The organism is Thioalkalivibrio sp. ALE19 (assembly GCF_000428605.1).
In the GTDB taxonomy this organism is placed as follows: Bacteria; Pseudomonadota; Gammaproteobacteria; order Ectothiorhodospirales; family Ectothiorhodospiraceae; genus Thioalkalivibrio.
Genome location: NZ_AUAG01000020.1, coordinates 1 through 81,368 on the forward strand (window position 1 = coordinate 1; position 81,368 = coordinate 81,368).

Consider the following 81,368-nt stretch of genomic DNA (forward strand, 5'->3'; position numbering starts at 1 on the left):
GGCATCCGGCCGGCTCACCGAATACCCTACCGCCGGGACGGTGTGCATCGCGGGAAGGGCCGTGACGGAGCGTCCGTCGATGTCCATCTGCTCGCCGGCACCCAGCGGACGAAAGCGCAGCGCCGGCTGCTCGGGCGACGGCAGGGCAGTGAAATCGGGCCAGATCACCCAGTTGAAGATGTGGCGCTGCAGGGCTTCCAGGGTCTCCGGCAGGGCGTGCACCGTGACCGGGGGGGGCATCCACCCGGAATACCGTGTCGATCAGCAGTGGCAGGAATGCCACGTGGTCGAGGTGCGAGTGCGTCAGGAAGACGTGGCGAATGGCCTGCAGTTCCTCGAGCTCGAGATCGCCCACGCCGCTGCCGGCGTCGATCAGGATGTCCCGGTCGATCAGGATGGAAGTGGTGCGGCGGCCCGGCCCGATGCCGCCGCTGGCGCCCAGGATACGCACGGAGAGGCTCATTCCGGGCTCCGGCGAAGGGGTATGGGGCCAGTCATCAAGGGAAGATGCGCGTTCATGAGCTGTGGCAAATGACTCGATCAGGGATCTCATTCTAGGCGGCTGCCTGTCCTGCCGCACGCGAAACGGCGCACGGATTGCGGCACCCGTTGCCGAAATGCGATCCGGTCCCGGGAGCACCCGGATGGTCGCCGGGGTTCCCGTGGGCTCGGGTCCCTGCTAGAATGCGCAGCATCTCGAGGGGCGGTAGCTCAGCTGGGAGAGCGTCGCGTTCGCAACGCGAAGGTCGGGAGTTCGATCCTCCTCCGCTCCACCAAACACCTCGCAAAAAGGCCCCGTCGGTCGTAACCGGCGGGGCCTTTTTGTGTGTGTACCCATCCATGACCCCAACAAAAAACAAGAGGGCATGGGGTACGGGTGTCCCGAGGGGCTATATCACCCCGTCGAGTCGGAGGTAGCCGATCAGGAACAGGATCGCCAGCACCCCGGCCAGGGCGTACAGCCAGTTGGACAGGGTCGGATTGTTGGGGCGGCTGAAGAACGCCGCCCACAGCGCCAGCAGGATGAGGACAAAGAAGAAGAACAGAAAGCGCATGCGTCAGGCCCCTTCGGGAACGTCGTAGGGGAGGTCGCACAGCGTCACCGGCGCGCCGTCCGGGGCGCCGCAGCGCAGTTCGGCCTCGGCCGCGTCCACCTTGAGCACCGCCAGTGCGGAGTACTGGCCGTCGGGGTGCAGTTCGGCGGCCACCAGTTCGCCATCGGCCTGATCCGGGTTGCCATCGGCGCGGAATACCGGCATGCCCGGTGTCGGGGGTTCGCCATCCTGGATCGCCAGGCGGAACATGCGCCGCTTGAGCTTGCCGAGGTAGTGCATGCGCGCGACCACCTCCTGCCCCGGATAGCAGCCCTTGTCGAAGCTGATCGCGCCCAGGGCATGCAGGTTCAGCATCTGCGGCACGAACATCTCGGTGGTGGCCTCGAACACGCTCGGGATCCCGGCGAGGATGTCCAGCAGCTGCCATTCGTGCGGGCCCACCGGGGCGCCGCGCACGTTGAGGGCGTCCCACAGCCGACGCATCGCGTCGAAGCCGCCGAACAGTTCGAAACGCGGGTGCACGCCGTGCACGCGCACCGCCGTCACCCCGTCCTTTTCCACGACCTCGTGGATCTCCGCGGGACAGGCGCCCAGGGCGTCCTGCAGCTCCTTCTCGGCATCCGGACCGGACAGGCCGAAGCGGATGCGGCTGTCGCCGGCCTGCTCGATGATCACGTCGGAGCGCAGGACGAACATCTGCAGTCGTTTGGCGACCGGCTCCACGCGATCCGCCGGCATCTCCAGCAGATAGCCGTCCTGAGTGCGCAGGACACGGAACACCGCATAGGTGCGGCCCTTGGGGCTGGCGTAACTGGACAGCTGGGCGTGCCGCTCGTCCACCTGCCGGATATCGTTGCCGAACTGGCCCTGGAGGAATTCGGTGGCATCGGCACCGCGGATCTCCAGCAGCCCGCGATGGGAAAGGTCGCAGATGACATCGCCGTTGACGGCCATCTGCCGTTCACGCTCCGGGTTGCCGTAGTGGACGAGCTCGTCGCCCTCGAATTCGGCACCGGAATCGACAAGGTGTTTCTTCCAGTCTTCGCGCATCACGCATCTCCTGTGGCCGCGGGGGCGGCATTTCCCTGGCGGCCCGATAGTAGACGAACGCCGTGTCGGGTGTCAGGATCCCTTATGTCGCCCATCCGCGCGAGAGGTTCCATGGCCCGGCCGCCGGCTCGACCCGTCTTTCTGGATCTGCGCAGGATCCGCTTCCCGCTCAACGCGGTGGTTTCCATCCTGCACCGCGTGACCGGCGTGCTGCTGATTCTCGCGATCCCCGTGCTGTTGTGGCTGCTGCAGCTCTCGCTGTCCGGGCCCGAGGGTTTCGCCCGCGTGGCCGGCTGGGTCGGTCACCCGCTGGGCCTGCTGGTGCTGCTGGGTGTCCTGTGGTGGCTGCTGCATCATCTTTTCGCGGGCATCCGCTATCTGGCGATGGAGTTCGGGATTGGCGAGGACCGCGAGGGGTCGTTGCGCACCGCGCGCCAGGCCCTGATCGCGGGGATCGTCGCCACCCTGATCGTCTGGGGAGGGCTGTGGCTGTGAGACTCCTGAGCGGACAGCGCGCCTGGCTGCTGCAGCGGATCACCGCGGTGTATCTGGGCGTGTTCAGCGTTCTGATGCTGGGCTATTTCATCTTCTTTGCGCCGGCCGATCATGCCCGCTGGCTCGCTTTTGTCGGGCATCCGCTGGTGGGCCTGCTGACGGCGCTGGGCGTGCTGTCCCTGCTGCTGCACGCCTGGATCGGCCTGCGCGACGTGATCATGGATTACGTCCATCCCTTCGGCACCCGTCTGACGGTGCTGACCCTGTCGGCCACCGGCCTGCTGGTCCTTGGCCTGTGGGCCTTCGCAATCCTGTTCAAGGCATGGCTCTCATGAACGTGACCCGGCGCAAGTTCGACGCCCTCATCATCGGGGCCGGCGGGGCCGGCCTGCGCGCGGCTCTGCAGCTGTCCAACGCCGAGGCCAAGGTGGCCGTGGTGTCCAAGGTGTTCCCCACGCGCTCGCACACCGTGGCGGCCCAGGGCGGGGTGAACGCCGCGCTGGCCAACGTGCTGCCCGACTCCTGGCACTGGCACATGTTCGACACGGTGAAGGGTTCCGACTACCTCGGCGACCAGGACGCGATCGAATACATGTGTCGCGCCGCCTCCAGGGTGGTCTACGAGCTGGACCACTTCGGCGTGCCGTTCTCGCGCCTGGACAACGGCAATATCTACCAGCGTGCGTTCGGCGGGCAGAGCCAGAACTTCGGCCAGGACCAGGCCGCGCGCACCTGTGCCGCCGCCGACCGCACCGGCCATGCGATCCTGCACTCGCTGTACCAGCAGAACCTGCGCGCGCGCACCCATTTCTTCGACGAATATTTCGCGGTGGACCTGCTGCGCGATGCCGAGGGCCACGTGCTGGGGGTGCTGGCGTTCGAGATCCTCAGCGGCGAGCCGATCGTGATCGAGGCCAAGACCACGCTGATCGCCACCGGCGGGGCGGGGCAGCTGTTCCGCACCACCACCAATGCGCTGATCAACACCGGCGACGGCATGGCGATGGCCCTGCGCGCGGGGATCCCGCTGGAGGATATGGAGTTCGTACAGTTCCACCCCACCGGGATCGCCGGGCGCGGGATGCTGATCACCGAGGGTGCGCGCGGCGAGGGCGGCTACCTGGTCAATTCGGACGGCGAGCGCTTCATGGAGCGCTATGCGCCGAACGCGAAGGACCTGGCCTCGCGCGACGTGGTCTCGCGCGCGATCGCCACCGAGGTGCGCGAAGGCCGCGGCTGCGGGCGCAACGCCGATCACGTGTTCCTCGACCTGCGCCATCTGGGCGCGGACACCATCATGCAGCGCCTGCCGGGGATCCGCGAGGCCAGCCAGACCTTTCTCAACGTGGATCCGATCGACGCGCCGATCCCGGTGTTCCCGACCTGTCACTACAGCATGGGCGGGATCCCCACCAACCGCGACGGGCAGGTGGTCGCGCCGGTCAAGGACTCGCCCGAGGACCCGGTGCCGGGGCTCTACGCCGCGGGCGAGGCCGCCTGCGTGTCGGTCCACGGGGCGAACCGGCTGGGTGGGAACTCGCTGCTGGACATCCTGGTGTTCGGCCGCGCCGCGGCCAATCACATCCTCGAATACCTCGAGGAGAACCGTTATCACCGTCCGCTGGACGAATCCGCGGTGGAGGCGGCCATGGCGCGGCTCGCCCGCTGGGATCGGCGGGATTCGGGCACCGGCGAGATCGAGTCGGTGGACGGGCTCAAGCGCGAACTGCGCAAGGTGATGGAGGACCACTGTTCGGTGTTCCGCACCGACGAGGTGATGCGCGAGGGCGTGGAGAAGGTGCGCGAGCTGCGCCGACGCCTGGACCACGCGGTGATCCATGACCACACCCCCACGTTCAACACCGCGCGGGTGGAAGCGATGGAGCTGGAGAACCTGATGGACTGCGCGATCGCCACCATCCGCTCCGCGCTGGGGCGCGAGGAGAGCCGGGGCGCGCATTCGCGCATCGATTTCCCCGAGCGCGACGACCGGCAGTGGCTGCGGCACAGCCTGTATTCGCTGGAGGACGACAGCCTCGACTACAAGCCGGTGCGGACCCGGCCGAATACCGTGGCCTCGTTCCCGCCGAAGGAGCGCACCTACTGATGGAATTCTCGATCTACCGCTTCAACCCGGAGACCGACACGCTACCGAAGATGCAGCGTTTCACCCTGCCCGACGAGCAGGTGGAGCCGGGGATGATGCTGCTGGATGCCCTGCTGCTGCTGAAGGAGCAGGACGACTCGCTGGGTTTCCGGCGTTCCTGTCAGCACGGGGTCTGCGGTTCCGACGGCATGAACATCAATGGCACCAACGGACTGGCCTGCGTGACGCCGCTGGAGGAGCTGGATACCCCGGTGACCCTGCGTCCGTTCCCGGGGATGCCGGTGATCCGCGATCTGATCGTGGACATGACCAATTTCTGGGACCAGTATCGCGCGGCCGAGCCCTGGCTGGTGAACGACAGCCCGGAGCCCGAGGTGGAGCGCAAGCAGGACCCGGCCGACCGCGACGAGCTGGACGGGCTGTACGAGTGCATCCTGTGCGGCTGCTGTTCGGCGGCCTGCCCGTCGTACTGGTGGAACCCGGACAAGTTCCTCGGCCCCGCCGCGCTGCTGCAGGCCGCGCGCTTCATCAAGGACACCCGCGACGAGGCGACCGAGCACCGGCTGGAGCGGCTGGACGATGCCTGGAAGCTGTACCGCTGTCACACCATCATGAACTGCACCCAGGTCTGTCCCAAGGGCCTCAATCCGGCGAAGGCGATCAGCGACATCCGCCGCACCATGCTGAAGAGGTCACTGTGACGGAACCCGACAGCCGCACTCGATGGCGCTGCCGTCGCGGCATGCTGGAGAATGACTGGCTGCTCGGGGAGTTTCTCGCGCAGGGATATGCGCAACTGGACCAGGAGGGTCGCGATGCCTTCGAACGGCTGCTGGATTATCCCGACAACGTGCTCTACGAGGTGGTCATGGGCCGCCAGACCACCGCGGATGCCGGGATAGCCCGGCTTGCCCCGCTCATCCGCGCCGCCGCTGCGGCTGCGCCTGCACCCTGATCCGGGGCTCGCGCGCCGGATCCTCGCCGGTCAGGTGCTGCTGAGCACCGCGGTCGTGCTGTACGCGCTGGTCTACGGCGTGTGGTGGACATGGCCGGCGGCGGGCGTCCTGGTGGCGGCCGCGTTCGGCTGGTCCCGGCGTGGCCGCCAGCCGCACTTCGACTGGCTGGGCTGCACCGCGCACGGGCGCTGGTGGCTGGCCACCGCCGAGGGCCTGCGCCAGGAACGCATTCACGATATCGAGATCCTGCCGGACACCCGGGTGTTCGCGACCCGTGTGGTGCTGCGCTATCGCCCCGCTGGTGGGGGGCGCCCGGGGACCCTGTGGCTGTACCCGGGGCGGGTGGATGCGGACGACCTGCGCCGGTCGCGCATGCGCCTGCGCTGGCCCGCGCCGGGGCCTGCGGAATCCGGGGAGCCGGTGAGGCCTCGCGACGTGATCGCGCGCGGCGTTGCTATACTGACCGCACTGCGAGCTAGCGGAGGCCGGATCATGGCGGGAGATCAAACGCGTCCCGACAACGCACAGGTCATGGTGGACGTGTCGCACCTGCTGAAGGACGACCCCGATCACGTCTACAGCGAGGAAGAGCTGGACGCGATCGAGGAGCTCGATCCGGAGCTGGCGCTGCGCCTGGACCGGGCCCAGACCCATGCGGCCCGGGAACAGGCCGACGTGCCGGCCGACGGCCCCATCGACGAGGACGCGGTGCGCGAGGCCATCGAGGAGGCGCGGCGCATCATGATGCAGGATGGCGGCGACATCGAGTTCGTCGAGCTGGACGGGCGCACCGTGCGCGTGCGCCTGAAGGGGGCCTGCGTCGGCTGCCCGCGTTCCACCCTGGATCTCAAGAATGTGGTCGAACGCCTGGTGCGCTCGCGGGCGCCGGGCGTGGCCTCGGTGGCCAATACCTTCTGATCCCGCTGACCCCCCGCTGCTGACCCGGAGCCCCGCTCAGGGCCGGGTGTCGGCAGGCGTTTCCGCGTCCGTGTCCGTGGCCGGCCGCCGCCGCGGGATGCGGGCGAGGGTGGCCTTCAGGGCCTGGCGCTGTTCATGCCGTCCCTGTCTGTCCAGCGGCGCGAAGCGCAGGGCGTTGTAGTGCCGGGCGAAGGCCTCCAGGGCTTCGCGGTCCTGCGGGCGCGCGGCCGCCACGCGCCGCACCCAGGCATCCACGCTCTCGTGCGGCTGGTGCGCCAGGCCCGCACCGCGCAGGCGCCGGGACAGCCGGTACAGGGCGCGCTGCGCCGGATCCCGGCGCTCGCGTCCGCGCAGCAGCAGCCACAGCGCGACCCCGGCGGCCAGGGTGCCGAAGCTGACCCCCAGCGCGATCAGCACGCTGCGCCAGTCGCGCGGGTCCAGGCCAAAGCGCTCGAACAGCCGCTGCTGACGCTCGGGGGTGAAGGCCAGTACCCAGGTCTCCCAGCGAAAGCCGATGAACTCCCGCCAGTCCTGCAGCTCGAAACGCGCCTGCTGCAGCCAGGAGAGGCCCTCGCGGCGCAGGAAGTCCGGCGTCTGCTCGCCCTCGGAGGGTGACAGGCCCTGCAGTCCCTGCTCGATGCGCTCGGGCGCGATCGCCGCGGTGGGGTCGACCCGCCGCCAGCCCTCGCCGTCGATCCAGACCTCGTTCCAGGCATGGGCGTCGGCATTGCGCAGGCGCAGATAGCCACCGCGTTCGCGCCACTCGCCTCCGTGATAGCCGGTGACTACCCGCGCGGGGATGCCCGCCGCCCGCATCAGCACCGCGAACGCCGAGGCGTAGTGTTCGCAGTAGCCGGCGTGGGTATCGAAAAGGAACGCATCAGTGTGATCGCCCGTCGTCTGCGGTGGCTGCAGGGTGTAGCGGTAGGGTTCGCCGGAGAAACGCGCCAGGGCGGTTTCAATGATGGCGCGCGGGTCGTCGTGCGTGGCCGTCCAGAGCCCGGCCTGGGCGCGGGCCTGCGGCGCGGCGCCCGGGGGCAGCGCCAGGGCCCGCTCGCGGGTCTCGGGGTCCAGGGCGGGGACGTTGGCGTCGCTGCCCGGGGGGCGCGTCAGATCGGCGCTGGCAGTGTACTGGATGCGTCCGGTGATGCGCTGGTCGCGGATGACCTGATGGTTCGCGCGCAGCTCGGCATCGTCGGGCAGGCGGGCGGGATATTCCAGAACCGGCAGGTAGCGGGAACGCGTGGGCTCCAGCGTGACGGTGTAGTCGACGGTATCGCCCTCCACCGCGGGCGGCTCGATCGAAGAATCTCCGCGATCGGCCCGCCACTGGCGGCCGTCGAAGTCGGTCATCACCATGCTCCGCCAGTATTGTGCGCGGGTCGGCGGGATCTCGCCGTCGAATTCGACCCGGGCGGCGACGGTTTCGTCCTGCAGCAGTTCGGCCATGTCGCCGGGGTTCATCTCGTCGGACAGGCCGGTCTGCGCGGTGTTGTCCCGGTCCTCGCGATCGCCCCAGAGCGGCCCTTCGATGCGCGGGAAGACGATGAACAGGATGAGCATGAACGGCAGGGCGTGCACCAGCATGGTCCCGGCGCGGCGGGCCAGATAACCCGGCGTCAGCGGGCGGGCGGCGTGCAGCTGCACCAGGGCCGCGGTCAGCAGCAGCGCCCCCAGCAGCGACCACAGCCCGATCCAGAAGGCCTGGTCGAAGAAATACGTGGTGACGATGACGAAATAACCCAGAAACAGCGCAATGACCACGTCGCGTCGGCTGCGCGCCTCCAGCAGCTTCAGGGCGATCATCACCAGCAGCAGCGCGCTGCCGGCCTCCTGGCCGAACAGGGTGCCGTAATGTGCCAGGGTCATGGCGCCGGCCCCCAGGGCGAGGAGGCTCATCACCCACAGCGAGGGCGCGCGGGTCCCGCGCCAGTGCACCCAGCCGCGCAGCAGCACGGCCAGGGCCATCAGCAGGGTCACCCAGGCCGGCTGGTACCAGGCGTGCGGCAGCGCGGCCACGGGCAGGGCGATCAGCGCGATGCCCAGCCCGCGCAGTTCGTCGCGCGGCGGGCCCGGGCGGGTGAGCCAGCCCTCCCTCATGCTCCGTCCTCCAGCGGCAGGGGTGCCGGGGCGGTGCGAAAACGCGCGAGTGCCTGCAGGCAGTGGTCACGATGTTCCGGGCCCTGGCCGGGGTCGATGCGCTGGCCCGGCAGACGCAGGCCCCAGACGCGCTCCTGCGCATGGGCCTCCAGCACCTGATGGCAGAGCATCGACAGGCGGGTCTCGGTGTCGCCGTGGGGCAGTGCGTCGTAGTCGAACCAGAGGTCGTCCTGTACCCCGCCGGGGCTTTCGCGCACGTGCAGCTTGCCGCTGCGGGCATAGGCCTTCCAGATGATGCGGCCGGGCGGATCGCCGGGGCGGTAGGGCCGGATGTGGTCGGGCGGTTCCTCGGACTGTCCGCGGGCGCCGGTGTCCTCGTCGCCGTCGCCGTGTCCGGCCAGGGCCCGGCCCGGGTCCACGGGCGACGGATAGACCAGGATCTCGGCGTCCAGATTGAGCCAGCTCCAGGCCTCCAGGACCCCCAGCGGGAAGCGCGTGTCCACGCGCTGGCGCGGCAGGCGGTAGACCCCGCGCGGCACGGCCGGCAGCACGATGCGGGCATCGCTCCGGCCACCCGCGGGGATCGCGACCGGTTCGCAAGCGTGTGCACCGACCCGCACGGTAATGGCTTCGCGCCCCCGGCCGTCGGTTTCATGAAGTCGCAGTTGCGCTTCGGGCGCGCTCCCGGCGAACACCGGGGCGATCGGCAGCGGGCGAATCTCCAGTCCCAGCAGGTTGCGATGGGTGTACCAGATGGCGTTGTGCCCGATCCCGGCCAGCAGGAAGGTCAGCAGGAACGCCATGTTGTTGGCGTAATTGATCGAGCCCAGCAGCATGATCAGGATGATCCCGAGCAGGGTGTAACCGGCGCGGGTGGGCAGGATGTAGATGCGGTCGCGCCCCAGCCGCGCCTGCTCGCCATCGTGCGCGTGGCGGCGGTTGATCCAGCGGATCGCGTCGTCGCGCAGGCGCTGCCAGGCGCCGCGCAGGCGTCGCCGGTGATTCAGCGGCTGGGCACGCATTCCAGCAGGGCCTCCACGGTGCGGCCGGGATCCTGCGGCTCGCGGGCGCGCACGCGGTGGCCGGCCACCGCCGGCAGGACCCGGGCGATGTCGTCGGGGGTGATGTAGTCGCGCGCGTCGAGAAACGCGTGGGCACGTGCCGCGCGCAGCAGGCCCACGCCGGCACGCGGCGACAGGCCGTGGGCAAAGCGGGCGGTATCGCGGCTGGCAGCCACCAGCTCCTGGAGATAGTCGAGCACCTTGGAATCGGCGTGCACGGCATCCACGGACGCCTGCCACTGGGCCAGCTGTTCCGGCGTGGCCATGGTGTCCGGGGCCGGGTGGCCGGTGTCCCCGCGGCGTTCCAGCAGGGCGCGCTCGGCCCTTGGGTCGGGGTAGCCGAGTTCGATGCGCATCAGAAAGCGGTCCAGCTGCGACTCCGGCAGCGGATGCGTGCCGACCTGCTCCTCGGGGTTCTGGGTGGCGATCACGAAGAACGGCTCGGGCAGGTCGCGGGTCGCGCCTTCCACGCTGGCCTGGCGTTCTTCCATGGCTTCCAGCAGGGCGCTCTGGGTCTTCGGCGGTGCGCGGTTGACCTCGTCGGCCAGCAGCACCTGGGTGAAGATCGGTCCGGGATGGAAGCGGAATTCGCCGCTGCCCTGTTCGAACACCGACACGCCCAGCACGTCACCCGGGAGCAGGTCGCTGGTGAACTGGACCCGGCGATAGTCCAGATTCATCGCGCACGCCAGTGCGTGCGCCAGCGTGGTCTTGCCCACGCCGGGCAGGTCCTCGATCAGCAGATGGCCGTTGGCCAGCAGGCAGGTGAGCGCCAGACGGATGGCGCGGGGCTTGCCGAGCAGGATCTGGTTCAGGGCCTGTTCCACCCGCTGCAGGGCGTCCGTTCCCGAAGACATGGCGTTCTCGCGTTATGGGGGAGTTGCAGAAGAGTTTGTAGCGGCCGGATGGTTCCCCTGTATCTGCAGAGTGTCCCCTGCGCTCCGGCGCGGCTACCATGGTCGCGCACGAGTCGGGAAAACGGCATGGACACAGCGTCAGGGGCCCAGCGGCCAGCCTTCCAACATGATGCCACAGACGGGCCGTCCCCCGGTCTGCGCCTGTCGGGCAGCCTGGACACCGCCGCGGTGGAACGGTCCTGGGGCCCGCTGCGCGATCGCGTGCGCCTGCTGGCGCGCGAGGCGGGGGCCGGGACCCTGCCCGTGGATGTCACCGGCCTGAGCTATTGTGACGGCGCCGGGGCCGCCCTGCTGCACGCGCTGGAACGCGATGCCGCGGCCGGGGGGGTGACGCTGGAGCTGGTCGGCGCCACACGCATGGTCGAGGAGCAGCTGGCTCCGTATCGTGAGCTGGATGCGGTGACGCCCGCGCGCGGTGAGGGCCGCAGCGACTGGCGCAGCCGCTGGACGAACGCGGTCGGACAGGTGGGACGCGCGGGCTGGGAGCAGATGGCGTTCATCGGCGAACTGGGCCGTGCCCTGTGGGCGGCGCTGCGCCATCCGCGGCAGGTACGCTGGGGCGATACCTTTCGCGTGGCCGAGGTTGCCGGGTTCCAGGCGCTGCCGATCGTCTCTTTGATCGCCTTCCTGATGGGCGTGATCCTGGCGTTCCAGTCGGCGATCGCGATGCGTCAGTTCGGCGCGGAGATCTTCGTGGCCAACCTGGTCGCGGTGTCGCTGTTCCGCGAGCTGGGCCCGCTGATGATGGCGATCCTGCTGGCGGGGCGCTCGGGGGCGGCGTTCGCCGCCGAGATCGGGACCATGAAGGTGAACGAGGAGGTGAATGCCCTGCAGACCATGGCTCTGGATCCGGTGCGCTTCCTGGTGGTGCCCAAGGTGCTGGCGGGCATCCTGGTCGCGCCGCTGCTGGCGCTGTACGCCAATCTGATCGGCCTGCTGGGTGCGGCGCTGGTGCTGCAGGGCTTCGGCATCCCGTGGGTTGCGTTTCTCAACCAGGTGACCGGCGCGGTGTCGCTTTCGGATCTGTTCTCCGGATTGTTCAAGGCCGGGGTGTTCGGCCTGCTGGTGGCCAGCGTTGGCTGCCTGCGCGGCCTGCAGACCGGCAACGGCGCGGCGGCGGTGGGCGGCTCCACCACCAGTGCGGTGGTTACGGCGATCATCCTGATTGTGGTGTTCGACGGCCTGTTCGCGGTCCTGTTCTATCACCTGGGGGTGTGAGGCATGGCGCAGTCCGATACGGATCCGGTGATCCGGGTGGAAGGCCTGACCATGGGCTTCGACGATTTCGTGCTGATGCGGGATCTGAACTTCGAGGTCCGCCGTGGCGAGATCTTCGTGATCCTCGGGGGCTCCGGGAGTGGCAAGAGCACGCTGCTCAAGCACATGATCGGGCTGTATACCCCGCAGGCCGGAAGGATCTGGATCGGCGACGCGGATATTGCCCACGCCGACGGCGAGCGTTTCGAGGCCATCCTGCGGGGCATGGGGGTGATGTATCAGATGGGGGCGCTGTTCGGGTCCATGACCCTGCTGGAAAACGTGCGCCTGCCGCTGGAGGTTCACACCGCTCTGCCGCGTCCGGCGATGGACGCTGTGGCTCGCGCGAAGCTGCAGCTGGTGGGGCTGGGCGCGTTCGCGGATTTCATGCCCTCGGAGATCTCCGGCGGCATGCAGAAACGGGCCGCGATCGCGCGGGCCATGGCGCTCGACCCCTCGGTACTGTTCCTGGATGAACCCTCGGCCGGGCTGGATCCGATTACCTCGCGCGAGCTGGATCGGCTGATCCGGCGGCTCGCGCGCAGCCTGGGCATGACCATCGTGATCGTGAGCCACGAGCTCGCGAGCATTTTTGCCATCGCCGACCGCGTGATTATGCTCGACAAGGAAACCCGGGGCATCGTCGCCGACGGGGATCCGCGACGCCTGCGCGAGGAGTCGACACACCCCTGGGTGCGGCGCTTTCTGGGCGGCGACCAGGACGAAGCAGCCAACGGCGAGGAGACCTCCGCATGAGTGCCCGACAGCATTTCCGGCTGGGCCTGTTCATCCTCGGCGGGCTCGCCGCGCTGGTGATCATCCTGCTGATTGCGACGGCGGGGAATTTCTTCCGACCGTCGATGATGATCGAGACGTACATGGATTCGTCGGTGCAGGGACTGGAGGTCGGCGCCCCGGTGAAATTCCGCGGGGTCCAGATCGGCGAGGTCACCCGGCTGGGCTTCACCTCGGTGGAGTACGAACAGGATGTTCCCCCGGCGGAACGCAAGCGCTACGTGCTGGTGCGCGCACGCCTGTGGCCGGACCGTTTTGCGACCACGCCGCAGGAAGCCCTGTTCGAGGACGATGTCCTGGAGCAGCTGGTCGAGGCCGGGCTGCGGGTGCGCATGGCGGCCCAGGGCATCACCGGCATGAACTACCTGGAGGCGGACTTCGCCGATCCCGCGGAACACCCGCCGCTGGACCACCCCTGGGATCCGGAGTATGCCTATCTGCCGTCGGCGCCCAGCATCACGATGCAGTTCATTGAGTATGCCGAGAAGCTGCTGGAACGCATCGACGATATCGATATCGAGGGCGTGGTGGGGAATCTCAACAGCCTGCTGGTCAATCTCGACGACACCGTGTCGAGCATCGACGTGGAGGGCATCGCCGGACGGGCGGACGACCTGATCGGCGAACTGGAGACTACGGCCACCAGCGCCGAGCGCATCATGGAATCCGTCGAGAATCTCCTCGACCATCCCGATACGCAGGCCCTCCCGGGCGAGACCCGCGAGACCATGCGTCAGCTGAGGCGCACCGCGGAACAGGCCGAGATCGGCGAGCTGGTGGCCCGGATCGAGGGTATGGTGGAACGCCTGGATCGCGGCGTGGAAGTGAACGAGGCGAAACTGGCGGAGACCCTGGAAGAGCTGCAGAGCACCACGCGCAGCCTGCGCAGCCTTTCGGAAGACGTGCGGCGCAATCCGGCGGGCACCCTGTTCGGGGCGCCGCCGCCGCGCAGTATCATGGACCGGGACAACCGGGGAGAGGAACGCTGATGACACGGGCGCTACTGCTGGCGGTGCTGGCCGCATTCCTGCTGGGGGGCTGCGGCCTGCTGGCCGAACGCGAACCGGTGGAGCGGGCGTGGTTCCTGCTGGAACTGCCGGAAGACACCGGGCCGCCCGCAGCCGATGCCGGGGCGCCCGTGGCGGTGGAGCTGGGCTCGGTGCGAGTGGCCCCCGCCTATGCCGAGAAGGGGCTGGTGTACCGCCTGGGGCCGCACGAGTACGAATCGGACTACTACAACGAATGGTTCCTGCGTCCGGCGGAACAGGTGGAACAGCTGCTGCGCGAACGCTGGACCCGTGGCGACGGCGCCGTGGTTCTGGTGGACGACGCCCGCGCCGCGCGGGCGGCCGGGCAACCGGTGGTGGAACTGCACGTGCTGGTCACGGCCCTGTACGGTGACCTGGATACGCACAGCGGCCGCGATGCCGCACGCGTGGGGCTGCGGACCCGGCTGGGTGGTGCTGATCGGACCGAGCTGGCGCATTTCGAGGCCACCGAAGCCCTGCAACAACGCTCGCCCCGGGCCCTGGTGGCCGCCCTGTCCCGCGGCATGGCGGCCAGCCTCACGGACCTCGAGGCGGAACTCCAATCCTTCGCGCGACAGGAGGCGGACGGATAATGGCCGACCCGCAAGCCACGGTGTATGACTTCGAAGTGACCCGCGCCGACGGCGGGCGGCAGCGGCTCGGCGAGTACCGCGGCGAGGTGCTGCTGATCGTCAACGTCGCCTCGCAATGCGGCTTCACCCCGCAGTACGAAGGGCTGCAGGCGCTGCAGGATCGCTATGGCGAACGCGGCTTCCGGGTGCTGGGGTTCCCCTGCAACCAGTTCGGTCGCCAGGAGCCGGGCGATGCCGACTCCATCCGGGTCTGCGGTCTGCGCTTTGGCGTGAGCTTCCCGGTGTTCGCCCGCATCGAGGTGAACGGGGAGGACGCCGACCCGCTGTTCCGCCACCTCAAGACGGCCGGCCCCGGTGCCCTGGGCACGCAGCGGATCAAATGGAACTTTACCAAGTTTCTGGTGGGGCGGGACGGCCGCGTGATCCGGCGCTTCGCCCCCACGCGGCGCCCGCAGGATCTGGCCAGCGCCATCGAACGGGCGCTGGACGAGCCCGCGCCCGCCAGCGCCGCATGAGCGAGCAGGATGACGTGCGCTGGATGGAACAGGCGCTCGCACAGGCCGAGGCCGCAGCCGCAGCCGGCGAGGTGCCCGTAGGCGCGGTGCTGGTGGATGCCGAAGGCAACGCCCTCGCGGCGGCCCACAACGCACCCATCGCCAGCCGTGACGCCACCGCGCACGCCGAGATCCGCGCCCTGCGCGCGGCCGGGGAGCGTGTGGGCAACTACCGCCTCCCCGGCACCACCCTCTACGTGACCCTGGAGCCCTGTTCCATGTGCGCCGGCGCCATCATCCACGCCCGGGTGGCGCGGCTGGTGTACGCGGCGGCCGATCCACGCACCGGGGCCACCGGCAGTGCCATCGACCTGATCCACCATCCGGCCCACAACCACCGCGTGGCGGTCACCGGCGGCGTGCTGGCCGAACGCGCCGCGACCCAGCTGCGCGACTTCTTCCGCGCCCGTCGGCGCAACACGCCCGCCGTCGGGAACGAAGATGGCGCGCCGCCCGAACCCGATCCGCAAAGGAGAACTTCATGATCCGAATCCGCCACATCCTGCTGGCCCTGCCGCTGGCTGCGGGCCTGCTGGTCACGGCCGTTGCCGCGAACGAGATCCACAGCGTGGAAGCCCTGAATCAGGCACCGGAAGAGCTTGAGGGCGAGACGGTGCGCCTGGAAGGCATCATCGCGCAGGTCAACAAGGACATCATGGGCCGTAATTTCCTGCGACTGGTGGACGGCACCGGCGAGCCCGGCGACTTCATTACCCTCACCAGCCAACAGACCGCCGATCCGGGTGACCGAGTGCGGGTGGAAGGGGTCTACGTGCTCGAAAGGGACTTCGGAGCCGGTTACGTCTACCCGGTCCTGATCGAACAGGCCCGCCTGGAGGATGCGGAAGATTGACGGTTGAATTCAGGGGCCTTGACGTAAGCGCAGGCACAGCCCATAGTGAAATCGTTCCCGCTCTGCTCCGGCATCGGGCATTCGAGACTACGCAAAGGTCCGCCCAGCGTAGCCGACTTGGGCAACGGCGATGACAAGTCAGCCTGAGTCGCGTTCAAGCCCCCTTCCTGGGGGCTTTGTCATTTCTTGGGCTCAGATGTGCGGGGCAACGTGTCCTAGATTAAGTCCATGCATGACGCAGCCGTATATTTCTCGCATTCGTTCTTTGCTAAGGCATCGGGTGAAGTACATTCGTTTCCCCGTGCGAGAGTCGCGTTTCCCGAGCTTTATGAGATCCAAACGGTGGAAACCCACCGAATAGACCATATCGCCCTTAACCCACGATGATTGCTCCTGGAATCGCCCCAGCTGAGGCAGCGCTGCGCGTGGTAATTCCAGGTGAAAAGGCATTATCGGGTCCGGCCGTTTCGTGCTTAGAGCCACTACGGTCACGAGATTAGGACGACCCTGCATAAGTGGGGACAGAACGACGACCGGGCGCCCGGACTTGACCATTTCCGGGTTCTTGAACCCGGCAGAGAAATCGCAGAGCAAGATCTGCCCGACTTTTGGGTGAATTGTTATCGCCATGCGACGACGATACCGAAAGTCGCCCAAAGCAGCCATCAATGTAGGGTTTTTGCTTGGCGGCGTTTGGGAACAAACCTGAAATTGGCCGGTGCATTGGCTGTCCGCCGTCGCACTGCTTCATCGCGACGTCCTTATGCAGTCACTCGGTCCTGGCCTGAAGCGATTATCTGAAGCTGCGCCACTCCTGAAGCTTGAGCGGCTCGGATGCATCCTGCCAGCCGCCGACATGAACCCCGAATTGCCGAATTCGTGGCACCACTCCGGTGCGGCCTGAGCTTCTTCTTTGGTATCGAACGGGCAGGCCAAGGGCACACCCAGCGGACGGCTACCGTCGGGGAGGTCCCGATCCAGCGCGACCCAGTGGGTACCGGTGTTCCGGCAGCGGGTGCCTCGCGCGGTGGCCGCCTGGCAGCGGTGGGATGATGCGTGTGAACGGATTCCGAACTGTCACACAACTGGCACACGGGTAAGTTATCGGGTGACCGACAAGCACATAAGTGATTGAAAAATTGGAGCCGGTGACAGGAGCCGAAGCGGTAGCGTAAGGCATTGAGTCCAGAGGCTTTTGGTTCGCCCTTCCGATGGATGTACCCCCAAAAGTACCCCCACAACCCCGGTGCTGCCTTCGTCACTTCAACCGGAGACAGCAACCATGCAAACCACCGAACCCCGCCGGGTCATCACCTGGCAAGCGCCCAACGGCAGCACGATCAACCTGACACCCCAGCAGGCGGACACCCTGCGCGCGGCGGGCGTCTGGCCCCGTAACCGCTCCGGCGAGTATTGCCAGGTCTCGCACGGCCTCCACCACGGACACCCGACGTGGAGCGGCGAGTTCATCCGCTGGTGCGCGCACTACGGGTACAACCCCGACGATCCCGCAGCCTGGTCAGACTTCGGGCGGTATCGCGAGGAACGCGCTGTGCTGGAACGGCTGGCCCGCCAGCAGGGCGGCGACGATGACGCGGCGGGCGTGGCCTGGTGGAACGGCCTCACCCCTCAGCAGCGCCGCCATTGGCTGGACCGAGCCGGCAGCGCCCGGCCTGCGGATGCGTGGCAAGCCTTCCAGCGGGAGGGTCAGGCATGACGGCCCGCGTCCACTACTCGGCATGGGGCCTGTCTGGTGGACCGGTTCCCGGCCTATGCGGTGCGTCAGCGCGTGCCGGTCGTGCGGCGGACTCCGGCGGCGGCCTAGTCGGGAAAATCCCGGGTCAGGGCATTTCCTCCCCGGGGATCTCCAGCGCCTCCGTCAAGGCTTCAAGCTGTTCATCCGTCAGCTTGCTGGCGTCAATGCGGGGCGGCGGGGACATAGAGCCGTCGGGGCTCACGTGGGCCTGGGTCACCTTGTCCCCATAGCCGTGGTTGGCTAGCAGCAGCTTGACGATAGGGGCATTGAGTTCGCCCCGCAGGCCCCCGTTCAGGCTCAGCCGCTCCTGCGCCGCCTTCAGCCGGTCCAACGTGGCCGAAAATTCGGGGTATGCCTTTCCCCATTGCGCCAAGGTAGACCGGCTCACCCCGAGTTCGAGCGCCAGGCCGGCCCGGCTCGGCACTACATCACCGCAGCCCCCGAAGCCGCCATCTACATAGGCGTCCGCGCGGGCTTGCATGTCCTCGGTGTACTTGGTCGGTCGTCCAGCCATCCACTACATCTAGCATATCAGGGGGCTTCTATCCACTACAGGCAGCGGCGGACCGCAGCCACGCATTCGCCGCCCGTCGCGCCGCGTTGTCCCGCCGGATCTCTGACCCCTCGGCATCCGCTGCCGCCAGCCACTGCCGCCGATACTCGGTCAGCAGGTCATGCCGATCCGAACGCCCGACCACGCACCGCTCGATAAACAGCCGGTCCTCGCGCAGCAGGGGCAAGTCCGCCAGCGGGTCGTGACGCACCCGCTCAGCAGCCGCCAGCTCCGTTTCATCGTCCAGCACCCGGCCCTCCCGCCAGCGGGCGGCCACGCTGCGCGCGTGAGCCGTGACAGCCTCCGGGGGAAGGGTGCCGCCGGCAAGGTCCGCCAGGTCCTCCGTGCTCAGGGTCTGGTGCACGGTCCCCGGCATCAGGCCAGCGGACTGCGCGGCATCGGCAATGATGCCGGCAACGTCTGGCGGTTCTGCGTTGTGGTTCGCCCCTCTGTTATTTCCGGGGGAACCGAGGGAACCGGGGGAACGTTGTTGATTTGTAAGGGGTTTATGGGTTCCCTGGGCGTTCCCCGGCGGGGGAACCGGGGGAACTTCGCGGGCCCTTAGGGCAGCTTCAAGGGTCATGCTTCACCCCCATCGTCGGGAATGCGGACGGCGTAAAGGTTTTGCTTGGTGCCCGCCGCGTGAGTCTTGCGGGATCGCTTGCCCTGGTCGCGCTCTGCGATCCAACCGGCGCCGTCCAGGGCATCCAGCACCCGGCGCAGGTCGAACCCGCCCCCGGCTTCCCGCAGCCCCTCGGCATTGAACAACCAGAGTCGCGCGCCCGCCGTGTCGCGCCAATATCCGGCCCGGTCCCGAACTCTGGGGTCAGCCCCCTCGGTCACGTCGGAAAACCGGGCGTCGCCATGACGCTCCACGAAGCCGCGCACCGCCTCCAGAATCTGCCGATCCTCGGTCGGGCCGGTTCCCCGGTGCTCCCGCCACCGCTGGTACAGTTCAGCCGCTGCATCCACGGCCTCGCCTTCGGGCCAGCCTGTCAGGCCGTATTCCGTGGCCAGTTCCCCAGCCATACCGGCCAGCGCGAACACTCCGGCGGCGCGGCCCTCCAGGCCATCCCCGGACGCGAACGCGGGCAGTTCGCACGTCTTGTGATACAGGGCGGGCAGGTCGCGAGAATCGTCCACCAGGGCCGACACGAACGCCGGTCCCGCATGGCCGTGGTGCGCCCCGCTGGCTTGCTTCAGCGCGTCTGCGAGGCTGCGGCCATCCGGGTGGTGGTGCAGGTCATCGAACGCGCCGAACCGTCGCGTGGTCGCGGGCACGTCCAGCAGGCGCGCTTCCTGGCCAGCCTTCGGGCGCCGGCCGCCTTCGCCCATGTGCGCGGCCAGTGTCCGTTCGCCGCTGCTCAGCAGCATCACGCGCCACCGGGCAGACTCGCGGGCGCCACCAGTGCGGCGGGCGCGTTGCTTGCCCTGGCCGTTGGCGAGCGCGTAGACCACGGCGCCGATCTCGCGCGGGTCGCATTCGCTGATTTCGTCAAGGATCAAGGCCGTGTCATTGATCCCGGCGGCGCTGGCCTCAAGGCCGTTGGCGGTTGCCCGCCAGGTGCGCAGGAACCCGGGCCCGCCCCATACGCTCGCGGCAGCTTGCAGCGCGGTGGTCTTGCCCTTTGACGAATCGCCCACCAGGTGAACCCCGGCACCCCCGGCGTCTTGCAGCCGGGCGGTCTGGATCAGCGGGCCGGCGAACGCCACGGACAGAGCCAGCACCATGACCGGGTTCCCGGCGCAGGCTTTGGCGACCGAATCGCGCCAGCCGTCCAGCGTGCCCCGGGACTCGAACGCATCGTGCGCGGGATGCTCGGACTGGAACCGCACATCATCCGAGCCGATTGTCTGGTTCGGCATCACGAACGCGCGGCGGTCGGGACCGACCCGGTGCCAGCCGGTGCGGGTGGCCGCCAGTATGCGGGTGCGTGGGTATTGCTCCATCAGCCACGCGGACAGCATTCGCGGCTGCTTCGGGTTGAACCGAACCCCCAGGTCCAGCAGCTCGCCGCGCAGCTCCTCGCCATTGCCCTTCAGCAGGCGCAAAGGGGCCGCCCACTCGCGCCACTGTCCCCGAGGGTTCACGAACCGCAGCAGCAGCCCGTAGCTGCCCCCGTGTTCGTCCGCCGTGATCGCCTCCGCGTGGATCGGCGTCGCGATCCAGGTGTCTACCGGCTCGGGCTCGGCATCGCCCTTGGGGTTGCTCCAGCCATGCCAGTACAGGCCGGGCCGGTGCGTTTCGCCATGCAGCCGGAACCAATCGTCGTGCGTGGCGTACCCCGGGCGCGGCACCTCCGGCTCGGGCGGATCGTCTGGCGGGGTCTCCAGCGGGTCGCTTGGTTGAATCAGGGCGGCCAGGTTCCCCGGGTTCCCTCGGGTATCTTCGCCGGGGGAACCGGAAAAAACACCGCAAATCAACGAGGTTCCCCGGGTTCCCTCGGTTCCCCGGGAATGAATAGGTGCGTCAGTCATTGCGCACCCCCTACGGCCACCAGGGCGGCCAGGTCGTTGAAGTCGGAACCCTCGGCACCCGGCGGGAACTCGGGAATGGCCAGCCGCGCACCGGCGGCAATAGCGGCGGCGCGGGCCTTGGTGGTGCCCACCTCGTCAGCGTCTCCGCAGATCACCAGATCCGCATCCGGCCACCGCTTGCGCACGGCCAGCGCGACCGGCTCCAGGTTGCCGGCGTCGATGGCCGCCAGCACCCGCGCGGTCGGGTCGGCTTCCGCCAGGGTACAGGCGGTGGCGAAGCCTTCGGCGATCAAGGTCGGGCCGCCGTCACACAGCGCAACCGGGATGCAGCAGCCCCGCTTGCGGCCACCAGGCAGCAACCACTTGCCGCCGTCCGGGCCGATGGTTTGCAGGCTGGTAATGCTGGCGTCTGCCGGGTCGATCACCGGCAGAACCAGGCGGTCGCCACGCTGGCGGGCATGGTGCGGCCCGACCCCCTTGTTCACCAGGTATGGGTGTTCGGGATCGGCGGGTTCGGCTTCTCGCCATTGCTGCCGTGCCCGGTCGGATGCGCGCTCATGGCGCTGGCGGGTTTCTGCGTCCCGCAACCGCCGGGCTTCGTCCATCTGGTGGCGCAGCGCCTCGCGCTCGGCAGGGCTCAGGTCATCCCGGGATCGGGCGCACCAGGTTTCCGACACCCCATGCTTCCACGAACCGAACGCGGCAGCGGGCAGGCCATCATGGAGATGGGCCACGATCCAACCGTTTCTGGTTCCAGGCCTGTCCCCGTCGACGCGGTAGCGATTCAGTTGCCCATCGGTGCGAAGAGTGTCGGGGTCGTGCGGGGCAACGCCATGCGCGGCCATCGCGCCCAACAGTTCGCGCAGAGGGTCGCGGGTCGCATCATCGGCGGACGCACCACCGCCCGCCCCGCCGGGGCGAGTCCGGCGGGCTTCTGTTTTCGTCAGCATGGTTCACCCCTCGCTTTCGACCTGGCGGCGAATCCAGGCATCCACGACGGACTCCGGCCAGCGGGCCGCCGCGCCCACTTTCACAGGCGCGGGGGCCTTGTTTTGTGCGATCAGCGCGTACCAGGCGCTGCGGCTCATCGCCGTGCGGTCCAGCACGTCGCGAATGCGCAGCAGGCGCTCGCGTTCGGGGGCAGGGGTATCGGTGTCGTTATGCATCGCGTCCTCCTTCGGACTTGAGGACCGATGGCAGCCGGGGGTTTACATGGTGCTCATTGAGCTCTATAATAAGAACTGAGAGTAGGCGGCTGGCATCGGTCAGTTTGCTTGAAGGGAGGCCCGGGTCAGGGGTCTCCCTTTTCTGTGCCTGTCCCTACAGACACACCGCCATCGTACATAGTCCGCCCGCGCCATGCGAAGACCCAACATGTTGGGGCTCGCGGAGCTGCCCACTGCGGGGAAGCGGCCAAAATGTGCAAATCCATACCCCCAGACGTGTATTTCTGACGCTTAGCGTTCGGCGCCTTGTGGTTGCCCGGCCTTGTGGCTGGTATCAAGCGGGTGTGATCTGAGTCACATTTTCGGCGTTTGTTGCCCGTAGGGCCGTCCGGAAGCGTCTTCCCGCATGCCTAGCGCGGCGTCATGCGCTCCGGATCGGGACCACGTTGCTGGTGTCCCCGCTCCGCAGGGTGTCGAGATAGTCCGCCCAAGCTTGCATCATCTCCTGGCGCTGCGGCAGCCGGGAGCTGCGGTTGTACGCGGCAGCTACTTGCGAGCGCTGCGCGTGCGCAAGCTGGAGTTCGATCACCTCCGGCGGCCATCCCTGTTCGTGTAGCAGCGTTGAAGCCATCGCCCGGAACCCGTGCGGTGTCATCTTGCTGGAGTCATATCCCAGGTTCCGCAGCGCCGCCAGCAGGGTGTTTTCGGAGATCGGTTTGCCTGGCCGCAGGCCCTCGAACACCAGGCCGTCGGGGCCGGTCAGGGCGTGAAGCCACCGCAGGCATTCGCTGGCTTGTTCGCTCAGCGGGACGATATGCGGTTGCCGCATCTTCATCCGGGCGGCGGGTATCCGCCACGTGCCTTCATCAAGGTCGATTTCGTCCCAGGTGGCGCCCCGCAGTTCTCCGCTTCGGACAAAGGTCAACGCCAGCATTCGCAGGGCCGCCCATGTGGAGGGTTGCCCATCGTAGTGGTCGATTGCGCGCAGGAGGTCCGCCACTTCGTTGGGGGTGGTTATTGCCGCGCGGTGCTTCGTGGGGGTACTCGCGAGTGCGCCCTTCAGGTCTGCCGTGGGGTCGCGATCCGCGCGCCCGGTCGCGATGGCATACCGGAAGATCTGCCCGATCCGCTGGCGCAGGCGGTGCGCCGTTTCATGCTTCCCTTTGGACTCCGGCACCCGCAGCAACCGCAACACGTCCGGCGGCTCAATCTCCCGCACAGGGCGCTCCCCGATCTCCGGGAATACCCACGTCTCTAGCCGGCTGCGGGTCAGGCGCAGGGTTCCCTCTGCCAGCTCGCTGCGCTTCAGCTCCATCCACTCTCCCGCCAGCACCCGGAAGGTGTCGGCCCGGGTCTCCCGGCTGGCGCGCTTCGCCTCCTGCGGGTCCTCGCCACGGGCAAGCCGGGCTTTCGCTTCGTCACGGGCCTGGCGGGCCTCGGCAAGGGACACCCGGGGGTACACGCCAAACGACAGCAGCTTTTCCCGGCCATCGGCCCGGTACTTCATCCGCCAGTATTTCCCGGATGCCGTGACGTGGAGGTAGAGGCCGCCACCGTCTGCGATCTTGTGGGGCCGGCCTTCGTACTTGGCGGCCCGCAGTGCGGCGGCGGTCAGCTTGTTCGTTGGCTTGGGCATGGGGGTATCTCGGCAGGGGGTACAGGGCAAATCGGGGCATCTACCCCCAAAAGTACCCCCGTCGATGCTAGGCTGTCCATAGACAGCACCGGACAAGCTAGGACCATGAAAGGCTCTAACTTGCTGATTTTCCGGGTACTGAGGGACGGGGCGGGATGCCCCTGGAGGGTCATATGGAGCCGGTGACAGGAGTCGAACCTGCGACCCTCTGATTACAAATCAGACGCTCTACCAGCTGAGCTACACCGGCCTGGTGCCGGGAGTGGGACTCGAACCCACAAGGCCGAAGCCAGCGCATTTTGAGTGCGCCGTGTATACCAATTCCACCATCCCGGCGTGCAGCGCTCGTAGTGTAGCGCACGCAGGGGGTGTGGCAATACGGCCGTGCGGTATCCCGCGAGCCGGGGCATGGTAGGATCGCGCGCCATGCGAGTTGCCGATTTTGATTACGAACTCCCGTCCGAGCTGATCGCGCAGGATCCGTTGCCGGAGCGCACCGGGTCCCGGCTGCTGGTCCTGGAGGGCGAGGAGCCGGAGGATGCCGTGTTCGCGGACATCGGGCGCTGGCTGCGTCCGGGCGATCTGCTGGTCCTCAATGACACGCGGGTGATCCCGGCGCGGGTGTTCGGGCAGAAGGCGAGCGGCGGCCGGGTGGAAGTGCTGTTCGAGCGGGTGCTGGAAGGCGGGCGCGAGGCGCTGGCGCTGGTGCGTGCGAGCCGGGCTCCGGGCGTCGGAGTGCGGTTGTGGCTGGCGGACGGGGCCTTCGAGGTGGAGGTGACCGGGCGCGAGGGGCCGTTCTTCCGCCTGTCGCTGTGTGGCGAAGGAAAGGCGGGCGAGCAGGATCTGCCGGCCCTGTTGCATGCCCATGGTCAGGTGCCGCTGCCGCCGTACATCGAACGTGCGCCGGAGCAGGAGGACACCACGCGCTATCAGACGGTGTTCGCGCGGCGAGAAGGGGCGGTGGCGGCGCCGACGGCGGGGCTGCATTTCGACGACACCCTGCTGCGCGGACTGCGCGACAGTGGCGTGGAGACGGCAACGGTGACGCTTCACGTGGGCGCGGGGACGTTTCAACCGGTCAAGGTGGAGGACACCGCGGATCACGAGATGCACGCGGAATGGCTGGAGGTCTCGCCCGAGCTGTGTGCGGCGGTCGCACGCTGCCGCGAGCGCGGCGGCCGGGTGGTGGCCGTGGGCACGACCTGCGTGCGGGCGCTGGAGTCGGCCGCGGCAGGTGGCGAGCTGGAGCCGTTCACGGGCGATACCCGGCTGTTCATCCAGCCGGGATATCCGTTCCGCGTGGTGGATCGCATGATCACCAATTTTCATCTGCCGCAGAGCACGCTGCTGATGCTGGTCTCGGCGTTTGCCGGGTATCGGCGGCTGTTTGCGGCCTACGCACATGCCGTGTCGCAGCGCTACCGGTTCTTCAGTTACGGGGATGCGATGTGGCTGGCACCCGGCGATCCGGACGATCAGCCGCCGAGCGCGGAGACTTCCGATGCAGTTTGAACATCTGGGCAGCGACGGTGCGGCCCGCCGCGGCCGGCTGACCTTCCCGCGGGGGGAGGTGGAGACGCCGGCGTTCATGCCGGTGGGAACCTACGGCACGGTCAAGGCGATGACCCCCGAGGAACTCACGGGGCTGGGGGCGCAGATCATCCTGGGCAATACCTTCCATCTGATGCTGCGCCCCGGGACGGAGATCATCCGGGCGCACGGCGATCTGCATGACTTCATGCACTGGGAGGGGCCGATCCTGACCGATTCCGGCGGGTTCCAGGTCTTCTCGCTGGCCGAGATGCGCAAGATCAGCGAGGAAGGTGTGCGCTTCCAGTCGCCGGTGGACGGCTCGAAGGTGCTGATGACGCCCGAGTCCTCGATGCAGGTCCAGCGCGAGCTGGGCTCGGACATCGTGATGATCTTCGACGAGTGCACGCCGTACCCGGCCACGCATGACGAAGCGCGCCGCTCCATGGAGCTCTCGCTGCGCTGGGCGGACCGCTCGCGTCAGGCCCACGGGGACAACCCGGCGGCGCTGTTCGGCATCGTGCAGGGGGGCATGATCCCCGAGCTGCGCCGGGAGTCGGCGGCCGGCCTGCGCTCGATTGGCTTCGACGGCTACGCGATCGGCGGGCTGTCGGTGGGCGAGCCGGAGGACGAGCGGCTTGCCACACTGGACGTGACCCTGCCGGAGCTGCCGGTGGAACAGCCGCGCTATCTGATGGGAGTGGGGCGGCCCGAGGACATCGTGGAGGCGGTGCGCCGCGGCGTGGACATGTTCGACTGCGTGATGCCGACCCGTAACGCCCGCAACGGTTTTCTGTATACCCGCGAGGGGGTCCTGCGGATCCGCAATGCACGGTTCCGCGACGATACCCGCCCGATCGACCCCGAGTGCGGCTGTTACGCGTGTCGCAACTACTCGCGGGCCTATCTCAAGCACCTCGACAAGTGCAACGAGATCCTCGGCTCGCGCCTGGCGACCACGCACAACCTGCATTACTACCAGGACCTGATGCGCGGGATGCGCGGGGCGATTGCCGAAGGGGCAATGGACACCTTCGTGGCGGATTTCTACGGCCGGCGCGGCATGGACGTGCCTGCTGTGCCATAATTCGCGCCGCCTGTTTGACCGAACCGATTTGCTGAACGGAGAAGCTGCATGGATTTCCTGATTTCCGCCGCCCACGCGCAGGAAGGCCAGGCCGCCGGTGGTGGCCTGATCGAATTCCTGATCATGATCGTGATCTTCTTTGCGATCATGTACTTCCTGATCATTCGTCCGCAGAGCAAGCGGGCCAAGGAACATCGCTCCATGGTCGAGTCCCTGTCGAAGGGTGACGAGATCGTGACCAATGGCGGCATGGCCGGGAAGATCACGGAAGTCGGCGAAAACTTCATTCACGTCGATGTGGCCGATGGCGTGAACGTCGTCGTGCAGAAGCAGTCCGTGCAGTCCGTCATGCCCAAGGGTTCCCTGAAAGACCTCTGAAGGCCCGTAGCCGATGCGCAACTCCTATCCGGTGTGGGTGTATGCCCTGATCGTCGTGGTCGTGACGATCGGGCTTCTTTATGCCGCCCCCAACCTGTTCCCCGAAGATCCGTCCGTGCAGATCGACAACCCCATGGCGGGGGAAGTCGAGGAGAACATGGAGGGCGTGATCGGTACCGTGCTCGGTGCCCAGGGCCTGACCCCGATGCGGGCCGAGCGCCGCGACGGCCAGCTGCTGCTGCGGTTCGAAACCGCGGACCAGCAGTCCCGGGCCGCGGAAATCCTGCGGAATTCGCTGGATGACAACCATACGGTCGCGCTCAACATGGCGCCGGCCACGCCCGACTGGCTGCGTGCCATCAATGGCCAGCCGATGTCGCTCGGGCTCGATCTGCGGGGCGGGGTGCACTTCCTGATGGAAGTCGACCTCAATGCGGTGATCGGTACGGCCATCGAACGCTACACCAACGAGCTGCGCCCCCGTCTGCGCGAGGAACGCCTGAGTTTCTCCGCGCTCGAGGATGGCGGTGACGAGTTGCGCATTCGCTTTGCCAGTGACGGCGAGCGCGACGAGGCCGAGAGCTGGCTGAGCAGTGAATACCGCGGCGAGCTCGAGTGGGCCCCGCGCCGGGAGGACGACGACTGGTTGCTGGTCGGCACTCTCGAGGAGGAGCACCTGACTGAACTGCGCCGCCAGGCGCTGCAACAGAACATCTCCACGCTGCGCACCCGCGTGGATGAGCTGGGCGTGGCCGAGCCGCTGATCGCCCAGCAGGGCGAGCATCGCATCGTGGTGCAGCTGCCGGGCGTGCAGGACACCGCGCGCGCCAAGGAAGTGCTGGGTGCGACCGCGACGCTGGAATTCCGCCTGGTGTCCGAAAGCGGGGACCCCATGGAGGCCCGCGAAACCGGCGAGGTGCCTTCCGGGACCCGGCTGTACGAAGAGCGTGACGGCACCCCGGTGCTGCTGCAGCGGCAGGTCATGCTCACCGGGGAGTTCATTACGGACGCCTCGTCCGGCATCGCCGACGATACGGGCGGGCCGGCGGTCTTCATCAATCTCGACGGCCAGGGCGCCCGCATCTTCTCGCGCGTGACCTCGGACAACGTCGGCCGGCTGATGGCCACGGTGTTCATCGAGACCACGATCGAGACCGAGGAAGAAGACGGCGAAATCGTGATGCGCAGCTCGCAGAGCGAGGAAGTGATCAACGTCGCGCGCATCAACGAGCCGCTGGGCGGGCGTTTCCAGATCACCGGGCTGGATTCCACCACTGAAGCGCGCAATCTGGCGCTGCTGCTGCGGGCCGGCGCGCTGGCTGCACCCATGTCGATCGTGGAGGAACGCACGGTCGGCCCGAGCCTGGGTCAGGAGAACATCGACCGCGGGATCCAGTCGGTCATCATCGGCTTCGTGCTGGTCATGCTGTTCATGATCCTGTACTACCGGGTGTTCGGCGTGATCGCCAACGTCGCGCTGGCGCTCAATCTGGTGTTCATCGTGTCGGTGCTGTCGATGCTGCAGGCCACGCTGACGTTGCCGGGGATCGCCGGGATCGTGCTTACGGTCGGCATGGCGGTGGACGCCAACGTGCTGATCTTCGAACGCATCCGCGAGGAGCTGCGCAATGGCATGTCGCCGCAGGCGGCGATCGCGTCGGGCTACGACCGCGCCGTGACCACCATCGCGGATGCCAACGTGACGACCCTGATCGCCGCCGTGGTGCTGTTCATCTTCGGGACCGGCCCGATCAAGGGCTTCGCCATCACGCTGTCGATCGGGATCGTCGCCTCGATGTTCACCGCCATCGTGGTGACTCGGGCCATCGTCAATCTGACCTACGGACGCCAGCCGCGGCTGGCCCGTCTGTCCATTTAAGTCCGGGAGCCGGGGAATGCTGCCGCATCTCAACTTCGCCGAGTCCAACTTCGACTTCCTGGGCAAGCGCCGGGTCACCCTGGTGATCTCGGTGGTGCTGATCCTGCTGTCGGTGCTGATGCTCGCCACCCGCGGGATCAATTTCGGCATCGACTTCACGGGCGGAACCCTTGTGGAGGTCGGTTACCCGGAAGCGGTGGAGCTCGATCCGATCCGGGAAACCATCAACGAGGGCGGATTCCAGGGAGCGCAGGTCCAGACCTTCGGGACCGCGCGGGATGTGCTGATCCGCCTGCCTCCGCGCGAGGACGAGCCGGACGAGGCGGCGCTGTCCAATCAGGTCATGCAGCTGCTGGAGGCCGGTGGCCCGGAAGGTGCCGAACTGCGGCGGGTGGAATTCGTCGGGCCGTCGGTGGGCGAGGAGCTGCGCGAGCAGGGCGGTCTGGCGATGATCTACGCCCTGGTCGGGATCCTGATCTATGTCGCCGTGCGGTTCGAGTGGCGCTTCGCCGCGGGGTCCGTGCTGGCGCTGGTACATGACGTTGTGATCACGCTGGGGATCTTCTCGGCACTGCAGCTCGAGTTCGACCTCGGGGTGCTGGCGGCGGTCCTGGCGGTGATCGGTTACTCGCTCAACGACACCATCGTGGTGTACGACCGCATACGCGAGAACTTCCGGATACTGCGCAAGCAGGGCACCGAGTTCGTGATGAACAATGCGGTCAACAAGACCCTCGCACGAACCATCGTGACCAGTATGACGACCCTGCTGGTGCTGTTCGCGCTGTTCTTCCTTGGCGGGGCGGCTCTGCAGAACTTCTCGGTGGCGCTGATCATCGGTGTCATCGTCGGGACGTACTCCTCGATCTTCATCGCGGCCACGGCGGCGCTGATGCTGGGGGTCGACCGCCAGGTGCTGCTGCCGGTGAAGAAGGAAGGGGCGGACGAGGAGGATGCGACGCCCTGAGAACGCCCTGATTCGGGGGAGGGCAGGGACGGACAAGGAAGCCCGCCCCCACAGGGATATGAGGGCGTGGCTGCGGGAGCAGAGCGGGGCCGATGACCGCCCCGGGCGATTCAGCCTTCGCCGTGCGGGCTTCCGGTCTTGCGTCCCTCCACCTCCGCAGCGTGCAGACGCTGCAGCATCGTTTTCAGGACCTTGGGGTTCCCGGCCACGACATCGCCCTTGCGAAAGATCTCGTTGCCACCCTGCCAGTCACTGGTCAGGCCTCCGGCTTCCTGCACCAGCAGCAGTCCCGCTGCCATGTCCCAGGGCTGCAGGCCCATCTCCCAGAAGCCGTCAAAACGGCCGCAGGCGACCCACGCCAGATCCAGCGCCGCGGAACCCGGCCGCCGAATGCCGGCCGTGCCCGGGATCATGTGGCGCAGGGTGCGCAGATAACGTTCCAGGTCCTGCCCCTCGCGAAACGGGATGCCCGTGCCCAGCAGCGCACCTGACAGATCCTTGCGCTGCCCCACGCGGATACGCCGGTTGTTGAGGAAGGCGCCGCCACCGCGTGTTGCGGTAAAGAGTTCTTCCTTGATCGGGTCGTAGACCACCGCGTGTTCCAGGCGCCCCTTCTGCCGCAGGGCGATCGACACCGCGTACTGCGGGATCTCGCGCAGGTAGTTGGTGGTGCCGTCCAGCGGGTCGATGATCCACTCGTGTTCGGCGCCCGTGGCCCCGGGCTGGTTGCCTCCCTCCTCCGCGAGGATCGCGTGGTCGGGGTAGGCCTTCTTCAGCGTCTGGACGATCGCCTGCTCGGCGTTGACGTCGACATCGCTGACCCAGTCGTTGCGGGCCTTCTCGCGGGTGTTGACGCGGTCCGGTCGCCCCCAGGCGCGGGTGGTGATGCGTCCGGCCGCGCGGGCCGCCGATACCGCCGTGTTCAGCATGGGGTGCATGAGGGATCTCCGACATCGCTTGGGAAGGAATCGGGGCCGGCGCACGGACGCCCCCGAAGGTCGCGAACAATACACAACGCATCGGGCCTTTGGAAGTGGTCGGGCTTCCCGCGGCGCGGCGGTGTACAATCGCGCCCGCATGCGAGCGGGCAGGGGCGCCATGGAATCCAGGACAGACGAGCATCGACCGATCGATCCGGGCCCGGGGGCCGCCGCGCGGGTCCGGGTCGTGCTGGTGGGAACGACCCACCCGGGCAATATCGGATCCGCCGCCCGGGCGATGAAGGCGATGGGCATGCGCGACCTGGCGCTGGTGGCGCCGGAGCGCTTCCCGCATGCCGATGCCACCGCCCTGGCGTCCGGTGCCGATGACGTGCTTGCCGGGGCCACGGTGGTCGACACGTTGACCGAGGCGGTCGCCGACTGTCATCAGGTGGTGGGGACCAGTGCCCGCACGCGCACCCATTCGGTACCCGTGCTGGAACCCGACGGGGCCGCAGCCCGTGTGCTCGGCGGGGCGACGGAGGGGCCGGTGGCACTGGTCTTCGGTCGCGAGCACAGCGGCCTGACCAATGAAGAGCTGGATCATTGCCACGCGTTCGTCCGTATCCCCACCGATCCCGATTTTTCCTCCCTCAATCTCGCCGGCAGCGTGCAGATCATGACCTGGACGGTGCGTCGGGCGGCACTGGCCGGGGCCGGGGAACCGGATGCTGCGGTGCGCCAGGCCTCGGCGGCGGAGCGGGATCCCGCGGCCACCCATGCGGAGCTGGAAGGGCTGTTCGCGCACTACGAACAGGCCCTGCAGAGCATCGGGGTGCTCGATCCGGAGAATCCGCGGCACACCATGCGCCGGTTGCGGCATCTGTACCTGCGTGCGGAACCCACGGCCTCGGAGGTGCGGCTGTTGCGCGGCATATTGACGCACACCCTGCGGGGCCGGTGAGCGCGGTGTGGCGGCTGTGATACCCTAGCGAATAACTCAGGAATGAGACCGTAACCATGTTCAAGACCCTGCGCGAGGATATCCGCTGCGTCTTTGCGCGCGATCCCGCCGCCCGTAATGCCTTCGAGGTGCTGACGGCGTACCCGGGTCTGCATGCGCTGTGGTTTCATCGTGGCGCGCACTGGTTGTGGAATCACCGCATGCGCTGGCTCGGACGGATCCTCGGTAACTTCGCGCGGCTGCTGACGGGCATCGAGATCCACCCGGGCGCGCGCATCGGGCGGCGCTTCTTCATCGACCACGGGATGGGCGTGGTGATCGGCGAGACTGCAGAGATTGGCGATGACTGCACCATCTATCATCAGGTAACCCTCGGCGGGACCAGCTGGGAAGGGGGCAAGCGCCACCCGACTCTGGGCAACGAGGTCGTGATCGGGGCCGGGGCCAAGCTGCTCGGCCCGATCCATGTCGGTGATCGTGCCCGGGTGGGTTCCAATGCCGTGGTCCTCAAGGACGTGCCGGCCGACGCGACGGCGGTGGGGATTCCGGCACGCGTGCTGGGGCCGCGCCCGGAGCCGGATCCGCGTTTCCAGCAGGCGGCCAGTCGCATGGGTTTCGACGCCTACGGTGTCACCCGGGACATGCCCGACCCGGTGGCGAACGCCCTGCACCGCATCGTGGATCGCGTCCACGAGCTGGATGACCGCATGGAAAAGGCCTGTCAGGCGCTCAAGCGTGCGGGCATCGACCCGGGCGAGGCGATGGGCGAGGATACCGGCCATCCGCTGGAGCCCTGCGACCTGGAAGGGCTGGAACCGGATGACTGCGAAATCCCGCCCCGCAAACAGCAGGGTAATAGTTGACCTTTTTGATCAGGAATTGCTAGGCTCTCGAGCAACCTGAACAAGAAGGCGCATCGAGCCATGAAACTGACGACCAAAGGACGTTACGCCGTCACCGCCATGCTGGACGTGGCGACCCATACCCGCGAGGGGCCGGTCTCGCTGGCCGAAGTGGCGGGCCGGCAGAAGCTGTCCCTGTCCTATCTGGAGCAGCTGTTCTCGCGTCTGCGCAAGAAGGGGCTGGTCGTGTCCAGCCGCGGCCCCGGCGGCGGTTACGCGCTCAGCCGCGACTCCGCCGAGATCAGCGTGGCCGAGATCATCGTGGCGGTGGATGAGCCGGTGGACGTGACCCGCTGTGGTGGCAAGGCCAACTGCAACAAGCAGTCGCGCTGCCTGACCCACGATCTGTGGGCGGATCTGAGCGATCAGCTCTATGATTTCCTCAGCAATCGTTCGCTGGCCGAGGTGCTGGAGCGCCACGAGGCCAGCGTGCAGGCGCGCGAGCAGGGCGAACATCCGGTGACGGTGCACGGCTCGACCGGGAAAGAAAACGATCATGCGGGCGCCACGGTGGCGGCCGCGGACAGGAGCAATGCGTGATGAGTGACCTGAAACTGCCGATCTATCTCGACTATTCCTCGACCACGCCGGTGGACGAGCGCGTCGCCGAGGAGATGAAGAAATTCCTGACGCGGGACGGTCTGTTCGGTAATCCGGCCTCGCGGAGTCACAGCTTCGGCTGGGACGCCGAGAAGGCGGTGGAGAACGCGCGGGAGCAGGTCGCGGCGCTGGTGGGGGCGGACCCCAAGGAGATCATCTGGACCAGCGGGGCCACCGAGGCCGACAACCTGGCGGTCAAGGGTGCCGCGCACTTCTATCAGCGCAAGGGCAAGCACGTCATCACGGTCAAGACCGAACACAAGGCGGTGCTGGACCCGGCGCGCCAGCTGGAGCGCGAAGGCTTCGATGTGACCTATCTGGGGGTCGACGAGAACGGCCTGGTCGACCTGCAGGAGCTGCAGGACGCCATGCGTGACGACACCATCGTGGTTTCGGTCATGCACGTGAACAACGAGATCGGCGTCATTCAGGACATCGAGGCGATCGGCAACCTGTGTCGCGAACGCGGCATCGTGTTCCATGTGGACGCGGCGCAGTCGACCGGCAAGGTGGCCGTCGACCTGACGAAGCTCCCGGTGGACCTGATGAGCTTCTCCGCGCACAAGACTTACGGTCCGAAGGGCATCGGCGCGCTGTTCGTCCGCCGCAAGCCGCGCGTGCGGATCGAGGCGCAGATCCACGGCGGCGGGCATGAACGCGGCATGCGTTCGGGTACGCTCGCGCCGCACCAGATCGTGGGCATGGGCGAGGCCTTCCGCATCGCCGGCGAAGAGATGGGCAGCGAGCTGGAGCGTATCCGCATGCTGCGCGACCGCCTGTGGGCAGGGCTGGATGACATGGAAGAGGTCTACCTCAACGGCGACAAGGAACGCCGGGTGGCCCACAATCTGAACGTGTCGTTCAACTTCGTGGAGGGCGAGAGCCTGATCATGTCGCTGCGCGACATCGCGGTTTCCTCCGGCTCCGCCTGTACCTCGGCCAGTCTGGAGCCCTCCTACGTGTTGCGCGCCCTGGGTCGCGACGACGAGCTGGCGCACAGCTCGATCCGCTTCTCCATCGGCCGCTACACCACGGTCGAAGAGGTCGACCACACCATCGACATCGTGCACAAGGCCGTTGGCAAACTGCGCGAACTGTCTCCGCTCTGGGAGATGTACCAGGACGGTATCGACCTCAAGAGCATCGAATGGGCGGCCCACTGAGGCCGTCCCGGAACATCCACCCACGGGTACGCGAACAGGAGAGATACCATGGCTTACAGTGACAAGGTGATGGATCATTATGAAAATCCGCGCAATGTCGGCAGCTTCGACAAGAGCGACGAGGCGGTAGGTACCGGCATGGTCGGTGCGCCGGCCTGCGGTGACGTGATGAAGCTGCAGATCAAGGTCAACGACGACGGCGTGATCGAGGACGCCAAGTTCAAGACCTACGGCTGCGGTTCGGCGATCGCGTCCAGCTCGCTGCTCACCGAATGGGTGCGCGGCAAGAGCCTGGAAGAGGCGAGCCAGATCAAGAACACGCAGATCGCGGAAGAACTGGCGTTGCCGCCGGTGAAGATCCACTGCTCGGTGCTCGCCGAGGATGCGATCAAGGCGGCGATCTCCGACTATCAGGAGAAGCACGACGCCGAGGAACCGGAACAGAAGACGGCCTGAAGACGATATGGCAATCACACTGACCGACAGCGCGGCCGACCGCATCCGGCACTTCCTCGAACAGCGGGGCAAGGGTGTCGGCGTGCGGCTCGGGGTGAGGACCACCGGCTGCTCCGGCATGGCCTACGTGGTGGAGTTCGCCGACGAGGTCGAGGAAACGGACACGGTGTTCGAGGTCGACGGGGTGAAGCTTGTGGTGAGTCCCAAGTCCCTGGTGTACCTCGACGGCACCGAGCTCGACTTCGGCAAGGAAGGCCTGAACGAGGGTTTTCGTTTCAACAACCCGAACGAGAAGGCCCGCTGCGGCTGCGGTGAAAGCTTCAACGTCTGAAGGTACCGGGCCAGCGCGGGGTGCGGCGGGATCGTCCGGATACGGGCGTCCCGCTCACCCCTTTTCTTTGCCGGGCCTGCGGGCCCGGTTTTCGCTACGGACAAGGGATGACAGTCGGCCGATGAACGATCCGTTTGAACAGTTCGATCTTCCGGTCGCCTTCGAGGTGGATCGCGATGCCCTGGAGGAACGTTTCCGGCGCCTGCAGGCGGAGCTTCATCCCGACCGCTTCGTGCGTCAGGGCGATCAGGCGCGGCGCATGGCCGCGGCGATGGCGGCGGACGTGAACGAGGCCCACGATATCCTGGCGAACGACTATCGGCGCGCCCTGCACATCCTGGAGCGGGCGGGGTTCGAATTCGATCCCGAACGCGACACCAGCCGGGACATGGGGTTCATCGAGGCCCAGATCGAATGGCGGGAACGCCTGGAAGATGCGGAACGTGCCGGCGATGCCGCGGCGCTGGATACCCTGGCCGACGAGCTGAATGGGGCGCGGGCCGAGGCACGCGAGAAAGTGGCCACGGCCCTGGCCGATCCGGAGAAACCGGCGGACGATGCCCGTGATCGGGTGCTCGAGCTGCGATTCTTCGACCGTTTGCTGGAGGAGCTCCAGCGAACCCGACAGTCGCTGGCGTCGTAACCGACGCCGGCGGAAGATTCCCCCCGACCGAGAGCTTCATCAGGAGCCGAACGCGATGGCGTTATTGCAGATCACCGAACCCGGCGTTGATTCCGCCCCGCACCAGCGTCACCTGGCCGCGGGCATCGACCTGGGCACCACTCACTCGCTGGTGGCGACGGTCCGCAGCGGCGAGGCCGATACCCTGCCGGACGAACAGGGCCGGCACATCCTGCCCTCGGTGGTGCACTATTCGGCGGACGGTGCGCAGGTCGGATACGAGGCCGCGGAGCATGCCGGCGATGATCCGCACAACACCATCGCATCGGTCAAGCGCCTGATCGGCCGCGCGGCATCCGACGTGGCGACGCTCTCGGGCGAGCTGCCGTTCCGGCTGAAGACCGGAGACGGTTCGAGCGTGCCGCGCATCGAGACCGCCGCCGGGGACAAGAGCGCCGTCGAGGTCTCCGCGGATATCCTCGGCAGCCTGCGGGCGCGCGCCGAGGAGAGCCTGGGTGATGAGCTGGAAGGCGTGGTGATCACCGTGCCGGCGTATTTTGACGACGCCCAGCGCCAGGCGACTCGTGACGCCGCCCAGCTTGCGGGCCTGAATGTCCTGCGCCTGATCTCCGAGCCGACCGCCGCGGCGGTCGCCTACGGGCTGGACCAGGGTGAGGAAAGCACCATCGCGGTGTACGACCTCGGCGGCGGAACCTTCGACATTTCCATCCTGCAGCTGCGTCGCGGCGTGTTCGAGGTGCTGGCCACCGGCGGGGATTCCGCGCTGGGGGGAGACGACGTCGACCGCAGCGTGGCCGAGTGGCTGCTGGAGCAGGCCGGCATGCAGGGCGAAAGTGACCCGCAGCGCCTGCGCCGCGTGACCCTGGAGGCGCGCCGTGCCAAGGAGGCGCTGACCGAAGCCGAGACCACCGAGGTGCGGGTGACGCGCGCCGATGGCAGTGAATGGCAGGGGCAGCTGGATCGCGCCGGCCTGCTGGAACTGGCGCGGCCGCTGCTGGACCGCACCCTCGACTCCTGCCGCCAGGTGCTGGCGGATGCCGGTCTGGAGCGCGACGCCATCGACGAGGTGGTGCTGGTGGGCGGATCCACCCGCATGCCGGCGGTGCGCGAGGCGGTGCAGGAATTCTACGGCCGCGAACCGCGCGCCGGCATCGATCCGGATCGCGTGGTCGCGATCGGGGCCGCGCAACAGGCCGACATCCTCGCCGGCAACAAGCCGGACACCGAGCTGGTGCTGCTGGACGTGATCCCGCTGTCGCTGGGACTGGAAACCATGGGCGGGCTGGTCGAGTTCATTGTCCCGCGCAACACCACCATCCCGGTCAGTCGGGCGCAGGAATTCACCACCTTCAAGGACGGTCAGACCGCGATGTCGGTGCACGTGGTGCAGGGCGAGCGCGACGTGGTGGACGCCAACCGTTCGCTGGCACGCTTCACCCTGTCCGGGATCCCGCCGATGGTCGCCGGGGCCGCGCGCATCCGCGTGAGTTTTCAGGTGGACGCCGACGGCCTGCTGAGCGTCACCGCGCGCGAGCAGACCCAGGGCGTGGAGGCCCACGTGGAGGTCAAGCCCAGTTACGGCCTGACCGATGCCGAGATCGAACAGATGCTGCGTGATTCCGCCTCGGCGGCGCGCGACGACATGGAGGCGCGCCGCCTGCGCGAGGAGCAGGTGGAGGCCGATCGCGTGCTGGAGGCGCTGAACGCCGCGCTGGAAACCGATGGGGACCGCTACCTGGACGCCGAGGAACGCGCGAGTATCGAGAGCGCCCGCGACGCCCTGGCCGAAGAACGCGGCCGGGGCGAGGATCCGGACGCGATCGAGGCCGCGCGCAAGCGCGTCGAGCAGGCCTCCGAGGCCTTCGTCGCGCGCCGCATGAACGACAGCATCCGCCGCGCACTGGCGGGGCACAACGTCTCCGAATACGACGACTCAGGGAACTGACCCATGCCACAGGTGATCTTTCTGCCGCACGAAGAAATCTGTCCGGAGGGCGCCTCCATCGAGGCCGAGCCGGGCATCAGCATCTGCGATCTCGCCCTGAAGAACGGGATCGAGATCGAACACGCCTGCGAGAAGTCCTGCGCCTGCACCACCTGCCACGTGTATGTGCGCGAAGGTATGGACAGCCTCGAGGAGCCCAGCGAGGATGAAGAGGACATGCTCGACAAGGCCTGGGGGCTCGAGCCCGATTCACGCCTGTCCTGTCAGGCGGTCGTGAGCGATGCGGATCTGGTGGTCGAGCTGCCGAAGTACACCATCAATCAGGTGTCCGAGCACCACTGATCAGCGGGAGAGTGCGGTCATGAAATGGACTGATACCAGCGAAATCGCGATGCAGCTTGCGGATGAGCATCCGGACGTGGATCCGCGCAACGTCAACTTCGTTGACCTGAGGAACTGGGTGGTGGAACTGCCGGAGTTCGATGACGATCCGGAACGGTCCGGCGAGCGCATCCTGGAGGCGATCCAGCTCGCCTGGATGGACGAGGCGGACGTCGACGACTGAGCGGCGGCGCCGAATCGCCGGATCGGCCAGGGGGCTGGCCTCCTACAGGTCGAACCCTGCCCCCGGTGGGAGGCCGGCCCTCCGGCCGATTGTGGGGGATCGGCAGGTGCCGGATCGGCCAGAGGCTGGCCTCGTACGGGGCGCGCGGCCGTTGCCGCGCGCCGGCGGGGCCGCTACACTGCGCGCCGCATGTTGCCCCGTGACCGCGTTCGCATCGGGAACCCGCCATCCGGCGGGTTTCGCGTTTGCGGGAGCGGGTGGCGACCCGAGTCGAACCATTGCCCCTACAGGAGAGCCGCCCCATGGCCGAAGAACGTACCCTTTCCATCATCAAGCCCGACGCCGTCTCCAAGAACGTGATCGGCGAGATCTACAGCCGCTTCGAGAAGGCCGGCCTGAAGATCGTCGGCGCGCGCATGATGCACCTCGACCGTGCCCAGGCCGAGCGTTTCTATGAAGTGCACAAGGAACGCCGGTTCTTCAACGACCTGGTCGAGTTCATGATCTCGGGTCCGGTCATGGTGCAGGTTCTGGAAGGCGAGGACGCCATCGCCAAGAACCGCGACATCATGGGCGCGACCAACCCTTCCGAGGCGGCCCCGGGCACCATCCGTGCCGACTACGCGGTCTCCATCGACGAGAACGCGGTGCATGGTTCCGACGCTGCGGACACCGCCGAACGCGAGATCGCGTTCTTCTTCGGTGATGACGGGGTTTGCCCGCGCACCCGCTGATTGCGAGCCGTATCCGGTGTCGGGGGCTGGATGTGCCCGGCCTCCGGCCGGGACAGGGTTCGGCCCGTTCGACCCGCAGGAGGCCAGCCCCCTGGCCGACCCGGCGTTGCCCGACCGGGCACAGGAGGTTCCCCGGGCGCCCGATCGGCCACAGGGCCGGCCTCCTGCCGATGGGGGTCGCCCTGTAGGCATGCGGTGCCCGGGCGAAGTACACTGTGGCATCCGCTCCAATCGGTCGTAACAATGCCCTTGCCCAACCACGCCCCCGTCAACCTGCTGGGTTACAGCCGCGATCAGCTGACAGAGCTGTTCGGGGAATGGGGCGAGCCGCGCTTTCGCGCCACCCAGGTCGCGAAATGGATCCATCAGGGCGGGGTCACGGAGTTCGACGCAATGACCAACGTCTCGCGCAAGCTGCGCGAGCGGCTGGCGCGCGAGGCGGAGATCCGGCCGCCCGAAGTCGCGCTGGAGAAGACCTCCGACGACGGCACCGTCAAATGGGTGCTGCGTCTCCCCGATGGCAACGCCATCGAGACCGTTTACATCCCGGACAGCGGTCGCGGCACGCTGTGCGTGTCCTCCCAGGTGGGCTGTGCGCTCGACTGCACCTTCTGTTCCACCGCGCAGCAGGGGTTCAACCGCAATCTGACCAGCGCCGAGATCATCGGTCAGGTGTGGCTGGCCATGCAGCGCCTCCCGGCGCCCGAAGGGCGTCCGCGCGCCGTGACCAACGTGGTCATGATGGGCATGGGCGAACCGCTGGCCAATTTCGATGCAGTGGTCCCGGCGTTGCAGCTGATGACCGACGACAATGCCTATGGCCTCAGCCGCCGGCGGGTGACGGTGTCCACCTCGGGCCTGGTGCCGGCGCTGGACCGCCTGGCCGGGCACACCGATGTCGCCCTGGCTCTGAGCCTGCATGCCCCCAATGACGAGCTGCGGGACCGGCTGGTGCCGATCAACCGGAAATACCCGATTGCCCCGCTGATCGACGCCTGCCGACGGTATGTGGAAGCAACGGGATCGCACAGCGGGGTTACCGTGGAATACGTGCTGCTGGCCGGGGTCAATGACCGGCCGGAACATGCGCGCGAGCTCGCGGCGCTGCTGCGCGAGCTGCCGTGCAAGCTCAACCTCATCCCGTTCAATCCGTTTCCGGGTGCGCCGTTCGACCGGCCCTCCGAGGCGGACATCGAACGTTTTGAACGCCTGCTGCAGAAGGCCGGCTATGTGACCACCGTGCGGCGCACGCGCGGCGATGACATCGACGCCGCCTGCGGTCAGCTCGTCGGTCAGGTGGAGGACCGTACCAATCGCGGGATGCGCATGATCCGTCTGCATGCGGAGATCCCGGGAACCGAACGGAGGGCATCGTGATGATGCGCGGTGGCTGGCAGGGGAAGGCGGCCGCAATGCTGGTTTTGGTGGCATTGCTGCAGGGTTGTGCCGGGATGGATCGGCAAACGGGGCGCGATGGCGAAGAAGCGGCGGATATCAATGCGGAGCTCGGCATCGGCTATCTGCGGGAAGGCGAAATGGAACAGGCCGAACGCAGCCTGAAGCGGGCGCTGGAGTTCGACCATCGGCATCCGATGGCCAATCTGGGGATGGCGACGGTGTATGAACGCCGTGGGGCGGTCGACGAGGCGGTCGAACACTACGAGGTGGCGCTGGCGCAGGACCCGGACGATCCCCATATCCAGGTGAGCACCGGCGCGATGCTCTGCCGCCAGGGCGAGTTCGAGCGGGCCCAGGAGCTGTTCGACAAGGCGATCAACAACGTGGATTACGACCGGCGCGATGTTGCGCTCCTGAATTCGGGGTCCTGTTACGCCGATGCGGGTGAATACGAGCGTGCCGAGCAGCGCCTGCGGGATGCACTGGAACGCAGCCCGGAGAATCCGCGCGCGCTCCTCGAGCTGGCGTCGGTCAGTTATCAGGCGGGCAAGCCGATGCAGACGCGCGCCTTCCTGCAGCGACTGAGCGGACGCGGCATCGAGAACGCCGAGACCCTGCTGCTGTGTTACCAGTCGGAAACCGCGCTGGGACGGGATCGCAACGCCAGTGCCTGCGCCGACCGCCTGCGTGAAGAATACCCGGACAGTGACGAAGCCGAACGGCTGCGGCGCCTGGAGCGCGAGAGTGACTGAGCGGCGAAGCCGGGATCCGGATCTGGGGCGCGTCGAGGACGTCGACGATACGGCTTCCTCGCGGCCTCCGCTGAGCGGGGATCCGGGCGTGCCGGAGCCCGATGAACCGCCCGTGGCCGCGGGCCTCACGACTCGCGACCAGCCCGAGGACGATCCCACGAGCCAGGGTGGCGGCGAAGGCGACGAGCAGGATGCGCAGCCGGGACGCGGACTGCGCGTGGCCCGCGAGGGGGCCGGGCTCGAGATTGCCGAACTCTCCCGGCGCACCCATCTGGGGAAGGCACTGCTGCAGGACCTCGAGGCCAATCGCTTCGAGCACATGACCCCGGCCTACGTGCGCGGCTATCTGCGCTCCTGTGCCCGGGAGCTCGGGGTGGATCCCGAGCCCTGGGTACAGGCGTATGATCGCCGTGCCCCGGCGGAGCCGGCACCGCGCCCGGTCGCGACCCGCAGGCATCGCCCCCTGCGGCGCTCCGTCTGGCCGTACTGGCTGGCGGCGGCGCTGGTGGTGGGTCTGCTGGCCGTCGCTACGGTGTTCTGGGCGGAAGACGTCTCGGTGGACGCGCTGCGGGAGTTCGGGATCGGGGACGGGCTGGAAGGCCTGCCGGCTCTGGAAACGGAGACCACACGGGACGAGCCGGCGGGGCAAGATCCGGCCGAAGACCGGCCACGAGACGAGCCGGGGGCCGGTGCCACCGAGGGCGACACCTCCCCCGACACGGACACCGACACCGAAACAGGGACCGTTGAGGCGGAAACGCCGGCGATCGGACCGCCGGAACCCCTGGCCCGGCCGGAACGTGATCCGGCTGCGGAGGAAGGTTCGGAGGAGACCGCGGCGGACACGCGCATGGATACCGTGCCCGAGGATGCGGGGATCGACGAACCGGTTGCGCCGGCCCCGCTGGATGAGGCCGGCACGGCCGGCGAGGAAACCGAAGTCGTCGAAGTCCCCGAGGAAATGACCGGGGAAATCACCGAGGGAACGACCGGGGCGGCCGAAACGGCGCCGGCCGCGGACGGGCAGGCCGAACTGATCCTGGAGGTTCATGAGACGTCCTGGGTCGAGATCCGTGACACGGACGGAGCGGTGGTTCTGACCGGCGTGCTCTCGCCGGGCACGCGCGAGGAACTGCAGCTGGAACTCCCCGGACGTGCGGTCCTGGGCAATGCCGCCGGCGTCGAACTCACGCTGAACGGCGAGCCGGTGGCGTTTGACGAGCATGTCCGTGACGACCGTACGGCCCGCTTCGATCTGGAAGAATAATCAGGCGCGCATCATCCGGCGCGCCCCAACCCGATACCAATCCGAATACACCCGATGAAAGCCATCCGATCCATTCGCGGGATGCACGACATCCTGCCCGACAGCGTTCACCTGTGGCAGCACCTCGAGGACCAGTTGCGTGACCTGCTGACGCGCTACGGTTACCGCGAGATCCGCATGCCGCTGGTGGAGGCCACGGAGCTGTTCGCGCGATCCATCGGCGATGTCACCGACATCGTGGAGAAGGAGATGTACACCTTCGAGGACCGCAACGGTGACAGCCTGAGCCTGCGCCCGGAGGCCACGGCGAGTTGCGTGCGCGCCGGCATCCAGCACGGGCTGCTGCACAACCAGGTTCAGCGGCTGTGGTACATGGGGCCGATGTTCCGCCACGAGCGTCCGCAGAAAGGGCGTTATCGCCAGTTCCATCAGGTCGGAGTCGAGGTGTTCGGACTGCCGGGGCCGGACATCGATGCCGAGGTCCTGGCGATGACCGCGCGTCTGTGGCGCATGCTCGGTCTGAGCAACGTGCGCCTCGAGCTCAACACGCTGGGAACCCCGGAATGCCGCGCGCAGTATCGGGAGCACCTCATCGCGCACTTCGAGGCCCATCGGGAGCAGCTGGACGAAGAGGCCCGCAACCGGCTGTACGACAACCCGATGCGCATCCTCGACAGCAAGGATCCGGGGACCCGCGAGGTGGTGGCCACGGCCCCGTCGCTGATGGACCATCTGGACGCGGAATCGCGGGCGCATTTCGATGCGCTCTGCGGTCACCTGGATGCGCTGGGCATTGCCTGGGAGCACAACCCGCGTCTCGTGCGCGGGCTGGACTACTACACCCATACGGTGTTCGAGTGGATCACCGACGAGCTGGGGGCGCAGGGTACGGTGTGCGCCGGTGGCCGTTACGATGGCCTGGTGGAGCAGCTGGGTGGACGCGGGACGCCGGCAATCGGCATGGCCATGGGACTGGAACGCCTGGTGGCCCTGCTGGAGGCCCGCGAAGACGCGCCGGCGGCCGGGGTGCCGGACGCCTATCTGGTGGTGCCGGATACGGAACAGACGGGCGAAGCGCTGCGACTGGCCGAGGAACTTCGCGAGGCGCGTCCCGATCTGCAACTGGTACAGCACTGCGGCGGTGGCAGCATGAAATCGCAGATGAAACGCGCGGACCGGCTGGGGGCGCGCGTGGCGCTGGTACTGGGGCCCGACGAGGCCGCGGCGGGCACCGTGACCGTCAAGCCGTTGCGCGGCGAGGGCGGCGAACAGCAGACCGTGGCGCGTGCCGATCTGTCCGCGCATATGGACACCGCCCTGCAATCCTGAAGGAATACCTGACATGAGTTATCTCACCGACGAAGAAAAGGCGGAACGGATCAAGCAGTGGTGGTCCGACAACGGCATGGCGGTCATCGCCGGGCTGGTACTCGGGATCGCCGGGCTGTTCGGCTACAACTGGTGGAGCGGTCAGCAGGCCGAACGTGCCGAGCAGGCCTCGGAGATGTACCAGGCGCTGCAGTTCAGCATGCGCGCCGGCCAGTACGAGCAGGCCGACGAAATGGCCCGGCAACTGATCGAACATGGCGGGCGCACGCCCTACGTGGCGCTGGCCTGGGCCCATCGCGCCGAGGTCGCGCTGGCCGGTGGCGAGCAAGAGGCCGCGGTGGCCGCCCTGCGCGAGGCCGTGGACGCCGCCCCGGATGACGGCCATCGTGCGCTGTTCCGTCTGCGGCTGGTGCGTCAGCTCATCCGGACCGAGGCCCTGGACGAAGCCGCATCGGTCCTCGCCACCGTCGAGCACGATGCATTCCGCGGCCTGCGGCTGGAACTCGACGGGGATCTGGCACGTGCCCGGGGTGACCACGACACCGCACGCGAGCGCTACCGCGAGGCCCTGGACGCCGGCCACAGCCCGGAATACCTGCAACTGAAATTCGAGGATCTCTCCGCGTGAGGACGCCCGCCGACATGGATCATTTCGCGAAAATACGCTACGCCCTGCAGTGGTTCGCGGTGGCGGGCCTGGCACTGTCACTGAGTGCCTGTGGCCTGTTTTCCCGGGATGAGAGCGAGCCTCCGGCGGAACTGACCGATTTCGAAGTGCGCGGCGAACCCTCCGAACGCTGGTCAGCCTCGCTGGGGCGGGGCGGGGATCGCTTCCTCTGGGAAGTCTATCCGGCGATCGAGGACGACCGGGTGTTCGCGGCCGGCGCGGATGGCCGGATCGTGGCGCACGACCGGGAATCCGGCGCCCGCGCCTGGCAGACGCGACTGGACGACGTGCGCATCGCTTCGGGCGTGGGCGTCGGCGAGGGCATCGTGGTTGTGGGGACCCTGGAAGGTCTGGCGATTGCGGTGAGCGATGACGGCGAAGGCGAGCGCTGGCGGAATCAGCTCTCCAGCGAAGTCATCGGGATCTCGGAGGTCGCGTCGGGAATGGTGATCGCGCGCACCAATGACGGTCGGCTGCACGCCATGGACGCGGCAACCGGTGCGGTGCAGTGGACCGCGCTGCGGACCACGCCGGCACTGAGTCTGCGCGGGGCGCATGTGCCGCAGATCGTGGGCGGGCGCGTGCTGGCCGGCTTTGATGACGGTCGGCTGATGATGCTGGGCCTCACCCGCGGCAACACCCTGTGGGAGGCGACCCTGGGCGTGCCCACCGGCCGCTCCGAGGTCGAGCGCATGGTGGACGTGGATGGTCATATTCCGGTCTACCGCGGTGCGGCGCTGGGTGTCAGCTACCAGGGGCGCATGGCCGCGGTGGATCTCAATTCCGGCGAGCTCTACTGGGACCGGGAGTTCTCGTCCTATCAGGGCGGGGATGTCTCGATCAGCCGCAACGTGATGGTGGTCAGCGACGCCGACAGCCACGTGCGCGCGGTGGATCCGCGCAACGGCGGGGATCTGTGGGAAAACGCGGGTCTGCGCCTGCGCGGGGTGACCGCGCCGGTGATTCACGAGGGTTACGCCATCGTCGGCGATTTCGAGGGCTACCTGCACTGGCTCGACCTGGAAGACGGCGAATTCGCCGCCCGCACCCGCGTGGCGCGCGGCGCCGTGGTGGCACGGCCGGTGCTGGAGGGCGATACCCTGTACGTGATCACCGACAACGGTCGGCTGACCGCGATCGACGCGCGCATCGACGAGGACGCCTGATCCCCTCATGATCCCCGTCATCGCGCTGGTCGGCCGCCCGAATGTGGGCAAGTCGACGCTGTTCAATCAGCTCACCCGCTCGCGCGACGCGCTGGTCGCGGACATGCCCGGTCTGACCCGCGACCGCCAGTACGGAATCGGCCGGGTGGGCGAGTTTCCCTACATGGTGGTGGACACCGGTGGCCTGTCCGGCGAGGAAGAAGGGGTCGACCGGGCCATGGCCGAACAGACCCGCCGCGCGGTCGCCGAGGCCGATCACGTGCTGTTCCTGGTGGATGCGCGTGACGGCCTGACGCCGCAGGACGAGGCGATCGCCGAGCAGCTGCGTGCCAGTGGCGTGCGTGCCCGGGTCATCGTCAACAAGACCGACGGCCTGGATGCCGACGTGGTCAGCGCGGAGTTCCACGCCCTGGCCCTGGGCGATGTCACCCCGATCGCCGCGGCCCACGGTCGCGGCGTGCGCGGCCTGATGCAGGCCGTGCGGGAAGACGTGGCCCGGGATCGGGAAGCGGCGGGTGGTGAAGGCGAGGGCGCCGGCGACGGCCTCGACGTGGACGCCCAGCAGGCCGCGCTGGACGACTGGCCGGGTATCCGTGTTGCGGTGGTGGGGCGGCCCAATGCCGGCAAGTCCACCCTGGTCAACCGCATCCTCGGGGATGAACGGGTGGTCGCCACCGACGTGGCGGGCACCACCCGCGACAGCATCTTCGTGCCGTTCACGCGCGAGGACCAGGACTACACCCTGATCGACACTGCGGGGGTGCGGCGCCGCGCCCGGGTCCACGAGACCGTCGAGAAGTTCAGCGTGGTCAAGACCCTGCAGGCGATCGAGGCCGCGCACGTGGTGATCATGGTGATTGATGCCCGTGCCGGCCTGTCGGATCAGGACGCCCACCTGCTGGGGCTGGTGATCGATGCCGGCCGTGCGCTGGTGGTGGCCGTGAACAAGTGGGACGGCATGGACCCGGACGATCGTGAGTGGGTCCGGTCCGAGATGCAGCGTCGTCTCGGCTTCGTCGATTACGCGCGCATGCGCCTGATCTCGGCCCTGCACGGCACCAACGTCGGGCACCTGCTGGACGACGTGCGCGAGGCCCACGCCAGTGCGTTCGTGGACATCTCCACCCCGGAGCTGACCCGGTTGCTGGAAGCCGCGGTGGCCGAGCATGCGCCGCCGCTGGTCAGCGGGCGGCGGATCAAGCTGCGCTATGCGCACCAGGGCGGGCAGAACCCGCCGGTGATCGTGGTCCACGGCAATCAGACCGACCGTCTGCCCGGGGCCTACAAGCGCTATCTGGAGAACTTCTTCCGCCGTCAGCTGAAGCTGGTGGGGACGCCCCTGCGGCTGGAGTTCCGTTCCGGAAAGAACCCCTATGCCGGCCGGCGCAACAAGCTTACGCCGCGCCAGCAGCAGAAACGCAAAAGGTTGATGCGTCATGTCCGCAAGCGCTGAGCCCGCCCTGTCGGATTTTGCGCAGGTGGTCGAGCCGTTCCGCGTGATGGACATCCTCGACCGTGCCCAGGCGGCCGAGCGCGCCGGCCGCGACATCATCCATCTGGAGGTCGGCGAGCCGGATTTCGTGACCCCGCGCGGCGTGGTGTCCGCCGGCGAGATCGCCCTGGCCGCCGGGGAAACCCGCTACACGCCGGCGCACGGGCGCGAGAACCTGCGGCGGGCGATCGCGCAGGACTACCGCAACCGCCACGCGGCCGAACTGGACCCGGAACGGGTCGTGGTCACGTCCGGGGCCTCGGCGGCCATCCTGCTGGCGCTGGCGGCCGGCGTGAACCCCGGGGAGGAGGTGCTGCTGCCGGACCCGGGCTACGCCTGCAACCGGCAGTTCGTCGCGGCCCGGGGCGCGCGGCCCCGGCCCCTGGTGGTGTCGGCCGAGGACGCCTGGCAGCCGACCGCCGACGCGGTAGCCGCGGCCTGGAGCGACACGACCCGCGCCGTGCTGCTGGCGTCGCCGGCCAACCCCACCGGCACCTGCCTGTCGCGCGAGACCCTCGCGGAGATCGTGGCGGTGGTGGAGGCCCGCGGGGGGCTGGTGATCATGGACGAGATCTACGGCCAGCTGGTGTTCGGAGAGCCCGAGCGCAGTGCCGCAGCGCTGCACCCGAACGTGGTCGTGATCAACAGCTTCTCCAAGTATTTCGCCATGACCGGCTGGCGCCTGGGCTGGATGGTGGTGCCGCCGTCGTGGGTCGATCCGGTCCGCCGTCTGGCGCAGAATTTGTTCGTGGCGCCTTCCAGCGTGGCCCAGGCGGCGGCGATGTTCGCGTTCGAACCGGACACCGAAGCGGAACTGCAGCAGCGGGTGCGCGAACTCGAAAGCCGTCGCGACTTCCTGCTGCAGGCCCTGCCGGAACTCGGCCTGGTGGTGCGTGCACGTCCCGAAGGGGCGTTCTACATCTACGCCGACTGCAGTGCTCACGGCGCGGATTCCGAGGCGCTGTGTGCCCGCATCCTCGACGAGGCGGGCGTGGCGCTGACGCCGGGGACCGATTTCAGTCCATCCGATGGCGCGCGCCATCTGCGCATCGCCTATACCCAGAGCGAGGCCCGGCTGCGCGAGGCGGTGGAGCGCCTGCGCGGCGTGCTGACCTGACCCGGGCGTAGAACCGGGCCCGGCTCCGGGTCAGGCCGGATCCGGTTCCTGCAGCGCCGCGAGCGCGGTGCCCCGCGCCAGACGGGCGGTACCGACCGCAGCCTCGTCGTCCGCCGCCATGCTTACTTCGACCCCTAGGATGCGCGCCCGGATCCGGCTCCAGGCGGCGCTGCGCGCGCCACCGCCGAGGGTCACCACGCGCTGCAGCGCGGGCGCGCCCAGTTCCCGCAACCGTGCATAGCCATCGCGCTCGATGCGCGCGATCCCTTCGAACAGCCCCTGCAGAAAGAGCGCATCGTCCGTCGGGCGGGGCTCCATGCGGGGCGGCAGATCCGGATCGTTGACGGGGAAGCGTTCGCCGGGGCCGGGCAGCGGGAGATAGTCCAGGCCGCTGTCGCGCTCCGGATCCAGGGCCGCACCCAGCCGCTCCAGGTCTGCATCGTCGAAGAACTGCTGCAGCACGGCCCCGCCGCTGTGCGATGCGCCGCCGGCCAGCCAGCGATCCCCCAGACGGTGGCTGTACACCCCCAGTTGCGGCGCGAACAGCGGCCGCGGAGAGAGCTGCTTGAGCGCCAGCGTCGAGCCCAGGCTGGTGACGCCCGTGGCGGTATCCGCGACCCCGGCGGCGAGGAAACCGGCGATCGAGTCGGTGGTGCCCGCGACTACCCGCGAGGCCGGATTCAGGCCGAGGTTCGCGGCCAGGTCCGGGTCCACCGGGCCCAGCGGGGTGCCCGCCGGCACCACCTCGGGCAGCAGGCCGGTCTCGTCGCCGAGCTCGCAGAGCAGCCATTCCGGCCAGCGGCGCCGGACCACGTCGTAGCCCAGCTTGAGGGCATTGTTCTCGTCCATGCGGTCGTAGCGCCCGCGCAGGCGGCCGGCCAGCCAGTCGGCCGGGTGCAGCACGCGGCGCACGCCGGAGAGCCCGTGCTCGCCGCGCAGCCACAGGAGCTTGGCGGCGGAACTGGAGGCCGAGTGGACCGCGGCCTCGGGCGGGGCCAGGCGTGCCAGGCGGGGCACTGCCGGGGCCGCCCGGCGGTCGTCGTACATCAGCGCCGGGTGGAGCGGGTGGCCCTGTTCGTCGGTACAGAGCAGGGTGCCCGAGGTGCCGTCCACGGCGATGGCGGCGGGTTCACCCTCCAGGCCGTCGGTCAGTTCTGCCAGCACCCCCTGCAGCGCATCCCACCAGTGCTCCGGCTCATGTTCGTGCAGTGGACCGTCATGCCGGATACCGGCGGGTGCCAGCGCGCGGCTGGCGGTGGCGCGGCGCCCTCCGTCGGGGTCCAGCAGCACGCCGCGCACCCCCGAGGTGCCGACGTCCAGTCCGATGGCCCGGGGCGGGTGCACGGCGATGTCAGTATTCGGTGCCCTGCGGGCTGCGCGTCGGCGGCGGCAGGGTCACGCTCTCCGGCGGCGTCCAGCCCTCCTGACGGTGTTCCGCGACCACCGTGGTGTAGATCCCGCCGCGCACGTAGAAATTGGCGGTCAGGCGCATGAACCGCGGATCGGTCGCGGCCACCAGGTCGTTGAGGATCTGGTTGGTTACGGCCTCGTGGAACGCCCCTTCGTTGCGGAACGACCACATGTAGTTCTTCAGCGACTTCAGCTCCACGCAGCGCTGGTCCGCCACGTACTGCAGGTGCAGCTCGGCGAAGTCCGGCTGCCCCGTCGCCGGGCACAGGCAGGTGAACTCCGGGATCCGGATGTAGATCGCGAAGTTGTTGTCCGGGGAGGGGTTGTCGAAGGTGTCCAGGGTCTTGCTCGGCTGGCTGGGCATGAATGCGTTCTCGTGTTTCGGCTGTTTTAGCGTGCGCGGTTGGAGAAGCGGGTCGCGCGCGAGTTCCCGTCGGGGTCACGTTCGACCTGTAAGCGTGTACCATTCTACGCCCGTACACCCCAGGCTGCGGAACACCCAGGATACCGACGTGCGCCTTGCCCGAATCAAGCTGGCCGGCTTCAAGTCCTTCGTGGACCCCACCACCCTGGTGCTGCCCGGCAACCGGGTAGGCGTGGTGGGGCCCAACGGCTGCGGCAAGTCGAACACCATCGATGCCGTGCGCTGGGTGATGGGCGAATCCTCGGCCAAGCATCTGCGCGGGGATTCCGGCGAGGACGTGATCTTCAACGGCTCCTCCAGCCGCAAGCCCGTGGGACAGGCCAGCATCGAACTGGTGTTCGACAACTCCGAAGGGCGACTGGGCGGCGAATACAGCGCTTACACCGAGATCGCGGTCAAGCGCGCGCTTACCCGCGACGGGCAATCGAAGTACTACCTGAACGGCCATCGCGCGCGCAAGCGTGACATCGTGGATCTGTTCCTGGGTACCGGCCTGGGGCCGCGCAGCTACGCCATCATCGAGCAGGGCATGATCGCGCGGCTGATCGAGGCGCGTCCGGAGGACCTGCGCACCTATCTGGAAGAGGCGGCCGGGATCTCCAAATACAAGGAACGCCGGCGCGAGACCGAGAACCGCGTGCGCCACACGCGCGAAAACCTGGAGCGCCTGGATGACCTGCGCGAGGAGGTGGGCAAGCAGGCGGAGCGGCTGAACCGACAGGCGGCGACCGCGGAGCGCTACCAGCAGCTGGCCGCGGATCGCCGGCGCAAGCGGGCCGAGGCGATCCTGCTGCGGCTGCAGGCGGAAGAGGCCGCGCTGGAAAGCCGCCGCGCCGAGCTGTCCGCCGCCGAGACCGAACTCGCCCGGCTGCAGGCCGAGGCACAGAACGCGCGCACCCGCTCCGAGACCCTGCGTCAGCAGCGCGTGGACCGCGAGGCGGCAGTGTCCGAGGCGCAGAGCGCGTACTACGACCGCGCCGCCGAGGTATCGCGCCTGGAGCAGTCGATTCGCCATGCCGAGGCTGAACTGGAGCGCGAGACGCGCGAACTGGAGGACCTGGACACGCGCATCCGCACGGCGGGCGAGCAGCAGGATGCGGTGGCCGGGCGCATCCGCGAGGCGGAGCGCGAATGCGAGCGCCTGCGCGAAGCGCTGGAGAATGCGGAACGCGAACAGCAGCGCCTGGAGGCCGCCGCCGAGGAGGCCGAACAGGCAGACCAGGCGGCGCGCGAGGCCCAGCAGGAATGGGAGCGCAACCTGGCCGAACCGCGTCAGGCCGCACAGGTGGCCCGTTCGCGGATGGACAGCGCCGAACAGACCCGCCAGCGCCTCGCGCGCCGGCGCGAGAAGCTGGAATCCGAAAAGGCCGCGCTGCCGCAGACCCATCCGGGCGAGGAGGCCGAGCGCGTGGAGGGCGAGCTCGCCGGACTGCGCGAGGCCCTGGAGGCGGAGCAGGCGCGCAGCACCGAGGCGCGCGCCGAGCTGGAACGTCTGGAGGCGGAGCAGGCGGAGGAACAGGAACAGGCCCATGCCGTGGAGCGCGAGCACCGCGAGGTGGCCGGGCGCCTGGCCGGGCTGGAATCCTTCGGTGGCGAGGCCGATCCCGAGGCGACTCGCAAGCAGCGCGAGGAATGGGCCCGGCGCCACGGTATCGACGCCGGCCGCCCGCTGGTCCAGGCGCTGGAGGTCGAGGACGGCTGGGATACCGCGGTGGAGGCGGTGCTGGGGAGCTGGCTGGAAGCCGAGGTGCCCGAAGGTGCCGGCGATCCCCTGGGGCTGGAGGCCGCGGCCCTGGCCGATCTGCCCGAGGCGCCGCTGCGCCGCCTGGATGGCACGGCGTCCGCCGAGCCGGTACCCGACGACAGCCTGGCCGCGCGGGTGCGCGGTCCGGCAGCCGTGCGGCGCTGGCTGGCCGGCATCTACTGCGCCGCCGATGCGCAGGCGGCGCGCGAGCGGGCCCGGGACTGTGGCCCGGGCGAGAGCGTGATCACGCCCGGCGGGACCTGGCTGGGCCCGGGCTGGCTGTCCCATGGCACGCTGGAAGCCGAAGTCAGCGGGGCGGTCGCTCGGGTGCGTCTGGCACGCGAGCTGGAGCAGCAGCGCGATGCCCTGCAGGAGCGCAGCCGGGCGCTGGAGGCTTCACTGGCGGGGCGCAGGGAGCGCATCGGCGCGGCGCGCGAGGCCCGCGACGCGGTGGACGCGCGGATCGCGGAACAGCGCAAGCAGGTGCAGGAGGGCGAGAACCGCGTGCAGCGGCTGCACGATCAGGCGCGGCAACTGGAACAGCAGCAGGCGCGCATCGACCGCGAGCTGGAAGAGGTCGCCGAGGAGGACGAACGCGTACGCACTCAGTTCGACGAGGCCGAGGCCGAACGCAATCGGGCACTCGAGCGTCTGGAGGGTCTGGAGGCCGATCGGGAAGCCGTGGAGGCCCGCGTGGCCGCGACCCGCGAGGCCCTTCAGCAGGCACGCGAGCAGGCCCGTGCGGCACGCGATGCCGCGGGCAAGGCACGCCTGGCCGAGCAGGAGGCGCGCCATCGGCTGGAGCGCGAACAGAGCGAGCGGGAACGCCTGGAACGCCAGCTGAGCGAGGATCGCGAGCGTCAGGAACGCCTGCGCGAGGGTCTGGAGGGCCGGCGTGCCCCGCTGGAACAGTGGAAGAAGGACCTGCAGGCGGCGGCCGAGGCGCGCCAGGCGGCCGAGAGCGCGCTGACCGCCGCGCGCGGCCAGCTGGACGAGTGCGATCATGCCCTGCGCGAGGTGGCCGGCGAGCTGACGGAACTGGAACAGCGGGTCGAGCAGCAGCGTTCCACCTGCGAGGAATACCGGCTGGACCAGCGTTCACGGGCCACGCAGCTGGAACAGCTGCGCGAACAGCTGCAGGAATCCGGATTCGACGCGCGCGAGCTGGCGGCCGAGCTGCCGGAAGACGCCGGCGTGGAGGCATGGGACCGGGCGATCGCCGAGCTGGACCGGGCGATCGAGAAGCTCGGGCCGATCAACCTGGCGGCGATCGACGAGGCCCGCGAGCTGGAAGAACGCCAGCGCTATCTGGAGGAACAGCACGCCGATCTGATCGAGGCGCTGGAGACCCTGGAGGCGGCGATGCAGCGCATCGACCGCGAGACCCGCACGCTGTTCCGCGAGACCTTCGACAAGGTCAACGCCGGGCTGGGGGAGAAATTCCAGCGCCTGTTCGGCGGCGGCGAGGCGCGCCTGGAGATGACCGGCGACGACCTGCTGGATACCGGCGTGGCGATTATGGCGCGTCCGCCGGGCAAGCGCCTGTCCACCATCCATCTGATGTCCGGGGGTGAGAAGGCGCTCACGGCTTCGGCGCTGGTATTCGCCATCTTCGAGCTGAATCCGGCACCCTTCTGCATGCTGGACGAGGTGGATGCGCCGCTGGACGAGGCCAACGTGGGGCGTTTCGGCGAGCTCCTGCGGGAGATGTCGGAGCGGATCCAGTTCATCTTTATCACCCACAACAAGTCGACCATGTCCATGGCGGAACAGCTGATCGGCGTTACCATGCACGAACCGGGCGTGTCGCGTCTGGTCAGTGTGGACGTCGACGAGGCCGTGGAAATGGCCGGGGCCTGACGGCGCCGGGCGCAACGAGCGAGGAATTTTCGTGGACTGGATGCGGTTGAGTCTGCTGCTGCTGGGAATCGTCCTGATCGCGGGGATCTGGATCACGCACCGCATGCGCACGCGTGCGCGCGAGCGTGACGAGGCCGATGACGCCGGCGACTGGGCCGATGATGCGGTGCATATCCGTGCCGGCGCGCCCGATCCGCTGGACGAGGGCCCCCGGGTGACCGGCGGACGGCGCGAGCCGCATCTCGGCGTGACCTCACCGGGCCCGGATGCGGAGCCCGATCCGGATGATCCGTTCGAGGCCGCGCCGCGCGGGTCGACCTCCGCGCAGGAACCGGTCAACGACATCTACGGCGTGCTGGAAGACGAAGAGCCCGGCGCCGGGGCCGCCGACCATGGTGCGTCCGGCCCGCGCGGGTTCGAGACCGATTACGGCGGCGACCTGCGGGCGGCGCCCGAGCCCGACCCCGACCCCGAGTCCGGGCGCGGGACGGCCCCGGCGTCCCAGCGTCGCCGGAATGCGAAGCCGTCGCCGATGGAACGCCTGATCGCCGTCACTCGCCAGGGTCTGGATGCCGTGCGCGCGCGCATGCCGGGAGCCGGACGCAAGTCGCGTGGCCCGGTCGGCGAACGCCTGGACCCGGACCACGAGGTGGATCCCGATCTGATCGAGGAGCCGGACCGGCCGGATCCGGAATCGCTGGGCGAATACGTGTCCGATCCGTGGAAGGCGGGCGAGAACCCGCGCGCCGCGTCGGCGTCGCTGCAGGAGAAGATTCTCCTGCTGCACGTGGTCGCGCCCCGGAACAAGCCGTTCACCGGCGTGGCGCTGGGCGCCGCGCTGGAGCGCGCGGGCCTCAAGCCCGGGGCGATGGACATCTACCACTACCATGAACCCGAGAGCGACAAACGACAGCCGCTGTTCTCGGTGGCCAACATGGTGGCGCCCGGGACCCTGCGTGACGAGGACCTGGCGGACATGATGACCCCCGGCGTCACCCTGTTCACCCAGGTGCACTACAGTGCCCATCCGCAGCGCGCGTTCGAGGCACTGCTGGAGAACGCGCACGCGCTGGCACGCGACCTCGGGGGCACCATCCTGGACGCGCAACAGTCGACGGCGACGAACCAGACCCTGGCGCACATGCGCGAGGACCTGAACCAGTGGCTGCTGCGCAACCGGCCCGACATCCTCCGGCGCGGGAGGACGCAATGAGCGCCGACCGCGAGCGCCTGGAGGCGCTGCGCCGACAGATCGAACACCACAACCGGCGCTATTACGTCCACGACGACCCGGAGATCTCGGACGCCGAATATGACGAACTCCTGCGCGAGCTGGAGGCGCTGGAGGCCGCGCACCCCGAATGGATCACCCCGGACTCGCCGACTCAGCGCGTGGGCGCGCAGCCGGCCGAGGGCTTCGCGACGGTGCGCCACCGGCTGCCGATGCTGTCGCTGGCCAACGGCTTCGAGCCCGGGGAGATTCACGACTTCGACCGGCGGGTGCGCGAACGCCTGGCGCGCGACACCGGTGATCCCGCACGCGCCGAACAGGCCGTCACCTACATGGCCGAGCCCAAGCTGGACGGGCTGGCGATCTCGCTGCTGTTCGAAGACGGAGTGCTGGTGCGCGCCGCCACCCGCGGCGACGGCGAAACCGGCGAGGACGTGACGGCCAACATGCGCACGGTGCGCCCGGTGCCGCTGCGCCTGGATCCGGCCGGGGCGCAGGCCGTGGGCGGGGCGATCCCGGCCGTGCTGGAGGTGCGCGGCGAGGTGTTCATGCGCCGGGCGGATTTCCTGCGCCTCAACGAGGGGCTGGAGGCCGAGGGGCAGCGCGGTTTCATGAACCCGCGCAACGCCGCCGCCGGCAGCCTGCGCCAGCTCGACCCCAAGGTGACGGCCCGGCGCCCGCTCAGTTTCTTTGCCTATTCCGTGGGCCATGTCGAGGGCGGGGCGCTGCCGGGGCGGCAGTCGGCGGTGCTGGACGCCCTGCGTGATCTCGGCCTGCCGGTGTGTCCCGAACGCCGCGTGGTGACCGGGGTGGAGGGCTGCCTGGGCTATTACGACGAGCTGGCCGCGCGGCGGCGCGATCTGGATTACGAGATCGACGGCATCGTGTACAAGGTGGACGATCTGGCCGACCAGCAGGTGCTGGGGTTCGTGTCGCGGGCCCCGCGGTGGGCGATCGCGCACAAGTTCCCGGCCGAGGAACGCACCACCACGCTGCGCGATGTCGAGTTCAACGTGGGGCGCACGGGGGCCCTGACGCCGGTGGCGCGGCTGGAGCCGGTGCTGGTGGGCGGGGTGATGGTGTCCAACGCCGGCCTGCACAACATGGACGAGGTGGAGCGCAAGGATATCCGCATCGGCGACCGCGTGATCGTGCGCCGCGCCGGGGACGTGATCCCCGAGGTGGTGGGTCGCGCCGGAGGCGAGCGGCCGGCGGAGACCCGCGCGATCGAACTCCCGGCCACCTGCCCGGAATGTGGCTCGCATGTGGAACGGCCCGAGGGCGAGGTGGTGGCGCGCTGCACCGGCGGGCTGGTCTGTCCGGCGCAGCGGCGCGAGGCGCTCAAGCACTTCGTGTCGCGTCGCGCCATGGACATCGAGGGCTTCGGCGAGAAGCTGATCGAGCAGCTGGTCGACAGCGGCCGGGTACGCACCCCGGCGGAGTTGTTCGCGCTGGATACGGAGACCCTGCAGCAGCTGGAACGGGTGGGGCCGAAACTGGCCGACAACCTGGTGCGCGCGCTGGAGACCGCGCGCGAGACCACGCTGGCGCGCTTCATCTTCGCCCTCGGCATCCGCGAGGTCGGCGAAGTCACCGCGCAGGCCCTGGCCGCGCATTTCCGTGACCTGGATGCCCTGATGGCGGCGGATGCCGAGACCCTGCAGTCGATCCCGGACGTGGGGCCGGTGGTGGCCGAACACATCGTGCATTTCTTCGCCGAGCCGCATAATCGCGAGGTGGTCGAAGCCCTGCGTGCGGCCGGCGTGCACTGGCCGGTGCCGGAGCCGTCCCCGGCCTCCCCCGGTGACGCCGGGGACGAGGCCGCGCAGGCCCCGCTGGCGGGGCGCACGTTCGTGCTGACCGGCACGCTTGAGGAGATGACCCGCGACGAGGCGCGTGCGCGTCTGGAGGCGCTGGGCGCGAAGATCACCGGCTCGGTGTCGAAGAAGACCAGCGCGGTCATCGCCGGCGCCGACCCCGGATCCAAGGTCGCGAAGGCCGAATCCCTGGGCGTCCCGGTGCTGGGCCCGGAGGAACTGCCGCGGCTGCTGGCGGGCGAGGATCTGCTGGCCGAGGAAGCCACGGAAGGAGGCAGCGCATGAGCGACGGCCTGCTGGTGACCCCGCTGCGCGACGCGGCCGCCTCGCTGGAGCGGGCGCTGGCGCAGCCGAAGGACGAGTTCATCCGCGATGCGACCATCCAGCGCTTCGAATACAGCTTCGAGCTGGCGTGGAAGCTGCTGCAGCGGCGGCTGGTCGAGGATGAGGGGCGCGAGGTGGTGATGCCGCTCAGTCGTCGGGAGCTGTTTCGTCTGGCGGCAACGCGGCGATTGATCGAGGATCCCGCGCAGTGGTTTGCCTTCCACAGGGCCCGCAACATGACCTCGCACACGTATAACGAAGCCGTGGCGGAGGAGGTGTACGAGATTGCGCGAAGCTTTCTGCCCGCCGTGCAGGCCCTGATCGAGAAGCTGGAGCATCCGGGTGGTTGACCTGACGCCCGCTCAGCGGGAGGTGGTGGAGCGTCTCGTGCACCGGCATTTGCCCGCGGGGACGCGGGTGTGGCTGTTCGGCTCGCGCGCCACCGGGTGCAGCGCGCCCGCTTCGGACCTGGACCTGCTGGTGGATGCCGGCGAGGCCCTGGATTTCGCGATCCTCGGGGAACTGGAGGCCGACCTCGCCGAGTCGGACCTGCCGTTTCCGGTGGATGTGGTGGATCTGCACCGCATATCGGAGGCGTTCGCGGCCCGCATCCGGCCCGAATGCGTGCCGCTGTCGGAGAGCGGGGCCGGGGAGGCCGGCTAGCGTCCTTCGCGCGATCGCTGTTCCAGCAGGTTCTGCATCCGGGACAGGCGTTCCTGCAGCGCGCTGGTCTCTTCGTGCAGGGCCTGGAGTTCGTTGTGCAGGGCCTTGTTTTCCTCGTGAACGCTGTCGTGGATGGCCTGCTTTTCGATTTCCACCGCGCGGTCGTGCATGCGCTGCATCGCATCCACGATGATGGCGATGAACAGGTTGAGCACGGTGAACGTGGCGATCAGGATAAACGGCACGAAGAATGCCCACGCCCAGGGGTGCTCCTCCATGACGGGGCGAGCCACGTCTTCCGACCAGCCTTCCAGCGTCATCACCTGGAACAGGCTGTACATGGTCGCGCCGAGAGTGCCGAACATCTCGGGATGCGTTTCGCGGAACAGCCCGGTGGCGATGATCGCGAACACGTAGAAGATCAGCAGCAACAGACCGATGATGGAGATGATACCCGGGATCGCGCGCAGCAGCGCCTCCACAATGAACCGCAGCTTGGGCACCAGCGAGACCAGACGCAGCAGACGCAGCACGCGCAGCACCGAGAACGGGCCGGTAGCCGGGATCAGCGCGATGCCAACGACGAAGAAATCGAACACGTTCCACGGGTTGCGCCAGAACCGCAGGCGGTAGACGAACATCTTGGTCAGGACCTCGACGGTGAAGATCGACAGGATGATCGCGTCGGCGCTGTTGATCACGGGGCCGATCGCCTGCATCACCGCATGCGAGGTTTCGAGGCCCAGGGTCAGGGCGTTCAGCAGGATCAGTCCGATGATGAAGCGCTGGGTGTAATTGGCTTCGATCAGGGCCGTCAGGCGGCCGCGCAGGGTTCCGGTCTCGGTCATGGTGGCCTGGTCGTGAAAACGAACGTATGAAGAAGCAATCGGGTGACTGCAGGGCGCGCCAAGAGTAGGCCAATCCCGCGCGCCCGGCAATGGAGCCCGGAACATGCAAGGAGTTGATGATGTGGGATGAACGCTATTCAACGGAGGAATTCGCCTACGGCACCGAGCCGAACGACTTCCTGCGCGAGGCCGTGGCCACCCTGCCGCCCGGAGATGCGCTGTGCCTGGGCGAGGGCGAGGGACGTAACGCGGTGTTTCTGGCCGAACAGGGCTTCGACGTGACCGCGGTCGACAGTTCCCTGGTGGGCCTGCGCAAGGCCGAACGGCTGGCGGCCGAGCGCGGGGTGAGTATCCGGACCGAGGTCGCCGATCTGGCTGACTACCGCATTGATCCGGAAAGCTGGGATGTGATCGTGTCGATCTTCTGTCACGTGCCACCGGAGATCCGTCGCCGCGTGCATGCCGATGTCGTGCAGGGGCTGCGCCCCGGCGGTACTTTCATCCTCGAGGCGTACACGCCGGCTCAGCTGGCGCACGGCACCGGTGGCCCGCCGGTGGAAGAATTGATGATGGACCTGAACGCGCTCAGCGAGGAACTCGATGGCCTCGAGTTCGATTACGCCCACGAGCTGGAGCGCGAGGTGATCGAAGGGGTTTACCACACCGGTCGCGGCGCGGTGGTGCAGGTCGTCGGCCGGCGTCCGTCCTGAGCGGGCTGCCCCGCGGGTATTACAGCAGCCTCTCCACCGGGAACAGGATGGTGAGATCCGAAAGGATCTGACGCATGTGGCCGGCCTTGGGATCGCGCCGCCACGTGCGGCCCTGGTCGTCGCTCCAGATCAGGTTGTCCTCGGCGTCCAGCTCGACCCGGTAGGCGAACTCGGGCTGGATAATCCGCTCGTGCAGGTCCACCACCTGGCCGACCAGCGCCGGTTCGCGCAGGAACACCCCGGATTCGGTATTGCTGTAGGCCGAACGTGGATCAAGATTGTAGGAGCCCACGAACGCTTCGTGGCCGTCCATCACGAACGCCTTGGTGTGCAGGCTGGTCTGCGAAGAGCCCAGGCCCCAGCGCCTGGCCCGTTCCTCGCCGTTGGGCAGGGCGGTGGGGCGCAGCTCGTGCAGCTCCACGCCGCCCTGCAGCAGGGTGGGGCGGCGGCGTGAATATCCGCTGTGGGTGAACACCACATCATTGGAGGCCAGCGAATTGGTCAGCACGCTGACCCGAACGCCACGCTCCGCCATCTCGATCAGTTCCCGGGTGCCTCGCCGCTGCGGCACGAAATAGGGCGTGATGATACGCAGCTCGTCGCGCACTTCGGAAAAGCGGGCCCGCAGCGCCGGGGTGACCCCGCCATCCCGCTCGGGATCGAAACCCGCGGTGTCCAGCGCCTTGGCGGGCGGGTCCACCACGAAGTCCGCCGCCGCGGTCCAGACATAGGCCTCGTCATCGTCGATATGTCCGCGGGGCAGGCGCCCGGCCGGGGCCTTCTGCAGCAGCGGGTGGTCGTTCTGTGTCGACAGCCATTCCTGCAGGGCCTCGCGATGTTTCCGCAGCCGGGGCGGATCCGGGAGGCGCGAGACCACGCGCTCGATGCCGATCGCACCCTGGCTGTTCCAGAAATCGTGGAACGAGGCCTCCACCTCGGCGGCCATCGGCCCGACGATCGCCACGTCCAGATCCGCGAAATTGTATTCCGGGCTGGCCTCGAAGTACTCGTCGCCGATGTTGCGCCCGCCGATGATCGCCAGGTGGCCGTCGACCACCCAGGCCTTGTTGTGCATGCGCCGGTTGAGCTGAACACCCCGGGTCAGGAATTCCAGTCCCTTGCCGAGCATCCCGTGACGGGTGCGGAAGGGATTGAACAGGCGGATGTCGATGTTGGGGTGCTGATCGACGGCGGCGAGGATGTCGTCGCGGCCGCGGGCATCGATGTCGTCCAGCAGTACCGAGACATTGACCCCGCGGTCGGCCGCGCGCAGCAGCTCGCCGAGAAGGGCCCGGCCGGCGGCATCGTTGCGCCAGATGTAGTACTGAATGCTCAGCCGATCTTCGGCCTTGCGCGCGCTGAAGGCCCGCCACTGAAAGGCCTCGACGCCGTCATCCAGCAGACGGAATCCGGATTCCCCCGGGGATGCGTCCACCCGGGGCGTGATCCATTCGGCGAGGGGGCCTTCTTCGGCCGGTGCGGCGGGCGGATTCGCGGGGCGGTCATCGCGTGGTTCCAGCGACGCACAGCCGGAGGCCAGCAACAGCACCGCAAGCCCCGTTACCAACGCCCTGAGCCTGGACTCCATGTCTGACCGCCCCGATCTCCGGCAGCCCGACCCGATGTACGGGTTCCGGGCGAAAAAAAAGCGAGCCGGACCAGGTCGGGCTCGCCTTTCACAAAACTGGTAGGCGCGAGTGGACTCGAACCACCGACCCCCACCATGTCAAGGTGGTGCTCTAACCAACTGAGCTACGCGCCTGTCGTGTCCGAGACGCGTATTCTACAGCGTCTTTAGGGTGTGTCAAAGGGATCTGCAAGATGTTGTCTCTGCAGGGTTTTTCGGGTAGACGCAAAGCTCTCGCGGAGTCCGTCAGTCGATGTCGGGGACGGCAGAAGTGAAGAAAGCGCGCTCAGCGCGAAGCCTCTCGAACGGCTTTGGCCCATCTGTAGCCCACATGTAGCCCATTTTGTGGCCCACGCCCTTCGACAGGTCCTGGAAACGGCTCGCCAAAGTGAGCACCACCCGGAACGGGCCCAAGAGCCGCTCTTCGGAGCACCTCACGATTCACCCTCGCCACTCGCATCGCTGTCCGGGACGTATTCGGCGAGGTCCCCAACCTGGCAGTCGAAATAGGCGCAGAGAGCGTCAAGACTGTCCGTGGTCGCGTTGTAACCCCGCTGATTCGCCATCTTGGAGAGACTTGTCCGGTTCACGCCAGTTGCTTTGGAGATCTCCTCCAGCGTGATGCGCCGGCCCTCCTGAAACGCCTTGTCCGCTATTCGTTCCTTCAGACGAAATCGGATCATTGTTCGTGCCTCTTGGCTAACAAACGTTCTTGACAGGAACGTTCGTGTTCTGTAGTATTCGTTACGTATGGTTAACATACGTCAACAAAAGGAGACTTCTGTGAATCAGAACACGTATCTTACGCCAGAGCAGGCTGCAGCGCGACTGCAGTTCAATACCCGGTATTTCCGGAACGTGATCATGAAAGAGCATCTGGTCGAAGGCGTGCACTTCGTCCGTGCCTTTGACCGCCGCAAGTACCTCATTATCTGGGAGAAGGTCGAAGAAACGCTGCTGGAGAACCAGCCCGTGACCCAGACCGAGCAGGGCCTCGGAATCCCGATGGCCCGGGGAGGTGTGTGCCATGCCTAGTGTTCGCGTACACCACAACGGCAAGCTGTTCTTCGATTTTCGGTATCGGGGCCAGCGGTGCCGGGAGTATTCCCAACTGCAGGATACGCCGAAGAACCGGCGCGCCATGGAACGGGCGCTCAAGAAGATTGAGGCGGAAATCGAGCTGGGAGTCTTCGATTACGCCAAGACCTTCCCGAACAGCCGCAATGCGCAGCGCTTCGCGCAGCCGGACGCGGTCGTTTCGCAGGAGAGCGGTCCCGAGGCATCTGCGGATCAGCCCACGATGCGGGAGTTCAGTGACACCTGGTTCGCGGAAAACGCTCCGCTGTGGAAGCCTTCGTACCAGACGAAGGTGACCGACATCCTGTCGAAGCACGTGGTCCCGCAGTTCGGGGACCGGAAGGTCGGCGACATCCAGAAATCCGAAATTCTCCAGTATCGCGCACAACTCGCCAAAGTGAACCGCGATACCGGGAAGGGGCTGTCAGCCTCTCGGATCAACCAGATTCTGAACGTAACGAAGCAGATTCTGGAGGAAGCCGCCGACCGCTTTGACTTTAACACGCCGTTTCAGGGCATCAAGCCCATGCGGATCGGGCGTTCGCAGGTGGATCCGTTCTCGCTGGAGGAGGTCCAGCGGTTTCTGGATGCCGCGCCGCCGGAGTGGCGCGGGTATTTCCTGGTCCGCTTCTTCACCGGCATGCGGACCTCGGAGATCGACGGGCTGAAGTGGGACTGCGTCGATTTCGACCGTCGGGAGATCCTGGTTCAGTCGGCCCGGGTGCAGGGCGAGGAGACCACGACCAAGACCGACGGTTCGACGCGGACGATCCAGATGTCCGACGTGGTGTACCGGGCGCTCATGGAGGAACGCGAGGCCATGCGTCAGCGCCCGGAGACCCACCGCAGCCGCTACGTGTTCTCCACCCGGTACGGGTATCCGATTGCGTACCGCAACGTGAACAACCGGGTCTGGTACCCGACGCTGAAGAAGGCGGGACTCAAGCGCCGCAACCCCTACCAGACGCGCCACACGGCCGCGACCCTGTGGCTGGCGGCCGGCGAGAGCCCGGAATGGATTGCCCGGCAGATGGGGCATTCCAACACCAAGATGCTGTTCACGGTGTATTCGCGTTATGTGCCCAACCTGACGCGCCAGGACGGGTCCGCCATCGACCAGCTCCTGCGCATGCGCCTGCAGGGCGGGACGGTCGACAGCAGCAGGGAGGTGGAACATGAAGGCTGAAACCGTGGAAGACCTCAAGATGTTCGTGGAGCTCGACGACATCGCCTGCCACGAACCGGTGGACCTTTCGGCACGAGTGGAGATCTTCGAAAAAGGGACGGCACCGAGTGGTGAGTGGTATCTGAAGCTGCGCCTGTATGACTCTTCCGGATGGGTCGGGGCGTTTGCCCGGTGCGGTGACTGGGCCGGCCACGGCCTGGTCGATGGCCAGCTCCGGGACCTCTCGCTGCACACGGCGGATACGCCCAAAGGGCAACGGGTGCTGGTCGCGCACCCGGATTATGGTCAACCGCCGTGCGAACGGGATGCGCTGGATCTACTTCCGGCGCACCGGGCGCCGCATCCGGAGGACCTGGGCCGCCTGATCGATCTGGTCGAAGGCCTGGAGACTGAAGGCTATCGCGCGTTCGTTCGGGACGTCTTTGCCGACCCCGACTTCGCCATCAGCTTCGTGACCGGCACGGCCTCGGGCCGCTGTCATCATGCGGAGCAGGGCGGTCTGCTGAATCACAGCCTGGAAGTGGCCGAAGCGGTCTCCGTGGCCACCGAGCGGATGAGCGTGGCGACCTGCATGCGGGAAGCCGGGATCCTGCTGGCGCTCTTTCACGATGTGGGGAAGTGCGCTGTCCCGGATGCGCACCGTATTCCGGAAAAGCGCCACGAGCGGCTGATCGAATATCACCTGCAGGAACCCATGGCCGCACTTCGGCAGCGGGATCGGGATGCGCATGACGCGCTCTGGCTCACGATCGCCGCCTATCGCAGCGGCGAGACCTATGGCGCCCCGATGGCGGCCCTGGTGCAGGGGCTCGACCAGTGCAGCGCTCAGGCGGATGTTGCGCAGCGGGCACTTCGGGCGGGCCGTAAGGGCTACTGGCATCGGTTCTGCGGCGGGCGCGCGGTGTGGATGCCCCCGAGGGATCCGGAACGCCCGGCCGGCTGGCTGGGGAGTACTTAAGGGGATGGAGGGAAAAGGCGGGGCAGGCCCCCGCCTTTTCTTTTGGAACACCGAAAATTCTGGAAACGCGGCTTCGCGTGAGCATCCCGGCGGAGGGCGATGCGAGGGCGATTCCTACGGCTCGCCCGGCTCTCGTGGCATGCTGGTTCCATGTGCGGACGAATGACGCGTTACAGCGCGACCAGCGAGCTGGCCATGCGCTATTTCCAGGTACCGGTCGATGCGGGGTTCGACGCACCGCGGTACAACGTCGCGCCGGGGACGGAGCTGGAAGGGTTCCGTGCGGGCGACGATGGACGGGCCGCCTTCCAGGCGATGTTCTGGGGCTTTCGTCCGCAACGGGTTGAGGAGGGCCCGCGGCCCATCAACGCGCGGGCCGAGAAGGTGGCCACCAGCCCGTCTTTCCGCTCGGCGTTCGCGCATCGCCGCTGCATCGTGCTGGCCGATGGCTGGTACGAGTGGCGGCGGACGGAGCAGGGGAAGCAGCCGTACTACATCACTCTGGTCGAAGACGCGCCGCAGGACGTGCTGATGATGGCGGGGATCTGGGAACCCACCGCCGACGGCGGCGCCTGCTGCGCCATCATCACCGAACCCGCATCCGACCGTCTGGCGCACATCCACGACCGCAAGCCCCTGGTGCTGGATGCGGCCTGCCGCTGGGACTGGCTGGACCCGGCACTCACCGCAAGGGAAGCGATCCGGGCGCGGACGCAGCGCCTGGACCCGGAAGCGCTTCGGTATCACCCGGTGTCCACTCGGGTGAATCGGCCGGCCGAAGATGACCCGACGCTGATCGAAGCGATCGCCTGACAGCCGTCGCCTTTCTTATCCGCTCCCTGTCTCCGCGAGCGGATCGTTGGCCGCATGCTGTGCAATGGGTTTTTCAGCTTGGCGTCAAAAACTGTCGCTTGATGGGTGGATCATCGAATCGCACTCGCACAGGAGACAGTCGTGGTCGCAGTCGCCCCCATTACTCCCAACCCGTTGGACGACCTTACGCAGCAGGAACGGCTCGTCCGTTTGTGGTGTTTGCGCATCCTGCACGACCTTCAGCTCCATACACGCCTGCGCTGGTCCGAGGTCACGCCTTCCCTGATGACCGCCTGCGGGCTTGAGGGTGAAGGGTTGGAGTACGGTCCGGATGCACAGGGAGAGGGAATCGCCGAGACGGAACGCAGAATTCAGGACCTCCTGAATCAGGGTGTTCAGTCTGCCTTCCCCGAGCCGCTGGGTAGCAACCTCGATCAGTTGGGCGAGCGTCTGGAACTCGGCCGGGTTGAGACCCGGGTGCTCGGTTTCCTCGCCTTGATGCACCTCCACGCGGATCTCTACGAGTCGCTCGATGCGTATCTGGATCGGCGCTCGGGCCGCGGCTTCTACATCGTGGGGCAGTTGCTCGGCGCGACCACTCAGCATGTTCGCTGCGCACTGGACGAAACTGGCCGGCTCTTTGAAACCGGCCTGCTGTCACGCTTCGGCCCGGGTCTGGGCCGATCGAATGAACTGGCCTTTGAACTCCGCGGGCGGATGGCCCAGGACCTGGCTACGGAGGAGAAGGCGCCGGAGGAGCTCCTCCGCTGGTTCTATACCCGTTCGCCCGCTCCGGTGATCTCGTTGGAAGACATCCCGCATCTGGAAGACGAGTTCGGCCGTCTGGTCCGAATCATTCGGGAAAGCCGGGACAGTGACCGGGAAGCGGTGAATATCCTGCTCCATGGGGGTCCCGGTACGGGCAAAACCGAGTTCGTGCGGCTGCTTGCGCACGAGTTGGGGGCCACGCTCGTCGAGGTGGCCCACTGCGAGCCGAATGGTGAGCCGATCGCCCCTTTGCAGCGCCTCCGGCGGTGGTCAATGGCGCAGAATTTCTATGGGCAGAACGGCAACACCTTGCTGCTCTTCGACGACATGGATGATGTCTTCACGAGTGCCGCGGACCAGGGACTGCCGGCGTGGTCTCGCAGCGGGGTCAAGGCGGGAAAGGCGTGGATCAATGCCCGCCTGGAAGGGGGCGAATTACCCAGCATCTGGATCGCCAACCGGACTCTACAGATGGATCCCGCCTACTTGCGGCGATTCACGTACGTCAGGGAATTTCGATCCCCGGGCCCAGATGCCCGGCGCCGGATAGTTCGCCGCTGCTTTGAGGCAATCCCCGTGTCACCGGCCTTCGAAGAGGCCCTGGCGGAACACCGGCCTGTCACTCCGGCCATGATGAGGCAGGTGGCCACCCTGGGCGGCCTGGTGGCGTCGGGCAGCGACGCCACGGATCAGGAACCCTTTCTTCGGGAGCAGCTCGACCAGCACCTCACTGTCCAGGGCTTCCCTCCCTTGCCGAAATCCGTCCCATCGACCCTGCCATGGCGGCGCGACGTTCTCGAGGCCACCGTCGATCTGGAAGCGTTGTTCGCGGGGCTTCAACGGAGTCAGCGCGGCCGTCTGCTACTCCATGGTCCGCCGGGCACCGGAAAGACCGAGATGGTTCGGGCGCTGGCGATGGAGCTGGGTGTGCCCCTCATCCTGAAGCGCGCCTCCGACCTGCTGGGCTCGTTTCTCGGGCAAACCGAGAGCCACATTGCCGCGATGTTCGAAGAAGCGGCCGAATCCAGCGCCGTCCTTTTCCTCGACGAGGCAGACAGCTTTCTCGGCCCCCGTGCGGGCGCCAACCATCGGTGGGAAGTGACGCAGACCAACGAGCTCCTGACCCGCATGGACGAGTTCCGGGGTGTTTTCGTGTGCGCCACGAATGCGTTCGAGCGTCTGGATTCCGCCGTCATGAGGCGTTTTGACGAGAAAATCGAGCTTCAATACCCCGATTCCGCACGTCGCTGGGAGCTGTTCCTGCAACTCCTGGACGCGCTTCACCTGGAGGCACCAGACTCTGCGCAGGCCGACTACCTCCGGAAACGGATCGAACATCTGGACAATCTGGCCCCGGGCGATTTCGCATTGCTGCTTCGGCGCGCCCACAACCTCGGCCATCGGTTCGAACCACAGACGATCATCGAGGCTCTGGAACGCGAGAGCGCTTCGAAAGAGGACGCCACGCGCAGGCGGTCTGGCTTTCTCTGACTTCTTTTCGCAGTCCGTGTGCGGAATTGGGCATTGGTATCGATTGGCGACCTAATGTTGAATATGAAGTAACTTCACGGCCCAGAGGAAAAATGACATGCGAGCGATCACTGGATTTTGGAGAGAGTTTCGTACGGCGTTCGAGAGTGCGCTCGAAGGGATGACGGACGAAGAGTTTCGTGAGGCCTGGAAGGGATGTGCTGCCAGAACGAAGCGATATGAAGAACACGTGCTTCCGGAAGTGGCGAACACGATGGGGCTTAAGTTTCAGAAAGAGGACTTTAAGGTCGACTTCACGCTGTGTGAAGTGGACTCGTCGGGTAATGCAGTGCCCATCGTATTCATTGAGTCCGAAAACAACGCTCGCTCTGCAGACCATGAGGTGCGAAAACTTGCGTGCCTCCACGCCCCTCTAAAAGTGCTGGTGGTGTGTGCTGAATGGTCGAACGATCAGGGCGACTGGTCACATAAGGGTGATCGTGATGACTTATCTTCCATGTGGGCAAAGCAAATCAATGCACACAACGCCGTGTGGCCGTCTACGTCAGTCACGGGGGTGATCGTCGCGGAATGGAATCGCACCATGCGCTATTACTCACTTGCATTCGGGCCCAGGGGGGAGATTGTTGATCCCCACGAATGCTTCTTTGATCGCGAAATCAGCGAATAGAGAGTGCCTCTTGGCCAATGAGGGTGTACGAAGATTTCGCGTGCCCGAGGTGGAAAAGCAAACGATCCAATGGAGATGACGCGCACCACGCCCTCGGTGTCACATTAAGCAAAAGGAGTCATGGATGAACGAACTAAACATTGTCGGTATCGGTGGGGCCGGCCTGTCGATCGCCCGGGAGGTCCACGCTCAGGTGGGTGGTCAGTTGATCGGCATCAATACCGACCGCAAGTCGCTTGAGGGGCTGGCTGCCGAGCAGCGCGTGGTTCTGGGTCCTGAGACATGTGGGGGAATGGACGCCACATCGCCGGCGCGCGGGCGCAAGGCAGCGGAAGAGTCGATCGAAGAGGTCAGGGCTCGCCTGCCCCAGCACGGCAGGGTGGTCCTCGTCGCAGGGCTGGGGGGCGGCGTCGGCACCGGCGTCATGCCCGTAATCGCCCGCGAGGCGATCCAGCGGGAGCTGGATGTCCTCGTAGCGGTGACGTTGCCGTTCGGGATCGAGGCGGACAGGCGCGATGTGGCACTGTCCGGTCGGAAAGAGCTGGACGCCACCGGCGCTGCCGTCATCACGCGTGACCATGCGGAACACACCACAGGCTCGATGGGACTGGAGGAGGCGCTCGCGAAGAGCGTGCAAGACCTCGCTCAACGGGTGCAACTCTGGATCAAAGGAGAGACCGATGTCCAATGACCTGTTCATGACCGATGACCTTGTCGAGGCCGTTAGCCAGGCCCGCGAGAAGGCCAACCGGCATGGCGAGCGATTCAATATATTCACCATCCTCGGGGTGCAGAGAAACGAAGAGCAGACACATTCCAGGTTCCTCCATGAGCTGTTGAGGCAGAACGGCCGGCACGGCGACGGTAACGCCTTTGTGCGTCTGTTCCTGGAGGACATCGTGGGCATCCGGGCGCCAGAGGGCGGACGCTATCGCGTGAGCCGTGAACTGGCCACGGAAGAAAAGCGGCGGATCGATATCGTGATCGAGTCACCGGAGGCGATAGTTGGCATTGAGATCAAGATTGATGCGGCTGATCAGGATAAACAGTTGCATGCCTACGATGAGGAGCTTCATCGACGTGCAGGAGGACAGAAGCAGGTGGTTTTGGTGTATTTGACTCTGGACGGGGTCGTGCCATCGACCAGCAGCCTGCATACCTTGAGCCAGGATGACGTGTCCTGCTTTTCGTTCGCGGACGACGTCTCGCTCTGGCTGGATCGCTGCATCGAGAGATCCCAGCATAAGCCGACACTGGCGCATGCAATCCAGCAGTATCAACAGCTTATTCGTAACCTGACAGGGAAGGGAAATACGATGAACGATTTGGTGGCCGACGAGCTGAACAATGATGTGGAGAAATTCAGAGCGGCCCTTGAGGTGGAGAAGACTCTCCCGAAGGCCAAGGCCTCGGTGCAGAAAATGTTCTGGAAGGATCTTGGGTCGGCGCTCGAGTCCCGTTTTGGATGGACCCCGAGTGTCTATGGAGGAAAGAATGCCGCAGCCATCTCTTCGGGCTACTATTCGAAGAACAGGAACAATAAGCATATCGGTATAAAGATGCCGATATTTAAGGTGGCGAACGAAACGGTCTGCATTTATGTCAATCTTTACCATGCGGTTCATTATGGGCTTAGGGTGGAAGACGACAAGGACTCCGTCGTTGCATCCCCTGATTTGAGGGGGCGGGTAAGGCAGGAGGTTGGTACCGGTAATGCCGTAGCGGACGGCGATGCCGATTGGCTCGTTTGCTACTACTACAACCCAGACGAAGGCGATGATGAAAAGATGATCAATTTTTACGCCTTTAATGGCTCAGCGGCTGATTTGCTAGATGAAGAAATGCGCCACAAGCGGATTGCCGATATGGTGTCCCACCTGGCAGAGCTGGCGGACACGGCTGAAGCAGTGTGTTAGTTAAAGAGGTTGTATAGTGTTGAGGCGCCAAAACGCTCGCAAAAGTAGCTTAACAAATCGTTCGATAAAGCAAACTTGGGTAGAAAACCATAGTTGTTCAGGAAGGGAGGGGTTTGATGATTCTCACGAAAGATAACTTTTATGAAACGTTGGATTCGTTCCGTGTGCTTCCCGATCGGGTCACTTCAGTTGACGAGGAGGAATTCAGGCGTGTCTATGGGAGTGATGCTGCTGGTGTCGAGAAAGGCATCGTTTACGTTCTGCGCACGGAAAAATCGATTCCTCGGTTAAAAGGAAAGAGTGACGTTGTCTACATAGGGCAAACGAAAGGAACCTTCAGGCAAAGATACTTGCGCTGGGCGAAGCTTCACGCGACTTCGAAAGCGAACCATTTGAAGTTTTCCCAGATTGTGGAACAATATGGGCCAATTAGGATTGCCGTTTCTCCTTTCGGTTCATTCGGTGACTCCCTCTTGCAGGCAGAAGGGCAGCTGCTTTGGTGGTACTTTCAAAATCACTGCGAATATCCCCCGGTTAATTACACAAAGACGAAAGTGCGTAACGATTCCGTATCTGTTGATAGTATAGGAGCATAACGATCGCATGAATGCCGACCGTTTGAGCTACGCTCGCTCAGCGCGTCGCTTCCCGTGGTTGGTTACGGGGGAGCAGGCTGCGAATAGGCGGTAGTCTCTGAGGCCGAATCGGTGTGCACGCTGCTTTCTTGTAGGTCTGGGGTAATGTGGTGCCGGCGGCTCGCCTGGTCTTATGGCGATCGACTCAGTCGTACCTTGAATTTACAATCTAACTGGAACGCCTGAAGCCCGAGGTCCCGCAAACTCACCCGATTTCACCCGGGTGAGCTGGCCGGCCGAAGACGACTCTACGTTGGTTTCGGCGATCGCCAAAGGGTTCGTCCGGGTCTTATACGTTCTGCGTATTGACCAAGGGGTCGCCGCCCAAGTATTCGCGCAGGGCTTCGTACTGGTAAAGCGTCGCAAGCATTTGCACGAACTCGCTTTCCCGGAGCAGGACCACGCGCGAGCCGTCCGCGATGCGGACGAACTCCGGGTGCAGTGTGAGTCCGTCGACCGGCTCCTGCGTATCGGACGTCGTGTTCTTCGGGGGCATATGCGGTGCCTCAATCTGCGGGGGGCCTGCGGTTTATCCGGACCGGCCGAGGTTTCGTCCGTTTCCAGACGGTTGCGGCCATGGGCCTTCGCCCTGGAAAGGGCAGCGTCGGCACGGCGCAGGGCCTCCTCGAACCCCTCACCATGGTCCAAAGAAGCCGTCCCCGCCGAAACGGTCAGGGTTGGGGCGATGGGGGTGTCGGCGACAGTAATGGACCGGGCTTGCTCCACGACTCTTCTCCCCAGACTGGCCGCGCCGGAAAGGTCAGTGTCCGGCAGCAGGATCACGAATTCTTCGCCTCCAATCCGCCCCAGACAGTCGTTGGTGCGCAGCAGCTCGGCGCAGGCCTGCGTGAAGCGCCGCAGTGCTTCATCCCCCCGCGCATGTCCGAAGCGGGTGTTGATGCTCTTGAAGTGGTCGATGTCCAGGATGAGAAGCGACAGCGGGTGTCCGTAGCGGCGGGCGCGCTCGACTTCGGAATGGGCCCGTTCGAACAGAGCTCGGCGGTTGGCGATCCCGGTCAGCGGATCGGTCTCTGCCGCCTGGCGCCAGTACTGCTCGAGCTGTTTGCGCGGCGTGATGTTGACCGCGACCCACAGGACCACGGGCTTGGGGTGATCGTAACCGGGCAGGGGTAGGACGCGGCCTTCAAAACACTGTTCGATTCCATCCTGCGTGGCTTCACGAGCCGAGGGCGTGCGAACGGCCACATCATTGACGCGGAGCTGGTACTCCAGGGTCTGCATGTCGCCGGTCCGCAGGGCTGTTCGGATCGCCTCGAGACATGCTTCGGCGACGGTCGGGGGCAGCGCTTTGGTGACGCTGTGCCCCTCCAGTCCCTTGCCGCTCACGTACATGGCTTCGTTCGCCTCGCCGATGACCCGAACGTACAGCCCGTCCTCGTCGATCACGAACGAGATGTCGGGCAAGGCCTTGAGCAGGGTGAGAAGCTGATCCCGCTCGGTCCTCAGGCGCTGGATCAAACGATCCGGGTTCGGTCGCGAGAGGTCGTCCATGTGTTCTCTCCATATCCACGGGCCGTCAGGCCCGGTCTTTTCGAGGGGGTGTGGGCTCAGGCGAAGCCCGCCGCGCGGCGTCCGGCCCCGGGCTTGATGCGCTGCTCCGCCGCCAGGGCCTCGGCCAGGGCCTCCTGGGTCAGGTCGCCGGTACCCTGCCGGCGGGTATGCGCTCGCACGACCGTCGCGAAATCGCCGGGAGTGAGCTGCTCGAGCCTTTGGACGGTTGCGCGGGCGGATTCCGTGGCGCAGCCATCGCTGGCATCGACCGGCTGCAGCCGTTCCACCAGTCGCTCGAACAGCCGTACCCGCTGCGCCATGGTCAGCGGACGGAGTTCCAGTTTGTGGTCGAACCGTCGCAGGGCGGCCGGATCCAGCGCTTCCAGGAAATTCGTGGCGCACACCAGGATCCCGCTGAATGCCTCGATCTGGACCAGCAGTTCGTTGGTGCGGGTCGTCTCCCAGGAGTGGCGGGCGCTGGAACGGTCGGTCAGGAAACTGTCGGCTTCGTCCAGCAGCAACACCGCGCCTTCCCGTCGCGCTTCGCGAAAGGCCCGTGCGAGGTTCTTCTCGGTCTGGCCCACGTAGGGGGAGATCAACTCGGAAGCGGTCCGCTTGCGCAGGGGGCGGTCCGCCCGTTGTGCCAGGTGATGGGCCAGCGCGGTCTTGCCGGTCCCCGGAGGACCGTGGGCCAGCAGGGAGCCGGAGCCCGCGAGGACCAGATCCTCCAGGACCGAATCGACGTCCCCCTCCGTGTTGAGGTTCTCGAGACCGTATTCCAGCTCGGCGTACGCCCGGGGCATCGCAAGCGGAGGCCGGCCCTGTAGTTCGGCCTGCTCGGACAGATGGTCGGAGATGACGGATTCCGCCGATTCGCCATGGGCGGCCTGATTCAGCAGGCGTGCGACCCGCGCGGAGCGCTGGATCTCGGCCGGGGTAAGGCCCTCGATGCCGGCCATGTGGTCCAGCCATTCGTCACTGACCTCCAGCCCCTCGCAGGCGCGCGCCATCAGGGCGCGGCGGACCGAGCGCGGGGGATGACCGACCTCCAGGGTGAAATCGAAGCGCCGCAGATAGGCCGGATCCAGTTGCTCCGGGTGGTTCGTGATCCAGATCGCCGGGACCGGGTTATCCTCAAGCATCTGGTTGGTCCAGGCCTTCCCGCCGGTTCGGGGTCCCCGCCGGGTGTTGCCGAACAGGGCGGCCAGCGGATCCTGCCCGAAAACGTCTTCGATCTCGTCGAAGGCGACAAGGGAGCGGGGAGCCCGCCTCAGGAGATACTGGCAGAGCTGATAGGCCCGCTGCCGGTGCGGCGCGTCCATCGGTGTGCCATCGGGGGTCTCGTGATTGACCTCGCGGCCTTCCAGCCCGAGCTCCTGTGCGAGGCGCCGCACGAGCTGCGTCTTTCCGGTGCCGGGTGGCCCGTAGAGCAGGATATTGACCCCCGGAATGTTCTGCGAAGCGGCCTGGCCGAGCAGGGCCCGCAGCCGTGCCAGCGGCTGCTCCAGGTGGGCCAGGGCCATCTGATCCCCCTCCGGCTCGGGCATCGGGCGGAAAAACGCGCTGAAGACCGGCTCGGCCGACTCCATCCGCCCGACCAGTTCCGACGCCAGATCGCCGAGCAGGTCGAAACCGAGCTGGTTCGACATCAGCATGCCGCGGCCCTCGGTCTCGACGAGGCCGGAACGCACCAGCGTGTTCCGAGGCGACAGGGCTTCCCGGACCTCACGCAGTGAACGGCCCAGGGCGACCGCCACGATTTCCTCCGCGGTCAGGTCCACCGCGTCGCGCACGCTGGACAGCAACGAGGCGAAAGGATGATGTGAGGCATTCAGTGCCAGGATCTGCAGGACCTCGCGTTCGCATTCCGAAAGGCCCAGGGGCTCCCCGAAAAGGCGGACGTTACGGGCGATTGGGTGATCCCGCTGCAATGGGCCTGCCTGCTGTTCGACCGCGTCGGCCCGCTCGATGACCGCCTCCACCCGTTCCGTGTCGTCCCAGATGTCTCCGTCGTGGTCCACGCCCAGCGCCTGAAGCATGTCGTCATCCAGCGAACGCAGGAGCGTCCCGGTCAGGTCCATGGGCAGGGCATGGCGCAGGACACGCAGAGCCCAGAGGGCCCGGATGCCTCCAAGGTTGCCGGGCAGCTCCCCCCGGCGGGCGGAACGGAAGGACTTGCGTGAGCGGCGGCGTTTGCTGACGGGCATGGCCTGGACTCCTCGACGAATGGAGCTCCAGCCTTGCACAGGCAGGCGACGGTTTTTGACGTGTAATCGTTACGCGGCTCACCGGGTGATCGGGCGCAGCGCCCGTACTTCCGCCAAGCCTTGCCCATGTTCCGGGCATAACGGACGATGGTTACTCCGCAACACGAGGAGGGCGCCAGTGCCAGGAGCGGCGGTATGACGGGGGTACGCCCGAACACGATGCGATCTGCACTGCTGATTCTGGCGGCTGCAGGCGTGCTCGGGGTGAGCGTTCAGCTCCTCCCGATCCTGCCATGCTGGCTGGCGATCCTGCCGATGGCCGTGGTGGCCGGCGTGATCGGGCACGGGCTGTTCGAGTTCCGAAAGACGCGCCGGCGGGCCTGGGCGCGACAGTATCTGCGAGAGGATGGAGCCCTCGCCCGGTGGGTTCGGCCCGGGTTGCTGATGCGCCTGGTCAGTGCCGGGGTTGGATTTTTCCTCGCGATTCTGTTGCTGGTCCAGCTTCATCGCTGGGCGAGCCCTCAATGGGTCCTTCTTGCGCTCAATATCCCGGTGTTCCTGTTTCTGGCCGTACGGGCCCGACGATGGCTGGAGCCGGAGGTTCTTCCCCAATGGCTCGAGCCACTCTCGAGGGTGCTGGCTGTGCGTCTGAACGTCGCGATCCTGACGCCTTTCCTCGTGATTCTGGATCTCATTTCCGAGCAGACGTACTACCGCAGCGAGCCCTACGAACGCGTTCTGGAAACGGTGGCGGCTTCGCCCGGTTGGAACTGTCATCTACTGGACCCCGTCCTGCTGGCCATGGTCTACGTTACGGAACTGAGCTACTGGGCCATGCAGAACCTGGTGGGGAGCGTCGAGACAGGAGGGGCATGGGTGCTGGTGGCCTGGATCCTGCTCTTCCTGGCCAGCCTGGGTGCGGCCTGGGCGTGGTCGCGGCTGTTGATGGGACTGTGTTACTTCGCAGAAGGAAGGTAGAGGATGGATGAGCGGGAATGGGAAGAAGGCGGCGAGACGGGGGAGCATGACTCCGCTGGGGCCGAAACCGAGTCGGAATCCCCCGAGGAACCGACGGCGCCGACGGAGGACGATGCTCGAAGCCGGAGAATCAGTCTTGTCCTGGGGGCCTTCTTCGCGGTGATCGCCGTTGGTTTTCTCGCCCTTGTGGTGCCAGGTATCGACGAGGCCCTGGAATCGAAGACCCTGACGGTGGTGGTCGGTGGGGCGGCCTGGGAAATCGAAGGCGAAGACGCGCTCGATCGGGTGCGCGTGGAAGCCGGCGCGAGCCTCGAATCCGAGCAGGCCCGGATTCGACGGGTCCTGAAGCATGAGTACCACACCGGCGTGGACTGGGCCTTCGAGGCCGCGATCGATCAGGTTCCGGTGTTCGTTGATGAATACCACTCGTTCGGCGGCTGGGCTACACGAATGTCACTGCCTTTCTTTGGTGATCTCGACGAGTATCTGGATGAACAGGCGCAGACCTTGTTGGAGGAAGAATCCCGGATCCAGGAACACCTGGATCGGGCGGACCGTCACCTCCGGGAACAGGTGCTGCCCGCAGAAATCGCGAAATCGGGAGCACGCCTCACGGATCACCTTGCGGACGTACTGGATCGGGAACCGTCGGCCACCCGCGTCGATGAACAGGTCGAAGCAGACGTTGAGTTGTCGGGACTGTCGGCGCAGCTTGAGCAGTGGGTCAGTGAGGACCTCGAACGGCTTTCGCACAGTGGTGCTTGGGTATCGGGGAAAACCCTCGTAGCCACGTCCGCGGCGGGTGCCATGCCCCTGAGCCAGCGCGTGCTGCGGCGTTCATCGACGGTACAGGCTTTGCGTGCCGGCGGCATCAAGGCGGCTGCACGTGGGATGAGAGCCCCGGCTGCACGCATTGCCGCGCAAACGGGCGCGGCGACCCTTGCCACTGTCAAAACCGGGCCGATGGCGGGTGTAGTGGGGGGTACGGTCTTCGTGCTCGCGACCGGCGCCGAGGGTGTCCAGGTATACCGGCAGGAGCAGGTGAGGGCCGCGGAACTCACGCAGGAACTGGAATGGGCGTTGCTCGCGGAACGGGAGGTCGTGAAATGCCGGGCGAACGAGTCATTGGATGGATATCTGGATGCCGTTCTCGATGCATGGGGCGAGCAGGTGGGGGAGCATTCGCGGGTCTCCACGGACACCGCTTCATTCCGAATCTTTGGTGGTTCGTGAAGGAGTTCGCGGGCTGCGGGCCGGCGAATCAGGGCTGAACCTGCGTTGGTTCCTAATCGAGCATCAAATCCATTGCGGGTGTATCTCGAGAACGGCGGCGCCAATCGGGATCCCCACGAGGTCGGCAGGCAACATCCCGATGACGGGGAGTTCGGAATGTCGCAGTCGGCGATCCAGGCGACCTAAATTGACGCCTGAATGGGTTAGGGAGACGCTGATTTAATCCGCCGCTGCTCCCGCCCGGCGAGCGGGTTTGGGATAATGGCAGCAGGTTTTCTGCCCGAGGTGATGGTCGATGTCGCAGCGCAGTTTTTCCGATCTCGAGTACTCCGCCAAGCGCAAGCAGACGCGGCGCGACCGGTTTCTGGGGGAGATCGATGCGATCACGCCCTGGGCGGCGCTGGTGGAGGCGATCGAGCCGCACTACCCGAAGGGGAAGCGCGGCCGCCCGCCGATCGGTCTGGAGCGGATGCTGCGGATGTACGTGGCGCAGCAGTGCTTCAACCTGTCGGATGAAGGGATCGAGGACGCGGTGTACGACAGCCAGGCGATCCGGCGCTTTGTCGGGATTGACCTGAGCCGCGAAGACGCCCCGGATGCCACCACTCTGCTGCAGTTCCGTCGGTTGCTGGAGCGCCACGACCTGACCCGGGTGATCTTCGAGCGGATCAACGCCCATCTGCAGGAACGGGGCCTGCTGCTGCGTGAGGGAACGGTCGTGGATGCCACGCTGATCGCCGCCCCGCCATCGACGAAGAACGAGAACAAGGCGCGTGACCCGGAGATGCACCAAACGAAGAAGGGCAATCAGTGGCACTTCGGGATGAAGGCGCATGTCGGCGCGGACGTGGTCACGGGCCTGGTTCACACCGTGAAGGGGACGGCGGCGAACGTCTCGGACGTGTCGCAGGTGCCGGACCTGCTCCATGGCGAGGAAGACAGCCTGCATGGCGACGCCGGCTACATCGGTGCGGGGAAGCGGCTGGACGCGCATCGTCCCGAAACCCACATCGCGCGCAAGCGCGGCAGCGTACGCGCGATGCCGGAAGGCCCGGCGCGCGAGCGGGTGCGCGCCGCCGAACGGCAGAAAGCGCAGTTGCGTTCGATCGTCGAGCATCCGTTCCATGTGGTGAAGAACCTCTTCGGTTACCGCAAGGTCCGCTACCGCGGCCTCAATAAGAACACCGCGCAGCTCCACAGTCTGTTCGCCCTGGCGAACCTGTACCGCGCGCGACGATGGGGACTCCTGCCGCAGGGGTAGTGTGTCCGCAGGACCGGAAATCACCCCTGTAACCGCCAAAAACGGCGGTTACAGGGGGTACAGCAGGCCGCCATGGCCCAGTTGTCCTTCCAAAAACGCGTTGGAGGGACATGGAGGCGGATGCGGGGACATTGATCAGTGTTTCCTTAGGCTGTGCTTGACTGCATTTATCAGGGGTGCGTGATGGTGGATATAAAGAAGAGTTTCTACGACGTTACAAAAAGCTTGTGTAACGAACCGAATCGTAATGCTCGTCGGCTTATGGGGGCTGCCTGTGAGGATTGGTTGAAACGTGAAATTTGCTCGATCTTAAATTTTGATTCAGGCGAAGGCGTTCAACCGGATCGAGGCGAGTTTGTGTATGACGAAGATGAGAAGAGGGATATATCTATATACAGAGATACCGATAAAGGTGTGAAGTTGCTGCACCATGTTGAATTGAAAGTGGTGTATCCAGGATATTCGCGAACAACCCAAGCAGAGTGGGTCAATTCCCTGCAAGAACAGTTGGAGAGAGCGCGGGGTGAAGGAGAGTCGGGAGGCGCGCGAAGGCACGGTTGGGTATTCGGCGTGTGGACTGGCTATTACAAAAACGTAGATCAAAATAGGTTTTTTTCGGAGACCTCGAAGTGCCTGCGAGAGGTTTTTAGTGAACAGGAATATACAACCCAGCATTCTTTTAGTATGGAGGGGGTCTTGGATGAATGGCTCCCTTGGCGCGGGGGGCGGGTGCAGGTCGTGATGAAGGGGACCTGTTTTAGCCAGCGAACCGGATAAGCGACTGTTGTACTCAAATATGTGCCCGGGTCGAGTGGGTATATAGGCTTGTCGAGTGGTATGAGGCTGGTGAGCCCGCACCTTGCCTCGTTGTCGGGCATGTCGCGCGGCCATTGGATAGTTCCACATAAAACGTCTGCCATCACCTCTATCCTGTTCTGCCGGTAAAGGTCGCAGTGAATAAATCAGCGTCTCCTAGGGGCAGCGCGTAGATGTTGGCGATGGGGGCGAAGTCCTTTGAGGGACGATCAGTGTCCCTCCACCAGAGGATCGCCTCCGAGGTGTTCACGCAACGCCTCGTACTGATGCAGCGCCGCAAGCATCTGCACAAACTCGCTTTCGTGCGGCAGGACCACGCGCGAGCCGTCCTGGATGCGAACGAACTCGGGGTGCAGAACCAATTCTTTGAAGGCGATTTCGCTGGACATGGAGGCACTCGCTTCTGGGGTCATTCGGACGGGTGTGCATGTTCGGCCCGTGCGTTGCAGGCCATGTTCCCGCGGCCGGGCGACAGAAACGGACGTGCGCATGGGCCATCCTGAAGCGGAAATCCATTCGCCGGGGTTGCCATGGACGTTCTCAAAGCCTTTTTTGCCTTCCTGCTCGTTGCGCTGACGGGGTGTGCCGTGCCGTCGTCATCCGATCGGGATTACCCTTCACCCGGGCAGCCGCTAATCCGGGATGCTGACGGCCGCATCACCGGCTACATCGACGAGCAGCCGCCGGGGCCCACCTACATCCGCGGTGCGGACGGCCGGATCCGCGGCACAGTGGAGGAGGGCCCGGGTTCCGCGCCGACGCGGGTTCGCGATACGGACGGAAGCATTCGGTATGAAATCGATCAGCCCCGCTAATCGCTGGTCATGCCCCCGCTGCGCAGTACTGGCGTCGCGTCTTTGCGCCGGTGATGACCGGCTGGCAGGCTCCACCGTGAGCGGGACAACCGACGGGCAGGGGATGAACGGGAAATGACCCAGAGCAATGGAATGCGTGCGACGCTGCAGCGGCGGATGCTGCTGCTGGGCATGGTGCCAAGGCAGCCACGCCGGGTCAGTGCGCCGGAACTGGTCGAACGCCTGCAGGCGCGGGGGCTAGATACGACCCTGCGAACCATCGAACGGGACCTGGAATCGCTTTCGGCATTTCTGCCGCTTGGGCGCGACGAGCGGGACCGTCCGTACGGATGGTATTGGCTGTCCGATGCCCCGCTGCAGGACATGCCCGCGCTCGACCCCGAGACGGCGCTCACCCTGCAGATCCTGGATTCTCACGCATCACGCCTGCTGCCGCCGTCCGCCCGGGAACGGCTGGTACCGCAGGTTGCGCGGGCGCGGGAGGTACTGGACGCCACGGGGCAGTCGTCCGGCCTGAGTCTGTGGCCCGAGCGGGTGCGCATCCTCCCCAGCGGTCCGCCACTGGATCCGCCGGCCATCCCGGAAGGTGTGTTCGCGACCGTGCAACAGGGCCTGCTGGAACGCCGCTGCCTCGATATCACCTACCGCTCTCGCTCGAAGGAGAGGGTGCGTGACCACCGCATCCATCCCCTGGCGCTGGTGTTCCGCGAGCCCGTCACCTACCTCCTGGCTACCATCGAACCGCACCAGGACGTGCTGCATCTCGCGGCGCACCGGATCGAGGCCGCGGCCCTGACTGAACTCCCGGCGCGCGATCCGGACGGGGGCTTCGATCTCGACCAACTCATCCAGGAGGGCGCATTCGATTACCCCGCGGGTGAAACCATTCGCATCGAACTCCGGGTGAGCGCGGCGCTGGCGTACCACCTGCACGAGGCCCGCCTGTCCGACGACCAGACCATCGAGCCCGAAGGCGACGGCGAGCGCTCCCGGGTGACCGCCACCGTCCGCGACACCGCGCACCTGAAGTGGTGGCTGCTGGGCCTGGGCGCGGGGGTGGAAGTGCTGGGACCGGTTCATCTGCGCGAGGCGATCACGAAGGAGCTGAACGATGCAGTGGGCCAATATCGCGGTACGCGCTCCTGAGCTCATCCCTTGGGTCCACCGAACCGACCCCCTGATCGTCCGGGCGACGAGTATTGTCGCCCGGACGATTCACCATGCGATGCATCACGACCTCGGAAAAGGACTTTTATGAAGCAAAAAACGAAACGGCATCTGCTCACCATCGGGCTGCTATCGCCGATGCTTGTTCTGGCCCTGGGTAGTTACGACGAGGAGGGCGCCTCACGTGAGGTTGCGGAGATGGAGGTCGAACATCGTGTTTCGGCGCAGCAGCTTTTTTCGGAGTATGACGCCAATGAGGTGAGGGCAGGTCAGACCTACGAGGATACCGTCGTGGCCGTGACAGGCACCGTCAACAATATTGGCCGGGATATCGCGGACACCCCCTACATCACGTTCGAGACGGAGAATCCGATCGTGGGCATCCAGTGCATGCTGGCGGAGTCGGATGCGGGTTTGGCGGCCAGTGTGGATTCCGGCGATCGAATTACCCTCAAGGGGCGGGTCAGTGGAAAACTTGGCAATGTGGTCATCCGCGGCTGTCAGGCGGAGTGACGAGCCGGGGTACGCGGTACTCGTCCTGCTGGGGCTGGTGCCGCTGCTTCCGGGCGCCCTGATCTATATCGGGTTCCGGCCGGAGACGCTGATCTTCGTGTCTTGGCTGGAATCGGCCGGGCTGGGCGAGCTTTACCGGTTCCTCCGGGCGTTGCTCGGTCCGGCGGCGGGTCTCATGCCGGACTGGGCCATCTACAACCTGCCGAACGGGCTGTGGGCGTTTGCCGTGTTCGCGGTGATTGCAGTCATCTGGCCGCTCCGCAGCCTGGCGGGTTGCTTCTACCTCTCGATCGGCATTCTGCTGACCTGGGGCCTCGAAGTGCTGCAGCGGCTCGGCCTGATGCCCGGAACGTTCGATCCCGGCGATCTGGCAATGATGGCGTTGCTCGGGGGCGCCGGTCTCCTCACGGGCGTCGTGCTGAGAACGCGTCGGGGTGGCGGATAAGATAGCTTCCGGCGAGGACCGGGGTGACTCGAAGTTACTGGCCAGGATTCAATAGTATTAAAAGGAGGAGTTTTGATAGAAGAAGTGGTGGTGGGGGTGTTTTATATTGGCGCAGCGATTGCGGTCGTCACAATTGTGAGAGGGTTTGATGGTACCTTGGCAAAAGTGCTCCTTCACGGGGTTGCGGTCTCTTTGGGCATTTACGTTTACAGCGCCCTCGAAGATGTTACATTTTCAATATTAGCCTACGCTGGTGTAGAAGTATTGTTTACATTTTTATGGCAATTTTCGAATATTTTTATATACCCAGATGAAAGGCCAGAAGAGGTGGAAGATGATTACTGGAGATTGTGAGTGCACCAAAGGTCATCCAACGACCGCAAAGCGGTCTCCCGGACCTGGACTACGATCGCTTCCTGTTCCGCGGTGAGCGTCGTGTGCATCGTCTTCGGACGATGGGTCCGGTCTTCCACCTCGGTGCGCCGGCGGCGCCACTTGCGCACCGTCATGCGACTGATGCCGTAGCGCCGGGCCAGTTCCGGATCGCTGACGCTGGCCGGCGCCTCCTGCAGCTCCTGCCGGATCCGGGGTGTGTGGTGTGGGCGTTGGAATGGATCGTACTCGCCATGCGGTCAGCCTCCCGTTCGCTCATCGGGCACAATACTCATC

Annotated in this window: 85 protein-coding genes, 4 tRNA genes and 2 pseudogenes; 64 read left to right on the forward strand and 27 right to left on the reverse strand. The window is 66.6% G+C overall.

Going from position 1 to position 81,368, the window contains the following annotated elements:
* Positions 1–397: pseudogene (locus tag F787_RS15635) on the reverse strand (3',5'-cyclic-nucleotide phosphodiesterase); the annotation flags it as partial.
* Between F787_RS15635 and F787_RS17165 the strand changes: the two are divergent.
* Both F787_RS17165 and F787_RS0108750 read left to right on the forward strand, forming a co-directional pair.
* The gene (locus tag F787_RS17165; protein WP_231373424.1) at positions 284–535 is read left to right on the forward strand and encodes a hypothetical protein; all 252 of its coding nucleotides are present in this window, start codon (positions 284–286) and stop codon (positions 533–535) included. The pseudogene F787_RS15635 and the gene F787_RS17165 overlap by 114 nt on opposite strands.
* Positions 536–700: 165 nt before the next feature.
* Positions 701–776, forward strand: a tRNA-Ala gene (locus F787_RS0108750).
* A gap of 114 nt (positions 777–890) precedes the next feature.
* Here F787_RS0108750 and F787_RS17030 read toward each other — a convergent pair.
* Both F787_RS17030 and F787_RS0108760 read right to left on the reverse strand, forming a co-directional pair.
* Complete coding sequence (locus F787_RS17030; RefSeq protein ID WP_018870432.1) at positions 891–1,055, reverse strand: hypothetical protein; 165 nt, start codon at positions 1,053–1,055, stop codon at positions 891–893.
* Positions 1,056–1,058: 3 nt separating this feature from the next.
* Positions 1,059–2,105, reverse strand: a complete 1,047-nt coding sequence (locus tag F787_RS0108760) for a folate-binding protein YgfZ (RefSeq protein WP_018870431.1) — start codon at positions 2,103–2,105, stop codon at positions 1,059–1,061.
* Positions 2,106–2,216: 111 nt separating this feature from the next.
* Between F787_RS0108760 and sdhC the strand changes: the two genes are divergently transcribed.
* The 6 genes from sdhC to F787_RS0108790 are packed head-to-tail and all read left to right on the forward strand — an operon-like array spanning position 2,217 to position 6,581.
* On the forward strand, positions 2,217–2,600 hold the full coding sequence (sdhC, locus tag F787_RS0108765) for a succinate dehydrogenase, cytochrome b556 subunit (protein WP_028491922.1): 384 nt from the start codon (positions 2,217–2,219) through the stop codon (positions 2,598–2,600).
* Complete coding sequence (sdhD, locus tag F787_RS0108770; RefSeq protein ID WP_028491923.1) at positions 2,597–2,935, forward strand: succinate dehydrogenase, hydrophobic membrane anchor protein; 339 nt, start codon at positions 2,597–2,599, stop codon at positions 2,933–2,935. The genes sdhC and sdhD overlap by 4 nt, the downstream gene beginning before the upstream one ends.
* Positions 2,932–4,707 (forward strand): succinate dehydrogenase flavoprotein subunit, encoded by a 1,776-nt coding sequence (sdhA, locus tag F787_RS0108775; RefSeq protein ID WP_028491924.1) that lies wholly within the window; start codon positions 2,932–2,934, stop codon positions 4,705–4,707. The genes sdhD and sdhA overlap by 4 nt, the downstream gene beginning before the upstream one ends.
* Entirely contained in the window at positions 4,707–5,408 is a 702-nt protein-coding gene (locus F787_RS0108780) for a succinate dehydrogenase iron-sulfur subunit (protein ID WP_028491925.1), read from the forward strand. Before sdhA ends, F787_RS0108780 begins: the two co-directional genes overlap by 1 nt.
* Positions 5,409–5,449: 41 nt before the next feature.
* Positions 5,450–5,662 carry a succinate dehydrogenase assembly factor 2 gene (locus F787_RS0108785; RefSeq protein WP_019569941.1) on the forward strand — a complete coding sequence of 71 codons (213 nt, stop codon included), beginning with the start codon at positions 5,450–5,452 and terminating at the stop codon, positions 5,660–5,662.
* Positions 5,616–6,581: a NifU family protein gene (locus F787_RS0108790; protein ID WP_028491926.1), complete on the forward strand. Its 966-nt coding sequence runs from the start codon at positions 5,616–5,618 to the stop codon at positions 6,579–6,581. The genes F787_RS0108785 and F787_RS0108790 overlap by 47 nt, the downstream gene beginning before the upstream one ends.
* A gap of 36 nt (positions 6,582–6,617) precedes the next feature.
* On the opposite strand, the gene F787_RS0108795 is transcribed toward F787_RS0108790, so the two are convergent.
* The 3 genes from F787_RS0108795 to F787_RS0108805 are packed head-to-tail and all read right to left on the reverse strand — an operon-like array spanning position 6,618 to position 10,599.
* Positions 6,618–8,681 (reverse strand): DUF3488 and transglutaminase-like domain-containing protein, encoded by a 2,064-nt coding sequence (locus tag F787_RS0108795; protein WP_028491927.1) that lies wholly within the window; start codon positions 8,679–8,681, stop codon positions 6,618–6,620.
* A complete protein-coding gene (locus tag F787_RS0108800) occupies positions 8,678–9,703 on the reverse strand; it encodes a DUF58 domain-containing protein (RefSeq protein ID WP_028491928.1) in 1,026 nt (341 codons plus the stop codon). Before F787_RS0108800 ends, F787_RS0108795 begins: the two co-directional genes overlap by 4 nt.
* Positions 9,685–10,599, reverse strand: coding sequence for a MoxR family ATPase (locus F787_RS0108805; RefSeq protein WP_028491929.1), 915 nt, complete (start codon positions 10,597–10,599; stop codon positions 9,685–9,687). Before F787_RS0108805 ends, F787_RS0108800 begins: the two co-directional genes overlap by 19 nt.
* A gap of 126 nt (positions 10,600–10,725) precedes the next feature.
* Here F787_RS0108805 and F787_RS0108810 point away from each other — a divergent pair, with 126 nt between their 5' ends.
* Genes F787_RS0108810 through F787_RS0108840 form a run of 7 tightly spaced genes read left to right on the forward strand, consistent with a single transcriptional unit; the run spans position 10,726 to position 15,739 of the window.
* Positions 10,726–11,877: an ABC transporter permease gene (locus F787_RS0108810; protein WP_028491930.1), complete on the forward strand. Its 1,152-nt coding sequence runs from the start codon at positions 10,726–10,728 to the stop codon at positions 11,875–11,877.
* A 3-nt stretch (positions 11,878–11,880) separates the two neighbouring features.
* Complete coding sequence (locus F787_RS0108815; protein WP_028491931.1) at positions 11,881–12,672, forward strand: ABC transporter ATP-binding protein; 792 nt, start codon at positions 11,881–11,883, stop codon at positions 12,670–12,672.
* Entirely contained in the window at positions 12,669–13,700 is a 1,032-nt protein-coding gene (locus tag F787_RS0108820; protein ID WP_019589448.1) for an MlaD family protein, read from the forward strand. Before F787_RS0108815 ends, F787_RS0108820 begins: the two co-directional genes overlap by 4 nt.
* Positions 13,700–14,332 (forward strand): membrane integrity-associated transporter subunit PqiC, encoded by a 633-nt coding sequence (locus tag F787_RS0108825; protein ID WP_019569952.1) that lies wholly within the window; start codon positions 13,700–13,702, stop codon positions 14,330–14,332. Before F787_RS0108820 ends, F787_RS0108825 begins: the two co-directional genes overlap by 1 nt.
* Positions 14,332–14,847, forward strand: a complete 516-nt coding sequence (locus F787_RS0108830) for a glutathione peroxidase (protein WP_028491932.1) — start codon at positions 14,332–14,334, stop codon at positions 14,845–14,847. Before F787_RS0108825 ends, F787_RS0108830 begins: the two co-directional genes overlap by 1 nt.
* Entirely contained in the window at positions 14,844–15,371 is a 528-nt protein-coding gene (gene tadA / locus F787_RS0108835; RefSeq protein WP_028491933.1) for a tRNA adenosine(34) deaminase TadA, read from the forward strand. The genes F787_RS0108830 and tadA overlap by 4 nt, the downstream gene beginning before the upstream one ends.
* A complete protein-coding gene (locus tag F787_RS0108840; RefSeq protein WP_042805828.1) occupies positions 15,368–15,739 on the forward strand; it encodes a hypothetical protein in 372 nt (123 codons plus the stop codon). The genes tadA and F787_RS0108840 overlap by 4 nt, the downstream gene beginning before the upstream one ends.
* Before the next feature lie 192 nt (positions 15,740–15,931).
* Here F787_RS0108840 and F787_RS17340 read toward each other — a convergent pair whose 3' ends face one another.
* A complete protein-coding gene (locus F787_RS17340; protein ID WP_196801926.1) occupies positions 15,932–16,405 on the reverse strand; it encodes a type II toxin-antitoxin system PemK/MazF family toxin in 474 nt (157 codons plus the stop codon).
* 616 nt (positions 16,406–17,021) lie between these two features.
* On the opposite strand from F787_RS17340, the gene F787_RS0108845 reads away from it, so the two are divergent.
* The gene (locus tag F787_RS0108845) at positions 17,022–17,456 is read left to right on the forward strand and encodes a hypothetical protein (RefSeq protein ID WP_028491935.1); all 435 of its coding nucleotides are present in this window, start codon (positions 17,022–17,024) and stop codon (positions 17,454–17,456) included.
* Positions 17,457–17,580: 124 nt separating this feature from the next.
* Here the strand turns inward: F787_RS0108845 and F787_RS15640 are convergent, their stop codons facing one another.
* From F787_RS15640 to F787_RS0108885, 8 genes are all read right to left on the reverse strand, one after another.
* Complete coding sequence (locus F787_RS15640; RefSeq protein WP_081694113.1) at positions 17,581–18,009, reverse strand: DNA-packaging protein; 429 nt, start codon at positions 18,007–18,009, stop codon at positions 17,581–17,583.
* Positions 18,010–18,037: 28 nt separating this feature from the next.
* Positions 18,038–18,424 carry a hypothetical protein gene (locus tag F787_RS0108855; RefSeq protein ID WP_042805831.1) on the reverse strand — a complete coding sequence of 129 codons (387 nt, stop codon included), beginning with the start codon at positions 18,422–18,424 and terminating at the stop codon, positions 18,038–18,040.
* Positions 18,425–18,627: 203 nt separating this feature from the next.
* A complete protein-coding gene (locus F787_RS0108860) occupies positions 18,628–20,526 on the reverse strand; it encodes a DUF927 domain-containing protein (RefSeq protein ID WP_028491937.1) in 1,899 nt (632 codons plus the stop codon).
* Positions 20,523–21,203: a toprim domain-containing protein gene (locus F787_RS0108865; protein ID WP_231373421.1), complete on the reverse strand. Its 681-nt coding sequence runs from the start codon at positions 21,201–21,203 to the stop codon at positions 20,523–20,525. Before F787_RS0108865 ends, F787_RS0108860 begins: the two co-directional genes overlap by 4 nt.
* Positions 21,204–21,479: 276 nt before the next feature.
* On the reverse strand, positions 21,480–21,692 hold the full coding sequence (locus tag F787_RS0108870; protein WP_028491939.1) for an AlpA family transcriptional regulator: 213 nt from the start codon (positions 21,690–21,692) through the stop codon (positions 21,480–21,482).
* A 421-nt stretch (positions 21,693–22,113) separates the two neighbouring features.
* Positions 22,114–23,328: an integrase arm-type DNA-binding domain-containing protein gene (locus F787_RS0108875; protein ID WP_028491940.1), complete on the reverse strand. Its 1,215-nt coding sequence runs from the start codon at positions 23,326–23,328 to the stop codon at positions 22,114–22,116.
* Between the two features lie 174 nt (positions 23,329–23,502).
* A tRNA-Thr gene (locus F787_RS0108880) sits at positions 23,503–23,578 on the reverse strand.
* Position 23,579: 1 nt separating this feature from the next.
* Positions 23,580–23,664, reverse strand: a tRNA-Leu gene (locus tag F787_RS0108885).
* 90 nt (positions 23,665–23,754) lie between these two features.
* Between F787_RS0108885 and queA the strand changes: the two genes are divergently transcribed.
* From queA to secF, 5 genes are read left to right on the forward strand one after another with little or no spacing between them, the layout of a single operon-like run.
* Positions 23,755–24,840: a tRNA preQ1(34) S-adenosylmethionine ribosyltransferase-isomerase QueA gene (gene queA / locus F787_RS0108890; protein WP_028491941.1), complete on the forward strand. Its 1,086-nt coding sequence runs from the start codon at positions 23,755–23,757 to the stop codon at positions 24,838–24,840.
* Entirely contained in the window at positions 24,830–25,945 is a 1,116-nt protein-coding gene (gene tgt, locus F787_RS0108895; protein ID WP_028491942.1) for a tRNA guanosine(34) transglycosylase Tgt, read from the forward strand. The genes queA and tgt overlap by 11 nt, the downstream gene beginning before the upstream one ends.
* 48 nt (positions 25,946–25,993) lie before the next feature.
* Positions 25,994–26,323 carry a preprotein translocase subunit YajC gene (gene yajC / locus F787_RS0108900; protein WP_018870412.1) on the forward strand — a complete coding sequence of 110 codons (330 nt, stop codon included), beginning with the start codon at positions 25,994–25,996 and terminating at the stop codon, positions 26,321–26,323.
* A 13-nt stretch (positions 26,324–26,336) separates the two neighbouring features.
* A complete protein-coding gene (gene secD, locus F787_RS0108905) occupies positions 26,337–28,202 on the forward strand; it encodes a protein translocase subunit SecD (protein ID WP_018870411.1) in 1,866 nt (621 codons plus the stop codon).
* A 16-nt stretch (positions 28,203–28,218) separates the two neighbouring features.
* Positions 28,219–29,169, forward strand: coding sequence for a protein translocase subunit SecF (secF, locus tag F787_RS0108910; RefSeq protein WP_018870410.1), 951 nt, complete (start codon positions 28,219–28,221; stop codon positions 29,167–29,169).
* Between the two features lie 110 nt (positions 29,170–29,279).
* Here the strand turns inward: secF and F787_RS0108915 are convergent, their stop codons facing one another.
* Positions 29,280–30,107: an inositol monophosphatase family protein gene (locus tag F787_RS0108915; RefSeq protein WP_019022478.1), complete on the reverse strand. Its 828-nt coding sequence runs from the start codon at positions 30,105–30,107 to the stop codon at positions 29,280–29,282.
* Between the two features lie 160 nt (positions 30,108–30,267).
* On the opposite strand from F787_RS0108915, the gene F787_RS0108920 reads away from it, so the two are divergent.
* The 19 genes from F787_RS0108920 to F787_RS0109010 all read left to right on the forward strand — a co-directional run bounded on the left by F787_RS0108920 (position 30,268) and on the right by F787_RS0109010 (position 47,580).
* On the forward strand, positions 30,268–31,053 hold the full coding sequence (locus tag F787_RS0108920) for an RNA methyltransferase (RefSeq protein ID WP_051246092.1): 786 nt from the start codon (positions 30,268–30,270) through the stop codon (positions 31,051–31,053).
* A gap of 56 nt (positions 31,054–31,109) precedes the next feature.
* Positions 31,110–31,916 carry a serine O-acetyltransferase gene (cysE, locus tag F787_RS0108925; RefSeq protein WP_019022480.1) on the forward strand — a complete coding sequence of 269 codons (807 nt, stop codon included), beginning with the start codon at positions 31,110–31,112 and terminating at the stop codon, positions 31,914–31,916.
* Between the two features lie 60 nt (positions 31,917–31,976).
* Positions 31,977–32,495 carry an Rrf2 family transcriptional regulator gene (locus F787_RS0108930; protein WP_018870406.1) on the forward strand — a complete coding sequence of 173 codons (519 nt, stop codon included), beginning with the start codon at positions 31,977–31,979 and terminating at the stop codon, positions 32,493–32,495.
* The gene (locus F787_RS0108935) at positions 32,495–33,718 is read left to right on the forward strand and encodes an IscS subfamily cysteine desulfurase (RefSeq protein ID WP_019589437.1); all 1,224 of its coding nucleotides are present in this window, start codon (positions 32,495–32,497) and stop codon (positions 33,716–33,718) included. The genes F787_RS0108930 and F787_RS0108935 overlap by 1 nt, the downstream gene beginning before the upstream one ends.
* 48 nt (positions 33,719–33,766) lie before the next feature.
* Positions 33,767–34,174: a Fe-S cluster assembly scaffold IscU gene (gene iscU / locus F787_RS0108940; RefSeq protein ID WP_018870404.1), complete on the forward strand. Its 408-nt coding sequence runs from the start codon at positions 33,767–33,769 to the stop codon at positions 34,172–34,174.
* Between the two features lie 7 nt (positions 34,175–34,181).
* Positions 34,182–34,505 carry an iron-sulfur cluster assembly protein IscA gene (gene iscA / locus F787_RS0108945; protein ID WP_018870403.1) on the forward strand — a complete coding sequence of 108 codons (324 nt, stop codon included), beginning with the start codon at positions 34,182–34,184 and terminating at the stop codon, positions 34,503–34,505.
* Positions 34,506–34,626: 121 nt separating this feature from the next.
* Positions 34,627–35,148 (forward strand): Fe-S protein assembly co-chaperone HscB, encoded by a 522-nt coding sequence (gene hscB, locus F787_RS0108950; protein ID WP_018870402.1) that lies wholly within the window; start codon positions 34,627–34,629, stop codon positions 35,146–35,148.
* A 55-nt stretch (positions 35,149–35,203) separates the two neighbouring features.
* Positions 35,204–37,093 carry a Fe-S protein assembly chaperone HscA gene (gene hscA / locus F787_RS0108955; protein ID WP_026279545.1) on the forward strand — a complete coding sequence of 630 codons (1,890 nt, stop codon included), beginning with the start codon at positions 35,204–35,206 and terminating at the stop codon, positions 37,091–37,093.
* A gap of 3 nt (positions 37,094–37,096) precedes the next feature.
* Complete coding sequence (fdx, locus tag F787_RS0108960) at positions 37,097–37,435, forward strand: ISC system 2Fe-2S type ferredoxin (RefSeq protein WP_018870400.1); 339 nt, start codon at positions 37,097–37,099, stop codon at positions 37,433–37,435.
* A gap of 19 nt (positions 37,436–37,454) precedes the next feature.
* On the forward strand, positions 37,455–37,658 hold the full coding sequence (gene iscX / locus F787_RS0108965) for a Fe-S cluster assembly protein IscX (RefSeq protein WP_018945660.1): 204 nt from the start codon (positions 37,455–37,457) through the stop codon (positions 37,656–37,658).
* 302 nt (positions 37,659–37,960) lie between these two features.
* Positions 37,961–38,392: a nucleoside-diphosphate kinase gene (gene ndk / locus F787_RS0108970; protein ID WP_028491944.1), complete on the forward strand. Its 432-nt coding sequence runs from the start codon at positions 37,961–37,963 to the stop codon at positions 38,390–38,392.
* A gap of 243 nt (positions 38,393–38,635) precedes the next feature.
* Positions 38,636–39,769 (forward strand): 23S rRNA (adenine(2503)-C(2))-methyltransferase RlmN, encoded by a 1,134-nt coding sequence (rlmN, locus tag F787_RS0108975; protein WP_028491945.1) that lies wholly within the window; start codon positions 38,636–38,638, stop codon positions 39,767–39,769.
* Positions 39,769–40,542, forward strand: coding sequence for a type IV pilus biogenesis/stability protein PilW (gene pilW, locus F787_RS0108980; protein ID WP_018870396.1), 774 nt, complete (start codon positions 39,769–39,771; stop codon positions 40,540–40,542). The genes rlmN and pilW overlap by 1 nt, the downstream gene beginning before the upstream one ends.
* On the forward strand, positions 40,535–41,809 hold the full coding sequence (locus tag F787_RS0108985) for a helix-turn-helix domain-containing protein (protein WP_028491946.1): 1,275 nt from the start codon (positions 40,535–40,537) through the stop codon (positions 41,807–41,809). Before pilW ends, F787_RS0108985 begins: the two co-directional genes overlap by 8 nt.
* A gap of 54 nt (positions 41,810–41,863) precedes the next feature.
* The gene (gene hisS / locus F787_RS0108990) at positions 41,864–43,138 is read left to right on the forward strand and encodes a histidine--tRNA ligase (RefSeq protein WP_028491947.1); all 1,275 of its coding nucleotides are present in this window, start codon (positions 41,864–41,866) and stop codon (positions 43,136–43,138) included.
* Between the two features lie 13 nt (positions 43,139–43,151).
* Complete coding sequence (locus F787_RS0108995; RefSeq protein ID WP_018870393.1) at positions 43,152–43,766, forward strand: tetratricopeptide repeat protein; 615 nt, start codon at positions 43,152–43,154, stop codon at positions 43,764–43,766.
* Between the two features lie 14 nt (positions 43,767–43,780).
* Positions 43,781–44,971: an outer membrane protein assembly factor BamB gene (gene bamB, locus F787_RS0109000; protein WP_019022490.1), complete on the forward strand. Its 1,191-nt coding sequence runs from the start codon at positions 43,781–43,783 to the stop codon at positions 44,969–44,971.
* A gap of 7 nt (positions 44,972–44,978) precedes the next feature.
* Positions 44,979–46,424, forward strand: coding sequence for a ribosome biogenesis GTPase Der (gene der / locus F787_RS0109005; protein ID WP_028491948.1), 1,446 nt, complete (start codon positions 44,979–44,981; stop codon positions 46,422–46,424).
* Positions 46,408–47,580 (forward strand): aminotransferase class I/II-fold pyridoxal phosphate-dependent enzyme, encoded by a 1,173-nt coding sequence (locus F787_RS0109010; RefSeq protein ID WP_028491949.1) that lies wholly within the window; start codon positions 46,408–46,410, stop codon positions 47,578–47,580. Before der ends, F787_RS0109010 begins: the two co-directional genes overlap by 17 nt.
* A 30-nt stretch (positions 47,581–47,610) precedes the next feature.
* Here the strand turns inward: F787_RS0109010 and F787_RS0109015 are convergent, their stop codons facing one another.
* Both F787_RS0109015 and queF read right to left on the reverse strand, forming a co-directional pair.
* Positions 47,611–48,924, reverse strand: a complete 1,314-nt coding sequence (locus F787_RS0109015; protein WP_028491950.1) for an FGGY-family carbohydrate kinase — start codon at positions 48,922–48,924, stop codon at positions 47,611–47,613.
* A gap of 7 nt (positions 48,925–48,931) precedes the next feature.
* Positions 48,932–49,354, reverse strand: coding sequence for a preQ(1) synthase (gene queF, locus F787_RS0109020; RefSeq protein WP_018870388.1), 423 nt, complete (start codon positions 49,352–49,354; stop codon positions 48,932–48,934).
* Positions 49,355–49,502: 148 nt separating this feature from the next.
* Here queF and smc point away from each other — a divergent pair, with 148 nt between their 5' ends.
* Genes smc through F787_RS0109045 form a run of 5 tightly spaced genes read left to right on the forward strand, consistent with a single transcriptional unit; the run spans position 49,503 to position 57,053 of the window.
* On the forward strand, positions 49,503–53,018 hold the full coding sequence (gene smc / locus F787_RS0109025) for a chromosome segregation protein SMC (protein WP_028491951.1): 3,516 nt from the start codon (positions 49,503–49,505) through the stop codon (positions 53,016–53,018).
* A 31-nt stretch (positions 53,019–53,049) separates the two neighbouring features.
* Positions 53,050–54,231 (forward strand): cell division protein ZipA, encoded by a 1,182-nt coding sequence (gene zipA, locus F787_RS0109030; protein ID WP_028491952.1) that lies wholly within the window; start codon positions 53,050–53,052, stop codon positions 54,229–54,231.
* Positions 54,228–56,351 (forward strand): NAD-dependent DNA ligase LigA, encoded by a 2,124-nt coding sequence (gene ligA, locus F787_RS0109035; RefSeq protein WP_028491953.1) that lies wholly within the window; start codon positions 54,228–54,230, stop codon positions 56,349–56,351. The genes zipA and ligA overlap by 4 nt, the downstream gene beginning before the upstream one ends.
* The gene (locus F787_RS0109040; protein WP_019570767.1) at positions 56,348–56,740 is read left to right on the forward strand and encodes a nucleotidyltransferase substrate binding protein; all 393 of its coding nucleotides are present in this window, start codon (positions 56,348–56,350) and stop codon (positions 56,738–56,740) included. Before ligA ends, F787_RS0109040 begins: the two co-directional genes overlap by 4 nt.
* Complete coding sequence (locus F787_RS0109045; RefSeq protein WP_028491954.1) at positions 56,733–57,053, forward strand: nucleotidyltransferase family protein; 321 nt, start codon at positions 56,733–56,735, stop codon at positions 57,051–57,053. Before F787_RS0109040 ends, F787_RS0109045 begins: the two co-directional genes overlap by 8 nt.
* Here the strand turns inward: F787_RS0109045 and F787_RS0109050 are convergent.
* Positions 57,050–57,901 (reverse strand): ion transporter, encoded by an 852-nt coding sequence (locus F787_RS0109050; protein WP_028491955.1) that lies wholly within the window; start codon positions 57,899–57,901, stop codon positions 57,050–57,052. The two genes, F787_RS0109045 and F787_RS0109050, sit on opposite strands and share 4 nt — an antisense overlap.
* 119 nt (positions 57,902–58,020) lie before the next feature.
* Here F787_RS0109050 and F787_RS0109055 point away from each other — a divergent pair, with 119 nt between their 5' ends.
* The gene (locus F787_RS0109055) at positions 58,021–58,611 is read left to right on the forward strand and encodes a cyclopropane-fatty-acyl-phospholipid synthase family protein (RefSeq protein ID WP_028491956.1); all 591 of its coding nucleotides are present in this window, start codon (positions 58,021–58,023) and stop codon (positions 58,609–58,611) included.
* 19 nt (positions 58,612–58,630) lie between these two features.
* Here F787_RS0109055 and F787_RS0109060 read toward each other — a convergent pair whose 3' ends face one another.
* From F787_RS0109060 to F787_RS0109075, 3 genes are all read right to left on the reverse strand, one after another.
* Positions 58,631–60,160, reverse strand: a complete 1,530-nt coding sequence (locus F787_RS0109060; RefSeq protein WP_081694114.1) for a phospholipase D family protein — start codon at positions 60,158–60,160, stop codon at positions 58,631–58,633.
* 136 nt (positions 60,161–60,296) lie between these two features.
* Positions 60,297–60,373 (reverse strand) — tRNA-Val (locus F787_RS0109065).
* 299 nt (positions 60,374–60,672) lie between these two features.
* Complete coding sequence (locus F787_RS0109075) at positions 60,673–60,921, reverse strand: helix-turn-helix transcriptional regulator (protein ID WP_018936623.1); 249 nt, start codon at positions 60,919–60,921, stop codon at positions 60,673–60,675.
* Between the two features lie 100 nt (positions 60,922–61,021).
* On the opposite strand from F787_RS0109075, the gene F787_RS0109080 reads away from it, so the two are divergent.
* From F787_RS0109080 to F787_RS16785, 9 genes are all read left to right on the forward strand, one after another.
* Positions 61,022–61,273 (forward strand): hypothetical protein, encoded by a 252-nt coding sequence (locus F787_RS0109080; protein WP_019570762.1) that lies wholly within the window; start codon positions 61,022–61,024, stop codon positions 61,271–61,273.
* Complete coding sequence (locus F787_RS0109085; protein WP_051246094.1) at positions 61,266–62,501, forward strand: site-specific integrase; 1,236 nt, start codon at positions 61,266–61,268, stop codon at positions 62,499–62,501. Before F787_RS0109080 ends, F787_RS0109085 begins: the two co-directional genes overlap by 8 nt.
* Entirely contained in the window at positions 62,491–63,459 is a 969-nt protein-coding gene (locus tag F787_RS0109090) for an HD domain-containing protein (protein WP_028491959.1), read from the forward strand. Before F787_RS0109085 ends, F787_RS0109090 begins: the two co-directional genes overlap by 11 nt.
* Before the next feature lie 162 nt (positions 63,460–63,621).
* Entirely contained in the window at positions 63,622–64,272 is a 651-nt protein-coding gene (locus tag F787_RS0109095; protein ID WP_028491960.1) for an SOS response-associated peptidase, read from the forward strand.
* Positions 64,273–64,413: 141 nt separating this feature from the next.
* A complete protein-coding gene (locus F787_RS0109100) occupies positions 64,414–66,531 on the forward strand; it encodes an AAA family ATPase (RefSeq protein WP_028491961.1) in 2,118 nt (705 codons plus the stop codon).
* A gap of 97 nt (positions 66,532–66,628) precedes the next feature.
* Entirely contained in the window at positions 66,629–67,201 is a 573-nt protein-coding gene (locus F787_RS0109105; RefSeq protein WP_028491962.1) for a hypothetical protein, read from the forward strand.
* 124 nt (positions 67,202–67,325) lie between these two features.
* The gene (locus F787_RS15645; RefSeq protein WP_028491963.1) at positions 67,326–67,892 is read left to right on the forward strand and encodes a hypothetical protein; all 567 of its coding nucleotides are present in this window, start codon (positions 67,326–67,328) and stop codon (positions 67,890–67,892) included.
* Entirely contained in the window at positions 67,882–69,117 is a 1,236-nt protein-coding gene (locus F787_RS15650; RefSeq protein ID WP_051246096.1) for a PD-(D/E)XK nuclease family protein, read from the forward strand. Before F787_RS15645 ends, F787_RS15650 begins: the two co-directional genes overlap by 11 nt.
* Positions 69,118–69,233: 116 nt before the next feature.
* The gene (locus F787_RS16785; RefSeq protein WP_155989602.1) at positions 69,234–69,713 is read left to right on the forward strand and encodes a hypothetical protein; all 480 of its coding nucleotides are present in this window, start codon (positions 69,234–69,236) and stop codon (positions 69,711–69,713) included.
* Between the two features lie 328 nt (positions 69,714–70,041).
* Here the strand turns inward: F787_RS16785 and F787_RS17170 are convergent, their stop codons facing one another.
* From F787_RS17170 to F787_RS0109125, 3 genes and pseudogenes are all read right to left on the reverse strand, one after another.
* Positions 70,042–70,248, reverse strand: a complete 207-nt coding sequence (locus F787_RS17170; RefSeq protein ID WP_081694115.1) for a hypothetical protein — start codon at positions 70,246–70,248, stop codon at positions 70,042–70,044.
* Positions 70,249–70,295: 47 nt separating this feature from the next.
* Positions 70,296–71,264: pseudogene (locus tag F787_RS15655) on the reverse strand (diguanylate cyclase); the annotation flags it as partial.
* Between the two features lie 56 nt (positions 71,265–71,320).
* Positions 71,321–73,471 carry an ATP-binding protein gene (locus tag F787_RS0109125; protein WP_028491964.1) on the reverse strand — a complete coding sequence of 717 codons (2,151 nt, stop codon included), beginning with the start codon at positions 73,469–73,471 and terminating at the stop codon, positions 71,321–71,323.
* 264 nt (positions 73,472–73,735) lie between these two features.
* Between F787_RS0109125 and F787_RS0109130 the strand changes: the two genes are divergently transcribed.
* From F787_RS0109130 to F787_RS16790, 4 genes are all read left to right on the forward strand, one after another.
* Positions 73,736–74,449: a hypothetical protein gene (locus F787_RS0109130; protein WP_231373422.1), complete on the forward strand. Its 714-nt coding sequence runs from the start codon at positions 73,736–73,738 to the stop codon at positions 74,447–74,449.
* A 3-nt stretch (positions 74,450–74,452) separates the two neighbouring features.
* On the forward strand, positions 74,453–75,682 hold the full coding sequence (locus tag F787_RS0109135; RefSeq protein WP_028491966.1) for a hypothetical protein: 1,230 nt from the start codon (positions 74,453–74,455) through the stop codon (positions 75,680–75,682).
* Positions 75,683–75,977: 295 nt separating this feature from the next.
* Positions 75,978–76,943, forward strand: coding sequence for an IS5 family transposase (locus F787_RS0109145; RefSeq protein ID WP_028491967.1), 966 nt, complete (start codon positions 75,978–75,980; stop codon positions 76,941–76,943).
* Between the two features lie 183 nt (positions 76,944–77,126).
* Positions 77,127–77,720: a hypothetical protein gene (locus F787_RS16790; protein ID WP_155989603.1), complete on the forward strand. Its 594-nt coding sequence runs from the start codon at positions 77,127–77,129 to the stop codon at positions 77,718–77,720.
* 248 nt (positions 77,721–77,968) lie between these two features.
* Here the strand turns inward: F787_RS16790 and F787_RS0109155 are convergent, their stop codons facing one another.
* Entirely contained in the window at positions 77,969–78,148 is a 180-nt protein-coding gene (locus F787_RS0109155) for a hypothetical protein (protein ID WP_028491968.1), read from the reverse strand.
* 141 nt (positions 78,149–78,289) lie between these two features.
* Here F787_RS0109155 and F787_RS0109160 point away from each other — a divergent pair, with 141 nt between their 5' ends.
* The 5 genes from F787_RS0109160 (at position 78,290) to F787_RS16795 (ending at position 81,053) form a co-directional block, all read left to right on the forward strand.
* Positions 78,290–78,574: a hypothetical protein gene (locus F787_RS0109160; protein WP_028491969.1), complete on the forward strand. Its 285-nt coding sequence runs from the start codon at positions 78,290–78,292 to the stop codon at positions 78,572–78,574.
* A gap of 114 nt (positions 78,575–78,688) precedes the next feature.
* Positions 78,689–79,720, forward strand: a complete 1,032-nt coding sequence (locus F787_RS0109165; protein WP_028491970.1) for a YafY family protein — start codon at positions 78,689–78,691, stop codon at positions 79,718–79,720.
* Positions 79,721–79,828: 108 nt separating this feature from the next.
* A complete protein-coding gene (locus F787_RS0109170; protein ID WP_028491971.1) occupies positions 79,829–80,254 on the forward strand; it encodes a hypothetical protein in 426 nt (141 codons plus the stop codon).
* The gene (locus tag F787_RS0109175) at positions 80,208–80,699 is read left to right on the forward strand and encodes a hypothetical protein (protein WP_231373423.1); all 492 of its coding nucleotides are present in this window, start codon (positions 80,208–80,210) and stop codon (positions 80,697–80,699) included. Before F787_RS0109170 ends, F787_RS0109175 begins: the two co-directional genes overlap by 47 nt.
* Positions 80,700–80,771: 72 nt before the next feature.
* Positions 80,772–81,053, forward strand: coding sequence for a hypothetical protein (locus tag F787_RS16795; protein ID WP_155989604.1), 282 nt, complete (start codon positions 80,772–80,774; stop codon positions 81,051–81,053).
* Here the strand turns inward: F787_RS16795 and F787_RS16465 are convergent.
* Positions 81,038–81,283, reverse strand: a complete 246-nt coding sequence (locus F787_RS16465) for a helix-turn-helix domain-containing protein (RefSeq protein ID WP_369774275.1) — start codon at positions 81,281–81,283, stop codon at positions 81,038–81,040. The two genes, F787_RS16795 and F787_RS16465, sit on opposite strands and share 16 nt — an antisense overlap.
* Positions 81,284–81,368: the final 85 nt, after the last annotated feature.

Bases quoted from the DNA above. Each gene is read 5' to 3' on its own strand.
- F787_RS17030 (WP_018870432.1), bottom strand. From the start codon at position 1,055: ATGCGCTTTCTGTTCTTCTTCTTTGTCCTCATCCTGCTGGCGCTGTGG.
- F787_RS0108760 (WP_018870431.1), bottom strand. From the start codon at position 2,105: ATGCGCGAAGACTGGAAGAAACACCTTGTCGATTCCGGTGCCGAATTC.
- sdhC (WP_028491922.1), top strand. From the start codon at position 2,217: ATGGCCCGGCCGCCGGCTCGACCCGTCTTTCTGGATCTGCGCAGGATC.
- sdhA (WP_028491924.1), top strand. From the start codon at position 2,932: ATGAACGTGACCCGGCGCAAGTTCGACGCCCTCATCATCGGGGCCGGC.
- F787_RS0108780 (WP_028491925.1), top strand. From the start codon at position 4,707: ATGGAATTCTCGATCTACCGCTTCAACCCGGAGACCGACACGCTACCG.
- F787_RS0108785 (WP_019569941.1), top strand. From the start codon at position 5,450: ATGCTGGAGAATGACTGGCTGCTCGGGGAGTTTCTCGCGCAGGGATAT.
- F787_RS0108795 (WP_028491927.1), bottom strand. From the start codon at position 8,681: ATGAGGGAGGGCTGGCTCACCCGCCCGGGCCCGCCGCGCGACGAACTG.
- F787_RS0108800 (WP_028491928.1), bottom strand. From the start codon at position 9,703: ATGCGTGCCCAGCCGCTGAATCACCGGCGACGCCTGCGCGGCGCCTGG.
- F787_RS0108805 (WP_028491929.1), bottom strand. From the start codon at position 10,599: ATGTCTTCGGGAACGGACGCCCTGCAGCGGGTGGAACAGGCCCTGAAC.
- F787_RS0108810 (WP_028491930.1), top strand. From the start codon at position 10,726: ATGGACACAGCGTCAGGGGCCCAGCGGCCAGCCTTCCAACATGATGCC.
- F787_RS0108815 (WP_028491931.1), top strand. From the start codon at position 11,881: ATGGCGCAGTCCGATACGGATCCGGTGATCCGGGTGGAAGGCCTGACC.
- F787_RS0108820 (WP_019589448.1), top strand. From the start codon at position 12,669: ATGAGTGCCCGACAGCATTTCCGGCTGGGCCTGTTCATCCTCGGCGGG.
- F787_RS0108825 (WP_019569952.1), top strand. From the start codon at position 13,700: ATGACACGGGCGCTACTGCTGGCGGTGCTGGCCGCATTCCTGCTGGGG.
- F787_RS0108830 (WP_028491932.1), top strand. From the start codon at position 14,332: ATGGCCGACCCGCAAGCCACGGTGTATGACTTCGAAGTGACCCGCGCC.
- tadA (WP_028491933.1), top strand. From the start codon at position 14,844: ATGAGCGAGCAGGATGACGTGCGCTGGATGGAACAGGCGCTCGCACAG.
- F787_RS0108840 (WP_042805828.1), top strand. From the start codon at position 15,368: ATGATCCGAATCCGCCACATCCTGCTGGCCCTGCCGCTGGCTGCGGGC.
- F787_RS17340 (WP_196801926.1), bottom strand. From the start codon at position 16,405: ATGGCTGCTTTGGGCGACTTTCGGTATCGTCGTCGCATGGCGATAACA.
- F787_RS0108845 (WP_028491935.1), top strand. From the start codon at position 17,022: ATGCAAACCACCGAACCCCGCCGGGTCATCACCTGGCAAGCGCCCAAC.
- F787_RS15640 (WP_081694113.1), bottom strand. From the start codon at position 18,009: ATGGCTGGACGACCGACCAAGTACACCGAGGACATGCAAGCCCGCGCG.
- F787_RS0108855 (WP_042805831.1), bottom strand. From the start codon at position 18,424: ATGCCGGGGACCGTGCACCAGACCCTGAGCACGGAGGACCTGGCGGAC.
- F787_RS0108860 (WP_028491937.1), bottom strand. From the start codon at position 20,526: ATGACTGACGCACCTATTCATTCCCGGGGAACCGAGGGAACCCGGGGA.
- F787_RS0108870 (WP_028491939.1), bottom strand. From the start codon at position 21,692: ATGCATAACGACACCGATACCCCTGCCCCCGAACGCGAGCGCCTGCTG.
- F787_RS0108875 (WP_028491940.1), bottom strand. From the start codon at position 23,328: ATGCCCAAGCCAACGAACAAGCTGACCGCCGCCGCACTGCGGGCCGCC.
- queA (WP_028491941.1), top strand. From the start codon at position 23,755: ATGCGAGTTGCCGATTTTGATTACGAACTCCCGTCCGAGCTGATCGCG.
- tgt (WP_028491942.1), top strand. From the start codon at position 24,830: ATGCAGTTTGAACATCTGGGCAGCGACGGTGCGGCCCGCCGCGGCCGG.
- yajC (WP_018870412.1), top strand. From the start codon at position 25,994: ATGGATTTCCTGATTTCCGCCGCCCACGCGCAGGAAGGCCAGGCCGCC.
- secD (WP_018870411.1), top strand. From the start codon at position 26,337: ATGCGCAACTCCTATCCGGTGTGGGTGTATGCCCTGATCGTCGTGGTC.
- secF (WP_018870410.1), top strand. From the start codon at position 28,219: ATGCTGCCGCATCTCAACTTCGCCGAGTCCAACTTCGACTTCCTGGGC.
- F787_RS0108915 (WP_019022478.1), bottom strand. From the start codon at position 30,107: ATGCACCCCATGCTGAACACGGCGGTATCGGCGGCCCGCGCGGCCGGA.
- F787_RS0108920 (WP_051246092.1), top strand. From the start codon at position 30,268: ATGGAATCCAGGACAGACGAGCATCGACCGATCGATCCGGGCCCGGGG.
- cysE (WP_019022480.1), top strand. From the start codon at position 31,110: ATGTTCAAGACCCTGCGCGAGGATATCCGCTGCGTCTTTGCGCGCGAT.
- F787_RS0108930 (WP_018870406.1), top strand. From the start codon at position 31,977: ATGAAACTGACGACCAAAGGACGTTACGCCGTCACCGCCATGCTGGAC.
- F787_RS0108935 (WP_019589437.1), top strand. From the start codon at position 32,495: ATGAGTGACCTGAAACTGCCGATCTATCTCGACTATTCCTCGACCACG.
- iscU (WP_018870404.1), top strand. From the start codon at position 33,767: ATGGCTTACAGTGACAAGGTGATGGATCATTATGAAAATCCGCGCAAT.
- iscA (WP_018870403.1), top strand. From the start codon at position 34,182: ATGGCAATCACACTGACCGACAGCGCGGCCGACCGCATCCGGCACTTC.
- hscB (WP_018870402.1), top strand. From the start codon at position 34,627: ATGAACGATCCGTTTGAACAGTTCGATCTTCCGGTCGCCTTCGAGGTG.
- hscA (WP_026279545.1), top strand. From the start codon at position 35,204: ATGGCGTTATTGCAGATCACCGAACCCGGCGTTGATTCCGCCCCGCAC.
- fdx (WP_018870400.1), top strand. From the start codon at position 37,097: ATGCCACAGGTGATCTTTCTGCCGCACGAAGAAATCTGTCCGGAGGGC.
- iscX (WP_018945660.1), top strand. From the start codon at position 37,455: ATGAAATGGACTGATACCAGCGAAATCGCGATGCAGCTTGCGGATGAG.
- ndk (WP_028491944.1), top strand. From the start codon at position 37,961: ATGGCCGAAGAACGTACCCTTTCCATCATCAAGCCCGACGCCGTCTCC.
- rlmN (WP_028491945.1), top strand. From the start codon at position 38,636: ATGCCCTTGCCCAACCACGCCCCCGTCAACCTGCTGGGTTACAGCCGC.
- pilW (WP_018870396.1), top strand. From the start codon at position 39,769: ATGATGCGCGGTGGCTGGCAGGGGAAGGCGGCCGCAATGCTGGTTTTG.
- hisS (WP_028491947.1), top strand. From the start codon at position 41,864: ATGAAAGCCATCCGATCCATTCGCGGGATGCACGACATCCTGCCCGAC.
- F787_RS0108995 (WP_018870393.1), top strand. From the start codon at position 43,152: ATGAGTTATCTCACCGACGAAGAAAAGGCGGAACGGATCAAGCAGTGG.
- bamB (WP_019022490.1), top strand. From the start codon at position 43,781: ATGGATCATTTCGCGAAAATACGCTACGCCCTGCAGTGGTTCGCGGTG.
- der (WP_028491948.1), top strand. From the start codon at position 44,979: ATGATCCCCGTCATCGCGCTGGTCGGCCGCCCGAATGTGGGCAAGTCG.
- F787_RS0109010 (WP_028491949.1), top strand. From the start codon at position 46,408: ATGTCCGCAAGCGCTGAGCCCGCCCTGTCGGATTTTGCGCAGGTGGTC.
- queF (WP_018870388.1), bottom strand. From the start codon at position 49,354: ATGCCCAGCCAGCCGAGCAAGACCCTGGACACCTTCGACAACCCCTCC.
- ligA (WP_028491953.1), top strand. From the start codon at position 54,228: ATGAGCGCCGACCGCGAGCGCCTGGAGGCGCTGCGCCGACAGATCGAA.
- F787_RS0109040 (WP_019570767.1), top strand. From the start codon at position 56,348: ATGAGCGACGGCCTGCTGGTGACCCCGCTGCGCGACGCGGCCGCCTCG.
- F787_RS0109050 (WP_028491955.1), bottom strand. From the start codon at position 57,901: ATGACCGAGACCGGAACCCTGCGCGGCCGCCTGACGGCCCTGATCGAA.
- F787_RS0109055 (WP_028491956.1), top strand. From the start codon at position 58,021: ATGTGGGATGAACGCTATTCAACGGAGGAATTCGCCTACGGCACCGAG.
- F787_RS0109075 (WP_018936623.1), bottom strand. From the start codon at position 60,921: ATGATCCGATTTCGTCTGAAGGAACGAATAGCGGACAAGGCGTTTCAG.
- F787_RS0109085 (WP_051246094.1), top strand. From the start codon at position 61,266: ATGCCTAGTGTTCGCGTACACCACAACGGCAAGCTGTTCTTCGATTTT.
- F787_RS0109090 (WP_028491959.1), top strand. From the start codon at position 62,491: ATGAAGGCTGAAACCGTGGAAGACCTCAAGATGTTCGTGGAGCTCGAC.
- F787_RS0109095 (WP_028491960.1), top strand. From the start codon at position 63,622: ATGACGCGTTACAGCGCGACCAGCGAGCTGGCCATGCGCTATTTCCAG.
- F787_RS0109105 (WP_028491962.1), top strand. From the start codon at position 66,629: ATGCGAGCGATCACTGGATTTTGGAGAGAGTTTCGTACGGCGTTCGAG.
- F787_RS15645 (WP_028491963.1), top strand. From the start codon at position 67,326: ATGAACGAACTAAACATTGTCGGTATCGGTGGGGCCGGCCTGTCGATC.
- F787_RS15650 (WP_051246096.1), top strand. From the start codon at position 67,882: ATGTCCAATGACCTGTTCATGACCGATGACCTTGTCGAGGCCGTTAGC.
- F787_RS16785 (WP_155989602.1), top strand. From the start codon at position 69,234: ATGATTCTCACGAAAGATAACTTTTATGAAACGTTGGATTCGTTCCGT.
- F787_RS17170 (WP_081694115.1), bottom strand. From the start codon at position 70,248: ATGCCCCCGAAGAACACGACGTCCGATACGCAGGAGCCGGTCGACGGA.
- F787_RS0109125 (WP_028491964.1), bottom strand. From the start codon at position 73,471: ATGCCCGTCAGCAAACGCCGCCGCTCACGCAAGTCCTTCCGTTCCGCC.
- F787_RS0109135 (WP_028491966.1), top strand. From the start codon at position 74,453: ATGGATGAGCGGGAATGGGAAGAAGGCGGCGAGACGGGGGAGCATGAC.
- F787_RS0109145 (WP_028491967.1), top strand. From the start codon at position 75,978: ATGTCGCAGCGCAGTTTTTCCGATCTCGAGTACTCCGCCAAGCGCAAG.
- F787_RS16790 (WP_155989603.1), top strand. From the start codon at position 77,127: ATGGTGGATATAAAGAAGAGTTTCTACGACGTTACAAAAAGCTTGTGT.
- F787_RS0109155 (WP_028491968.1), bottom strand. From the start codon at position 78,148: ATGTCCAGCGAAATCGCCTTCAAAGAATTGGTTCTGCACCCCGAGTTC.
- F787_RS0109160 (WP_028491969.1), top strand. From the start codon at position 78,290: ATGGACGTTCTCAAAGCCTTTTTTGCCTTCCTGCTCGTTGCGCTGACG.
- F787_RS0109165 (WP_028491970.1), top strand. From the start codon at position 78,689: ATGACCCAGAGCAATGGAATGCGTGCGACGCTGCAGCGGCGGATGCTG.
- F787_RS0109170 (WP_028491971.1), top strand. From the start codon at position 79,829: ATGAAGCAAAAAACGAAACGGCATCTGCTCACCATCGGGCTGCTATCG.